The organism is Cohaesibacter marisflavi, assembly GCF_900115225.1.
Classification (GTDB): Bacteria; Pseudomonadota; Alphaproteobacteria; order Rhizobiales; family Cohaesibacteraceae; genus Cohaesibacter; species Cohaesibacter marisflavi.
The window spans coordinates 57,672-173,014 of sequence record NZ_FOVR01000006.1 but is presented as its reverse complement, the minus strand read 5'-3'; the positions used below and the strand labels follow the sequence as shown (position 1 = coordinate 173,014).

Genomic DNA, 115,343 nt, shown 5'->3' with positions numbered 1-115,343 from the left:
CTATGAGGTGGAGCAGCACCACGAGGCTGAAGATCTCGTGGTTGCCGGAGTTCCCAGCCCAGAAGCTATAAAACATATAGGCAAGCCCGGAGAGCCAGAGGAGTGGCCCGACCAACGTCATGATGGAGAAGTATGCAAAGGACTGCAGCGGGTTCTGCTTGCGGCTGAGAGTCCGTTTATAGGGATGGGGCTGGCCGCGCATCATGCCAACGAGATAATGCATGATGACTTCCCATAGCCCTGCGTTGGTTGGCACAAAGTGACGCCACTGTCCTGTGGTGAAGGTCCAGAAGGCTGTAAACAGCCACAGGAAGATCAGAACAAAGGCAGCGATGTCATGCATCATGACCGCAGAGTGGAAGGGAATGAAGCGGATCGTTCCATGCACCGTAAAGCCGGAGAAGGCCAGCACGAAAATGAGGATCGCCTGCGACCAGTGCCAGAAGCGTTCATATCGGCTGTAGTTTTTCACCTTGCGATGAAAGACCTTGGATTTTGCCTCTTTGGCTTTGCTTGCCGCAGGGCCAGAGGCAGAAGAGATGTCCGTCATGAGTCTGTCCTCCTTAATGATTGCGCTGTTTGCGCGTGGCGAAGCGGAAGATGGTGTGGATAGCAACGCCCAGAATGGTCAGGATGATCAGGCCGTAGCCCAGCCAGCTGATCAGAGGAAGGTCGTCGCGCCCCGGAATATAGACCCCTTCTATATTCTCAAGGCGTCCACCCTTGACGTGGCATTCGTCACACTGGACGGCCTTGTTCGCGGGGGCAACCATGTGAGTGATGGGCCACCACATGCGGGTTTCGATAAACTCGAATTTGCCCGAATAGTCCTTGCCCATATAGTCCTGACCGCCCTGAATGGCCTTCGCCCAATCGAAATTCTTCCAGAAGGCATTGGCGTCCTTGCCGAACAGATGCATATAGACCAGCTTCTTGTTTTCAGCGTCGATGGGTTGTTTGGTATGCATCAGCTTGAAGGGCCAGATGCGGGCATTCTCGTCTTCCGCGCTGCCGCCAAGAGCGTTCAGCACCACCGGTTGGGTCGTATCAAGCCTATCCTCGTCGGTGACATAGTTGACCTTGCCGTTGAACCAGCTGTAGGTCGGCTGGACATTCTCTTCATAGATGAAGTCACCCTTCTTGGAATCGTAGCTGGGGTGGCCCTTGTCATCCTTGATCGCGAATGGTTTGCCGTCTTTCAGCTTGCCTGCCGTTGACCAGTCCCAGAGCATCTTGGTGGCAACGCCACCGCGTGCGAATTCGGGAATGTGACAGGTCTGGCAGGCGACCGTATCGGTGTGGTTGTTCAGCTTGATGGCTTCCAGCGTCTTGCCCTGATGAGGAGCGTCTGTGTGGCAGCTCTCACAGGAAGCGGTTTCATTCATCCGGCGCATGGCGAAGGAAGGAAGCTTCTTGCCTTCTTCGTCGCGAGCCTGCGGTTTGGCATCCATGTCATAGCGAGAGCCGGGCCAGACATGGCCAGAGCCGGAATGGCAGGCTGAGCAGGCCATGTTGCCGCCATCAGCCGCCATATGTACGTCCAGATCAACGGATGGATTGTCCAGCGAACTGTCGATATCACCATGTTTGACGCCATCGCCGCCGCCGCCATAATAATGGCAGGAGCCGCAATTGTCGCGCTGGGGCAGACTGACGGACTGGGCCGCTTCAATCAGGTTGGAGACCTTGAAGGGCTTGCCACCAAACATGGTTGGTTCGGTGACCGGCAGACCGGCCTTGGTGGGGAACTTCTTGTAATATTGCGTGTCTGCATGGCAGACGAGGCAATCCACCGCTTCCGGTGCGGAAGGGGGATTTTCGCGCATGTCTTTCCAGCCATACCCTGCATGGCAAGAGGTGCAACGGGCCTCGTTGGAGGCGACATTGCCGCAAAAGGCATTGATGACATAACGCTTGCCGAGCTTCTGGCCGGTTTTCTCGTTGTCATATTCCCATTTCCAGTGAATGGAATCATGCACCTGAGTGGCCGCTTCGGTGTGGCAGGAGAGGCAGGCCTTGGTGACCTCGGGGCCACTTTTGAAATCCTGTTGCAGAATTTCAAATTTGCTGTGGTCAGCGGTTTCACCGGGCTTCTTGCCCGTGATCTGCTTTTCGGCAGATTGATTTGTGCTTTCTGTTTTGTTTGCGGCGGTGGGGGAAGCATTGGCGTTGCTCCATCCAATCACCGGTCCTGATATGGATGCTAGTGCAGTCAGCAGGATTGCCGCAGACAGATGTCTGAAGGCAATTCCCAAGCCCCTAAAGGCTGCATGGTCCGTCATTTGGTCCTCCCAACGGATGCAGTATGTCCGATCAGGGAGAGTCGGAGGGCTGTCCCATGATCAGTTCGAGCCTGTGCGCAGGGGCGCTTGGCGGGCGCATGCGCAATCTGGAATTGGGGCGCCAGACTCGCCCGGTCCGTAATCCAATATATTGCAAGATTAGAAAATTACAGATTTGTAATGTTGGACAGAATGTCGCATCTGTGGCAAAAGCGGCGGGATTGGGCGGTCTGCCTAATCTTATTAGGAGAGTGTGAGCGGACGCTGCAACGCATGATCTACGGAATTTCCTGTAGCTTGAAACAAATGTAGGCATCCCCTTGTTAGTTGGATACATTTGTGCGCAAGATTCTCGACGTCCAGAAGGCGAAAACGGCCAAATCTTGCCCGGATTGCCTTGAATTGTCTTCAGGGCTGCACTAGGGTGCGCGGGCGGACTGGCTTGGTAATTATGCCAGCCTGTAAGTCCGTTTGTCTTTTTTTTAGCTGAAAATTTGGAGGGCTCAATGAGCTTTATCGCCGAGCAGCTTTCGCGCGTGAAACCATCCGCGACCATTGCGGTCACCAACAAAGCTCGGGAACTGAAGGCCGCTGGACGTGACGTCATCGGTCTTGGTGCCGGGGAGCCGGACTTCGATACACCGGACAATATCAAGGCTGCTGCGATCAAGGCCATCAATGAAGGCAAGACCAAATACACTGCTGTTGACGGTCTGCCTGAATTGAAAGAGGCCATCTGCGCCAAATTCAAACGTGAAAACGGTCTTGATTATCAGCCAAACCAGATCACGGTCGGTACCGGCGGCAAACAGGTGCTGTATAACGCACTGGTCTGCACCCTGAACCCGGGTGATGAGGTTCTTATTCCGACCCCATATTGGGTGTCCTATCCAGACATGGTGCTGCTTGCCGGTGGCGAGCCTGTTGTCGTGGAAGCTGACAAGGCAACCTTCAAGCTGACGCCGGAAGCGCTGGACGCTGCGATCACGCCAAAAACCAAATGGCTGATCTTCAACTCCCCTTCCAACCCGTCAGGTGCAGCCTATTCGGAAGCCGAACTGAAGGCGCTCACCGATGTTCTGCTCAAGCATCCTCATGTTCTCATCATGAGCGATGACATGTATGAGCATCTGGTTTATGACGACTTCAAATTCACCACACCAGCCCAGATCGAGCCAAAGCTCTATGATCGTACGCTGACGGTGAACGGTGTTTCCAAGGCCTATGCCATGACTGGCTGGCGTATTGGCTATGCTGGTGGACCTGTTGAACTGATCAAGGCAATGGCCAAGTTGCAGTCCCAGTCGACCTCCAACCCGAGCTCGATTTCGCAGTATGCATCTGTTGAAGCTCTGAACGGTCCGCAGGATTTCATCGCCGAACGCGCAGAAGTGTTCAAGCAGCGTCGTGACCTGGTGGTAAACGCTCTTAACGACTGCGAAGGTATTTCCTGCCCGATGCCTGAAGGGGCTTTCTATGTCTATCCGTCTTGCGCGGATTGCATCGGCAAAACCGCTCCATCCGGCAAGGTGATTGAAACCGACGAAGATTTCGTAACCGAGCTTTTGGAAGCGGAAGGCGTTGCCGTTGTGCAGGGCTCTGCTTTCGGTCTTGGTCCGAACTTCCGTATTTCCTATGCGACGTCAACCGAGGCTCTGACTGAGGCTTGCGCACGCATCAAGAAATTCTGCGCTTCCCTCAAATAAGGGATGCTGCCAGGGAGACTGGCCAAAATTGATCTTTGATATCGAGAAGGGGCACCTAGGTGCCCCTTTTTGTTTATGTGAGCCACTCGGCTCAGTCGGTTCGAGGCTTTCGGTTGCGTCGGCTGTCTGTTCCTGCTGTCAGCTCTGGGCTTGAGAGCGGATTCGGGCTCGATGCTGAAGCGATATTTCCTTTTTAATTCAACTAGATAATTCGTCTTATAGACGAAAGATTAGTCTTAGACGAAGGGCTGTCATCAAACCGTCAAATTGCAGTGAGTCCATAATGCAATCTCGGATTCTTTTGCGTTTGATCAAACAGACAGGGCAAATCTCGTTTAAGCTGAAAGAGTACTGTCCGCGCTTTTTGACAGTTTGGCGCGTTTATTCAAGGCAAGAGGAGTAGGGTCAAACTTACAAGAAAACACCAGGAGGAGCTGATGGCTGATCCCATGAGAGCAGTTGATCAGGCTGGTGCCGGACATCATGCAGAAAACAGAAAGGAGGATCTGCCATGGGACAAGCTGGCAGAAGAGTCGAGGGTCCACGTTGCGTAGCCATCGTCGGGCCCTTTGGTAGCGGTAAGACAACTCTCCTTGAAGCCTTATTGGCGCGAACCGGTGCAATCAACAAGTTCGGATCAGTCGACAGTGGAGGGTCTGTTGGCGATGCATCCGAGGAAGCACGCGCGCACCATATGTCGGTGGAAGCCAATATCGCCGAAACGGAATTTCTTGGAGATCCCTATATCTTCGTTGATTGCCCTGGCTCAGTCGAATTTCAGTTTGAAAGTCTTCCAGCGCTCTCCGCCGTCGATCTCGCAATCGTCGTTTGCGAACCGGACGAGAAAAAAATTCCAGCCTTGCAGGTTATTCTCAGGCAGCTTGAAGAGCGCAACATTCCCAGAATTCTCTTTATCAATAAACTGGACAAATGCACGACACGGGTGCGTTCTGTCGTCGAGGCCTTGCAGCATGCCTCCAACACGCCGCTTCTGCTGCGTCAGATCCCGATCTGGAAGGGCGAACAGGCCATAGGCTATATCGATCTGGCTCTGGAACGATCCTTCCTTTACAAGGAGCATGCGCCCAGCGAGCTGGTGGACATGAGCGCGGATGATCAGGAGCGCGAATGGGAAGCCCGCTATTCCATGCTCGAAACGCTTTCCGATCATGACGATAAGCTCATGGAGATGCTGCTGGAGGATATGGAGCCCTCCAAGGAGCAGGTCTTTACCGATCTGGTGAAGGAAATGCGCGAGGGGCAGGTCATGCCGGTGCTGATCGGGGCTGCCGAACAGGAAAATGGTGTGACGCGCCTGTTGAAGGTTCTGCGCCACGAAGGGCTCGGTGTCGGCTATACGGCGGAGCGTCTTGGTTGCCCTGAAATGCCCAATGGCGAGCCTGTGTTGCAGGTGATGAAAAGCATTCACACCTCTCATGGTGGCAAGCTGTCCATATCGCGGGTGCTGAAAGGCTCGGTGAAGGATGGCGATGTCTTTTTCGCAAGCGCAGGCGAGGAAATCGGCCGCGTGTCAGGTCTCTTCCATGTGCAGGGACAGAAAACCATCAAGGAGAGCTCTGCCGGCGTTGGTGAGGTCATCGCCTTGGGCAAACTGGATGATGCTCACACGGGCATGACCCTGACAACGGCGAAGGAAGGTGTCGCACAGCTCGACATGTATGAAGCGCCATCTCCGGTGTTTGCCATGGCCGTTAGGCCCAAGGAACATCGCGATGAGGTCAAGCTCTATGCCACCTTGCAAAAGCTGGTTGAAGAGGATCCTTCTCTGATCGTCGAGCAAAATCAAGATAGCAGCGAGACGATCTTGCGCGGGCAGGGCGAGATGCATTTGCGTGTGGCTCTTGAGCGATTGCAGGGGAAATATTCGATCAATATCGAAAGCCATGTTCCGGCCATTCCCTACAAGGAGACAATCCGCAAAGGAACATCGGTGCGTGGGCGCCACAAGAAGCAGTCTGGTGGCCATGGCCAGTTTGGGGATGTGGTTATCGAGATCAAACCCTTGTCCAGTGGAGAGGGCTTTCAGTTTAGCGAGAGCATCACTGGGGGCGTTGTGCCCAAGCAGTATTTCGGCTCTGTCGAGAATGGCATCAAGGATGCGTTGATCAAGGGACCGCTGGGCTTTGAAGTTGTCGACCTGGCGGTCAATCTTAGTGACGGGTCCTACCATACCGTGGATAGCTCCGATCAGGCCTTCCGCTCGGCAGGCACGTTGGCCATGCGTGAGGGGCTGCCGCAATGTAGCCCGGTGCTGCTGGAGCCAATCGTGAATGTGAAGATCGCTGTGCCCAATGATGTAACGCCCAAGGTCAACACTATCGTGGCTGGCAGGCGTGGTCAGTTGATGGGCTATGATGCCCGGCCCGGTTGGGAAGGCTGGGACGTCGTGGAAAGTCTGATGCCGCAATCCGAGATCAGTGATCTGATCATCGAGTTGAGATCTATCTCCGCCGGTGTTGCCTCTTATGAAGCTTCCTTCGATCACATGCAGGAGCTGACGGGGCGACAGGCCGACCTCGTGCTCGAGGCAGCCAAGGAAGCTTGATAGAGACAATCGTCATGTCGGAAAACGGGGCTGCGGCTCCGTTTTCCTATTGATAATATTACCAGTGACAATAATCAGACTTTTGTCAGATTTTTTGTTGCCTTTTGGCTTTTGAAGTCCGATAGTGTTGGAGCTTCTTTCACGATCTTGTCTTTGCCTGGCGCAAAGACAATTGACCTGCCCGCAGTTGAGCATGGTTTATCCAAGCCGCCCAAACGAGCAAGAAGTTCTCGCAAACAATAAACATTATAAATTGGCGTCTGGGGTCTCATGACTAAAGGATTTCTTATTACCCTATTTATGCAGCGTAGCCGAGAGCATGAAGATCGCCCTCTTGCACGCTGGATTATTGATCAGGCTATGCAGTTGGGCATTCGTGGTGCAACGCTGTCTACGGCCCAAGAAGGGTTCGGCCATGATGGTCGCTACCATTCCAACGGCTATTTCGATATGCAAGATCCGCCGCAGAGATTGACCATGGCGGTGACAGCCAGCGAATGTGATGCGTTTTTTGCGCTCATGAGGTCGAATGATCTGAAGGTGTTTTTCACCAAGGAAGAAATCGAATTCGGTTTCACTTCGGAAGAATTATAAAAGAGCTGGCGAGGCGATATTGCTTTGTTAGGCTCTTAAAGTGTTAGTCTATGCGAAGGTGGTTGGGAGGACTTTGCCTTCGCTGGTGGCGTGCGCTGTCAAAAACCAGTAAATCAATGGCAATCTGAGCCATTTGCAGTGGCAATCATAAGCCACAAAAGGAAAAAATAATGATAGGTCCTCTCATCAACGGTGCCGCAATTGTGGTTGGCTCCATGGTCGGCGCTTTCATCGGTGCCAAAATCAAGGAAAATGTAAAACAGAATATGCCGATGGTATTCGGCATTGCCTCCATGGGGCTCGGGGTTGCGATGGCTGGTAAGGTGGTGGCCTTGGCTCCGGTGGTGCTTGCATTGATCGTCGGCTCGCTGGTGGGCGAGATTTTCGACCTCGAAAAGTCCATTCACAAAATGTCTTTCAAGACCAAGAGCCTCCTGTCCAAACTGACACCATCTGACGGTGCGTTGCCACAGGATGAATTCCTAAACCGGTTTGTGGCCCTGCTGGTGCTGTTCTCCATGAGTGCGACGGGCATTTATGGTGCGATGGTGGAAGGCATGACCGGGGATACGACCCTGTTGGTCGTCAAGGCCATCTTGGACCTTTTCACCGCCATGATCTTTGCAGCGACGATGGGCTATATCATCGCGCTGCTGGCGGTGCCGCAGCTTATCGTTCAGGCGCTGTTCTTTTTCGCTTCGGTGCTGATTATTCCCCTGACTACGCCGGATATGCTGGCTGACTTCTCGGCTTGTGGTGGCTGTATCATGCTGGCTGTGGGGATGCGCATTTGCGGCATCAAGCAGTTTCCTGTGGCCAACATGATCCCGGCGCTCTGGATTGTCATGCCAATCTCATGGGGCTGGGCAACCATTTTTGCCTGATATCGCTTCTACAGCATCGGCTCTGAGGGGGCTGGTCGTTTAAATGGGCTGGTACTGTGTGGTATGTCCGCGCGTGCCAGCCCTTTTGTTTGCGTATCCTACAGGATTGTCGTCGTCATTGCGCGGTGGACTAGGAGAGGGTCAAAAGGAGAGCTGATCTATTTCAATGGCCGCGAGAATAAGTATTTTTTCAAGGGCTCGCGCGTGGGATTTCATGGGAAGAATTCACAAAAGCGCATAGCGCGCGTTGAATAAATAATAGCCATGCCTATTATTTAAACAAATTTTGGTAATAATCGAAAAAGCAGGTGGAAAGAAAAAAAGCCGGACAAAAGTCCGGCTTATAAAGTTTATTCCGCACAAAAGTGCGGAGCAATCACCTTCCAGAGGGGAACAGCTGGCTACAAACATCGTCGCAGGGAGGAGGTTAGCAACGATTATTGCCTTCAGCTGAGGCATATATGCCTATTAAATAGACGGTTTTCAATGTTCGCAGATGCAGTTCTGTTATGCGTTTCGTGCATAAATATACGTTTAAATACGTAAAAGCCCATGAGCCGAAACTCATGGGCGCAATATATCTTCCAAAAAGACCTGAGTTAGAGCTTAATAATGCCAGCTGGCTGCCTTTGACAGCAGAAAATCGCGTACGGCATTAATGCGCATCGAATTTCTGAGCTCCGCCGCATAAACAAAATAGGTTTCAAAGCTTGGCATTTCCACACTTGGAAGCAACTGAATCATCTCATCGCGTGGATGAACCACGTAATCTGGCAGAATCGCGATGCCTGCACCACGCATAACCGCATGGCGAATGCCTAGCAGGTTGTTTACCTTCAGCGCCATTTGACGTTTTTTGCCCGGGGGCATCTGGGCTGTTTCGAGCCAGTTGACGTCCTTGAGATAGTTGGGGTGGTTGTCACCAAAGCAGATCAGGCGATGCTGCTCCAGTTCATCCATGGAGCGGGGCTGGCTGAATTTCTTAAGATAGCTGGCTGAGGCATACATATGGAAATGCACGGTGAAGAGCTTGCGCTGAATGAGGTCTGGCTGTGTCGGCTGGTGCAGTCGGATGGCCACGTCGGCCTGTCGCATGCCAAGGTCGAGATCCTCGTTCTCCAGCAAGAGCGTGAGCGCGATGCCGGGGTAAAGCTCCATGAACTCGGCCAGATGCGAGGTCAGCCAGGCTGACCCAAGCCCCACCGTCGTGGTAACGCGCAACTCGCCGGTCGGCTTTTCCTTGGAGTCAGTCAAATGGGTGCGGACGGTTTCCAGCTTCATGAGCACGTCATGGGCTGTGCGGTAAAGCAGTTCGCCCTGTTCGGTCAGGATTAGACCGCGTGCATGTCGATGGAACAACGTGACCCCGAGGTCCGATTCCAGAGCGCTAACCTGTCGGGAAATCGCGGATTGGCTCATATGCAATTTGTCGCCAGCGTGCGTGAAGCTGCCAGCGTCGGCGGCCGCATGAAAAATGCGTAGTTTGTCCCAATCCATAGTTTCCTCCGGCTGAATTGCTGGTCCTGCAATCCATGCTAATGTCTGATTCTTAACGAGCCTTGACTAGCCGTAGTGGACGCTGCCCATGTTATGCGTTTGGGCTACGCCAGATATGCGGATTCAAGCGTAGCCCTTAGTCTAATAAGTTTCAAACGCAAAACAAGGTAGCCGGAGGTCTTAGGACGTTATTTCTGGGCAAAACCCGTTATTATTCAGCGTCTTCTTGTTCTGCAAGGAAGCGTTCTGCTTCCAAAGCGGCCATGCAGCCCAAACCGGCAGCCGTTACGGCCTGCCGATACTTGTCATCGGTGACGTCTCCTGCGGCAAAAACGCCTGGAATTGAGGTCACTGTCGAATCAGGTGCGGTCCAGATATAGCCGTTTTCCTTCATTTTCAGCGTGTCCTTGAACAGCTCGACGGCGGGCGCATGGCCAATGGCAACGAAAATGCCGTCTGCGGTGATATCTGTCATCTCACCGGTTTTGACATTGCGCAGCTTGGCACCGGTCACGCTTGGCGGGAATCCTTCCTTGCCGATGAATTCTTCAACCACGGAATCCCAGATCACTTCGATTTTCGGGTTCTTTTCCAGGCGGTTTTGCAGGATCTTCTCGGCCCGGAATTCATCGCGGCGATGGATGACCGTCACCTTGCTTGCATGGTGCGTGAGATAGAGCGCCTCTTCCACAGCGGTGTTGCCGCCGCCGATGACCAGCACTTCCTTGCCACGATAGAAGAAGCCGTCACATGTGGCGCAGGCGGAGATGCCGAAGCCCTTGAATTTCTCTTCGGTTTCCATGCCCAGCCAACGCGCCTGTGCGCCTGTGGCGATGATGATACTGTCGGCCGTATAGTCCGCGCCGGAATCGCCTTTTGCCTTAAAAGGGCGTGCGGTGAGATCCACGTCGGTGATAATATCCGAAACAAGGTTGGTGCCAACATTCTTGGCTTGAGCCTTCATTTGCTCCATCAGCCATGGGCCCTGAATTTCTTCAGCGAAGCCGGGATAGTTTTCCAGCTCGGAGGTGATGGTCAACTGACCGCCTTCCTGCATACCGGCAACAAGCGTCGGCTCAAGCATGGCACGGGCAGCATAAATGGCGGCTGTGTACCCTGCTGGTCCAGAGCCAATGATCAAGACTTTGCTATGCATCGGATTATCTTTCTTTGATGATGGCCATGAAGGGGAGCGGTCTCCGCTTCATTGAGATCCTTCAAGAGGGGTCGGGTTGAGCAGAAGCCGGATTTCCTCTGCTATCAGTTCTGTTGAATCTATGGCGGGCCGGGCTCCCGTTTCAAGAGGGGCGGGGAGAAGTTGTACAAAAGGGTGTTGGACGAGTTGATTGATCGTCCGTTTCAGCTTCTTTGGATAGGCATCCGGCTCAAAAATGTAAACAGGAACTTCGCACGATAGGACATCGGAAAGCATGGAATGGGAATCAGCTGTAACGATGATCACATCGGCGAGGGCGAGCATCGAGAAATAGGGATTGTCACCCTGCTCATCCCAGATCCAGTGAGGGTGTCCGATGAGCGCCTTCTTAACGGCGGTTTTCAAGTGGTCCGGCGTTCGTCTGGAGGGGGTGACCATCACGGAAACATGGGGGGGCAGCTCGTGGCTTAGATAGTGCGCAAGCCGTTTCGATGCTTGCTCGCCGAACTTCTCCTTTGCCGTATCGCCGCCCAGAATAAGCGCCACGCGCGGGGCTGGCAGATGAAGCAGGGCCTGAGGTGCCTTGGTTCTTGCTGCGGTCAGCTGGCTCGGCGTGATGCGGGTCGGGCCTGTCAGTGAGACGATTGTGCGAGAATCCCGGCGTTTGTCGTGGAAGGGAACCCAGACAAGATCCGCATTGAAAGAGGTAAGGCGTGGATCTTTGAGGAAGACCGTTATGGTTTGCGGGCTGACTTTCTTGAGCTTTCTCAGATAAGCTACGGTCCGGCGGCCTGATGCTATGGCCACATCGGGAAAGGGACCATAAATGGGGGAGGCTGGATTTTTGGGGCTGTCCGATGGCGGTATCGGCCCATGCGGCATGAGCCAGACCCATGGTGCTGACGGGGCCACATGACGCAGTTCTATGGAGCCGCCCAATCGCTCAGCAACGCTGAGGCATTGATTCTCGTCGCCAGGCTTGCCATCGCTCAGAACCCAGATTTTCATGCCTGTTATGGCTACCACTTTCGACTCTCCTGGAGGGGTGATCTTTCCAAATAATTCACCGAAACGGCGTTCTGTGTCCTAAATGGGCACAGAAATATGTCTAAACTTTCCAGATTTGTCCAATTAGCGCTATGATCGTGTGTCGCTGCGCGCTATACCTTGGTATGGACAACAGCTCAGGTTCCCATGAGCTTCTCGAAAATAAGAGACCTTTCGCCTTGAAAGCAAGACTTGATCCAATTGACTGGAAAATCCTGAAAGAGCTTCAGGATGATGGTCGTATCACAAACGTAGAACTGGCGCGTCGCGTTGGTATTTCTGCGCCTCCATGCCTGCGCCGCGTTCGCGCGCTGGAAGAAGCCGGAATCATCAAAGGCTATCGTGCCATTGTTGACGAAAAGCAGATCGGCTTTGACGTAACAGCGATTGCTATGGTCGGGTTGCATAGTCAGGCTGAAGCCGATTTGGTGGCCTTTGAGGAGCGTGTCAGAGCATGGCCGCAAGTCCGGGAATGCTACATGCTTTCCGGGGATATCGACTTTGTTCTGCGCTGTGTGTCGCCTGATTTGCAAGCTTTTCAGTCTTTCGTCATTAATGAACTGACGTCTGCGCCCAACGTGGATAGCGTGCGTACATCGCTGACCATCCGCTTGAGCAAGAATGCGCCGAACGTTCCGATCAATCTGGGTGACTGACGCGATACAGACGGAAGAGCAGCGATTGTTTAAAAGCGCATGGCGGGAGCAACGCCGATGCGCTTTTTTATTGGCTATGAATGTCTTCCATTGGATCTGAGCAGCTTGTTAAGCTGACAGTTTTCGGGAAGGAACAAGTCCAAAGACCTGTTAGATATATTTGATTTCGAGGATCTCGTAGGATTTCGACCCGCCGGGGGCCATGACTTCTACGGAATCTTCAACCTGTTTGCCGATCAGTGCACGTGCGATCGGGGAGGACAGGGAAATCTTGCCTTTTTTCAGATCAGCTTCGACATCGCCAACGATCTGATAGGTTTTCTCTTCATCGGTGTCTTCATCGACCATGGTCACTGTGGCGCCAAACTTGATGGTGTTGCCACTCATCTTGGTTACGTCGATGACTTCCGCACGCGAAAGCTTGTCTTCGAGCTCGGAGATACGGCCTTCATTCAGGCTCTGCTGTTCCTTTGCAGCATGATATTCGGCGTTTTCGGACAAATCGCCATGGGCACGCGCTTCGGAGATCGCTGCGATAATCCGCGGGCGTTCTTCGCTGCTGCGCTGTTTCAATTCTTCACTAAGAGCCTGATATCCGGCAGGCGTCATTGGGATTTTTTCCATTGCCTTCGGAAAGCCTCCTGTTAAACGGGGTACGAGGCCCCACAAAAAAGTTTAGCGTCCCGAGGGTTTCGTGCCCTCGAGACGCACATGAATGTTCTATGCAAGACGGTGTTGGTCTTGCCAATCAGGAGAAATAGTCCTGCAGAGGCCGGACTTCAATATCTCCCTTCTTATAAGCTTCAATGCCCTGAGCTGCTGCCAATGCTCCGGCAACAGTCGTGTAGTAGGGTACCTTATGCAAAAGTGCAGCGCGGCGCAAATCCCGGCTGTCGGAAATTGCCTTGGCGCCCTTGGTTGTGTTGAAGACCAGGTGCACTTCGCCATTCTTGAGAGCATCAACGATATGGGGGCGGCCCTCAAGCATTTTATTGATTTTTTCGCACTCTATCCCGTTTTCAGACAGATAACGCTGTGTACCACCGGTCGCGATGATGCGGAAACCGACATTCTTGAGGCGGCGGACGGCAGGCAGAATCGCCGGCTTGTCGTCATCCTTGACCGAAATAAAGGCTGTGCCCTTGCTTGGAACCTTTGTGCCACTGCCCAGCTGTGACTTGGCAAAGGCAACCGGGAAGTCCTTGTCCAATCCCATGACCTCACCAGTCGAGCGCATTTCCGGGCCGAGAATGGTGTCGACGCCAGGGAAGCGGGCGAATGGGAATACGGCTTCCTTGACAGCGATATGGTCAAGTTTGTCATGTTTGACGTCCTGATCGGAAAGCGGTTCGCCGGTCATGACGCGCGAGGCAATGCTGGCGATCGGTTTACCAACAGTCTTGGCCACGAACGGTACGGTACGGGATGCACGCGGGTTGACCTCGATGACATAGATGTCGCCATCCTTGACTGCGAACTGCACGTTCATCAGGCCGACCACATTGAGGGCAAGCGCCATTTCCTTGGTCTGGCGCGCCAGTTCATCCTGAACGTCCTGAGACAAAGAGTAAGGTGGCAGGGAACAGGCGGAGTCACCGGAGTGAATGCCGGCTTCCTCGATATGCTCCATGATACCTGCGATCACCACTTCCTTTCCATCGCACAAGCAATCCACGTCAACCTCAATGGCTCCGGAAAGGTAGCTGTCGAACAGCAGGGCATTCTGGGCGAGAACGGCGTTGATCTGGCCGGTTTTGTCATTCGGGTATTTGAGGCGGATATCTGGTGGGACCAGTTCGGCCAACGTCAGCTGGATATATTTCTCGAACGCTTCCGGGGTGCGCACGATTTCCATGGCGCGGCCGCCCAACACGTAGGATGGGCGCACGACAACAGGGAAACCGATCAGATCAGCCACGATGCGGGCCTGTTCGATGGAATAGGCAATGCCATTGCGTGGCTGCATAAGGTCGAGCTTATGCAGAAGCTTCTGGAAGCGATCGCGGTCTTCGGCCAGGTCGATGGCGTCCGGAGAGGTGCCAAGGATCGGAATATCTGCATCCTGAAGCGCCTGAGCCAGTTTCAGTGGCGTCTGGCCACCAAACTGCACGATGACGCCGATGAGTTCGCCTGTTTCCTGTTCCTTGCGTAGAATCTCGATGACATCCTCAGCGGTCAGCGGCTCGAAATAGAGACGATCGGAGGTGTCATAGTCAGTAGAGACCGTTTCGGGGTTGCAGTTGATCATGATGGTCTCATACCCGGCTTCGCTCATGGCAAAGCAGGCGTGACAGCAGCAATAATCGAACTCGATACCCTGACCAATACGGTTTGGACCACCGCCGAGAATGGCAACCTTCTTGCGCTCCGAAGGATTGGCTTCACAGGCCGGAGCACCGTTGAATGGCATCTCGTAGCTGGAATACATGTAGGCGGTTGGTGACGCAAACTCGGCAGCGCAGGTGTCAATGCGCTTGTAGACCGGGCGCACGTCAAGATCCTTGCGAAGGGCAGCGACTTTCTTGGCCGAGGTGCCAGCCAGCTCTGCAAGGCGCACATCTGAGAAGCCCATGCTCTTGAGCTTGCGCATATTGTGCGCATCCTTCGGAAGGCCGTAAGCCCGTACCCTCTCTTCCATGTCGATGATGCCCTGAAGCTGCTCAAGGAACCATGGATCATATTTACAGGTCTCGAAAATCTGCTCGTGGCTGACGCCAAGGCGGATGGCCTGTGCGATCTTGAGCAAACGGTCCGGAGTCGCCTTGGCGAGCGCCGCGCGAATAGCGTTCTTGTCATCGCCCTGATCCAGCCCTTCGATTTCCACCTCATTGAGGCCGGTAAGGCCCGTCTCCAAGCCACGCAGGGCTTTCTGAAGGGATTCCTGGAAGGTACGACCAATGGCCATCACTTCGCCAACCGACTTCATGGCAGTGGTCAGGGAAGGCTCTGCGCCCGGGAATTTCTCAAACGCAAAGCGAGGGATCTTGGTGACCACATAGTCGATGGATGGCTCAAAGGAAGCCGGCGTTGCGCCACCGGTGATGTCGTTGGCCAGTTCGTCCAGTGTGTAGCCGACAGCCAGCTTGGCGGCGACTTTGGCAATCGGGAAGCCGGTCGCCTTGGATGCCAGAGCCGAGGAACGGGACACACGCGGGTTCATTTCGATCACGATCAGGCGGCCGTTTTCCGGATTGACGGAGAACTGCACGTTGGAGCCGCCGGTCTCCACCCCGATCTCGCGCAGAACCGCCAGAGAGGCGTCGCGCATGATCTGGTATTCCTTGTCCGTCAGCGTCAGGGCTGGTGCGATTGTGATCGAATCGCCGGTATGCACGCCCATCGGGTCAAGGTTTTCGATGGAGCAGATGATTATGCAGTTGTCGTTCTTGTCGCGAACGACCTCCATCTCATATTCTTTCCAGCCGATGATGCTTTCTTCCACCAACACTTCGGTGGTTGGAGAGGCATCAAGGCCACGCTCGATGATTTCGAGATATTCTTCGCGGTTATAGGCTACGCCACCGCCGGTGCCGCCCATGGTGAAGGATGGACGCATGATGGCGGGCAGGCCAACAACTTCGAGCGCTTCAAGCGCCTCGGGAATGTTGTGGGCCAACCGGGAAACCGGTGTGTCGAGACCGATCTTGTTCATCGCTTCGCGGAACAGTTCGCGGTCTTCAGCCTTATCGATGGCTTCAGCCGTCGCGCCGATCATCTCGACATTGTATTTTTCCAAAACGCCCATTTTGCGCAGGGAAAGAGCGCAGTTGAGTGCCGTCTGGCCACCCATGGTCGGGAGCAGGGCGTCAGGGCGTTCCTTCTCGATGATCTTGGCTACGATTTCCGGAGTGATCGGCTCGATGTAGGTTGCGTCCGCCATGTCCGGATCGGTCATGATCGTCGCCGGGTTCGAGTTGACCAGAATGATGCGGTAGCCTTCTTCTCGGAGAGCCTTGCAAGCTTGTGTTCCGGAATAGTCGAACTCGCAGGCCTGACCGATAATGATGGGTCCGGCACCGATAATAAGGATGGATTTTATGTCTGTCCGCTTTGGCATCGTTCTTCGCGCTCACGTCGAGGCACCGCTCACCCTTGTCTTGAAGAGGAGCCTGGCCGTTGCTGGTCGGGGTGTGCAGATGAGATTTGGATCGCTATAGCGAAATATTGCCCATATTGCCATAGGGAAAGGAAGTTTTTTTGTCTCTATCTAGCACTTTTTCGGATGATTGTTTGGCTGGTGTCAACAGATAGCCGTTTTCTTGTCAGGATTGAGGCATGTCCCGCAGAGTCTGGGGAAAATACGTAATGACGACTCACTAGGACGGAAGAAAGGGCCACCCGGTCCTGTCAGAGGGCTCCCTGATCGGAAGGGGGCGTCTCGTCTTCCTGCGAGAAAGGCTGTTGCTCCACACCTTGCTCTTCGCCTTGGTCGTCGGTCTTGTCTTTAAATATGGCTGGGTCGAATTTGCTGACCGTAGTGCCGTCAAAGTCGGAAATACCGATTGTCAGCGCATAACAGGCAAGGCGGACCGACTTGGGAATCGTGACTGCCTTTCCATCCCGATTGCCCTTCTCGTAATACTGAATCATGCGCTTTTTCAAGCCGAGCAAGTCTGCTGCGTCTTTCTGTTTTAGCCCCATTTCTTTTCTCCACGCGCGAAATTGCTGCGCGGACATGGGTTCATCGTCTTGTTTTTGTTCAGATTTTGCCACGGCTTACTTCTTTTTGCGCAAAAAGTGCGCCTTACTGTTGACATTGATGCACTTAGTGCGCATATTTACTGACATAAGCGCACTGAGTGCAGTCCGTTCAGCTTATTTAAAACCTACCTTCGCAATAAGGTCAATGGTTGATGCTGCATAAGAGTGTGATGAAAACCGGGATCCCGACAGGAACCCATTATATGGAGTGCCCCCAATGTTAGTCGACCTCATGGTAAGTCGCGAAACACTGGGCGTTCGTCGTCGCTGCGACGTTCACAGATTTGCCCAGCTTCGTTGCTATCTTGCACGCGTGTTCAAGGACTTTGGCGCGTAACGAATAGGAGCCAATTCTTGCTGTAATGCGGAATGGCCCGGGATTAAAAAATCAAGTCTCCCAAAGAAACGGCCCGATGGATTATCGGGCCGTTTCTTTTTGGCTCAAAGGCAGAGATCTGTCTGTTTTTGAGTGAGGGGCTGACGATAAGACGTAAGCGAACCAAAAAGCCCGCCACCATGATTTCCATGGGGCGGGCTTTGTTTTATTGATATGAAGATTTTTAAAAGCCGCTCTTACTCTGCGACTTGTTCGATGCCCTTGCGTTCCCGCATCAGATTGGTGAAGCGGGTAAAGAGATAGTGGCTGTCTTTCGGTCCCGGAGAGGCTTCCGGATGGAACTGAACCGAGAAGATTGGTTTGCCTTTTACAGCCAGACCACAGTTAGACCCGTCGAACAGGGAAATATGGGTTTCCTCGATGCCTTCTGGCAGGCTTTCGCCGTCTACAGCAAAGCCATGGTTCATGGAGGTGATTTCCACTTTGCCTGTGGTTTTGTCCTGAACCGGATGGTTGGCGCCATGGTGCCCCTGATGCATCTTGGTGGTCTTGCCTCCAAGGGCCAGTGCCAGCATCTGGTGGCCAAGGCAAATGCCGAACAGAGGAATGTCTGCCTCAATCACTGCTTTGATGGCATCTACCGAATAGCTGCCGGTAGCGGCCGGGTCGCCCGGACCGTTGGAGAGGAAAACCCCATCGGGCTTCAGTGCCAGAATGTCTTCGCCGGTTGCCGTGGCAGGCAGGACTGTGAGTTTGCAGCCCTGATCGGCGAGCAGACGCAGGATGTTGCGCTTTAGGCCATAGTCAATAGCGACCACATGGAACTGTGGATCCTTGAGCTTGCCGTAGCCTTCATCCCAGACCCAGGTGCTTTCATCCCACTCGAAGGTCTTGTTGGCGGTGACATCCTTGGCAAGATCTGCGCCGACCAAGCCGTTCCAGCCTGCCGCTTCGCGCTTGAGAGCCTCGACATCGAACTTGCCGTCAGGCGAATGGGCGATAACCGCATTGGCCAGACCTTTTTCACGGATCAGACCCGTTAGTGCGCGGGTGTCCACACCAGCGATGCCAACAATGCCGCGCGACTTCAGCCACGCGTCGAAATGGCGCGTTGCGCGGTAGTTGGAGGGCTCGGTGATGTCCGTCTTGATGACGGCGCCTCGGACGCCTGCATCATTATCGAGATCGATGGTTTCTACATCTTCCTCATTGGTGCCGACATTACCGATATGAGGGAAGGTGAAGGTGACAATCTGGCCTGCATAGGAAGGATCGGTGAGGATTTCCTCATAGCCGGTCATTGCCGTATTAAAACAGACTTCCGCGACGGCGGAGCCGGTAGTGCCGATTCCCTGTCCTTCAATGACAGTGCCGTCTGCCAAAACCAGGAGAGCGGTCGGTTTGAAGTCGTCCCAAGGGGCCGGTGTCGTCTGAGCCGGTGAAGTAGCGGGGTGAGCCATGCCGTGGGTGTCCTGAAAATGCTGTTTGTCTGATTTCTGTGCCCGTTCTCGTCCGCTGGAGCCCTTTGGGCACTGCGTGAATTGCAACGAGGATGGAGACAGGGAAATGCTTGTTCTCAGAGGTGATGATCTATGACAAAAGTGCTCGAGCGTCAATGAGTCTGGGATAAATAATTCGAAAAAATATTTTTCAAAATGATGCGATTTCAAAATTTTGTGCTGTTTTGAGGTTTTGTATTCCTCTTATGCATATTATGCGGTGATGGTGCTGGCTTTTTCCCCATGCTATGCGCCGTAGCAGCATATTGTCCGTTCTTTAGCGGAGCCCTGCATAGCTGGCCAAATGCCTGGCCTCTGTTGGTCTGTCTGAGGCTGTCTCTTTCGCAATGGGGACTTTCAAAGTGTCGGCTTTATCTTATTGGTTAGCCGTGGCTTTTATGCAATTCTACATAGATAGGGTTCTGAGGAGCGTAGGTCCTGCTCTCACCTTTCAACAGTGGAGGCGCTGTGAAGAAATAGGGGCGCGGGGCGGTGTAACGCTAGGAACGCGCTGGAATTCTCCATGTTTTTGCGCTGTTCATTCTTTGTTAACGCTTTGCCAAACAAGTGGCGGACTAAGACGTAAGTGCAATGCCGACTTGCCTAACATTGAAAGTCACTGTATCAAACATTAAGTTTTTTCGGTGGCAAAGCCATGCTAACGTGGCTGGAAACTGCCGATATAGTGGCGAAATTGCGCCGCTTTACAGGAATTTTGCTCTTGGCCTTCAAAACGGGATCCGCTTTCTTGCCGAGAGCGTTTTATGATTCCTGGCAATGAAAGGCCAACAGAGATGAGAGGCCAGCAATATGCGTGAGCAGATTACCGAAAGCCTGACAGAGGCAATCAAGGCTCAGGACAAACGCCGTATGGCAACCCTGCGTCTGGTGACCGCCGCTATCAAGGACCGCGACGTCGATGCACGCGGTCAAGGTAAGGAAGGGGTCTCGGACGACGACATTTTGCAGATCCTTGCCAAAATGATCAAACAACGTGAAGAATCCATCCGTGTTTATGAAGAAGCCGGACGGGAAGAACTCGCCCAGCAGGAACGCGAGGAAGCCGAAATCATCAAGGAATTCCTGCCCCAGCAGATGGGGGAAGAGGAAGTCTCCCAGACTTGCGCCAAGGCCGTAGAAGAACTTGATGCTGATGGCCTGAGGGATATGGGCAAGGTGATGAACCACCTCAAAGCCACCTATCCGGGGCAGATGGATTTCGGCAAGGCAAGCTGCATCGTCAAGGGCTTGTTGCTCTAGCGCTACCATCACAACAGTTTATCGCTTTCTTCTGAGGCCTCTTTAAAGGAGGCCCCGAAACCGTCTATGGTTCAATGGTTGCGTTGAAGTGACCTTTGTGCTTTTGGAAAATCTGATATTATCATCGGATCGTGTTAGCCTGTAGGGATGTCGCAAGAGATCCGTGCGGGTATCTTGTTCTGGAATATGCCTGCTGTTGGTCTGACATGGTCTAACCACATGCGGTTTTTGAGTTCGAGCCTTGCTTATGAAATTTCCGCAAAGTCTGCTGGAAGAAATAAGAGAACGCATTCCTGTGTCCGACGTGGTCGGGCGCAAGGTTAAATTGCGTCGTCAGGGGCGGGAATATGCCGGTCTTTCGCCCTTTAACAAGGAAAAGACACCCAGCTTCTTCGTCAATGACCAGAAGCAGTTTTATCATTGTTTTTCCTCTGGCAAGCATGGTGATATCTTCAAATTCTTGATGGAAACCGAAGGGCTGAGCTTTCCTGAGGCCGTCGAGATGCTGGCAGGGCAGGCTGGGGTTCCGCTACCCGATCCGGACCCGCAGGTGCAAAAGCGCGAGCGCGAGCGGGCCAGTCTCTATGACGTCATGGAGATGGCGACCAAGTTTTTCCAGCTTCAGTTTCATTCGGAACTGGGGCGCGAGGCGCGCACTTACGCCAACAACCGGCGACTGACAGAGGAAACCATGCGGACGTTCCGTATGGGATTTGCTCCCAACAGCCGGGATCACCTGAAGAGCTATTTGCTTGAGCATGGCGTCAGTGAACAGGATATGCTGGACACTGGCCTGATCATCAAGCCTGATGATGGCCGCCCCACCTACGACCGCTTCCGCAATCGTCTGATGATCCCCATTGAGGATGAACGCGGACGGGTCGTGGCTTTTGGTGGTCGTATTCTGGACAAGGATGGCAAGCCGAAATATCTCAACTCTCCGGAAACGCGCCTCTTCTTCAAGGGCAATATGGTGTTCAACGCCCATCGGGCGCGGCAGGCGGCCTATGAAGCGGGCTCGGCAATCGTCGTGGAAGGCTATATGGATGCCATTGCGCTCTATCAGGCCGGAATTCGTCATGTGGTTGCGTCTCTGGGGACGGCCTTCACCGAGCAGCAGATTGCACGCATGTGGCGCTTTTCCAATGAGCCCTATATCTGCTTTGACGGTGACCGCGCCGGTCGGCAGGCGGCTCATCGCTCGATTGAACGCATTCTGCCCAACCTGAAGGCTGGTTATTCCTTCCAGTTTGTCTTTCTGCCCAATGGTCAGGACCCCGATGATCTGGTGCGCGAAGGCGGCGCGGATGCCTTTGCCCCGGTTTTGGGGCAGGCGCGCAGCCTATTTGACGTGATCTGGGAGCGGGAACTGGAAGCCCAACCGGCAGATACACCCGAACGCAAGGCCGCTCTTGAAAAGCGCATCGAGGATCTGGTGCGTCTGATCAAGGATGAGCGCGTGCAGCGTCAGTATCAGATGAGCTTCAAGTCGGCTTTGTCGAATTTTTTCTGGCAGCAGGAGCGCGATCGCCGCGATCAGAACCGCAACCGCTTCTTTACCGGTGGCGGTGCCCGTGCGGGCAAGGGGGCCGGACCCTCCAGCGCTCTACAGGCTTCGGGTAATGTGTCCCGTGCGCCAGAGATCGGGCAGTCGACGGAATATGAATATTGCCTCATCGGGCTCTCTATTCATATGCCCTACCTGTTTGAACAGTTTGCCGAGCAGGTTCTGTCCGTGCCATTTCAGAAGGAGAGCCTCGAAGCCTTCAAGTTTGTGCTCTCGCACATTATCTTTGACCAGAAGGCGCGCACCTACAAGGATATCTATGATCAGTGCCCGGACAATCTGCGGGAGCTGCTTGATGATATGCATGGGGTTGAGGTGCGTGATGGTAATGGCAAGGTCATCCATCCATGGGGTTGGCGTCTTGCTGGACGCCGCAGGGTGCATCAACTGGTCTATAAGCCCAGCCGGTTGTTTCTGGAACGGCTTTTCCAATCCTATCTCAATGTACTCGAAGTGCGAGAGACAGAGAAGGATCTGGAAAGGGAGATGGCTACTCTTTCTGCCGGAGTGGACGAGGGGGCGTTTCATCGCATCCAGTATCTGACCAACGAATTGCATCGGCGCAGGGAAGAAAATCTGCGCGAGGAGCAGGAACTCAGCGAGCTTTACGACCAGATGAAAAGCGGCAGCGAAAGGGTTTCTCTGGAAGAGGTGCTGCTGCAATTGGCTGCGCCGGTCGATGAAAGCGCCTGAGTCTATCTGATTCGTATTTCTGGCGAATCAGATGCACGCGTCGGGTTTTGTCCTGTTTTTTGCGGATTTGAGAATAAAAACCGTAAAAATGATTCGAAAAGTCTCCCAAAACAATGTTTTTTCTGCTCTTGGGGGTTGCCGAATCGAATCGCTGCGCTAAATATCTAGTTCCGACAGCCCCATGCGCCAAATGTCAAGTTGGCGAAGAAGTGATTTATGCTGCGGATAATCGAACGTGATCTGAAGCCGGGGACTTTGCCGTCTAACCGGCCTGTTTTTGTGGATATATGTGCAGGGGATCGTTGTGACTGCACCAAGCAGGCTTGGGTTAAGAGGCGTTTAACGAACCCATCTATATGAATGTACGTGAGTCCTGAACATCATGCGGTTGTTGCGAGCACCGGCATAATTGCATGACCTACCGTTCGTACGAGTGGATGCCGAAGCAGACGCCCCACTAAACCGGGTGTCTTTGGAGACAGGAATGGCAACAAAGGCAATGCAAAACGACGACAAGACCAACAGCGAAAGCTCCAATTCGGACGCGCCGCTGTTGGATATGACGGACACTGCTGTCAAGCAGATGATCAAAACCGCCAAGAAACGCGGTTACGTCACTTATGATGAGTTGAACGAAGTTTTGCCGTCGGAAGAAGTTTCATCTGAACAAATCGAAGACACGATGTCCATGCTATCTGACATGGGGATCAATGTGATCGAGTCAGAGGAAGCTGAAGACAACGAGTCGGAAAGCAATTCAAAGGATCTGGTCGAAGCCAAGAGCTCGACCGCTGTTGCTAAGACGACAACCAGCAAGGAACCGACAGATCGGACCGACGACCCTGTGCGCATGTATTTGCGCGAGATGGGCTCGGTGGAGCTTTTGTCGCGCGAAGGCGAAATCGCTATTGCCAAGCGCATAGAAGCCGGCCGCGAGGCTATGATTGCCGGTTTGTGCGAAAGCCCTCTGACCTTTCAGGCTATCATCATCTGGCGTGATGAATTGCTTGAGGGCAACATTCTTCTGCGCGATATTATCGATTTGGAAGCGACCTACGCCGGCCCCGGCAACGAGGACGAAGAGGAGGACGATTCCGACGATGAAGCAGATGGCGAAGAGGAAAGTGCAGCAGCGACCCCTGTGGTTGAGGCAGCCGCCAAGCCTGCCGCTGTCGCCGGGCAGAAGCCTGCCAACGATGAGGAAGAAAAGGCCGAAGGGGAAGGCGAGGGTGATGATGATGAGGATGACGAGGATGATCTCGAAAACAACCTCTCTCTTGCCGCAATGGAAGCCGAGCTGAAGCCTAAGGTTCTGATCATTTTTGACCAGATTGCTGAAGATTACAAAAAGCTGCGTCGTTTGCAGGATCAGCTTGTCGAGCAGCGTATGGCCAACAAGTCTCTGTCTCCCAGCCAGGAGCGTCGCTACGACAAGCTCAAGGAAGACATCATTGTCGAGGTCAAGAGCCTGTCCTTGAATCAGAATCGTATTGATGCTCTGGTCTCCCAGCTCTATGAAATCAACAAGCAGCTGGTTGGCCGCGAAGGACGTCTTCTGCGTCTGGCTGAAGCCTATGGCGTCAATCGGTCCGAGTTCCTCAAGAACTATCAGGGCAACGAGCTGGATCCGAACTGGATCGAACGCGTTTCCCAGTTGACGAGCCGTGGCTGGAAAGAATTTGTCCATCACGAAGGCGATCGGATTCAGGATCTGCGCGAAGACATTCAGGTGCTCTCTACCGAGACCGGTCTGGAGATTGGCGAATTCCGCCGCATCGTATCCTCCGTGCAGAAAGGCGAGCGCGAAGCCCGTCAGGCCAAGAAGGAAATGGTGGAAGCCAACCTGCGTCTGGTTATCTCCATTGCCAAGAAATATACCAACCGTGGTCTGCAGTTCCTCGATCTTATTCAGGAAGGCAATATTGGCCTGATGAAGGCGGTCGACAAGTTCGAGTATCGCCGCGGTTACAAATTCTCGACTTATGCCACATGGTGGATTCGTCAGGCGATCACCCGCTCGATTGCGGACCAGGCCCGTACGATCCGTATTCCTGTGCATATGATAGAGACGATCAACAAGATCGTGCGGACGTCGCGTCAGATGCTGCATGAGATCGGTCGCGAACCAACACCGGAAGAGCTCTCTGACAAATTGCAGATGCCGCTTGAGAAGGTGCGCAAAGTCTTGAAAATTGCCAAGGAGCCAATCTCTCTGGAAACCCCGATCGGGGACGAGGAAGATTCTCATCTGGGCGATTTCATCGAGGACAAGAATGCGATCCTGCCCATCGATGCAGCCATTCAGGCGAACCTCAGAGAGACCACGACCCGCGTTCTGGCTTCCCTGACGCCGCGTGAAGAACGCGTGTTGCGTATGCGTTTCGGCATCGGCATGAACACCGACCACACTCTGGAAGAGGTTGGTCAGCAGTTCTCCGTGACGCGCGAACGTATTCGTCAGATCGAAGCCAAGGCGCTGCGAAAACTCAAGCATCCAAGCCGCAGCCGCAAGCTGCGCAGCTTCCTTGATAGCTAGAATCAACTGACTATCAATCTGAATCACGAAGCCCGGACAAGTCATTGTCCGGGCTTTGTTTTTTGGGGCTTTCTTGAAGTGATTTCAGGCCGAATGTCATGTGCGATCAGCCTTGAAAAGACAGCTCTCTTCTGGCTTTAAGTTTCACAAGAGAGTCCGCTTGTTCACAAAAGGATTCAGGTTGGTTAGTCGTCCTTGAGGAACCAGCTGGCATTCACCGTGATGGTGATTTCCATCTCGCCCTTTGCGACGGGGACGGCAGAGTCAACGGCTTCCATTTTGGCCGCGCGCATCATCATCGGCTGAGGGCTTCTGAAACCACCTGACTCCGAGAGGCTCTGAAGAGAAGAGAGATCGGTGCCAAGTTGCTTGGCATAGAGCTCGGCCTTATGACGCGCATCGGACAGGGCTTCCTTGCGGGCTTCGTCGAGCAGCTCATCCTTGTTGGAGATGTCGAAGTTGAGGCCGGAAATATCATTGGCGCCCGCATTGACCAGTGCCGTCAACACCGTACCGACCGATCCCAGATCATGGATGCGCAGGGTTGCCCGATTGCTGACGACATAGCCGACCACTTCCGGTGCGCGGGGCTGGGTGCTGCTATCAGGATAGACCAGTTGTGGATGAATGTTGAAGTTGGAGGTTTGAATATTCTTTTCTTCAATGCCTGCCTTTTTCAACTCTGCCATCAGCTTTGCCATCTTGTCATTGTTGTCTGCCAGAGCAGACTTGGCGTCCTTGGCTCTGGATTCCACACCTGCCGACAGGATGGCCATATCAGGAGCGGCGCTCAGGCTGCCTGTGCCGGATACAGAGATGGTTCCGGTATTCGTCTCTTCGGCGCCTGCGGGCAGTGCAGTCAGGAAAAGAAGAGTGGTCAATGCGATCAGGCTTTTGTTCATGATACTGGGGCTCCCCAAAATAAATAGGACCCTGCCTTGATAGTCAGAATGCCGGTAGGTCCGGCTGTCTCTGGCAGGTGGTTTGATAAAGAGGGCCATCTTTTTCCAGCTTTGTGGCCGGAGTAGGGTAGGGAGCGGGCTTGTGTATTAGAAGGTGCAAGAATGCGGTGGCTATCCACTGATCGCTTTGTCGGGGCTTGCCTGCAAAGACAATTCAGTATAGTTGAAATGCACCTGAAATTCAGGGCCTGTAGCTCAATTGGTTAGAGCCGACCGCTCATAACGGTCTGGTTGGGGGTTCGAGTCCCTCCGGGCCCACCACCTCACCTGTTTTACGATTGTTCCTCAATCACTTAGTTGAATTGTGGACCAGATTTTTTAAGCCTCTGGTCCACTTTACCACTCCATCGACTCAATTTTGCTTACTGCGCTCATGGCGAGTCGTCTGCGTTCTGCACCTTTTGTATAGACTTCTGACGTCTTGGTATCGCTGTGACCAAGGATTGCCATGATCTCGTAATTAGTGCATCCCTCACACGCGAGCAGCTCTCCAGCGGCTTTTCTGACGCCATGGCTTGAGAGGTGGTGCAATCCAGCTTGGTCGCACCATTTTCTCATTCGGTTGCCAAGCGCTTTCTCTGATTTGAAGGCTCTGCCGTGTTCCGTCAGGATGTATGTTTTGCCTTGAACGGTCTGCGTGCGGATCGCCTTTAAGAGTGGTGGCAGCATTGGGATCTCAACATAAGTCGAGTTTTTCTTACGTGGTTGCCAACCAAGCCATTTCCTGCCGTCAAGATCGAATTCTTGTCCTCTGCCGAGCCATATGGCATCCCCGATCCTGCATGCTGTGAACATGAGCAGAGTGAGATACAAATGGGCAGTTGTTCCGAGTTGGTGGGTTGATCGGTATTGCTGGAGGTCTTCAATAGACCACGGAGTAGCTCCGCTTGTTGGCTTCCTGTTTAGTTTGGTCACGCCAACAGCCGGATTATCAAAGCAAATCCCTTTTTCAATGCCCCAATTGTACATGGTGCGTATTGTCTTGACCATGTTGTCCGCCGCGCCGGGGGTCTTCATCATGTTGTCGCGGATCTCGACAACCGCCTTTTTTGGCATGGCGAGCACTTTGTCAGGATATGCGGTGCGCAGTCGGATAAGGAAGGATTTTTGCTGCGCGAGCGTGTATTTCGATTTAAGACCTGCCTCAACCTCTTTTTCAAGTTGCTCTTGATAAAGGTGGGTTAGCCAAGCCAGAGAGCCGCGTATCGCTCTTTCTTCTACTGGGGTGGTTGGGGATAGCTGGATGCCCTTGCGCGCCGCTAGATACAGCTCAGAAAATTCTTTGTGTTCTGGCCCTGCCTTTAGTGTGATCTTTTTATTCGGGTTGCCCTCAACCCTCACACGATATCGTGTTTCACCTGTCGGCAGGGTCTCTTTTGTCAAGCCGGTATAGCGCAGTTTCATCATGAGGGCTTAATCCCATCCCTTGAGTTGCGGATTGCTCGGCGTGTCTTTACTGGCAACATTCTGGATCTCGCCGTTGCCAAACACAAGCCTGACTTGTTTTGGCTCAATGTGCATCTCTGAAATGCCAAGGCCTTGGCCCTTGGCTGCTTTGATGGCACGCTCGATCTGTGGTTGCGTAATGTTGCCGGTTCTTTTGCTTGCAGCGCCCATGGCAGCCTCCTCAACTGGCGATCATTGGTGTGATGATGGTCGCGGCTTTCATGATAGCGAGATAGGTGCCGAAGCCGAGGGCGGAAAGGGTGACTGCGATTGGGATGATCAGGCGATCCATTATTGTGCTCCTGTGGTGAGGTGGACAGTGGTGCGGTCGGGAATTGCCGGGCAATTCCCTAGAATGGGATATCGTCGTCCAGATCGTCGCGGGTGCGGCTGTCTGGGCCGGTTGGTTGATCGCCATAGCTGTCCGGCTCGGCTGGTGGTGGCCCGCCTGCTCCAACCTTCTCCAGCATGGTTAGGGCGGCGTTGTAGCCCTGCAACACCACCTCGGTGGTGTAACGGTCCTGACCGCTCTGGTCTTGCCACTTGCGGGTCATGAGCTTGCCCTCAAGATAAACCTTCGAGCCTTTCTTGAGATATTGCTCGGCGATCTTGCAAAGGCCTTCGGCGAAAATGACAACCCGGTGCCATTCGGTTTTTTCTTTCCGCTCGCCGGTGTTTTTGTCCTTCCAGCTTTCGCCTGTGGCAAGGGACAGGGTACAGACGGGGCGACCGTCTTGGGTGCGGCGGATCTCAGGGTCTTGCCCTAGATTGCCCACAAGGATGACTTTATTGACTGATCCAGCCATTGGATGGCTCCTCTCTAACTTGCAGCCCGTTCGGGGTTGCGTTCCGCCATGCGGTCAGGGATATGCTGCTCCACCCGGTCAGCCCAAAGAGCGGCTGCGCTTTCGGGTGCGCGTGGCATGATGGGGTGCTTGGTGATCGCCGCGCCTTTGGTCACGCTGCTTGCATGGCCGCTGCCCATGTCGCGCAATTCCGCTTGAATGGTTGCGCTCTGTGCTGCGATCAAAAAACGAAGGGTGCCAACGTCTGGATGACGCTCAAGCCCTGCGGCAAAGCGTATCGAGGACCGTATCCGGGTAATGTATGGATCATCCTGCCCAATTGGCTTGATGTTGGCGCTAAAGCGGTGGCTGTCGTCCAGCTCCTCGATCAGCGCCATGACTGGCTCATCAAAGGCCGAATGTGCAAAGAGCAGCAGGGCCTCAAGCTGGAAATCGGTTGGCGCGATCTCGGCGAGGTTGAGCAGATGATCGGCAAAGCTATAGTGACCACCGAAAAGCAACGGCATCCAAGGCTTGAGGGCGAGGAGCCTGCCGAGCAGGCGGAAATCGATGTCGTGCGGCTCTGGCAATTGCGGCATAGAGCGGCGCTCAGGGAGAATAAAATGCAGTGTCATCGTGGTTTCTCTGTATGGGGCGAATGGTTCAAAAGAGAATGGAGGCCCATACGCCAATCATCGTCATAAAGGTGATCAAGCTGCCAAGAGCGAGAATGTCCCGAATGATCATGGTGTGAGCCTTTTCTGATGGGATAGAAAGGAGGGGCGGATCCGTTGCGATTGGGAGGAGAAATCACCAATCCACCCCTCAGGTGCTCACCCCTCGCTCGTCGCTAGATAAGGGGTGAGGTGGGGAGGCCTCCTCCTAACGTCCGCTTGCGCGCCTCAAAAGGGCGAAGGCTTGGCCGGATGCGTCAAAGGCGCTGAGGGCGTTGTCCGCGATTTCCTGTTCAAGCTTGATTGTCACCGGGCTGTTGCTAAACCAGTCTTCCAGTGTGCTGCGAATGGCATCAAGCTCATCCTCATTGCGGCGCTTGCTGAGCAGCTTCCACTGATAGTTGGAAGGCCAACGATAGGTGCGGCTATTGATGATTGCGGTGGTGCCTTGGTGAAGATAGGGGCTGGCTGTCGCCGATAGATTTGTGACTGTCATTCTGCAAAGTCCGGGTAAAGTTCTTTGCATTATTGAAATTCACAAAAAGTGAATAGTCAACAAAAAAATTCACAAAAAGTGAATAACTTATAATTGTGGTTGTGGCGATCTATTTCTATCTTGTTCTGGTTGTTTGGGGGAATGGGGTTTTTTAGGTGTGAATGCGGTTGTGTTGTGCATATAGGTTGAAAAGTAAAGAAAATCTTGATTTGTTCTTATTTTGTTCTCATTGTAAGGGAGGGGAGACTTAAGAGTGTAAAATGAGTGATGAGTTGAGATTGAAGTTGATGTTAGAGGCTTGTTATGTGTCGGGGTTTTCGCTTGATGTGTTGGAGTTGCTCACGCGTGGTCTGGACGCCCAAGCTACCCGCATTTGTTGTGGTAATGTATCGGCTCTCCCTAAAAACAAAAAGTCGAGTGACACCCCATAGACCTTGCTGATTTTTAGAGCACCTTGAAGTGATAAGCGTTGGTTGCCTTTTTCCCAGTTATTTAGCTGGGTAGGCAAAATTTCGACGCTCGATGCGAAATCCTTCTGCTTTAGGTTCAAATGGTCTCTCAGCCATTTGACTCGCTCTGCGACTTTTTCCATGGATGCTTCGTCTGGTGTTTTCATAGCGCTTATTTTGCACAATTCACAAAAAATGAATATTTCTAAAAACTAATCTTGACTAAATTCACTTTTAATGAATTTATTGAGGCATGGAACATGCTCGCAATATCATATCTTCGTTGGGCTCTCGTGAGGTCGCTGAGCGCCTAGGAGTAAAGCTACCCGCCATTAGTAATGCCGTTTCTTCCGGTCAGTTTCCTGCTGCATGGTATCGCGAGTTGCGAAATCTGGGGCAAGAAAAGGGCGTTGTGGTGCCTGACAGGCTATTCAATTGGAGGCGGGCGGCGGATGACGTCGATGATTAGCCAGTTTTTCGCCCTGTCTGGCCAGCTTTTGGCCGAGGGTTGTGGCTTCCTGCCGGAAAGTCTCGGCGCTCATCTCTCTCAGGTCTGCCGGGTCGTCTTTATTCCGGTTGTTTTTCATTGCCTTGATCTCCTGTGGTTGATGACCAGTCTGCAAGACTGGTCAGCCTCGGTCCATGTTTTTTCGCGGGGTCCTTGCTCATGACTTATGCGCTTTCCAACAAGAAAATCAGTGCTCTTTTGGCAGCTAGCCGCCTAGATCTCGATGCGGCGGGCGGTGCGGAGGCTGTCTCGGAAATTACCGGCTATCGCGCCCAATCCCTCGACCGGATGGCGCGCCCGAAAGAGCCGGATGATCCCAGTCGTCAACAAAGCATGTCTTTGCTCGTCTTGGCTGAGATCATCCTTTTCAGTGAGGGGCGATCTAACAACGGGGTCAAGCGTCTTGCCGATCTTGCTGGCATGATCGCTATCCCCAAGCCTGACGGCTGTCAGGTGGGGCGCGGCCATGCTGCATTCTGTGCTGTCACAGAGGAGTTCGCCGGTCTGGTTAAGGCCCTATCTGAGGCGCTCGCGGATGATGGCAAGGTCAGTGCTCAAGAGATTGTTGATCAGGATCTATGCGGCAAACTGCAGGCCTTGGCGCGGGTTTGTATGACCCTTGAGGCGCGTTACACGGCGCGCGTTGAGGAGGGCGAATAGATGCCCGACAAGCGAGCAAAGCTAGTGCCGTCAAAGCAAGCGCCAACACATTGCAATGCAATGTGTGAGAGCGTCCATCCGCATCCAAGACTCTTTCTCTCAAAACAACTGGCCAAAGAGCTGACCCGCATGGGTGAGGTCTGTGCTGGCGTTGTGTTTGGTGATGATGTCACCCTCGTCAACATGTCTGCCGGTGGTGTGATCTATGGGATTTTCCTGTCTAATGAGGAAGAGCTTGAGGCTTTTCTCGATGAGCAAGCCCGACTCCATGTAGAGGGGGGCGTTTGATGATTGTAGGCTCGTTGCTATTTCATCCTATATCGTTGAATAGCTTCTTCGATTTCCAGTTTCCGGTTTTTAAGCTCGGAAGCCTTATCCTCGATCAATTTCTCGAACAACCTGAGAAAGCTCTCTGCAACTTTCTCCGCTTCCTCGAAGGAGGCCCTGTTCGCGATATTTGCTTTTTCTTCGAGTTCTCTCAACTTGGTGAGAGCAAGTTCCTCGATTTCGCTCTTAAGGTCGTTCCAGATATCGCTTCTTTTTGGTGGTTTTGTTTCGAGGAATTTCGATTGGACTTCTTTGAAATGCTTTTCGGTGCGTTCAAGCAGATTGAGCTTGGCAGTATCAGCAAAAAAACCGCCGAATTCTGGTCGGAAATCGAGCTCTTTTACCGCCTTCTGGCCGGTCCTGATAGAACTCAATATTTCGTTGATCTCTTGCCGCTCATCTTTGAACTCTGGTATCCGAGCCTGCAGTTTAAGCCAACTAAGCGTTATCAGAGCCACTATTGCCGCTATCCAGCCAGAGAGAGCGGAAGCCCATTCCCTGAGGCAGGTTGCTGCAGGCAAATCAGACTTATCCGATGTTCCGGTACAGAATGTATCGAACCAACCAATGAGATAACCTACATACAAGACTACGAGGAGGCAGGAGAAACTGCCGATAGATATGCCCCACATCGTGCGGCTATCAATAGTGACGTGGACGTTGCTGAGTTTGCTCATTGGACATTGCCTCTTTGCCATTCTTGGTTCTGCTTATCAAAGGTTGCGAGGGTCGCGCAATGACCCTCCTCATCGATCAATCCAAAAAGCCAACTCGATATAGAAGCAACGAGGCATGCGTGAAACATTTTTGCATGGCCAGGGGCTGCTCCAATTGGGGCGCATTCGGCATCGGGGCCTCATTCAAAGCGGGCAAGCCGGGGCAATGGTTTTGCTCTGAGCATATTGCTCAGGCGCATAAACAGCTCTGCACTGAAACCCGTAAGCCTTCCGACATTCCTGACTATTTGTTGCCGCAACCCGTCCGCGCTCGCAAGGCACGGCGTGAGCGCAATTTTAAGAAACAACAAGGGGTTTTGCTATGACAGACAAGGAAACTACGTTGCCGCCGTCAATGCTGGAACATGCCTTGGCGCTGGCCGAGAGGGGCTTCGCTGTCTTTCCAGCCAACCCAAGCAACAAGAAGTCACTCATCAAGGCTTGGCAGGAAAATGCCACCAAAGATCCCGATCAGATCCGCCAATGGTGGGCGCGGTGGCCGCGTGCGTTGATCGGCGCTCCGACTGGCTGGGGCTGTGATTTGTGGGTCTTGGACCTTGATGCAAAGGTCGATGAGGCGACCGGTGAAGTGATCGAGATCACGGATTTGATCGCTATTGTCGAGGCGGCTATCGGTGAGCCTTTGCCTGAGACACTAGCAACCGCAACACCAAGGGGCGGGCGGCACTTCTTTTACCGCATGCCGGGCGATGGTCGGGAGGTGCGCAACCGCAACCCGCTGATGGAAAATATTGATGTCAGGGGTGAGGGGGGATATGTCATCGTGCCGCCTTCGGTGCGGGCTGACGGTGCGGTCTATCGTTGGGCCGTTAATAACGATCCTGTTGAGGCTCCTGAGAGCCTGTTGGATCTGGTGATCAAGCCAGTCGAGCAGGAGGGGCCTGAGGGCGGTGCCCCTCCGGCGGCAATGGGTGACTTTCAATCGACCTTGGCCAAGGAGGATGAGGCTGTCCGCAAATATGCGCTGGCGGCGATGGATGGCGAGTGTCATGCGGTGCGCAGTTGTGGCAAGGGCGGGCGCAATACTCAGCTCAACAAAGCGGCCTTTGCTATCGGTCAATTGGTCGGCGCTCAGGTGGTGTCGCGCGCGATGGCCTTTGGCGTGTTGCAGGATGCGGCGCAAAGCAATGGTCTGATGAAAGATGATGGCGCTAAGGCCGTCCAAGCAACAATCAATAGCGGGCTGAATGACGGGGCCAATCACCCGCGAGACCTGTCTGAGATCCGCGCCAAGGCCGCGCGGCGGGCTGCTCGCTCCGGGTCTTATCCTCCAGCGCCAAGCCCTGATGATTATGGCGGATTTGCCGAGGATGACGGCGGCGCTAAGGGTGAGGAAATTCAGCCTGATAAGCCGGACCAAGCGGCGGAAACTAGCCAGGAGGATGCGGGCGCCAATAAGGCTAAAAAGAAGCGCAAAAAGAAATCATCCTTTTCCGCTCCACCAAAACGCTCTGATGGATCGGCGCTTTATTCGGCCTTGGATCGTGAGCTGGCCGAGCTGGAGCGCAATGATCTGGGCAATGGTGAGCGGCTACAGGCCCGTTTCGGGCAGGATTTGCTCTATGTGCGCGATATTGGTTGGCACCATTGGTGCGGCTCGCATTGGACCGAGGATGGTGCACTTGAGCATGTTCACAAACGCGCGCATGAAACCGCAAGGGCAATGCAGGATGAGGCAACCGCCTTGCGTTTTGAGCCTCCTGAATGGCTAGAGAATGAGGAGGAGATCTCCGAATTTGCCAATAGTCATTTTGGCTTTGCCATTTCCTGCGGCAATGCCGGACGGATCGCCAACATGATCGCCACGGCTCAGAATTACATGACGGTTGAGCCCTCTGAAATGGATGCCGATCTCATGGTCATCAATCTGGAAAATGGGTCGATGCGGCTTGAGGGCGCGTGCGAGACCTTGAAACCGCATAGGCGTGAGGATCGATTGGCAAAAGTGATGCCAGTTAGGTATGACCCTGAGGCGCGGTGTGAAGTGTTTCAGCGATTCATGGATACGGCGATCCCATGCAAGAAAAAGCAAGCCTTCCTGCAGGTCTGGGCGGGCCTCTGTCTGACCGGCCTGACGCGAGAGCAGAAATTCGTTTTCAATTTCGGGGAGGGTGGCAACGGCAAATCCGTGTTTATGGATTTGCTGGCCAAGATGATGGGGCCCTATGCGGCGACAATCAACTTTTCGACCCTTTTAAAGGATGACCGCAAGCGCGGCTCCGAGGCGACGCCTGATCTTGCCCGGTTGCCCGGTAAGCGATTGGTCAAGGCCTCTGAGCCTGAGCGTGGATCGGTCTTGGCCGAGGCGGTCATCAAGGAAATCACCGGTGGAGAGCCTTTGCAGGTGCGCAAGTTGCGTGAGGATTTTTTTGAATTTTTCCCGCAATTCAAGCTCATGGTTTCGGGCAATCATCGGCCCTCGATCCGCTCGGCTGACCGAGGCATCTGGCGGCGCGTGGTGTTGTTCCATTGGGATCAAAATATCCCTGAGGATCAACAGGACAAGGGCTTGCCCGACAAGCTATGGCAAGAGCGTAGCGGGATCCTCAATTGGCTGCTGGATGGCGTCAGGCGCTATCTGGAGGATGGTTTGCAGGTGCCTGACGTGATTACCAAAGAAACCCAAAACTATAAGGAGGATAGTGACCCGCTTGGGCGCTTCATTGCCGACTGTATCGAGCGCGCTCCGGGCGAGGAGGTCAATGCCACCACCCTCTATGAGGCCTATTGCTCATGGGCGCGGTTGAATGAGGCACCGATCTATAAAATGACGGGCTTTGGCCGCGCCATGGTGGAGCGTGGTCTGGAGAAGCGCAAAAAGCGCACGGTGAGCTATCTCAATATCCGGTTGGATTATGTCATGCCCGATGCTGGCAACGTGCATGATGGTCCACCTGTGCCGCCTGTGCCGCAAAGTGTGGAGGATTACAACGGCTAAAAGGGGCGCAACTGTCGCCAACTCTCAAATAACTGTCGATTTGGAAAATGCAGTCTTTTCAATGCTGCGTAGAGGGCTGCGATAGTTGCGAGGGTTTTGGCGGCAACAAGGCTCATGTGGGTGTGTGGGTGTATGTGCGTAACCTTTTAACCTCATATAACTGTCTTAACTGTCTACCCATTTAGGTAGGGAATTGAAATATTTAAATAAAACGGTCCGACGGTTTTCTTTTTGACTGTCAATTGACCGTCGAAAAACTATCGTCCTTGTAAGATTTGACAATAAAGGCTCGAAACATGGTTGAAATTTACAAATCCGGTCCGGTCTTACCGTCCAATGCAAACGCTAAGGTTTATTATCACGCGCCTGCCGTCCAAGTTCGTCAGGAGAGTGCAGCGCCTAAGCCTATCGGTATTGTTGGCCTCCTGCGGTGGGTCTATGGCGATCAGAAGGCTGATCGAGTAATTGGCTATCAGGCAGATGATGCGGTCTTGGGTTTTGCCAATGCCAACGGCACTTTTGACCGGATCGAAGAAATGGGCGTTATGATCTCCGGCTCCGGCCCTGTTGGGCAAGATCTGGATCCGGCGGCGCTGGCTGTCCATGAGACGGTTTGCGATTATGCGGGCAAGGGGCAAGAGCAGGCCATGCGGGCGGGTGCCGTGGTTCTCTATGCGCGTGCCGGGTTTGAGCCGGGTGTGCTCTGCGAGTTGCCGCCTTTGCGCTGCTATGATCTGAACAAGTGTAGTTATTGGGCCGATGACCAGCGGTTGAGTTTTATCCCCAGCAACATGTTGCGCAAGCCTGCAGGCTATGACGGGCCATATATCCGCAAGGGGCAGGCCTGTGATATTGCCTTTTCCCGCGATCATGCAACCCATGCCAACGAATTGAAAAAGTGGGAGATTTGGGCCTGTGGCCTTGAGGAGATCCATGCCATGATCCCGCGTCTGCATCGTTGGATACTCAAGCCCTTCGAGCTGCCGCCATTCGTCAAACGGACGCCGGATCCGGTTGAAGGCTCACTTTATGGGTTGTGTAATCAAATCGTTTGACATAGCTTTTAATAGTCGAAAATCACCCGCGATTTGCTCACGTAGCAAGCGCGGGTTTTTTGTTGGCGTTCCTTGTGGTGAGGTGAACCCGCTCTGGCTTGATTGTCCGGGCGGGTTTTCTCATGGCCGATTTGGAGCAACGCGATGTGATTGATGTAGATCTATCCAACTTCGAGAAGACGCTCGACCTCATCCAGACGATGGGCAACAAGTCACCCCGGATGCTGCAAGCAACAGTCCGCCAAGCGGGGCGGCGAGCTATGACGCCATGGCGTCAGGCCACTGCCAAGCAGGCAGGCGTCAAGGCGCGCAAGATCCAACGCTCAACCAAGACCAAGAGTTACGCAAGCGCGGGGGAATTCATCTATGAGATTCGCGTGCGAGCAGAGTGGTCTTACCTGACCGAGTTTAGCCCGGCCCAAACCGATGAGGGGATCGAGGCCAGCCCTTGGGGCTCGCGTCAAATCTTTGCCGGGTCTTTCTTCGGTACGGTTGAGGCGGGCAAGTCAGACAAGTCTCATCTTGGCGTTTTCATTCGCCAGACTGAGGACCGCCTGCCGATCCGCCAACTCTATGGCCCAAACGTGGCAATAGAAGGCGCACGCGGCAAGGCTGCGGATACGTTCGAGAAAGAGAGCGAGGAGGCCCTCAATGCTACCCTACAACAAGAGATCGCTCAGCTCTTCACCTGATCCAGCCCCTCGGCTAACCCGGTCAACCTGCTCAAAGCGCGCGGGTCCTTCCAGCCCCCGCACCTCACGCGGGGTTGTAACCTCCCGTGGATTTTCTAGTTAAAACTATGTTTTTGTTGGGTTAACGCGGTTAACGGGGTTAACGGAAATGGTCGGTCAGGTTAACAGCGAGACGCTTTTCAAGACGGTCACCGAGCTTGCAGAGATGGAAGGGGTCTCAAAAGCAGCGATCTCCAAACGCCTCAAAAAACTTGAGGCTGCTGGGCTGGAGCTAAAGCGAAATGATCGGGGGCATATTGTCGGGGTGCCGGTTGCTGATTATGAGGCGCTTGCCAATGTGACGATTGACCCGATCAAGGTTTCGGCGGCGCGTCCCGAGGCTGGCAAAACGCAAGTGGATAGCCTGCCTAGCTCGCTGGGGCCATTGCCGGGATCGTTAGAGCATAAGCGGCTGGAAGAAAAACAGCTTGATATTGATCGTAAGAAGCGAGCCGAGGCCCTTGAGATGGGGCAACTGGTTCGGCTCGACCTGTTGCGGCCCGCTCTGGAGCGGGCGGGCAAGGTGATCCAAGCCGGGATTAACCGGCTGGAGAATAGGGCCGATGACCTTTGTCTGGCGGCTGAGAAAGGGTCGCATGCGGCGCGGCTGGAGTTGAAAGGATATTCGGCTGAGATCTGTGACCTTGTAGCCAAAGAGCTGGCAGCGATTGCTGCTGAGGCCCCTGAAGGAGATCCGCCGCTATAGTTCGTTGGTGTTGTTATGGCTTGGTTTGCGGGCGCTGAAAAACTGATCTTCGGTGAGCTTGCGTCTGGGATCAGGCCAACCTTGCCGGTAAGATTTCCTGAGTGGATTGAGCAGAATATTGTTCTGATCGATGGCGATCATGCCGGGCAATTGTGGAGCCGGTCGAATGCGCCCTATCTGATTGAGCCTGCTGAATGTCTGAGCGTTGAGCATCCGTGCAACGTGGTGACAATTCGCAAGAGCCAGCAAACCGGAGCGTCAATTCTGGCCCTGTCGTGGGCGCTCTATATCGCAGATCAAACGCCTGCCAATACGCTTTTTGCAGTGCCGTCAATTGATGCGCTCAAGGATATGAGTGATCAGAAATTCCGGCCTTTGATCGATGCTTGGGAAAATCAAATTGGTCGGCAAGTCATTAAGCCGATGACCAGCCGGTCGGATGAGGGGTCCTCCAAGTTTCTGAAAAAGTTTCCCGGCGGATATATCAAATTCGCCAATGCCAACTCGGCGATGGATCTCTCATCCAAGACGGTGAAATATGGCATCAAGGATGAGGTCTCCAAGTGGCAGGATATTTCGGGCGAGGATGATCCGGAAACACTTTTCTTTGGTCGCTTCACTGCCTTTCGTCGGGCCAAAACCTACAAAATTTTCCAGCTCTCGACGCCTGAGCTTGATGCGGGCGAGGAAGGCGGCAAGGGTGTCGGGCACTGCAGAATTGACCGGGCCTTTCTCGCTTCTGATCAGCGCTTTTGGTATATCCAATGCCCTGAATGTGGTGAATGGTTCTATCAGCATTTTGATGGCTTGGTGATCGATGAGAGATCGCCTCACAAATCAAAATATGAATGTCCGCATTGCGGGCATCATGTGAGTGAGGCCGAGCGAGTGAAGGGCGTCAAGGCCGGTCATTATCGGGCGCATCGCGGCAATGAGGGGCGTGAACCCGGCTTCCATATGGATGCCTTCGTCTCTCTGATGATGAGTTATGAGGCGATTGCTCAGGACTATCTCGACTCTGAGAAGGGCGGATCCAAAGGACCAAAGGGATTTAAAAACCTTGTCCTTGGCTTGCCCTTTGCCATGAAAGGCAACGCTCCTGAGTGGAAAAGGCTAATGGAGCGGTCGCAACATTACCCTGAAAACCAGATCCCGCGCGGTGGCCTCATTCTGGTTGCCGGTGCTGATGTGCAGCACAAGGGGATATGGGTCATCATCAAGGCTTTTGGCCGTGGTAAGCAGAGCTGGACCATTTCCGCCAGATGGCTGGACGGTGACACAACGGACGCCAATGAGGGCGCTTGGAAAAAACTGGCGCGCGTTTATGAGGAAGAATTTCCCGATGTGAACGGTTGTCTCAGACCGATTGAGATGATGTGCGTTGATGCGGGCGATGGTGGCCGGGCTGGGGCGGTTTACACTTGGTGCGGTGCGCGCCTCAAGGCGCAAGCGATCCATGGAGTGGATGGCTGGGGCAAGCCTCCGGTTGGACCTGAAAAACCTGTCACCTATGATTATCAGGGGCGACGGGTCAAGGATGGCGCAACGCTTCGAGCGGTCGGGACTTGGGACCTCAAGGCGACCTTTTACGACAATTTGCACAAAGAGGGTGTTGTCTCCGGTGCCTCTGAGGATCCGCCCGGATATTGTCATCACGGTGATTTCTTGCCGGATTGGTATTACAAACAAATCACGTCCGAATATCTCAAAGATGTGGTTGTTTCGGGGATCCCAAAACAGAAGTGGCAACCGGTCGGTGACAACCACTTGCTCGACTGCGAGATCTATGCAGTTGCATCCGCCGAGATCCTCCAGATCTCTCTCTTTGAGGATCACAATTGGCACTATCTTGAAAAACAATATGGCTTGCTTGGTGAGGTTGGCGCGCAACAGGAGCTTTTTGCTCCTGAACCTGTCAAAGCCTTGATCAAGCCTGAGCTGGATTCTGAGCCGGATCCTCAGCCTGAGGGCAACTCTCCAGACAATGGATTGTTGTCTGCCGGGGATGATTGGCTTGGGCAAAATGATGATTGGTTGGGCTGATGAGCTGGACGAAAGAAGATTTGGCCAATCTCAAAAAGGCCTTTGCCCTTGGTGCCAAGAAAACCAAGATCAACGGTGAGGAGGTTGAATATAGATCTCTGAGCGAGATGAAAGAGATCATAGACATGATCGAGCGAGATCTCGCCGGGAAACCTCGATCCGACTTTATCCATACAATTTATGAGAGTTAGCGCCATGGGCTTTTTGTGGAATGCTGCGGGAGCGCTTGCCTCAGGGCAGGCGCTCCAATATGTGCGCTATCAGGTTGGCCGGTCGATCATGGGGCAACGCTCCTATGCTGCCGAGATGCTTGCCAAGCGCTTTCGAGAGTTTGTCGCGCCTCGCACCTCTGCGAATGCCGAGGTGAGGCCATCGGCTGGCACGGTGCGTGCCAATGCCCGTCAGGCGGTGCGTGATAATCCGGTCGCTGAGCGGATCGTGCGCCTGTTTGAGATCTATCTCATCGGGCGCGGGATCAAAACCAAGTCGAGGACCGGGGTCAAGACGCTCGACAAAAAGACAAACAAGCTGTTTGACCAATGGGCCGAGGTTGCCGATTTTGGCGGTGAGGAGACCTACTATGGTCTCCAGCGGCTTGTTGTGCGGGCCATGGCTGAGAGCGGTGCTGTGCTGATCGTCTATCGATGGGATCGAGATTTCCCGATCTTGCCGTTGCGGCTGCAGGTGCTTGAGATCGATCATCTCGATCACTCAAAAGATGGGCCTTTACCTCAGGGTGGGCGCATAGATATGGGAATTGAGTTTGACCGGCATGGTCGGCGGGTTGCCTATCATATCTATGATGAGCATCCCGGTGAGGCTATTTCCTATGAAGGGTTCCAAAGCACCCGGTTTTTGGCGGAAGACGTTATTCATCTCTATCGCAAGGACCGGCCCGGTCAAATCAATGGTGTGAGCTGGCTTGCGCCTGTTCTGCCGACGCTCAAGGATCTCAATGAGTTTTTCGAGGCTGCGTTGGTCAAGGCAAAGATTGAAGCATGCTTTGCTGTATTCCGGCAACGTCCTCAGGCAGGCGGCGCGCTTCGGCCCGGCGACAAGGGTGAGAGCGTGGGGCCATCAGTGAGCAAGATCTCGCCGGGCGTTATCATCGACGGCAAGCCGGGGGAGGAGTTCAAGGCGGTCGCGCCTTCGAGCAATTCCAGCTTTGAGATGTTCGTCACCAATATCCTGATGTTGGTAGGGATCGGCGTCTCGATGACTTATGACCTTGTTTCTGGCGATATGCGCAAGGCGAATTACAGCTCAATGCGTGCCGGTCGGTTGCCCTTCTATCGATTTGTTTTGCAAACGCAAGAGTTGTTGCTCATCCCTCGCTTTTGCTCACGCGTTCAAAAATCTTTCATTTTTGCGGCGGTGCTCAAGGGGGAACTCAAGCCAAGAAAAGGCGGCTATCCCGCTGACTTTGTGCCACCGGTGCAGGAAAATCTCGACCCGATCAAGGATATGCAAGCGGACATTTTGGCCGTTAAAGCGGGTGCCATGCCGCCGCAAGAATTCACCGCCCGCTGGGGCCGTGATTTTGATGATGTGGTCGCCAAATTTGTCGAGGCTGATCAGGTGCTCAAGGGTGCTGGGATCAGCTTTGACTATTCAGGCAATGTGAATGCATCTGTCGATCCTCCGGATGATGCCGAGGGTGATGATAAGAAAGGGGATGATGATGCCCAAAAAGACTGAGCAAAAGCGTTTCCAGCCGGGAAATCAAAGCCTCTCACGAGCGGCTGATCTTACGCCTTCAAGCTATGATGAGGGATCCCGATCCGTTGAGGCGATCCTCTCAACGGGATCCCGCGTGCGGCGCTGGTATGATTTTGAGGAATTGGAAATCAGTGACGCGGCGATTGATTTGAGCCGTGCGGCTGGTGGCCAAGTCAAGCTCCTCGATCATCATAATCAGTTTGAGCGAAATGCCATTCTTGGCACCGTCAGTGATGTGCGGGTCGAGAATGGCCAGCTTGTTGGCCTGTTGACCTTCGCTGATAGTGATGCAGGCCGAGAGGCCGAGGGGCAGGTCCAGCGCGGCGAGCTTTCCAGTGTGTCTATCGGTTACAAGGTGGATAGTTGGGAGCGCACCGGCGTTGAGGATGATCGCGAGATCTGGACGGCGCGAAAGTGGGAATTGCTGGAGGTGTCTCTCGTCTCCGTTCCTGCCGATCCGTCTGCAAATATTCGTTCCTTGCCGCAAGGCGAACCTATTGAAACTCCAGAAAATGAGGATGGCGACATGCCAAAACAAACCGATAACCAGCGGGCCGGGCAGTCCGCCAATCAGGATCCTGTCAATGGTGGCGATCCTGCAACCGATGTTGCAACGCGCGGCGCACAGAATGAGCCTGCTGCGCCTGTTCAGTCTGAGCGCTCTGCCGCAACGATTGACTATATTTGCGGGCAGGCCGAAGCCTCTGGCCTTGGAATGGATTGGGTGCGCTCTATGGGTGGTCGCTCTGAGCAAGAGGTGCGTGATGCTGCACTCAATGCTTTGCAGGCTCGCACCTCGGCCCCGACCAATGGCACGCATAATGAAAGCACGCTCGACAATCCTGCCAATATGCGCGGGGCCTTGATCGATGCGTTGGCCTCGCGTGCGGCTGGTAGCCAGCCGAGTGATCAGGCGCGTCAGTTTACCTCTTATTCGATTGTCGATGTAGCTGCGACCTCTATGGGCGAGCGGGCAACGTTCGGGCGCAATGACGTTGATATCATCCAGCGCGCTCTCACCACCGGTGATTTTCCGCTGATCCTGGAGGGGGTCAATCACCAGCTCATGCGGCGTGAATATGATCGGGCGGCTCCGACCTATCGCGAGATCATGCGCCGGTCTGACTTGCAGGATTTCAAGGCCTCCAGCTCTTACAGTCTTGGCGATTTCCCGACGCTCAAGCAAGTGACGGAAAAGGGCGAGATTGATTTCGGCGGTATCTCGGAAGGCAAGGAAACCTCCCAGCTTAAAACCTTCGGGCGGCGTGTCTCGATCACTCGTCAAATGCTGATCAATGACAATCTGGGTGCATTTGCTGACATTGGTCGCCGGGCGGCTCAGGCTGTTTTGCTGTTTGAGAATGGTCTGGCTTACAAGATCTTGCTGAGCAACGGCGGCAATGGTCCAAAGCTGTCGGATGGCAAGGCACTGTTTGATGACGCTCACAAGAACTTGCTGGCTGCGGCGGCGCTCGGTGTTGATGGGGTCTCTGCTGCTCGCAAGGCTATGCGGCAGCAGGAGAGCCTAGATAAACAGCGCTTGAGCATTCCGGCGAAAAAGCTGCTGGTTGGCCCCGATCTGGAAACTAAAGCTGAAATGTTCCTTGCTCAGGTCACCCCGACCAAGCAGGCTGACTTTAACCCGTTTAGCGGCAAGCTGGAGCTGGTTGTCGAGTCTGAGATCATTGATAAATCTTGGCGCTTGTTCGCTAACCCTGAGATGTATGACGTGATGACCTACGGATATTTGCGCCAAAATCCGGGGCCGATCTTCATGCGCAATCAGTCGAGCCCGGTTGATGGCGTTGAGCTGGTCGTGGTGCTCGATTTCCATGTCTCGGCATCTGATTTCCGGGGTGCGGTCAAAAATCCCGGCCAATAACTAGACCTATCCATTCCACTATTTGAGCAAAAGCCTAGCCACCGCGCTGGGCTTTGCTCGTTTTAAGGATCCAAGATCATGAAAAACTATCTTTCCGATGGCAATGTCATTGATGTGCCTGCGCCAGAGGGTGGCGCCAAGTCTGGCGCTTTTGCTCAGATTGGTTCTCTGTTTGGTTGCTATGTCACCTCTGCCAAGGAGGGTGAACTGGTGGGGCTTAAGCGCAACGGCAAATATGATGTGCCCTTTACTGGTAATGCCGTCTCGGTTGGTGCAAAGCTTTATTGGAAGGCTGCGGATAAGGCCTTCACGGGGGCCGCAACCGACAACACGTTGGTGGGCATTGCTGTCTCGGCTTCGGCTGACAGCCGGATCGAGATCGTGCTGGTCCCGTCCGTGGTTTAATCATGTCCCTGCGGCGAGCTATGGCGACCGTTTCCGCTGGCATCAACAACCAAGTTTTTGGTGAACGCTATTCGATCAGTCGGGTGGTGCGAGACCAATATGGAAATGCTGATAAAAGTGGGACGGTCGAGCCTTTTGAATGCGTGGGTGTCCCGCTGGATAAAGAGTTTTCGCAAAAGCTCGATGGCGAGCGGATCGGCGTCAACTTTAAGGGTGATGTCGCCCTGACGGTGCCGTTTATCCGGTTTCGAAAGGCTGACTTGCCGTCGGGCTTTACCTTCAAGGAATTGGATCGGATTGAGCAGCTCGACCATGAGAGGGCTGCTTATGTCGTTGAGTATGCGCCTCAGTCCTCCAATGACCTGATCAACGTCAAGGTGTCAGTGGCATGATTATCAGATCCATTTTGCAAATGTTGCTTGTGCAGGCGATCAAGGCCGCTGATACCCTTGCGGGTCATGAGCGGGTGTTTGACGCTCTGATCGGAAATATCATCAAGGATAAGGCGCACCATTGCGCTCCTATCGTGATCGTCAATTCCGAGGATACACAACTCACGGTCAGCCCTTCGGTGTTCAAGGGGCGATCAGAGCAAACGTTTCTCATTTCGATGGCGGTGCTTTATGCCGATGAGAAAGCGGCGAATGATCCAAGCCGCCAAAAATGGAAATTACCGTATTCAGATCCGGGAGCGGTGATTTATCTCTCGCGTCTTGAGCGAGGGATCTTATTTGCCTTGCAGCCTGAGAGCAGTGAGGCGGCTGAGCTGTTTCATGATGGGGTGGATCTGGTGACTGGCAAAAGCATGGTCGGCGGTGGTCGCAAAGATGGGGTGCGGTTTGCCGCGCGTGAGATCTATCTGACCGCGCGCATGCTGGCCGAGCCAGCGCCTCACAAGCCTGCCACCGGTTGGGTGGATCGGGCGCTCTCCTATCTTGAAAATGTCCCTGAGACGGCACGCCATGCGGCTTTGTTGCGGGCTGATATTGCCGGGGATCCGGCGGCATTGCCGCAATTGGCTGAGCTGGCTGAGCGCAATATGAGCAGCGGTGAGGCTCAACTGCTGGGGCTTGGTGATCTTGTGCCGGATGAGGGCGGCTTTGTCTGGTTGCCGGTCGCTGGTCTCGACCCGTCTGACAAGGTTTTGGATTGATGGATCCCTTTCAGGAAATCTTTTCAAGGCTTAGCGCGATTGAGAAGCGGGTCGAGCGGGTTATTCGGTCGGGCAAGATCACAAAAGTTGACGGTGATTTCGCCGAGATCTCGGTCGGTCCCGGTGACCCGATCCGCGCGCGAAAGAAAAGCTTTGCAGCCGGTGCGGTGAAACTCAACATTACCGCCAGTGTGGGCGAGCCTGTCACGCTCTTTTGCCTAAATGGTGATGCGCGGCAAGCTTTTTTCCTGCCCGGTGACTGGACCGGCGAAAACAAAAACCCCTCTGATGGTCCTGATGAGCTGAGGCTGACGGTCGGCTCGACCTCCTTGCGGATCAAGGATGGCCAGATCTTGGCCGAGGTCGATGGCAAGCTTTTGGAGCTGACAGGCTCAGGGGTCCGCACGGTCGGCAATGTCGATCATGATGCGGGTTATGTCAAAAATAACGGCGTGAGAATTGATGAGACCCATACTCATGGCGGTGTCGTGAGGGGCGGATCTCGCACGTTTGATCCAAAGTGAGGAATTAAAATCATGTCCAAGACAATGAAATGTAAGGTCACCGAAAAGGCCGGTGAGCGTATCAATGGCGCACCGGTCAAACCGGGGCAGACAATCGAGCTGACCGAGAAACAATTCAACTATTTTTGGTTGCTCGGTCATGTCACCACCCCGGCGCATGAAAAGTCCGAGGCGAAAGCTAAGGCCGCGTCCAAGGGTGAAAAGGCCCCTGACGCGGCGCGCGCAAAAGACAATGCCGGGGATTGATCGCAATACTGGCAAGATGGCGAGCGAGTGGGATCACACGGTCCAGAGCATTCGGGATTACATCTTGCCAACGCCTTTTGGTGTGCGCGTGATGCGTGAGGATTTTGGTTCGTTCATTCCCCTGATGTTGCTTCGCGAAAATCTCGACAATGAAAATGCGCTCTTGATGTTCTGGGCGATCGCTCTGGCAATTGACCTTTGGGAGCCGCGTTTTGATGTCAAGCGTGTCAAGCCAGCCGAGGCGGTGACCACCCGGCGCAAGGGCCGGTTGCCGGTCGCGGTCGTTGGCGATTTCATGCCGCACGGTCACTTGGGTGATTTCACTGTCGAAAAACATAATGTCTCTGTGTTCTTGGCATAGGTCGGTTGAAGAGGCCAACTATGAAAAATCGCTTTCTCGCACCGGATTTGAGCGCATTGCCCGCGCCTCATGTGATCGAGGATTTAGATTATGAAACGCTTGTCGGTGAGCGTGTTGATGAGCTATCCACACGCTTTCCCGCGTGGGATGTCGGATCTTTGGAAACTGATCCTCTCAAAGTCAATCAGGAGGTTGAGGCCTATTTTGAGCTGATGACGCGCGGGCGGGTGAATGATGCTTCAAAGGCTGTCTTGATCACCCATGCGGTTGGCTCGGACCTTGATGCGATTGGCGCGCGTTTTGCAACTTCGCGTCTGACTGATGAGCCTGATGCTGACTATCGTGAGCGCATTCTCTTGGCGCTTGAGGCCTTCGCCTCTGCTGGGCCAGCCGGAGCCTATCGCTATCATGCAAAAGCGGCTCATTCTCAGGTCAAGGATGTTGGTCTCTCTGTGCCGCGTCCGGGGGCGGTTCTGGTGGCGGTTCTGTCTCGTGAGGGGGATGGAACGCCATCGGCTGAGGTTGTTTCTGCGGTGCGATCACGGCTCAACGATGATGCAATCCGTCCTCTGACAGTCGCAATCACAGTCAAACCGGCCATTGTGACTCCATACCGGGTTAAAGTCTTATTGCACATTCCTGCCGGACCTGATCCTCAAGAGCTTGTTTCGGCGGCAAGGGCCAATCTGGAGACGATCACAAGCAACCGACACTCGGTCGGCGCGCCAGTCAATCTATCGGCTTTGATTGCAGCGGCTCACGTATCCAACGTGCAAAGCGTTGTTATCGCTGAGCCAACTCGTGATTTGGTTCCGAATGCGGATCAAGTCTTCTGGTGTGAGGGCTTTGATATTTCCTATGAGGTGTTGGCATGACCTTCAATGGTGCATCTGTGTTGCCAAACAATGCGACGCCTCTGGAAAAAAGTATGGCCTTGGTGGCGGAGCGGCTGCTTAGGATCGAAGTGCCTATTCGAGAGCTTTGGGATCCTGACAAATGTCCGGTGCCAATGCTGCCCTATTTAGCAGCGGCTTTCTCGGTGGACTTCTGGCGCGCGGATTGGGATGAGAGCAAAAAACGTTCTGTGATCCGCATGGCGGTGCGTCATCACCAAATGAAAGGCACGCTTGCGGGGATATCTGCATATGCTGTCTTGGCTGGATCCGAGGTGCTCTCGGTCAGGCGCGCGCCTCTCAAGTTTTTTGCCGGGGCGTCTGATACGCTAGAGCAAAGGTTGGCTTGGCTTGAAGGGTTGCCGAAAGTGAAAATCTTTCGGAATGTTCACCCTCAGAATAAGAGATCGAGGATTTATGCAGGCGGGGCGATTAAGCCCTTTTTTCTTGCTCGGCGTGTGGCGATGCCGTCAACGGCAACCGTGCGCTCTCGTCAGCGGGCCGTCTTGATCGAGGATGGCATTTCGCAAGAGATCGGTGTTGGTTTCGATGCGGACGGTTATCAGACGGTTCATTTGCGGCGCTCCGTTGGCAAGCGGGCCTTTGCTGGCCGGTTTGTCGGTCAAGTGCCGGTTCGTTCGACCGCTTCAAAACAGGTTGCCCGGATTGCAGCCGATAAAATGGCTGAGCATCCAAAGCTTGCGCGTCCTCTGCGGCCTGCTGGTTCTGGGAATGGTCTCTTGCCAACCTATGGCTCAGAACCAAAGAAGATTGGCAGAGCATTCTTTGCCGGTGCGCGTCTTTTCCGGCGTTTCGCTGCGTTTCCTACGGGGCACTATCGTTATTTCATGCAGATCGCTCTTGCTGGTGATCTGGCTCCTCCAGAGCCGCGCAACTCAACCGCCTATGCCTCATTTACGCCTTTGGAAATGCCAGCGCATACGGCTGAGCTAAAGGTTTCAATGCCTGGCAAATCGCTGCGGCACGGTTTCTTTGCTGGCGTCAAGCCTGCTGGCAGTTTCGCCAACAAGGTGGATAAAGCCCGCCTTAGCGAGAGCTTCGAGGCGATGCGGTCAGCCAAAGCGCTGGCTGATTGCGTGTTGATCAATAGTCAGACCTATCGGCCTTTCTTGGCCGGTCAGCCACATTTTGCAGGTCAACCGATCCTCGCGGGTCAGATGACCAGAAGCTAACAGGAGTTAAGTTAATGGATCGTCAGGTCATAATTAAGGACTATCAAGAGGTTTCCGCTGAGGACTTCATGAACATTCAAGGCCATGTGCGGTCTGGGGTGGATATGCTCGTCAAGCATGCCATCCATGATGGTCAGGTCTATGGTGGGTTTGAGGTTGCTAAAGATGGCAGCTTTGGCATCACAATTGGGGAAGGTGTCTATTTTAACGCTGGCAAAACCTATATGCGGCGTGCGCCGATGAGCCTTGACCTTGTGCAGCATCAGCCTGTTGCGAATAAGAAAATGGTTGCCATCGTGGTTTGGGGTGGCGATGTCGAACAAGAACCGGTTTATCGCGACTTTGTTGTCAATCTGGAAACGGAGGAAACCGAGGCGCGGCAAATCAACATCCAGAGCGCGCGCGTTGCGCATTTGGCGGCGATTGGTGGCATGGAAAGTGGTGACCCTCAATCGCCGAACATTCCTCTTGATCGTATTGCAGTGGCCTTTGTTATTCTGTCGCCAACTGGCATTGAGAGCATCTCCGCAAATGCTGATGATGATCTATCCCCGACAAAGAAAAATGATATTCGTTTGACACTTGTCGAGCAGTTTCAGGCAGAGGCGTCTCCTCGTATTCAGACCCTTGGCTCTGATGTTGCCAACCTTGCCAACAAGTCACGCGGTCTTGTGACCAATGCTGATTTGTTCGGGATTGCCGGTGATGTTGCCCGCTTGAAAGAGCGGTTTGGCCTTCCTGATGATTATTCGGATTATGGGGCCGACCACTTTCTCAATGGGGATGAAAGTGACACGCAAAATGCGGAATGGATGGCACGCCTCGAAGAGGGGGTTCGCTTCTCTCCTGAGAATGAGGGCATCTCTGAGCTAGGTGTCTTTTCCTCCATCGATCCGCATATCACCCAGATCAATGGGATGATCCTGCCGAAATACAAGTCTCTTTTGCGTTTTTCGGTCAGTGGTTATGTCGATGATTTGTCCATCTCGCAATATTCGCAAACCGGTTATGAGATGGTTCAAAAAACCATGTCTCGCGAGCGTGTACGCTGGGGTGGGACTTACGAATATTGCACCAACTCGCAATGGTGGCGTGAAGGTAATTATGACTCTGTGACGGGCGTCTTTACCCGCAATGGCGAGAGCTTTCAGGTCTTGTCGGGTGATGTGAATACCAATCACCGTTGGATCCGTTTGCGTCAATTCTGGCGTGATACCTATGAGGAGCCTTATTGGTCGGTTGTTGAAACCAATTATACCCTCAACGGCGCTCAGGTGGCTCAAACCTTCCTGAATACGCAAGAAGGATGGTTGACCGGCATTGACCTGAATTTCACCAAACGCGGCACATCCGGTGATGTGCATGTCTTGGTAACAGAAGTGACGCCAAGTGGCTCACCTGATCCTAAAAAGGTGATCGCGCGGAAAACGCTGACTTTCCTTAAATTGAAGCTTTTCCCGGAAAAGACCAAGGTGAATCTCACGCCAACCTATCTTAAGGCTGGTGGCCGTTACGCGGTGGTGCTGATAACGCAAGGTAACCATTTTGTCGCGATGGCTGATGGTGGCCGCTATCTGTCGGGGACTTTCTTCTATTCGACTGATGGCGCCTATTATGAGGGCGATCTCACCAAAGATATGATGTTTGGTCTGCGCTTTGCGAAATTTGATAGCAGCCGTGTGGTTGTCAATATGAAATCGCTCCAGCTCAATGGTGGGATTGCTGGTATCGATATCATGGCTCCGATGGTTTCGCCTGATGCTTGTGAGCTGACCTATGAGGTGCAGTTGCCAACGGGGTGGGTTTCAATCTCGTCAGTCTCGCCTAGCAAACTCGCGGGGCTCCCGCCTAATCTGCCGTTTCGAATCGTGTTCCAAGGCACGCCCGATTTGCATGCCGGTCTGTTTCTAACGGGCTCGCAAGTCAAACTCCAGCGACCCCGTACTTATTTCCGGCATATTTCAACCTCGCGGATTTTGGCTGCGGCCAGTGACAGGGTGCGGATTGAGTGGCAGCTCGGCAATTGGAACGGATCGCGTCACACATTCACGGCCAAGCTCAAAACGCCTCATGGCGATGAGCAGCCGGATATCGTTGAAGACACTCCTTTGCCTGAGGATCGGATTAAGCGTGTGATGACCTTCAACCTCTCCCAACTTGCCCCAAGCTTCGTGATCGTGGCGGAAGGCACAACCACAACTGCGCTCGATGTGTTCCATGTTGAGGAACGCGTTGATATCGAGCTTTAAGGAGATGATCTCATGCCTGAGAAAACCAAATATGCCCCGGATCAGATGTACTCTGTTCGGGTGGCCAAAGTGGTTCGATTTAAGGGGACGCCTCTGCGTCCTCGCCACACTTATCAGCTTAGAGGGCGCGTGCTCAATGAGCTTGAGGATGGGATCATTAAATCGGCGGATCTAATAGAAGAACCAAAAGACGCGGTTTGATCCGCAAATATAGGAGTGACCGGTATGGCCTCGCGTATGGATTTGTATCGGACCAAGCGCAATGATGATCTTGGTGATCCCAATTATTGGGACCGGAAGTTTAAGGACATTGACGCGCGAATTTCTGTAAATGAAGAGCAGCGTGATACTCTTGAGGAGGTCATCGAGGAAGGGCGTCAGGTCTTTCGTGAAAAGGCCAATGAGGTATTGCTGCCTTTGATCAAAGAGGTTCATGAGATGGCTGATGTGGGCGCACTCTTGCGCACCACTTCTGCCACTGAGCATGATCTTTCATTGGGCGGTAAGGTCTTCTATATCGATGAGGGCCATCGTCTTTCCTTTGCCGCTCCTGCCTATGTCACGATTTATCGGATGGAAAGCCCCCAAGCTGCAATGCTTGGTGAAGTGGTGTCCTATACCAAGGATACCGGTGAACTGGTCGTTGATGTAACCAAGGCTGAGGGCACTGGTTACGGTGGCGGCTGGACGGTCACAGTGGGCAATCCATCTGATACCGTTGACGCGATTGTGGGCGTCTTTCAAGCGCGCGATGACACAAAGGAATATAAGAATGAGGCCAAGCTCGCTCAGGCGGGGGCGGTTAAAGCACAAGAGCTTACAGAGCAAGCGCGCGGTGAGACCGAGGCATTTGCCCAATCGATCCATAATGATGCGGATCGGGCAGAGGATGCGATTGATGAGCTTGAAACCATCAAGGGCTCTCAAAGCAAAATCTATCTTGGGGCTTTCGCTGTTGACCCGTTGCTCGATCTCAATGGCGATCCGCTGGTCAAAGGGGCCGAATATTACAACACGGTCGATAAGGTCAAAAAGATCTATGATGGTAATGGCTGGACGGTTTCTTATGTGCCTGTTGGTTCTGAGGTTACGTCTGTTTTCGGCCGCATGGGCAATGTCACGGCTCAGGTTGGTGACTACTCATCCGAGAAGATCTCGCGCACGGTTGGTGCTGGCGGTGTGGATGGTGCAACGGTTGAGGCGGCTCTTGCTGATCTGAGATCAACCGCTGATACTGATCGATCAGCCAAGGCTGATAAGGTGCGTAAAGTGACCGGCTCGGGCTTGGCGACGGGAGGCGGGGATCTCAGTGCGGATCGGGTGATTGATGTTCCTGAGGCGTCCGATGCTGAGGCTCGGCAGGGAACGAATGGGACTAAAGCGATGACTGCGCGGCGTACCAAAGCCGCCATTGATGCTTTGGTGCCTGAGGCTGATACAACAAAGCACGGCAAGGTTATACTTGCAACGCCAACGCAAGGCAGTCAGGGCATTGCTGGTGTTGTTGTTGATGCTGCCTTGATGAAAGCATCCATCGATGCGGCGATTGATGCACTAGTGGGTGGTGCGCCCGCGACGCTCGACCAAATCCATGAGTTGGCTGATGCCATCGGCGATGATCCGAATTTTGCCACGACCGTCGCGAACCAGATTGCGTCCAAGCTCGATGCAAGCAACGTTACCGCATGGGCTTTGCAAAATTTGCTCGGTGCGGGTGGGGCGAGCACAGTGCGCTCCAATCTTGGTGTGATGTCATCAACCGATATCAATAGCGCCTTGAGTGACAAATCTAATACCGGTCATACACATGATGACCGGTATTACACCAAGTCCATCGCTGACGGGCGTTTCCTCGGGAAGGGGGCCACTGCAGCGAACGCTACCAAACTGGGTGGGCATCTGGCGAGCTATTTTGCAGCAGCAACCAGCTTGGGCAACTATTACAACAAAACAACGTCTGACAGCCGGTATCTGGGAAAAGCTGCAAAGGCGGCAGATAGTGACAAAGTGGACGGGAAGCACGCGAGTGAATTGGGGGCGTCTATCGCCCTTCTCGAAGATCAAAAGCCATCCGGGGTGCATGGTCAAGTTGGCTCAACGTCATGGTATGTTCGCCATCTAAACACAGAGGTGAGTGACCCAGATGGAATAGTTACTCTGGCGAGTAATGCATTCACCGTGTCAAAAGACTGCTTCGCGATCATATCCTCGCCGGGGCGTGACATATCACAGTATCGCCTTTGGAATGTCACAAACAATAAACCCGCCACAGGAGTAACCTACAGCTATTCCGGTGGTGGATATACATTTCCAAACACATTCTTCGCCCGTCTTACTGCCGGGAAAAAATACCGCGTTGAACAGAAGGACAATATGGTTCTCTCGAACGTGAGCGCTAGTGGCGCTGGTGTCGAGGTTTATACAAGAGTGATGCTCATTGGCTAAAGGGAGGGCAAAGCATGAGATACGCATTAGTGATTGAAGATATCGTCGATAGCATCTCATTCGAACAGGTTGCACCTGATTGGGTGCCTGTTTCAGACGGTGTGTTTGCGGGATTTCTACAGAACCCGGATGGAACATTCTCTGCTCCTGTAAAAGAAAGTCCTGCTCCCACTCAAGACGACTATGAGGAGGCAATCCAGAATCTGCTTGAAGAAACCGCCCGCAGTCGCCGTTACAAACAAGGCGCCACTGCTTTTGCTACCTACGTAACCTCTCAGGATCCTGAGTGGGCCGCAGAGGCGCAAGCATTCGTCAAGTGGCGTGATACTGTTTGGCGTTATGCCTATCAGCAGCTTGATGCTGTCCTAGCAGGTGAGCGGGAGCAACCGACACTCGAAGAGCTTCTTGCCGAGCTGCCGGTGCCAAACTGGCCAGCCCAAAGCTAAATTGAAAACCCGGCTCGTCTGAACCTCACCAAAATCAATACCCTTTCACCACCCGCCTGACGCCTGTCAGAGCGGGATTTTTCATGTCTCTCTGAATGGAGAAAAACTATGTCAGAAATTGCAGTCGGTCTGTCGGGTCGTTGGGATCTGTCCAATCAGGCCCGACCGATCAAGCAGGCTGATTTTAGCGTGCCGAGTGTGACCGGTATCTGCCAGAATTTGCCAGAAGGCACCGAGCAAAACCGTTGCTATACGGTTGCCACCAATGACTCCGATTTGGTCGCTCGCTTTGGTGAAGGGGATCTGGTCGATCAGATCCGCGCCATCGGTCGCGGCCTGCCAAGTGGCAAGCAAGCGCTCAATGTGACGGTGGTTCCGGTCAAGGATAGCACCGAGACCGACCCGACCGCTAAACGCGATGCCAATATTGCGGCCTTGCGCGGTCTGGATGATCAAAAATCCGGTGTTTATGCCCTTAAGCATGCGGTCGCACAAGGGGCGCTCATGCCGCGTCTCAACACGATTGCGGGCGGTTACGATGCATTCATCCAAGACAATACCGCAAACCCCATTGTGACGGCGCTGACGGCGGTCAATGCCTCAACCTTTGGTCATGCCTTTATCAATGGGCCAAACAGTACCGAGGTGGAGGCTAAGGCGGTGCGCTCGCTCTATTCGGATCCGAGCCTCACGATGATTGAGACCGGTGTGCAGATTGCCGATGAGAGCAACGATCTTGAGACCGTCGGGGCGTCTGGCTTTGTGGCCGGATTGCAGGCGGCGGTCGATGCCGAGCATGATGGCGTGCCGTCTCATGTGGCTGGCAATCGAGCTTTGCGCATTGCCGCGCCGGGCCGAGAGATGACCTTTGACTGGATGGATCCATCGACGGAAGGTCAGCGGCTCCTCAATGCGCAATGTGACATTATCGTGCGAGGCCGCGTTGGGGGTGATTTCGCGGCGGGCGAGGGCGGCATGATCCTTGTGACTTGCAACACTTTGTCCAGTGATCCGCTGGAGCGATATTACAACGTGGTGAGAATGCAGAATTACATCCTGCTCACGCTGTTGCGTTCTTACAAAGTGTTTCTGCTCAAATACAACATGAACCCCAAACGGGCGATCAAGGCGGCTATCAAACAGACCAACAATTGGCTGGTGGGGATGGCTCAGCGGGAAATCATTTATTCCGCGCCCAAGGTGCTGTTTGTGCCTGATGCTGAAACGCCAAGCGATTGGCGCAAAGGCAAACTGGCCTTTACCGGTCGCGCTGAGCCGCGTGCCCCTCTCACACAGATCGATCTGACTATGGAGCGCGACGATGCCGGCATTGAGCTGGAGATCGCCGAACTCGAAACCTTTGCCAAAAATCTGAGCCTGTAAGGAGCTGACCCCATGGCGCAAAAATTCAAGGTAATGAAGCGGGTTGCTGCAACCTGCTCTGAGCTGCCCGATCAGGTCTTTGCCGAGCTGATCGAGGAATTGGGCTTTCCTGCTCTGGTGGATGGCTATGAGGATTTTGACGGTGCAGGTGCGTCCGGCCCGACCATTGAGATCAGCACCGGTCAAATGGAAAAGCTGACCATGACCCTCAAAATGCTGGGCAACCATTCGGATCTCTATGCGGTATTCCGCAAAAAGGCCGTCTGGACCTTCACCGGCGTTGTTGAGAATGAGGTGACCGGCGAAAAGGTGCCGCATGAGGTCACTGCCACCTGCCGTCTTGGCGGCATCACGCCTGAGGCCAAAAATCGAACGGGTCTTCACAAGCATGACTATGAGCTGAAAAGCATCATGGCGGCTGAGATCTCCGAGAATGGCAAAGAGCTGTTTGGGTGGGCGTGGGGCGAAAGCCCTCGCTTTGCCGGTGTCAAGATTGAGGCCGAGGACGATGCAATCCTCGGCCTTGTTTAAGGTTTGAAAATTTACATCCCCTGAGGCGGGCTTGTGGCCCGCCTTTTCTCACTCAAAGGAAAGACCAATGACCGAGAGCAAAAAGAAACTCACTTTTTCCGATCTCTTCTTTAAGGAGCCAACCGGTGGCGATATTATTGATTATTATGCTGCGCTTGATGAAAATGAGCCGGTTCTTGTGAGCTATGCCAAGGCGGCTGCTCTTATGGCTGATGTGACGCTTGATGATATCCGCTCGATGCCTGAAAAGGACTTCTGGGCGGCTGCAGCGCGCGGTAAAGCGGCTTTTTTTCCAGATCTGATCTAGTTTCTGATTTTACCAAAGCGAACCCGATCAAAGTAGATCTTTACCGGGTCTGCTTTGAGATCGCCTCAGAGACCGGCTGGTCTCTGCCTGATCTGATGGCCCTGCCTCTTGGTGAGCTGGGCTTTCTCCATTCCCTGATATCTGACAGGTCGTCAGCCGAGTGATCGGCTGGCGGCTTTTCTTTTTGGAGGCGCACCATGTCAACGCGGGAAATTGAAACCAAACTAACGGTGCGGGGTGTCGATAAGCTCACCGGGACCCTTGGCAAAATGTCCGGCGCGGCTGGCAAATTCGGTACCAAGGCAAAGCGTGAGTTGGGCCAGCTCGAAAAACTGCGCGGGCCGGTCAAGCTGATCGAGGATTTCCGCAAGGCAGAAAGCCAACTCGGTAAGTCGGCAACCAAAATGAAGGCCGCGAAAAGTCGAGCCAAAGAGCTTGGTCAGGCTTTCAAGAATGCGACTCGACCAACCGCGAAAATGCGGGTTGAGCTGGAGCGGGCGCAAAGTGCTGCGAGAAAGGCCTCCTCAGAATTCAAGGCCAACCGTGCGGCATTGCGGGGTAACCGTGAGGCGCTCAAGACTGCCGGGATCAGTGTCAAAAACCTGGCCGATAAAGAACGTGAGCTTGCCTCTGCGGTTGGCACGGTCAATTCCCGTCTGGATGCTAACTATAGCAAATTCAAGAAGGTTACCGCCCAACAGAAAAAGTGGGCCGAGGCAAAGCGCAAACTTGATGAGAGTCTAAACCGGGCAACCGGTTTGACTGCGACCGGTTATGCTGGGGTGCATACTGGAAGCCGGGTCTTGTCTGGCTTGAAAAATCCGGTCGATGAGGCCAAGAATTTTGAAGAGGAAATGGTCGCGGTTGGCGCTGTGACCCGCACGATCCGCGACAAGAAGAAATTTGGTCAGCTACGCGATCAGGCGCTCCGGCTGGGGGAAACCACGAGTTTTACCAATGTCGATGCGGCAGGCGCTCAGCGCTTTCTTGGCATGGCAGGCATGTCGGTGTCCGACATTCTCAGCTCTATGCCCTCGGTTCTCAACCTGTCCAAGGCTGGGCGCACCGATCTTGCTGGCACGGCGGATATTGCCTCCAATATCATGTCTGGCTATGGCATGACCGGCAAGGATATGGGGCGGATTTCTGATGTGCTGGTTGGCACTTTCACCCGGTCCAATGTCAACGTGAAACAGATTGGCGAAACCCTCAAATATGTCGGGCCAAAAGCCAAGGCGGCGGGGCTAGAGCTGGAGTATGTTGCAGCGGCGACCGGCAAACTTGGAGACGCTGGTATTCAGGGCTCAATGGCTGGTACGGCGCTCCGGACTGTTATCTCACGGCTTGCTGGTCCGCCTGAAATGGCGAAAAAGGCTCTTGCGCGTCTCGGCGTTGAAACCAAGGATCTCAATGGCAATCTCAGACCATTCGAGGAACTGCTCGATGAGATCGCTGATAAAATGAAAGATCTCGGTAGTGCTGAGCAGATCGAGTTGACCAAGAAAATCGCCGGTGAGGAGGGGTCAAGTGCTTTCACTGTTTTGTTGGAGCAAAGGGCGCATATCAAAAAACTGCGTGATGAGCTGAAAGCTGCAAAAGGTGAGGCCAAGGAAATGGCCACTATCATGGGGGACAATGCTGCGGGTGATGAGAAAGTTTTGGGGTCGGCATGGTCGGCGCTCAAGACGGAAATCGGCACTCAGCTTTTGCCCGACTATCGTGAGCTTTTGCACACTACCACCGAGCTGATTAATGCCGGGCGTGAATGGGCCAAGGCCAACCCGGAATTGACCAAGACCATTGCTGTGTTGGCTGGGGGTGTTGGCTCCCTGTTGGTGGTCGGCGGTGGTGCCGCCTTTGCTCTAGCTGGGGTTGTTGGCTCCATTGCCTTGCTCAAGGCAACCTTTCGGGCTGGCGGTCTGGTCCGGTCTTTTGGTTCCTTTGGCAGTGCACTCGATGATTATTCCACCAAGGCCGAAAAAGCGGCCGTCAAAACGCGCGGGCTCAAGGCTTCAGTGAAAGGGCTGGTTGGTAAAGCTGGCTTGCTCAATGTGGCAACGCTGGGGTTTGCTGCCTATGAAACGGGACAGGCTTTCAGCGAGATGAAACGCCTTGACGAGATGTCGCCAGAAGAAAAGGCGGCCGGGAAAAAGGCGCTTGATCGTAAGTTGGACGCGCAGAACAAGGCGGCGGAAAATCTGCCGGTCATTGGGAGCCTTTACAAGTGGACCAAGGGAGTGCGGTCAAGCCTCGGCTTAGGTCAATCGTCCGGCGCAGGCTTGCCGATCCGGGATGATCTGGCCTCCAAGCAGCAACGCTTGCAGGCGGTCAATGCGCAGATTTCGTCAGGTGGTGGCTCTGCCAGCCTTGAGGCTGAGCGGTCGCAACTGTCTGGCGAGATCGATGGACTGACCGCGCGGATCCGTCAGGCCGAGATTGACAAGGCCTTGCAGGCTCAGGCTATGGGGGTGCGCTCAGCGCCTCTCGCTCAGGCCTTGGCGGAAAAGGCGGCGCAAATCCGATCCGTCAATGTGTCGGGCGGGGCCGCGCCCAAGCCTGTCGATGGTCAAAGGGCCTTGGGTGGTCCGGGCTATGCCGGGGCCTCCTATCAAGTCAATGAGGATGGCACTGAGGTTGCCATATTCGCCAAGAATGGCCGTGTTTTATCCCGCAAGGATAGCATGGCGGCGGTAGCTGGCCAACGGGGCGGCGGCGATGTCTTTGCGCCTCAGATCCATATCAGCGGCGGCGGTATGGATCCGGCTGCGATTGCTCAGGCTGTTCGGGCCGAGCTTGAACGACTTTGGCGTGACCAAAAGATGAGCAGCTTTCACAATTCGGAGTTTGCGTGATGTCTGATCTATTTGTCATTGATGGGGTCGTGATCAAGGGGCAGGTCTTCGGTGGGCTGAGATCCTCCCAATCGACCACCGCGCGGGTCGCTCGCAAGGGCGTGCTGGGTGGTCGGAAAACTCATGAGAAGATCGGCAAGGGTGACAAGAAATTCACCCTTGAGGGCAAGATTGCGCCTTTTGAGCTTGGTGGCTTTCCTGAGGTCACCGGGCTTGAGGAGGCGTGTGATAATGCAAACCCGGTTTTTGTGGCGCGTGGTGATGGGTCGGTGATGGGCTGGTATACAGTCGCGTCTTGCGAGATGTCTGACAGGCATTTGAGCGGTCGCGGGATCGGGCGGGTGATTGATGTTACTCTTGAGCTGGAATTGACGCTCAAGCCAGATCGATCCGCTGCCACGAACCGTCTCAACAATCTCATGGAAAGGCTCGGCTTGTAATGTCTGATTATGAAGTGATCAAGGTCAGGGCAACCGGTCTGAAACTGTCAGACCTGCTCTGGTCTCACTATCGGCGGCGCATTGTGGGGGCGGTCGAGGAGGTGTTGCACCTCAATGCCGGTCTATCGGCTTTTGTCGAGCTTCCGCTCGGAATTGAGATCAAGGTGCCGGTCGCCTCCAGCTTCGAGGCGGCTGAGCAAGTTACTGCAGTGAGGATTTTTGACTGATGGGTGCAAGCTATTATGCGGTATCAATCGCTGGTCAATTGCGCCTATCCAGTGAGGATGATCCGGCGCGGGTGATCAGCCTGACAATCAATGATCCCGATGAGGCGGCTGCTACGGCATCCCTGAGGCTCGATGACAAGGATGGGGTGATCTATTTGCCGCAAAAGAATGACCCGGTGTCTATCACCTTGGGGCGGTCGAAAGGTGGCGCGCAAGAGACATTCCGGGGCAAGGTAAGCAATGTCACCTCAAGTGGCGGTAATGGTGGCCGGACTTTATCGGTTTTGGCTGATGCGGCTGACCTGACAGGCAAGGCAAAACAGCCCTTGCAAAAGAGTTGGCAAAACAAGTCTGTCAAAGACATTTTGACCGATGCAGCAAAAGAGGCGGGTCTCCAGCCTCCTCGCATTGATGAGGCAATCGGCAAAATCATCCGTGTCAGCGAGGTGGCCGATGGCGAGAGCTATCTGGAATTTGCCAAGCGCATAGGCCGTGAGGTTGGAGGCAAGTCAAGCCTGTTTGATGACTTGCCGGTCATGATCGAGTCCAATGGTGGCAAGTCTGCGAGCGGTCGCTCACTTGTGCCGGTCGATGTCATTTGGTCGGACCAGTCGCCCAATCTGACCGGCTGGTCGATCTCACCAAAGCAAAGCCGGTTCGCGCATTCCGCCTTTGCAGCGCGCTATTTTGATTTTGAAAAAGGAGAGGTGGTTGAGGTTGAGGCCGAGGGCAAGAAAGAGGCCAAGGCCAAGGCGCGCTCCAGCGCTTCACTCAAGGCCACAAAAGAAGAGGCCGAGGCTGCGGCCAAGTCAGACAAGGAAGGCGCTGAGCGGGCTGCTGGGAGCGGTACAATCACCTGTGATGGTAACTCTGCGATCTTTGCGGGCGGTCTGATCAACCTCAAAGGCGCGCGGGCTGGGGTGGATGGCCAATACCGGGTCAAGAGCTGCACCCATACGCTCAATGACTCAGGCTATCTTTGCAGCTTACAAATCGAATTACCAAAGGGCGGGGCCGGTAAAGACGACCGCAAAAAGCAGGCCGCAACCCGGTCGCGTTCTGACTCATCCAGTGAGCCAAGCGGATACGGGGTGACCTTTGGTGGTGTATGAATTAAACCCCGCACCGGGTGGCGCGGGGGGCTTGTCATCCTGCAAGCATGGTTCGCGCGGCGGATGCTAACCATGCAGCGCGTGTGATGTTTTTGTTGCTGGCGTCTTGATCGATGGCGGCGAGCAAGCCTGCATCAAAGGTCAGGTTGGCGCGTACGCTACGGCCTGTCATTTCGATGTACGGGATCACCACCAAGACAGCTCCATTGTGAATGTCTTCTTGCACATCGGGTATCGCAACTACTTCAGCCATAGTCCATGGCACGGGACGCTCGGTTGGATTGTCCTCAAAGTAGAGCCTCAAGGCTTCAGCAGCGTTTCTTGCTGCTTCATCCAAGCTATCGCCCGCAGAAAACACAGTTTCCAACTGGGGAAAGCTCACCCCATAGGTGCTATCAGGATCTTTTTCGATTTCTGCGATATAATAATCCATGTTGTATCCTCTGTTATGTTGGCGGTGGAAAGGGTGGCGCTAAAGCCACCCTGCCATTTTTGCTATCTTTCGGGCTGTCCCTGTTGGGAGGTCTTTCTTGGGGTGAGGAACGATCACAATCCTGTCTCCCTTTTTTAGTTTGTGGTGTGAACCAGAAATACTAATTAGTTCAAACCCTTCAGACCTTAGCCTCTTGATGATCTTACTTGAGTTTCTTTCCATTACCGCCCTTCCTGTGTTTATTATAATGCACTATTTTTTTGATTTAATCAATGGAAAAGTGCATTATTATGCGCAATATGCAAGCGAACCGCGTTTGATTTTTTGTTCTGTTTGGGCGGTCGACTATAGGGGCCGTGATCAATGCCGCTGATATGGAGCGCTGTGCTCTAGAAAAAGTGGATCCGTGCTTTGGCCGCTAATTGGCCACGATAAACACCTCACCAAAGTGACTTGAGATAGCTGCCTTTTAGGCGGCTTTTTTTATGAGGATAGAGAAATGAGAAACCTTTCAACCGAGCAACTCAGGCGCGTGCAAGTCAGGCTCAAGGCTTTGGGCTTCGATCCGGGGCCTATTGATGGCTTGCCGGGTCCAATGACCTCGGCGGCGATCATCGCCTTTAAAAAATCGGTCAACCTCAACCCTCGCGATAAGGTTGGCCCGATCACTTTGCGCATGCTGTTTGAGGCCAAGACCAATGCAAAGGGCGTGGAGCTGGACATTCCGCCTCTTGCTCGGCCTCTTATCCAGCGCCTTGGCTGGCATGAGGGCCGCAATACGCTTGATCTGATGCATTGGTTTCGAGCCTTTGGCAAGATGCTGGGCAACCCTAAACAGCTTCCTTGGTGTGGTGAGGGGGCCGAGAATGCTGCACTGGAAATGTTCCCATCGGAGCCGGTTCCTTCAAACCCGTTCTTTGCTCAAAACTGGCGTTCTTATGGCGTTGATGCTGGTGGGCCGTTGATCGGATCATTCGGGGTTATCCGCTGGAGCGCAAAGGCTGGTCATATCGGGGTTGTTGCCAATTATGATCGCAAGACCGGCATGGTCACCCTGTTGGGCTGCAATCAGAAAGACCGGATCGGCTATGACAGTTTCCATATTCGTCACTTCATAGCCTTCCGCGTGCCACCTTCTGAGGAAGGCAAGATCTATGCGTCTTTTGCAGGGACGCGTCCATCCTCTGGCTATGGGGTAACGCGATGAGAGACAATGTGCCAAACACCAAGGGCTATCTCTTGCCAGACCCCGCCTATGTCCATGCTTGGCAATTGCGGCGTCTCTGGCGTCCTCTTTTTGCCTTGGTCTTTATTCTCTTCTTTGCTGCGTTGGCGCTGACGGTCCTGCTCTTGCTGGCCGTGGGGCAGGCTCAGCTCGATGATGCCTCAAATCTCCTGATTGTGATGATAGGCACCGGTGGTGCAGTGACTGGCGCTCATACCATTGGCCGCTCGTGGGAAAAGCGTCACGGCGCTGACGGTTTCTTTCCGCCGGATCCGGGGCGAATGGAGGCGGGTGACTGATTATGTGGCTGTCGTTTTTAACGGATCGGCGGGTGTGGTTTGCCGTGGCTTTCCTCCTAGTCGTGTGCGCTGCCTATGGCAAAGGGCGTCTGGATCAATTCAGAATTGCCCAGATCGAGGCACAAAAAGTGCAGATCGATCTCAAGGATGGCCATATCAAGAGCCTGACCCGATCCATCAAAATCAATGCCGAGGCCTTGGAAAATGCCGTTATACGCGCGCAAACCCGTGAGGCTGAACAATCAAACCTTGAGCAGAAGGTAAAAGACTATGAGGCGCAACTTGGTCAGGCTGATGCTTGCATCCTTACTGATGATGACGTTAGCCGGTTGCAAGACATTCGGTGAGGCGGTCGGGGCGGACTATTTGCCGCCTATGCCTGCCGATCTGCAACGCCAGTGCGCGGATCCGGGCGTCCAGAGCGGTCGGGACGCCCGGGCGGTGATCGCTCGTCATCGTCAATCCTTGGCTGAATGTCGCAATCGTCACCGCGATGCTGTGCAATTCTATAAGAAGGTTCGTGGTGCTCGCTTAAGGGCTGGCCAATGATCTCTCAGTCGGAAACAAAAGTCGCTGCCGCATTGGGGGTCAATGGAATGGCGTATTATTGGGATCAGTACTTCAATCCCGTTTTGCAGGGTGTCCTGCTGATCTTCACTATCGTTGCCATGTTCATGTTGATCCTGAATAGATGGCAGGACTGGCGGATCAAGCGCAATCAGCTCCGAGAGGCTAATGCCGCTGCTAAATAGTATAAAAGCCCGCCGATTTCATATCGGCGGGCTTTTTTTGTGCCTTGCTGGCTTTGTGTAACGCTGTGCGCAATGATACTCACATCATTGATCAAGTCGCGAGAATTAGCTCTTCGCTGTCATTTGGGCGCAGCGCAGCACTTTCTGTGTTCAGCTAAGAATACGGGCCGGATGAGCGGACCATTGAGGCATTCGGGTCGATGAAATGACCATCTGGTTGGAAGGGCGGATTGCAGACATGCTGCGGTGCAGTAATGGCTCGATGGAGTTTTGCAGAAGCGGGCATTATGACCAGATCAAATTTGGAACAGTCTGAGTTCTAAGTTTAATCCCGTTGATGTCGGTGAAATGCGGTACCTGTCACTATTGATCAAACTCAATAGCATATCGGTAGTCCAGCCAGTCATAGAGGCAAATAATTTTGGCCAGCGGCGTAAGCAGTTTGCCATTTTTAACATGTTCATCAAAATGAAGCCTGATGATTGATTTCAGATTCTTTGCATCTGCAGGTGTTAAGTCTTGTTTCGATGAGTGCGCAAGAACTTGCGTGAAACCGTGTGCCTCGTAGAACTCTGTCAGACCATGCTCAAATTCAGGCATGCGTGTAATAACGTTTCGAACAGCGCCTGGATTATTAAAATTTCTTTGAGTGTATGCGGCTCTTCGAATAACCTTGTCACACAGCTCTTCAGTATTTATTCGTCCGTCTTCCATTATTCTTCCCGCCTCCCTCAAGTATTTAAATACAGGGAAATATGATGCGGGAGGAAAGTCTGGCATTGTCACACTTAAGACATGTCCTGGATCGAAACGACCGTTATCGAAGATCAGATCTCGACAGAGATCATATCGGTTCAAACCTTTGTAGCCGGTCTCATGGTATTTAGTAATAGCGCCAACCCCGAAAACCACCTCAAGATTTTCATGGGTGTTAGTGCTATCGATATCCGCAACAAGTAGATTCCCCTTTGGATCGTTCGTACGTACTAGATCAAACACATACTCTTTTAGTTCTCTGAGAACATTCGCTGGAAAACGCCGTTTTATGGATGCAAGGGCAGAAAAAACTGGAATAAATGAGTTTGTTCGGATGGTCTTTATAGGTACAGTTGTTTCCCCAATTTTTATGGTCCCATCGCTAAACGTAGGTTCTTCTTCAGGTTTCCAATCGATGACAATAATTCTGTCTCGAAGTTTCTCTAAGCTGTCACCTGAAAGGCACTGCCCAATGCTTCTTAAAATATCAACAATGTTGGTGTCGCTTAGAGAGTATCCAATGAAAATTACAGGGTGCTCTACAAAAAATGTGAGAAGTTTAGATGTGAGATAAGGGTATTTACTGTCGAAAGAATTATAGTCTTCTTCTGTAAGAATCTGGCTGTTAGGATCTGAGCAACAGCCATGTATCTTGAATATTTCGCCAACACCCTGAAAGTTGTTGAATATAGCACCCTCTTGCCCGATAAATACTTTGTATTCTGGGAATAAGCGTTCAAGCATCAGATCCCAATTAGTAGTTATGATACCGTCTATGCACGATTTCTGGAGTAGCTCAAGCTCGTGCTGTAGGGTTTCATCTGTGGGAGATGTTTCAGAAATTTCTTTGATATAGCGAGCGATTTCGATCTTCAATGCCGAAGAGGTCACCTTACATGCATCGCTATAACGCTCTCTGGCATTGGAATACTTATCTTCATTCCACCAAGTGTTATGATAATCCATTGCGAGCAAAGATGCCGCGGCTGGCAAGCTACCATTAGACGATGAAACGTAGTAGTTGATGTTTTGCCCAATCTCTTCTGAAAATTTTGCCAATAGATGGAACCAATCTTCCAACCCGAGATAGCGTCGGGAGAATCCTGAGCCTACGAAAAGAATTGGGCTGGAATCGAATTTTGATAGATGCTCGTAGAGATCTGTCTGCATGGGAACCATCTTTGTGGGGGGTGTGAGAGTGAATTTTACACCTGACCAATAAATTGCATTGAAACAGGCTTAACCGCAATCTTTTTATTGGTTTTGTTTTCGAGATTATGGATATCATAAGCTCAATCGAGACTTGAGCACATGTTTTCAAATAGAGACGATTACATCGAGCCTTGGAAGGTAAAATAGTCAATCACTGATTGTGTAATTCACATCAACATGAGTGCAGGAAAGCTAAAGAACTACAAGCTGGAAAGGAATACAGGAGATGGATTTCGGTAGCTATCAGCGTGCTCAATGCCGCGGAGATATTTCTCCTGCTCTCATCCACCTTACTCGAAACTGTGATCAACTGAAATCTATCCTCCAAAGCTGGCAGATCAAAGCTTCTATTAGTGACTGGGTCACAAGATATGATCCCGCCGGGGCAACTTCTTTCTATGATGTGCCGCCTTGCTTTTGGCTGCAACTTGTTGCGACTAATCCAAATGGCCGGACGGGTTTTGGAATTGCTGTTGCAAAGGATGATTTGTGGGAAAGAGGAGGGCGTCCTGCAATCTATACAGATATAGGAGATGCTCAAATATGGCCCGAGAGCGAGCGTTTCCGAATTGTCTATACCAAATTGGGCAGGTTGCATCAGAAAATCGATTGGATGCACGAGAGGGAATGGAGGGTTCGCGGCCCTCTCAATCTTGATAATTCTAAATATTGGTGGGTTCCTTGTGTGCCAACTTATGCTGATGCATTGGAGCTTTTCAAGCTATTTAATTGGGGCATGATGGGCATATCAATGGTATTACAGTGCATTTATGTGTTAGAACAAGGCCACGTTGTAAGTCGTCCACCCATTCCACAATTGCCGATGGTCATTTCTTCTACTTAAGTATAGTGCTCAATCTTCTAAGATAAACGCTCTAACTTGCTTTTTGGTTGAGAGAAATAGTTCCACGAATGCCTTCAAAGTAGGTCTACTCAGAGTGATAGACTACTGGACAATGTGGCTTTCTTTGCTTGTTTTGAAGAGATCATTGGTGGTTTTCAGTTCAACTAACTCAGACGCTGGTTGTAAGTATGTGTTTTTTTGCTGAATAATTATTTTTAATGTGAATTATTAGCGTTTTATCAATAAGATAGCTGTCTTCCCTTGCGGCAAGTTGTACAAATGCCAACTCCAAGAACACTGCGTTGCAATATCAGATGTCAGTCGAAGGTCTACAAAGGGCTGATTGTAAATCACACGTCTGGATGACTGTTTCTTATTAATGGTGCGTCACACCAGTCCGGTAGGAGCCCATCTCGGATATTAGCTATGGCTGGCCAGCATCTACGTAATGACCCACTGGAACCTGCAGAGTCTATGCTTGTTAATTTGAAAACCCCAGCGGGAGCTCGCAAAGCCAGAGCCTGATGATGGTGTTGTTATATTGTCAAATATCGATGATAAAATAAGGTTTTTATATCTCGCTTATTTGACTATACTGCCTACGCTCTAATTTAGGTGAGAATGTCATTTCAAATATAAACATCGAAATTAAATCATGGAAATAAAGAAATAATAAACCGATGAATAATGAGCAAAGAAAAATTAGAAAGACATTCGTCTGGCATTTGCAAAAAAAATCGAAGCGTAGCAAAGTAATACCAGGTATATCAAAGCGGCAACCACCTATATCATTGCAGCTTGAACTCCCACCACAACCAGATCCTCCATGGTGGGATCATAAATTGTGGGGAAGTGTTCTAAGAATTGGTGAATTCTTAACAATTCTAGCTGGGCTTATCGCTACGGCATTCGCAATTGCCAGCTTAAAAACTGCAAATGAGCAGACGCGCCTTGCAAGAATGGCACTCGATGTGCAGCGCGAAAATATAAAGGAACAAACGACAATTGCTGCATGGCAGATTCTAGCATCACCATCTCCTAGTGCACCAGGTCGACGGTATGCGCTAGTCACTCTTATGGATTTGGTGGGAGGGAAATTATCTGGACTCGATCTCAGCTGTAGTGCAATCAACCGTATAGACGAGAAAGGAGTTTGTACGACTCCTCCAAATTTTGATTATCTGCATTTACAAGCACCAAAAGACGAAAACTGGTTTATTTCTGAGTCCAATTTCTCGGACAACTCGTTCTATTATGCAAAATTTGATAATTTATCTCTTTATTTTTCAGACCTCAGTAGAACAGGCTTCTCTCAAGCCGTATTTAATGGTGGAACTTTGACTGATATCAAATGGAGCGATAGCGACCTTCAAGATGCAAAATTTCGTAGTGTAAAAATGGGTAATATTGACTTCACGTCTAGTTTTCTCCTCGGTGCTGACATCAAAGAAAACACATACATTGATAAAACTTATATAAATATTTCTGGTGCCTCTCTTTGTTTTTCTCTAGTGGGCTTGGGGAAATGTCTTCGCGCAGATCAAGATTTTTTTGATCACGCGTGGTTTTACGCAGACGATCCACCAACAATATTTGGCCCCATGGCTGATTTAAATGATTTCTTGCTGAGAGCAGGCTGTGTTCGTCCTCCAAAAAGTAGTTTTATGAAGGGGGGCGCAGCACGCCGCCTAGCCATCAGAACGCCAAGGATTCCTGACAATTGTGTCGAAAACGCTTTTGTAAGGTTGGGTGACATTGCTAGGAACGAAAACAATAACGCTCAATATTTGCCAAAATAATGAGTCCCGAATATTAGTAAAAATTGCTTAAATTCAATTGAATACAGAAAGCCAGATGATCTTGCGTTGCAACAGTCTGCTTGGAGCCCAAGGTGCACATGAAAAATTGCAATCTTTGAGACAAACTCAATAAGGCTCTTATGGTATAAGTCAGAATCGTTGCAGTCTCTCGGTAATTAAATCGTTTTGCTGAGTGCACAAACCCCAAAAGATAACCAAGTGGTGCAAAAGATGGGCTCAAAACCTAGTACGTCTCTTCCCAATTGGACGATATTGCTGTCCGCTCTAATTCCTATTATCTGGATAATAAACCTTATAGCTCTGTTTTCTTTACAGAATGAGACACGTGGTACTTTTGGAGATATGTTTGGGGCAGCTAATTCTATATTTACTGGCGCAGCTTTAGTTGCATTGATAATTTCAATTACGCTTCAAAAGCAAGAAGTTGGAGTTGCTCAGAAGGAATTACAAACAGCACAAAAAACTCTTTCGGAGCAGCAAAGCCTCACGATTGCTCAACAGAACTATCTAGCCGAGCAATCTGTGGAGAGCACATTCTTTAATATGCTTTCGCTGTTGATGGACGTTGTCAACAACATGGACCTAAGCAGTCAGGGCGAAGTGACAACGACTGGCAAAGACGTGTTTCACGTTCTTGCACTACGTGTGAAAGGACGTGGAGACAAAGCTCCCAAAATCGCAAAGGATCGACTCTTACAGAGGAAAGCAGAGGCGGGTAAGATGTCATCCTCCAAAAATATTCCAGACACTAGAATATCTTCTGAGGAAATATATGAAGAGATTTATAAGTCATTTCGGAATGATTTGGGGCATTATTTCCGATTGCTGTACAATATTATAAAATTTCTGAAGTTTTCAGAAAGCAACAAGAAAGAAATGTACATTGATTTGTTGAGGGCGCAGCTGTCTGATGATGAGCTAATACTTATATTCCTTAACGGATTGTCGATGCGCGGGTCGAAAATGAAGTTGCTAATAGAAGAATTCGGTCTTCTCAGACATTTGGACACAAATGACGACACATTCCTCGATGCAGAAGGTAAATTCGATGAAAGTGCCTATCTGTAGGCATGGCAATGAACGGCAGCTTCGTCCGCCTTGCTGAAGTTCCCTGTATCAAAATGCTGCACACTGAAGGAATGGCAGCAATGGGGAAGCCACTTCAAGGTTCGTGACAACAGCGAAACGTCAGAATTGGGCCATCTCATAACAAAGAGTCGTCAGTCCTTCTTTTTGTGGTCTTTGGCGATGATGATGCCAGCCTTACCCAAAACAAGAACAAAAAACCCACCAATCCAACCTGCAACAAACGAATTAATCGCGACGGCGGTGCCCATCAAAGCCAACCCCATGTTTCCGACTAAAAGTGTGAGAGCCATGGCACATACGATGGGGATGACCAAAAGAAGCTGGATGAAAAGTGGATAGCTACGAAACCATTTCCAAATAGCCGCAGCAATAGGTTTTGAGCGTTCTAGCATTCGTCAATTTCCTGTAATGGTCCTCGGCATAGAAACAAGCAAGTTCAAACGCAAGAGAGAGCTTGCCTGATCAAGATGTAGAAATTATGCGGCTGATGGGCGTTTGAAGCGGTTAGAGCAGTGAAGCAAAATTTACAATACACTGTTAAGTTTCAGAGGACTTCCTGTTGATGCTCCATAACAATATTTCTGATGCGTGCAAGTTCGGCATTCACCTTTTCGGACCAATTATCTGGCAACGTGCATTCTAGGCTGTGGGTGACAATTAATGGCTTCTCTTTAGTACCTTCATGCTCTGTATCTACCAGCAAAATTACCTTATCTAGGCTTTCAGAGATCTCTAATAATTTTTCTGCTTGGGCGGCTATTATGCCCCTCAATAGATTGAGAAGCGGCACGCATTCTTCATCAACATGAATGAACTTCAGTTCCTCCTCGAACAAGACTGCCTGCTTAAAAAAGTCATTTATTAATAAACATGAGTGATGAATTTCCTCAAGATCCCCAGGCTCTCCGGGTTTGCCCCAAGCTTCGTTGAGATTTTCCATAATGCCAGCAAGCGAAGAAAAGAAGCCTTGTATTCGTGAGGTTTGTTGCATGGTCCAATCTATAAAATCGTCCAATTGAACTCGTTGCAACGGTCGTGTGTACAAATCTTGACGTACATCTCGGAGCTTTCGCATGTGAGGGGCGGTAAGATATCGGAGAAGCTCAGCGGTCAATGACCATTCCCAAGCTGTAGGGCGATCCATGACTATTCGGCGTATAATTGGTGGATAGCCTGAAAACTTTTCGGATTCAGATGCACGTTCTTCAAATCGAATTTTATCGCTGATACTGCTCAGTTCTGAAGCCACGAAGTCATCATGGATTTCTCTCCACCGGAATAGTAGAGCAGCAGAATAGGCCTGCACATCTTTGTCAACCATAGTGTGGCAATTGGCGCAGAGCCAAATTCCATTGGTGATTGCGGCGCGAGAATTTTCACTCATTGACGGATCAAATCTTGCAGATCCTGAGTTTGCACCGAATATATGGGCTGCTTCACCAAGGATAGTGGCCTTGTCTTCTTCCGAGTTTGGACCCACAGTCAGTTTCCGGCAGTCAGGATTAGAGCAACGATACGCGGCGCGCTGCGCAAGTGTGAGAATAGTCTTTGTGCTAAATCTTGGCTTCATCCCAATCGATCCCCAATTATCGCGATAAGCATGCAATTACCAAATGAATTTGAACACCGAGTTCCATCCATTGCAAGCCTTGAGAGGACGGCAAAATGGAAGTCAATCTAGCTTCTTCCAATCAGAATATAGAGCTGAATACAGATAGATCGATTGAAAGGCCGCTTTCGCCGATTACACCAGAGATCTCGCAAGCGCGGCGAATGTCCGTTGCGTACTTCTTCGAATTTTCTAGGCAGTCTGGTCCACATCTTTCATAAGCCATTGAATCATTTGGGCCAGTTGTTGCGGTGTGTTGGTCCATGAACTAATTGATTATATTTATCATTCTAGAATTATTGAAAGCCCTCCGGGCCCACCACTCTCCTTTAAAATCTATGCAGATACAATATCTTACAAAGAAAATGCCCCACGAAAATTGGGCGCGTGGGACAGTTTTTACCAATTCAGTGTTTTCAGTCTGCTCATCGCAGTGAATGCGCGCTGCCATCTTCCGACGCCTTTTGTGCAAATTTCAGACACTTAGCTTCCTGTTGCGGCACTGTTGACCAGCTTGTCTTTTCCCTTCAATGCCTCGTTGTCGGGGGCATAACCGTCGCTCTTGCCCTATACCGGCGATTTAAAAGGCGGTAGGTTGGGCGGTGATTGCAAAATATAAAGACACACGCATAATCAAGGAATTGATCAATGACGAGAACCGTTTGGATTACGGGGGCCGGCTCAGGGATCGGCGCAGCAATGGCCGTTGCATTTGCAAAGGCGGGCGACCGGGTTGTCCTTACCGGACGCAGCGAAGACAAGCTGCTGGATGTGGCCCGTAGCTTGCCTGCTGGTGCTGATTATCTGGTTCTGCCGGGCGATGTTGCGGATCGTGAGGGCATGGTTCTGGCTGCAGAAAAAATTGCAGACTGGGGGGACGGCTTGCATGTGCTATGCAACAATGCCGGTCTGAATGTTCCCAAGCGCTCGTGGGCCGAGCTGGATTGGCCGAGCTGGGATAAGGTCATCGAGGTGAATATCACCGGTGCGCTGAATGTGATCGCGGCCTGTCTGCCGGTGATGCGGGCGCAAAAAGATGGTGTTCTGATCCATACATCAAGCTGGGCGGGGCGCTATCACTATTCGGTGGGTGGAGTTGCCTATGGCGCTTCCAAACATGCCTTATCGGATATCTCTGCCAGTTTGAATGATGAAGAAGGCAAGAATGGCATCCGCTCGACCGCTTTGTGCCCTGCTGAAGTGGCAACGCCATTGCTCAAACAGCGCCCGAATTTCGATGAGAGCACGATGGTTGGCATGATCCAGCCGGAAGACATGGCGAAAACTGCCCTGTTTGTTGCAGATATGCAGCCCGGTGTGGCTCTGCATGAGATCGTGCTGGCTCCGGTGCGGAAATAGCATTTGCTTTGCCGAAATATTGGTTGTGGGGCGTCTTCTTGTGAGAGACGCCCCTTTTCATTTGTGCCATTTGTGGCTCAAATTTCTGGTGTGAGATCTATCAGACCAGTGGAATACGGATCTCGGTGAGGTTGTCTTCCGGCCTGGTTGTGGACGGGTCTGTCAGATAGACCTCAATGGAATTCTCATCGGTTGCCTCGCGCCCTGAATGCGGTAGCCATTGGCCAAACAGCCAATCATAGGCTGCCTGCAGGCCGTCATAGGATCCCTTGTGAAGCGCCACAGCATAGTCACCCGCAGGGATGGTTTTTCTCTGCATGGGGGCCGTCACCGTGGTGTCTTCGGGCAGGGTGATACAGACATCGCATCGCAGTTTTTCTGCCTCCACCGAATGGGGATCGTCATAGCAGATGGACATGGATACCGTATCCTGTCGGAACAAATTGTCTTGGGCAGCTTTGCTGCAGAGCTGTTCGAATGCAGCGCCGCATTCGTTGTCGGGGCCGGTGTGACGCATGCTGGCCACATGAATTTCGGGAATGTTTTTGATTTCAACGTCGAACATGGTTCGTCTTCCTTCAGTTGCCATATAGTGGGCGAGGGCACGGGCTTGCGAATGAAGCATCCCCAATCGGGCGGCTTTGAGCGCCCTTGAGGTCATTAGCGATTTTCCCGTGATTCGGTACTGGCTTGGAGACATGCCGAAATGAATCTTGAAAGCACGAGAGAAGCTCTCGCTATTTTCAAATCCGGCATCAAAGGCAACGCATGTGACGGAGTGATCTTGTGAAACCAGCTGCTCTCCGGCCACCTCAAGGCGACGTCGCCGGATGTATCCACCGATGGTTTCTCCTGTCATGCCTTTGAAAATTCGATGAAAGTGGAACGGTGAAAAGTGGGCAATGCTCGCCAGCTCCTGCAGACTTGATGGGTCTGTCAGGTTGGCATCAATATGCTCGAGAACCCGGAGCAAACGGGTCTCATACTCTTTCACACTGCTTGTCTTCATGGTTCATCCTTCATCGCTCTTGTTCCCAAAAACAGGACGGCGTTGATCTTTTGCGCTACTTGGGCAATTGGGGTTTGACCTCTGCCCATCCTGTTTTGCCAGTGGTCGCAACCTAGCGGCTTCGTGAGCCTCATACTTGACATGGCTTGCTGACTTTTCGAGAGATGGAGAAATGAATGCTGGCCGTACGCTTGGAAGAAGGCTGTGTGACGAGCGCCTTAAGCGTCGGCCTGCTCGGCTTCATGTTTCTTGCGGTTTTCTTCGATTGCGTCGCAATTTTGCGATGCCCAGAGGCAAAGGGCATAGAGTGGATCGATCAGGGTTTTCCCCAAGTCCGTCAACTCATATTCTACCTGAGGCGGATTTTTATCGGCGTGGACAGTACGCAAAATCAGTCCGTCGCGCTCCAAAGCGCGCAAGGTCAGTGTCAGCATGCGTTGTGAAATGCTCTCTATTTCTCGTCTCAAAACGCTGTAACGCTTTGGTCCTTCTGATAAAACCAGAATGATAAGGGTCGACCACTTGTCGCCTATACGGGCCAGAATCGGAGAGATGCTGCCGCAGTCTCCGGGAACACTCATGTTACCTAGCTTCAAAGTTGTGCCTCCTTGCGCGGCTCTATGACGCTACTATTGTATGTAACATACATTTTGTTCGTTATAAAGGAGAAGCAAGACATGTGTGAATTCTGTAAGGCGGGACTTCCTCATCGCGAAACGGGCACCTCACGCAGAAACATCCTGAAGAGCGCGATGGCCGGAGCGACGGCAGCCGCGCTATTTCCCACCCTGCTCAACCGTTCGGCCGAGGCCTCTGAATTGCCCAAGGGTGTGGGCACTTCAGGTCGGCGTACACTTGTAAAAGGCGGCTATATTCTTTCTCAAGACCCCTCTGTTGGAGATTTCGTTGGGGACGTGTTGGTCGAGGGGAAGAAAATCCTTAAAGTGGCTCCCTCTGTCGAGGCCTCTGATGCTGCGGTCATCAATGCCAAGGGGCGTGTCGTCATGCCCGGTTTTGTTGATACCCATCATCACCAGTTCGAAACGGCGCTGCGTTCCTTCCTGCCCAACGGTATCATGTTTGCCGATCCGACCCGCTCGGGAGAACCGAACTATCTCGATGACATTCTGGGCAAATTCTCAAAGGTCTATCGCCCCGAGGATGTCTATATCGCCGAGTTGTTCGGCGGGCTCAGTCAACTTGATGCCGGTGTGACGACGGTGCTCGATGTGTCCCAGATCCACCATTCGCCAGAGCATTCGAATGCCGTCATCGAGGGCATGAAAGATGTGGGCCGCCGTGGTGTCTTTGGCTATTTCGAAGGTTATGGTCCGGATCTGGCCTATCCGCAGGATGCGCGCCGCATTCGCGATGAGTATTTTGCCTCCGATGATCAGCTCCTGACCATGCTGATGGGCGGGGAAGCCTATTTGCCTAACATCGACCCGCTGGACCTCTGGAATCTGGGCAAGGAACTCGACCTGATGGTCGGTCTGCATGTGGTCGGCTCATTGGGTATGCAGGAAACCATGGATCGCCTCATTCCGCATTATACCGACAAGCATCTGTTCATTCACATGACCGGTATGTCGGATAGGGCCTGGGATCGTGCCAAGGAAGTTGGTGCCCATGTTTCCCTCTCGGTGCCTATAGAAATGCAGATGCGCCATGGCATGCCGCCGATCCAGAAGGCCATCGACATGGGCATGGATCCGTCCCTGTCGGTTGATGTGGAATGTACCATGACCTCGGACTTCTTCACCCAGATGCGCAGTGCCATCACCCTGCAGCGGGCCATGGCCAACCAGCAGGCGCTGGAAGATGGGCCGGAGAATGCACCAGCATTGCTCCATGCGCGTGATGTGCTCAAGTTAGCCACCATCAACGGTGCAAAGGGTTTGAAACTGGATCACAAGACCGGCTCTCTGACGCCGGGCAAGGAAGCGGACATTATTCTGCTCGATGCCGAAGCCCTCAACGTTGCCCCGCTCAACAATGCTCCGGGGGCTGTTGTGACGTTGATGGAACGCTCCAATGTCGAGACCGTCATGGTTGCCGGTCAGATCAAGAAATGGCAAGGCCAGCTGGTCGGACAGGATATCGCTGCGCTGCGCGACAAGATCACGGCATCGCGCGATTATTTGTTCGAGGCTGCCGGGATCGAAATCCCTCTTTTTGATTGATTCTTTTTGTGGAGTTTTACCAACCATGAAAAGAAAGCCTCGCGCGGAAATCGCGCGGGGCTTTGTTGTCGGTTCCTCACAGGGGGGGCTTACTGCGCAATATAGCCGACGCGATAGATTTGCGTCCTCTCATCACGCTGAACTGGAAGGTGCTGCCCCATCTCAAAGTAGATCTGGCGCCATGTATGAGGGTCAAAGCCAGCAAAGGCCGCCGTTGCCCCTCGTTTGATAGCGGTGCTGACAGCTTCCTCCATGTCTTTGCGTAGATCGGCAAGGCTGGTTTGCGGTGCTATGGGAGCTATGTGGCGTGTGGCGAACTGGCTTTTCGCCACATCATCGGTTACGCAATGAGCAAGGGGAAGCCAGATTTCGATGTCGGGCCTGCCGAAACTGTCTTTAAGCGCTTCAAAGCCCTGACTGGCAAGAAATGCGCTTGCCCCTTCGGCGTCATCCCAAATATAGAATGGTGCATAGAGATTGTGCTGACTGCTATAGGCCTCATCCTGCCGCTTGGCAGACAGATAGGCCTTGCATTTGAGATGCGGAAATCCGTTGAGCAAATGGCCTTTGCTCTTTATTCGCTCATCAATGCGCGTCATGTCGTAGTCGGCAGGCAAGGTGAAGCTATATTGCATTGCGATCATTGAAATGCTCCGTATCTAGGGTGGGTCCAAGGCACCGAATGGACCGCGCATATATCGCGTTTTCATCTTATCCATCTTGGTGATGCTGATTGACATCTCTTGTCTATCGCATCATGATTGTGCTGAAAATCACATAGTTTTTGAGTGATAATCCTGAAAAACGGGATGGTGATGCGGAAAATCAATCTGGATATGGCCGCCCTGCGCACATTCGTGACGGGCATTGAGGCGGGCTCATTTGCACTTGCGGCGGATCGTCTGGGGCGTTCTACTTCTGCGGTCAGTGCGCAACTTAAAAAGCTGGAAAGCCAGATCGGCAGCCCCTTGACCCAAAAGTCTGGGCGGGGTCTTGCCCTGACCGATACGGGTGAACAGCTATTATCCTACGGGCGCAGGTTGATCGAGCTGAATGATGAAGCCATCAGCGCCTTGTTCGACCCCGATCTGGAAGGCTGGGTTCGGGTGGGCCTGCAGGAAGATTTCGGCGAACGGCTGCTTCCCTCCATCCTTAATCAGTTTGCGCGGACGCACCCCAAGGTTCGCATCGAGGGGCGCATTGCCCGCAACAAGGAATTGCGCGAAAAGGTTGCCAACGGACAGCTTGATCTCGCTCTGGCCTGGAGTGATGGTGGATCGGGGGACAATGCGGAAAAGCTCGCCGATATTCGGCTTCGTTGGCTGGCCAGTGACATTGGCGCGCTTCTTTTAAAGCAGAATGCCGCCTCTTTCGTGCCGTTGGTTGCGTTGGAAATGCCATGTCAGATGCGTGTCATCGCGTGCGACTGTCTCGACAGACAGGCCTCCGCTTGGCGGATTGCCTTTGAAAGCCCCAGTCTTGCAGGCCTCTGGGCGGCAACCGAAGCGGGGCTGGGGATCGCACTGCGAAGCGAGATCGGCCGGCCGGCCAATGTGCATCCGCTTTCCTGCGCAGACTATGGCTTGCCAGATTTGCCGTCTCTTGGGGTGGTTCTGCATTATTCCAGTCGTGCGCCGAGCCTTGTGACCCAGCATTTTGCTGCGATTCTGAAGAGGGAAGTTGCGGAGGCTGTTGCTGCCATATCTGCGCCAGATGGAGTGGCCGGATCGGCGGTCTGATAAGTGGTGTCGGGTTGGCTGGTGGGGAGGTTTTCCCCGCTCGGAGACGATTTGTCCCAGTCCTTCTTTCAAACCATCCTCAGCCAGTCTGGCACCTTGCTACAGAGGTCATGCTGGCTTATAGATCATGAACTTTCATATTCTCATTTGTTTGCACGGATACGAGACGTCATGATTACTCCGGTTCTTTTATGTGGTGGGTCTGGTACGCGCCTTTGGCCTCTTTCTCGCAAAAGCTATCCCAAGCAGTTTGTGCCTCTGATTGGTGAAGAGACCCTGTTTCAGGCCTCTGCCAAGCGGTTGTCCGGAGAGGGATATAATGAACCGGTTATCGTGACCAACGCCGACTTCCGTTTCATTGTGCCGGAGCAGCTTCTCGAGGTCGGCATCGATCCGGGGGCGATTCTGATCGAGCCGGATCGACGCAACACGGCCCCGGCGGTTTTGGCGGCGGCGCTCTATCTGGCAGAGAAAGACCCCGATGCCCTCATGCTGGTGGCGCCTTCGGATCATGTGGTTCCGAATGCAGATGCCTTCCGCGCCGTGGTCAAGATTGGCGAAGCTGCAGCCAAGGAAGGCAAACTTGTTACCTTTGGTATTGAGCCAACCCATCCGGAAACAGGCTATGGCTATCTGGAGCTTTCCGACTGTCTGGGGGCTGACAAGGCGCGGGCTATGAGCCTTGAACGCTTTGTCGAGAAGCCGGATCTACCGGACGCGGAGAAAATGGTTGCGTCAGGGAAGTTCCTCTGGAATGCGGGCATTTTTCTGTTCTCCGCCAAGGCGATCATCGAGGCGTTCAAAAAGCATGCTCCCAATCTGATGGAGCCAATCGAACATTCCGTGCGCAAGGCTGTGCCTGATCTGGGCTTTCTGCGTCTGGAGCCGGAAAGCTGGGCCAAAGCGGAAGATATCTCGATTGACTATGCGGTGATGGAGCGGGCGGATAATCTGGCCGTGGTGCCTTTTTCTGCTGGTTGGTCTGATCTTGGCGACTGGGGGGCCGTCTGGAAGGAAAGCGAACGGGACGACAAGGGCGTGGCGCTTTCTGGCAATGCGACCTCTATTGACTGCTCCAACTCGCTGCTCCGCTCCGAGGCTGAAGGGCTGGAGATTGTTGGCGTCGGGCTGAATAATGTGCTGGCTGTCGCGATGCCGGATGCCGTTCTCATTGCTGATGCAAGCCGAACGCAGGACATCCGCAAGGCCGTTGATGCTCTCAAAGAGAAAAAGGTGCGGCAGGCCGAGGCTTTCCCGCTGGATCATCGCCCATGGGGCTGGTTTGAAAGTCTTGTTGTCGGCGGGCGTTTTCAGGTGAAGCGCATCGTAGTCAAACCCGGCGCGGCCCTGTCCTTGCAATCGCATCATCATCGGGCCGAGCATTGGATTGTGGTCGAAGGAACCGCCAAGGTTACCATCGGAGCAGAGTCTAAGCTGCTGACGGAGAATCAGTCGGTTTATATTCCCCTTGGAGAAACCCACCGTCTGGAAAATCCGGGCAAGGTGCATATGGTGCTAATCGAAGTGCAAACGGGTTCTTATCTTGGCGAAGATGATATCGTTCGCTATGAGGATATCTATTCAAGAGATTAGGGTATCGCTCCGAGCTATGGCGGTTGGTGTGCCGATCTTGCCAGACCATAAGAGTAGGGATAATTGATCCTTCAAGCCGTATCTCTCAGGCATTTGGAATGAAATTATGGAAGTGAAATTTGGGACAAGTGGTCTGCGCGGGCTTTCGAGCGAGTTGACGGGGCTTCCAAGTGCTTTATATATGACCGCTTTTTGCCGCTTTCTGGAAGAAAAAGGGCTTGCTCAAAAGGGGGACGTCCTTCTGGTGGGGCAGGATCTGCGCCCATCCAGCCCGGAGATTGCAGCGCTGTGCTTCGGAGCCATCAAGTCTTGCGGCTTTGTGCCGATTGATTGCGGTATCCTGCCGACCCCTGCGCTGGCCCTTTCTGCCATGGGGCAGAATGCTGCCTCGGTGATGATTACCGGCTCGCATATTCCGGCAGATCGCAATGGCATCAAATTCTATGTGCCTTCTGGCGAGATTACCAAGGAAGATGAGCTTGCGATTGTTGCGTGGGCCGAAAAGCTGAGCGGTTCGGTTCTCGAGGAAAAGGGCGTTTCAGAAAGCGATGGTGGTGCAGCCATTTCTGCCTTTTTGCAGCGGGCTGCATGCCTTTTGCCAGAAGGGGCATTCAAGGGCAAAAAGATTGGTGTCTATCAGCATTCCACCACTTGCCGCTCTATGCTGGTTTCTTGCCTTGAGGATTATGGCGCAGAGGTTGTTCCTCTGGGGTGGTCTGATGCGTTCATTCCGGTCGATACGGAAGCCGTATCGAGCGAGACTGTTGCCCTGCTGCAAGGCTGGGCCCGGGAGCATGGTCTTGACGCTGTTGTCTCGGCTGATGGCGATGCAGACCGGCCCTTGGTGGCCGATGAAACCGGCCTGCCGCTGCGGGGGGATCTTGTCGGCCTCATTACCTCGGGCTCTCTTGGTGCTGAGGTGGCGGTTACGCCCATTACGTCCAACTCCGGCATCGAGAAAAACGGGGCTTTTGAAGTGGTGCGTACCAAGGTTGGCTCGCCCTTTGTCATCGCCGGCATGATGGAAGCCCTGTCTCAAGGCAAATGCAATATCGTCGGGTTTGAAGCCAATGGTGGCTATTTGACGGCGACTGCCTTTGCTCCGAACGGACATCCGCTTACCGCTTTGCCCACACGGGATTGTTTCCTGCCTATTCTTGCTACGCTCCATAGCGCGTTTAGCGCGAACAAGTCTCTGTCCGAGCTTGTTGCGGACTATGCGTTGCCTTATGCGGATGCTGACCGGATCAAGAATTATGCGCAGGAGCGCGGCTCTGCCCTGATGACATTTTTGCGCGAGAGTGATGATAATCTTGCGCAATTCTTTGAGCCTATTGGCGCTGTGGCTTCCAAAAGCGACATTGATGGACTGCGTGTTTTGCTAAAGAGTGGCGAGATGGTCCATTTCCGCCCCTCGGGCAATGCACCTGAAATGCGTTGCTATGTGGAAGCGGAAAATGAAGCGGCAGCCAAGGCACTTTTGCAAAAAGGGCTGGGGCTGTTGAAAAATTTCACTGTCTGATTTTGCCTAAGTATTGCGATTATTTGATTTAAAGCCGCAGACTTGATGATCAAGCGGAGCCTTCAGGACTAACCAAGAGAACCAGCCGGTGACCAGAAAAATCGTCCAACTGACAAGCAACAACAATCTGGAGTTTTTCTTCCGTCAAACGCCGAAGGGCGATGGGATATGGGGAGACAATCAGTTCGATCTGGTCGATGGACGGCACCATGCCGACTGGCTCGTCGCCTATGATGAGCCCAACAAGATATGTGAAACAGATTTGCCCAGGGAGCGTCGGATTCTGTTTCGTACCGAACCCAAGAGTATCAAATATTATTCGGCGGACTTTCTGAATCAGTTTGGGGCTGTTGTCTCCATTGATGACAATCCGTCGTTTGATGGGCAGACGATCTTGTCTCAGGTGGCTTTGCCCTGGATGTATGGTCTCGATTTTGAACGACCCCAAGAGGCCTATCAATGGGACGCGCTGGCCGCCGATAGAGCCGTGCCGCATAAGGGCGAGCTGTCGGTCGTCTGTTCCACCAAGAATATGAATATCAACCAGAGCCGCCGTATCCGCTTTCTCTCTATGCTGAAAGAGGCGTTGGGCGACCGGATTACGCTGTATGGCCGTGGTTTTCGTCCTATCGCGGACAAGAGGGAGGCCATCGACGGCTATCGCTATCATCTGGTGCTGGAGAATAACCTGCTCAAAGATGGATGGACCGAAAAGCTGGCTGATCCTATTCTGGGCGGGGTTTTTCCTATCAGTGCCGGGAGCCCCAATCTGGGTGATTATTTCAACCCGGAAGGCTTTGCCTCTATCGATATCACCAAGCCTAGGCAAGCGGTTGCGAAAGTCCTTGATATTCTTGATCGCGATCTTGCCATGAAGGCAGGTGCGGCGATGAAGGAAAACAAACAGCGCCTAATGCAGCAGAACAATTTCTTCTCTCTATGCAGCCGGGTCATTGAGACCATTGAAACCCGTCAGGGGGATGGTGATTTTCAGAGGCTGGAAAGGGCCTTTTCTTTCTGCCCCAATCGCGTGCCGAAATGGAAAAAGCTCTGCTCTGTGCCCAAGCCTTTGCGCCCAGTGTCTCGCAAGATGTATCTCTCCCTCTTCGAAAGGCAGTAGCTCCATGCAAGCAACGTCTAACAGTCCGGAGCTGGACAAGGTCATCGTAACGAAGCTGCAGGGCGGGCTGGGAAATATCCTGTTTCAATATCTGGCCGGTCTGGCCCTGGCGCACAAGCATGATTGCCCTTTGTACTGTGCGCAGGATGGCGGCATTATGCATCAGTCAGGGCTTGAGCTGGTGGGCATAAAGCCTGACTATATCGAGCTGCCCGATGCCCTGATGCGTCGTTCCCGCCGCAAGAAGGATCGCCGGTTGGGCGATCACTTCAGAACGATGCTGGGTCTGTGGCCTTTAAAGCCGGTAACCGAGCCGCATTTTCACTATTGGTCGGGCTTTGAAAATCTGTCGAAGGGCATTCTGTTGTCAGGCTATTGGCAGAGCCCGCGCTATTTTGCATCCCTTGTCGATCAGCTGGCCGAGATTATAAAGTTGCAGCCCATTCTTGAGACGTGTGATCCGGCTTTGGTTTCTCAATTGACGGGCAATAACACGGTCAGTGTTCATATTCGCCGTGGGGATTTCTTGAAAAACCCCGAGGCTTTGGCCGTTCATGGTATTGTTGAAGCGGACTATTATGATCGGGCACGAGAGCAGTTGGAGCGGGATCACCAACCGGATCTTTATTGCATTTTTTCCGATGCTCCGGAGGCGGCAAAGGACATGCTGTCCCACTGGGATCGAACGCTCTTCATTGAGGGTAACAACCAACAGCAAGATCTGGCACTGATGAGCTGTTGCCGTCACAATATTATTGCCAATAGCAGCTTCAGCTGGTGGGGGGCTATGCTCAACCAGAGTGGTGACAAGCAGGTTTTGGCTCCGAAAAACTGGTTCTCGCCCGAGGCCTTGAAACGCCGATCTGTGGCAGATCTGTTCCCTGAGGGGTGGCTGACGATCTGACGTGCCCTTTGCAACGGGCTTCTATATGCTCGCCACATAGCGAAAAAAGACTATCTCATGAGAGCGTTTCGATGAAAGTTTTGAATTATTTGCCACGCAACATGCATTTTGGACCGGCCAGAGCCACGTCCATTGATCTGTGCGTTCATCAGCAGAGCGTGAGAAGCGAGCATGAAATTCTGGTGGTCTGCGACGAAATCGATAAGCCCTTTGACGATGTGGCGCTGAGGATGCTGTTTAGTGGCAGCCGCAAGCAAAAGCTGCGGCAGCTGCAAGCCATCGTTGCCGAGTTTCAGCCAGACCTGATCGTGGTCCAGCAGCACGGACCGACGGCGCAAAATGTTGCAAAGCTCTTTCGCCCCGTTCCGGTTATGCTTCATCGGCATAATTTTGAAGATGGTGGCAAGCTGTCCTGGTTTAAGAAGTGGCGTCATCAGAAGCGCTATGAAGCCTTGCAGGGGCTTATCTTCGTATCAGACACGTGCCGGACGAGCTTTCTGGAGCGATATCCAGCCATCAAGACGCCGCTCTATACGGTCTTTAACGGGATCGATTGTTCGCTCTGGCACGCGGATAAGGGTAAGAAAAACGAGATCCTTTTTATCGGTCGCATCGAGCCACAGAAGAATGCGCTTCCAGCGGCTGAGGCGATGGCGCAATTTGTCGCGCAGCGGCCTGATTGGTCGGGCTGTCTGGTCGGTGGGTTTAGCGGGTCTGATGAATATGTGGCAAAAGTGAAGCGGGCCGTTGCAGGCAGTGAGCGTCTCACCTTGCTGGATGGATTGCCCCATGAAACCATAAAGCAACGTTTGCAGGAGGCAAAAATATCGCTTATCTGCTCGGAGCGTGAGAGCTTTTGCCTCGTCGCCATTGAATCTTTCGCCGCCGGGGCCGGGGTGGTTTCCACGGCGAATGGGGCCTTGCCAGAAACCATCGGTAAGGCAGGTATCTTCCTTGAAAGTCTCGATGTTGAGGAGATTGCCGCTTGTTTGATGAAAATGGCCGACGAGCACGCGCATTTTGCGGCTCTTGGGGCTCAACAGGTCCAGAAATTCGACTTGCAGCAGACCGTCCATTGTCTGGACGACGTCTATAGAAAAACTGTCGGATAAAGGCGAAGACCGGATAGTGGACATAATGGAAAAAATACCCGAAATCTCAGTTGTCTTGCCGGTATATAATGGCGAAAAATATATCGAAGCAGCCCTGATCAGCATATTGGAGCAGGATTTTACCGACTTCGAACTGCTGGTCATCAATGACGGTTCGGTTGATGGCACTGAGGCGATCTTGGAGCGGCTTGCCGCGCAGGATGAGCGCATCCGGATCCTCGCGCGGGACAATGACGGGCTTGTTTCTGCCCTCAATTGGGGGCTTGAGGAAGCGCGTGCGCCGCTTATCGCCAGAATGGATGCCGACGACATTTCCTACCCCAATCGCTTTTCCAAGCAGTGGCAGTTTCTCAAAGACAATCCCGATGTCGGGCTGGTTTTCGCCCAGATGAACAAGGTCGATGCGCAAGGTAAACCGATTGGCAAAGTGACCAATACGCGTACATCACCGCAAGATGTGGCCGTAGCGTTGAGTAAGGGCAATTGTCTGCCGCATCATCCCACTGTGATGGCCAGACGCTCCGAGATGTTGGGTGCTGGCGGCTATCGGGACGTCTTCAAGGGCGCAGAGGATCTGGATCTCTGGTATCGCATGAGCAAGAGAACCAAGCTGGCTGGCTTGGCAGATGTGCTTCTGGACTACCGGCTGCATGAGGGGCAGGTCACCCAGACATCCATCGTGCGGCAACGCTTCTCTCAGGATCTGATTATTCTCATTGCCAAAGAATTGGAAGCCGGTCGGGATGATCCTTCAAAAGGCTGGGATTGTGTGCCTTCGTTTGACTGGACTGCAACGTCGCCCCAGCTTCTGGCTGCGCCAGCGAATATGGTGGCGCTTTTTCGCTACTACCATCTGATTGACCGCATTTTGACGCTCAACGGCATTAAGGACCTCGCGTCAGAGGATCTTGATGCGCTGCTTGATGGCTTAAAGAGCAAGTCTTTCTTTGGAAGCGCCAAGGTGCGGCAGGTGCTCGCCCATCACATTGTGCAGGAAGCCAGACGGCGCGGCCTGCGCGGGCTGGCACTGAAAGCGATGCTTTTTGCGCTCAAGACCAACCCATCCCGCGCTCTTCGCCATGGCTTCAAACCATTCTGATTGGGTGTCGGCGCGACAAAGACGTATCCTTGGGGTTTGCTCATTGCACACGGCGCAATAGTTTCAAGATATGGATACAGTTTGAAACAAAGTCTTTTCGCAAAAGAAGCGAAAGGGGAACAAGGCCTATAGTAATGGTATTTTGGCGATCGAATAACAATGCTCGCAAGCGCTTTCATGAAACGACCAAGGTGAGCGCGAGTGCTCGCATTAGCGATGACACCCAACTGGGAAAATATTGCTATGTTGGCAACTACAGCGACATAACCAAGGCGACGATTGGCAATTATGTCTCCATCGCGAATAATGTTTCGATTGGCTCCGGCGAACATCATTTGACTAATATTTCCACCAGCAGCCTATTTTACGATGATCCATATGAAGAGCTTACCCAAGGAGATTGCTCTCTGGGAAGCGATGCCTGGGTCGGTGTGGACGCCATCATCCGCCGAGGGGTTTCCATTGGAATCGGAGGCGTTGTCGGGGCCAACTCCTTTGTGAATGCCGATGTTCCGGATTTTGGCATTGTGGTTGGTTCGCCTGCACGCCTGATCGGCTTTCGGTTTTCCGAGGCGCAGAGAGAGGCAATTCTTAAGAGCCAATGGTGGGAAGAGGATCTGGAACGGGCGCGCACGATTATGAAGCAGCTGAAGGTTAATATGTTTGCTGTTTGATCCTGTCTTGCACGCTTATTTCTTCTTTGCATCCGACAAGAGCTGATGCTCGTAGATCTTGGCGATGCGCAAGAAGCGTGAAAAGGCATAATTGTGAGCCAACACCAGCCCCCAGAAACCATAACGGTAGCTGCGGCGCAGGATATAGCTTTTCAGGAAGCTAAGCGGAAATTCATAGACCAGACGCCAGCGAGAGATATGGCGTCCCTTTGCGACGATGTCGTCTCTCTGCATGTCCGAATAGCGGTTCATCTTCTCCACGGCCCACTGGACCGAACGAATGGAGTAATGTGCAATCTTTTCGTCGAGCTTCTTGATCGTTGCGTCTTTCTCAGGCCTTACCGTGTCATGCACGGTGGATTCGGAAAAACGGCCCTTGTTACGGTTATAGAGACGGTATTGCCAATAGCCGTAAGCCCATTTCTTTGGCTTGTCTTCATGCGCGAAGACGTCAAGGATCTCGATCTTGTATATGTCGACATCCGGGCCGATCTTGAAAATGGAGCAAATTTTATCACGCAGTTCCGGGGTGACTTCTTCATCTGCGTCAATATTCAGGAGCCAGTCATTGCGACACAAATCTTCGCCGAAGCGCTTTTGGCGCCCATAGCCCGGCCAGGCATTGAAATGGACCTTTGCGCCCAAGGCCTCGGCAAGCGCGGTCGTGTTGTCGGTGGAGCCGGAATCGACGACGATTACCTCGTCCACCCAATCGATAACGCTGAGAATGGCCTTTTCTATCCGGTCCTCTTCATTGAGCGTAATGATGAAGGCTGAAACGGGAAGGGAAATTTTGTCATTTGAATTCTGCATGCACACGCTCATTGTTACCGCCTGTATAAATTGATCACAGCGGCTGGAAGGGGCCTTTGGAATTGCCGGATACACCCGTGGGCCAGAGCGTCCGAGAATAGACCATTTGTTTCCGGCCTGTCATCCATTGAATGGCCATATTTGGTGTGCCTAGAGTGGAACTCCCCAGCTGGGTTGAACCTGTAAATCCAAATGCAAACAGGCTTTGCGCAAAGCTTGGGTTAACAGGTGACAGGTTGAGCAGAGTTGGTCTATGATCGCGCCAACTTGGCCATGGTCTGACCAAACCGGTTTGACCTTGCTTCCGATGTGCATGCTCCATCTCTGCGGCTTCCTTTATAGGCTGCGAGGGTCCTGTGCCTGACGACGAATTTTGGCTGGAAATTGGAGCTGGTTTTTGCGGCGATCCTTTTCACGGGCCAACAAAATTGAACTTGAAGAGAGCAAAGATGACAAAACGGGCGCTTATCACCGGTGTCACTGGGCAGGATGGCTCATATCTGGCCGAATTCCTGCTTGAAAAAGGCTATGAGGTGCATGGTATCAAACGCCGCGCATCCTCTTTCAACACCCAGCGTATTGATCATATTTTTGAAGATCCACATACCGATAATGTGCGTTTCAAGCTGCATTATGGTGACCTGACCGATAGCTCGAACCTGACCCGTATTTTGCAGGAAGTGAAGCCGGACGAGGTTTATAACCTTGCGGCGCAAAGCCATGTGGCCGTGAGTTTCGAGAGCCCTGAATATACTGCTGATGTGGATGCAACCGGCGCCTTGCGCCTGCTGGAAGCCATCCGCTTTTTGGGGCTAGAGGAAAAGGCGCGCTTTTATCAGGCATCCACCTCCGAGCTTTATGGTCTTGTTCAGGAAACCCCCCAGACCGAGACCACGCCGTTCCACCCGCGCTCTCCTTATGCGGTTGCCAAGCTTTATGCCTATTGGATCACGGTCAACTATCGTGAGGCCTATGGAATGTATGCCTGCAATGGCATCCTGTTCAACCATGAATCCTCGCGTCGTGGAGAAACCTTCGTCACCCGCAAGATTACCCGTGGCCTTGCCAATATCGCGCAAGGGCTGGAGCCTTGCCTTTATATGGGCAATATCGATGCTCTGAGGGACTGGGGTCATGCCAAGGACTATGTCCGGATGCAATGGATGATGCTGCAGCAAGATGAGCCGGATGATTTTGTCATCGCGACCGGCGTGCAATATTCCGTGCGCCAGTTCATCGAATGGTCTGCCGCCGAGTTGGGCATTACTATTCGCTTCGAAGGTGAGGGGCTCAAAGAGGTTGGTATCGTGGAGGCCATCTCTGGCGAGGACGCGCCTGCGCTCAAGGTCGGGGATGTGATCGTGCGGATTGATCCGCGCTATTTCCGGCCCGCCGAAGTGGAGACCCTTTTGGGCAATCCGGCCAAGGCCAAGGAAAAGCTGGGCTGGGAGCCGGTCATTACCGTGCAGGAAATGTGTTCTGAAATGGTCGCCAATGATCTCAAGAATGCCCGCCGTGCGCGGCTCTTGCGCGAGCATGGGCTGGAGCTGCCTGTGTGCACGGAAAGCTGACATCAATGACTAAGAAAACACTGCTCCTTACCGGAGGCTCCGGTATGGTCGGGCGCAATATTCTCGAGCATCCGACTGTCAGCGCTTGGCATATTCTCGCTCCGGGGTCCAAAGAGCTTGATCTCACGGACGCAGGGTCTGTTGATGCCTATGTTGCTGAGCATAAGCCGGACCTAGTGATCCATGCTGCAGGGCAGGTGGGTGGCATTCAGGCCAATATGGCCCACCCAGTGGCGTTTCTGGAACGGAACATGGCCATCGGCCGCAATATTATCATGGCGGCGCACAAGGCTGGCGTGAAGAATTTCCTGAATTTGGCCTCGACCTGCATGTATCCTCGGGCGGCGGAAAATCCGTTGCGCGAAGACATGATCCTCATGGGCGAGTTGGAGCCGACCAACGAAGGCTACGCCCTTGCCAAGATCATGGCGACCCGCCTTTGCCAATATATTCGCCGCGAAGACGCAAGCGCGAATTACAAGACCATCATTCCGTGTAATCTCTTCGGGCGTCATGATAAATTCGACCCAAAGCATTCCCATCTTCTACCCGCCATCATTCACAAGGTGCATATGGCCAAGGAAAAGGGTGAGGAGACGGTTGAAATCTGGGGCGATGGCACGGCACGACGTGAATTCATGTATGCCGGTGACCTTGCCGATGCCGTCATGAAGGCGGCAGGTGATATCGACGCCTTGCCCGAGCTGATGAATTGCGGGCTTGGTCATGATCACGAAATCAATACCTATTATCAGAGCGTTGCCGATGTTATCGGTTGGGATGGAGACTTTACTCACGATCTGTCCCGCCCCGTGGGCATGAAAAAGAAGCTCTGCGCAACGGATCGTCAAACCGAATGGGGCTGGTCGGCCTCAACCTCGCTGGTTGATGGCATCCGTGCGACCTATGATTTTTATCTCAATGAGGCTACGAAATGAGTGTCCGTTTTCCGCTTGCCACCTCTTCCTGGGATCAGAAAGAGCTGGATGCCATTCAGCGCGTTGTTGCGTCAGATCGTTATTCCATGGGCAATGAAGTTGCTGACTTTGAGCAACGCTTTGCGGACTATTTCGGCTCGAAATATGCCGTCATGGTCAATTCGGGCTCTTCGGCCAATCTGTTGATGACCGCCGCTCTGGCCTTTACCAAAAATCCTCACTATAAGCTCTCCCGTGGTGATGAAATCATCGTGCCTGCCGTGAGCTGGTCAACGACCTATTATCCGCTCAATCAATATGGGCTGCATCTCAAATTTGTCGATATCGATCTGGAAACCCTCAATTATGATCTTGAGGCGCTGGAAGCGGCGATCAGCGACAAGACCCGTGCGATCATGGTGGTCAACCTGCTTGGCAACCCCAATGATTTTGACGAGATCAAGCGGATCATTGGCGAACGGGAAATCGTCGTCATCGAGGACAATTGTGAATCGATGGGCGCAACGTTCGGAGGCAAACAGGCAGGCACCTTCGGCGTGATGGGCTCCTTCTCCTGTTTCTTCTCGCACCATATCTCCACCATGGAAGGTGGCGTGGTGGTGACCGATGATGAAGAGCTCTACCATGTCATGCTTGTGTTGCGAGCCCATGGCTGGACTCGCAATCTGCCCAAGTTCAATCAGGTGACGGGCGAGAAATCAGATGATCCATTCGAGGAAAGCTTCCGGTTTGTCCTGCCTGGCTACAATTTGCGCCCGCTTGAAATGTCCGGCGCTCTGGGGATCGAGCAGTTGGAAAAACTGCCTGCTCTCATTGAAGGGCGACGGGCGAATGCGGCACTGGTGCAAGCGCAGCTATCTGACCATCCGGTCTTCATGATTCAGAAGGAAATCGGAGCTGCCAGCTGGTTTGGCTTCTCACTGGTGATACGCCCCGAGGTCGATGTTGCACGTGCGGATCTGGTCAAGGCCCTCGTTGCGGCCGGATTTGAATGCCGTCCTATCGTCGCGGGCAATTTCGCCAGAAACGAAGTGATGCAGTATTTTGATTATTCGATCCATCAGGATTTGAAGAATGCCGATTATATCGACCAGCATGGGCTGTTTGTCGGCAACCATCATTATCCGATCCCTGAGGCTGTTGAGGCCTTGTCGCAAATGATGCGTTAAACCGGATATGGCCTTCCCCGGTATGCGGCTAAGGCCGTCCGGGGGAGGCTGAAAACTATTCCCGATTGCCGCCTAGCTGTTGCCATATTCGGCAATGAAGGGCAGGGGTATTTCCTCGTTGGGGTATGAAAGCCCCTCAGCTTCCAGCCAGTTTGACAGAGTGCGGTTGAAGTCCTCTATGCCATATTGCACAGGACGGAAGCGCGGCGCCCAAGGCGCTGGATGATAAGTGCCATCCTTATCGAAATCTCCGCCGTTCCAGTCTGTCCATGGGGCGCAAGGATTGATGTGTGCGCCAATCCGGCTATGCAGCACTGCGACCTTGCCGACCGCTTCCAGCGTCTTGAGCGCTATGGTGCCAGTGGGGGCTTCATAATGGGATAGCTCGCCCAGCGTGCAGCGATAGCCCTTAACGGGGGAGATGCCGTAAGGGGTTGCGCGCACGCGCTCGAACCATTGCCGGCCAAGATAGAAGCCTCCATGCCTCGCGGCTTCGCTGTCATCATGGGTGAAGCTGCAATCCCAGAAGACAATGCCATAGGGAATATGGATGTTGGTGCTGGGAGCTGCGACATAGCTGTCAGCGGTGCGTGCACCTTTCGAGCGGATTTCGCAATGGTCGAAAAAGGCGGTGCTGTTGCCAAAGATGAAATCGACATCGCCCTCGATAGTGCAGTTTTTATAATAGGATTTGACGGTGACGCGCGGTTCGTTGGTCTTGAAATAGAGCGTATCCTGATCGCCCAGCAGGCGGACATTTTCAAGCATCACACGATCAGCTGCATCCACGAGCACGGCAACCGCCTGATGCTGCCCGTGAGACAGCTGGCCTTTTGCGTTGCGGGTCACATCTGTCCTGTCGACGATATCCGGTGTGACACGGTCTTCGTTATAGCTGTTCTCGATTGTGAGATTGAGTGCTTCGAAACCGTCGTTGCGCACGCGCATGACGCAGGAATTGGTGGTGCCGATGTCAAAGTCACCCCGAGCGGAAACCTCATCGAACATCGCCCTGATGCTCTCCTCGGTATTAAGGAAAGCCGAGCCGAAGCGCATGGTGTAAGCGTCGGCGGTAAGGCCCTGATCGATATCCACCGAGATGATGGTTTGGCGTGCATCTTCGGCGCGGCCATAGAGTGTGATCGGCACCTTCTGCCCGTTGATTTCGAGCGCTGGGATATAGACCAGCTCGTTATAGGTGCCCGGCGCGATTTCGATAAAGATGCGCTTTGTCAGCCCTTTGCTTTTGGCCTCGGAAATGGCGTGGCTGATGGCCTGCTGAATGGAGGCAAAGCAATCCGGCTTGCTCATGTCGCCCGGATCAACGCGATAATCGGGTTTCAGAGCGCGGGCGTAGCCGTGAAGGGCAGGGCCAATCGGGTCCCAGTCTGCGGGCGATGTCTGGGCGTCCTGAGGGGTGCCATCATGGCTCAAGACCTGCTCAGGGCGGTAGAGGTCTGCCATGTCTTTTGCCATCTGTGGACGGGTCGGGGCGTTGGCGATGGACTTGTCTGTCATTTGTCGGGCCTTTGGTGACGGGATTGCTGCCGTTTTGCTCGGAGGCGTTGAGGCCCTCTTTACTGCACCATTCTGCGCACCACCTTCACGCCATCTGCAAGGCCTGCGGAAGGATAGAGGACGATCTGGTCTCCTGCGCTTAGACCATCAAGAATTTGCGCTGAAATGCCATTGTCTTTTCCGACCTTTACACGGGTTTGATATGCAGTTTTGTCCACGACCCTGAAGACCGCCCATGTCTCGCCATCCCTGAAGAGAGCATTGGATGGTATGAGTAGGGTATTATCATCGGACCAGATGACGATTTTTAATTCCACCCGATAGCCATGCCCGAGCTTCTCGCGTTCGTTTTTGGGGCTGGTGAAGCGGATGATCGCCTTGACGCGTTGTTCTTCCACCCCAAGGGAGGAATATTTGGTGTAACCCCATGGCTCGACCCGCTCCACGGTGCCTTCCAGTTCGCTGTTGCCCCCCCAATCTGCGATCATGACGCGGTCTCCCGGGCTGACCTGTACGGCATCGGTGGAGAGCAATTCCACGACGACTTCCAGATCATGATCGATATTGCCGATTTCCATGATGTCGGTGCCCGCAGAGAGCGTGGTCTCGCTTTTCTGGATGACGCGCAATACGGTTCCGGTGGTCGGCGCTGTCAGGGGGACAGGGGCGGAGCTGTCACTGGTTGCGCCTGCGGCGTCCTCTTCAAAGCCGATCAGGCGGGCGCGGGCATTGTCGAGTTCTGCTTCTCTTACGGCGATCACCGCTTCGGCATTGTCCTTGGTTGCGCTGGCTGCGCGATATTCCGCTTCAGCGCGATCCAGTGCGGCCTTGCTGGCGGTGTCTGTTTCGGCAAGCCTGCGTGTGCGGTCCAGTTCCTGGCTGGCAAGGTCCAGATCGGATTTGGCCTTGTTGAGGTCGGCTCTTGCTACCCGCAGGGTGGCTTCTGCAGCGGTTACAGATGCGCGGGCCTGTTCGCGGGTTCTGATATCCAGCATGGCTGGGCTGGAGGGGCGCATCTGGGCGATGACAGTCTCTCCCTTGACCACAGGGTCTCCGGGCTCCACTTCCACACGCAGCAGCCGCCCGGCAACAGGGCTGGATACCACATAGGCATCATGAACGCGGGTGAAGCCTTCCTCATTGACGGTGACTTGCATGGCTCCCATCTTCGCTTCGCCCATATCGACAGACGTGGGCTGCGGCCAGAAGGCATAGGCCAGAGCAGCCACGACGAGAACCGTTGCCGTGATGGCGAAATAGGACCGGGATCTTTTTCTGGCCATGACTGTTAGCCCTTTCGGTTTGCAATTGCCGCTGTGTTGATATTCATTTCTGCCTCTTGCTTACTCCCGTATTTTCATTCCCGTATTTTCAGGGCCGAGACGAGATCTGCGCGATCAATATCGCGCCGCACGATCCAGCCTGAAAAAACAGAGGCAGCAAGGACCGCAAGCGCCGCTCTGCCGTAGCTTTCGGGGATGAAAAGGATCGGGATCTGGTAAAGATCCGTGCTGAACCCCTTGGCAATCACCATGGTGAAATAATAGCCCAGAATGGAGCCGATTGGCAGGGCGGCCAGCGTGATGACCGCCAGTTCCCCTAACAGAACGAAAGAGACTTCCGATCGGGTGAAACCCATCACCCTGAGACTGGCAAGGTCGCGCTGACGTTCGGCAAAAGCGATGCGGGCGGCGTTATAGACGATGCCGAAGGTGATGACTGCCGCGATGACCAACATGATGTAGCGCATGGAGCCTGCGCCGGTATCCATCATTTTCTGGAAGGCGGCGCGGGCGTCTGATTTCATGCTGACACCGGCCACATAGGGGCGGCTCTTGAGCGCCCTGAAGATGGCGCTGGCTCTGTTTTTGTCAATGCGTAGATAGACAGCAGAAATGCGTCCCGGTTCGCCCAATAGTCTGGTCAGTGTATCCATCTGCATATAGGCGGGGGAGCCCAGCAGGCTCTCGGCCACGCCGCTCACCGGAACGCGCAAGCTGGGGCGGGCGCCTTCCAGCACATCGATATTGAGGATCTCTCCGGGTTGGATATCCAGTTCTGTCGCCAGAGACCGCGACAGGATGATGCCGCGCTCGGGCAGGGTAATGGGTGCGCTCTTTTCATCGAGCGCCCGTTTCAGGCGCGGGTGGGGTACAAGTCCGGTGATGGCGCCGCGATAGCTTTCCACGCCATTGTGAAAGACGACGGCGATGCTGCGCTCTGGCTCTGTTTCGATGATTCCGGGGATGCTTTCCAGTTCGTGGATGGTTTTTGCCCCCAAGGGATGGGTGAAGGTTACGGTCACATCGGATCGGTCCATCACCGTGTAGGTGAGGTCAATGGTGTGGTCAAAGCCTGCCAGCATGGAGATCATTGAAACTGAAAGCGCCATGCCGCAGGCGATGCCCATAAGAGAGCCGATCATCCGTCCCGGTTGACGGGTGATGCGCCTCAGTACCATGCGGCTGGGTTGATCGAGCAGGTGGTTGAGGCGTTTGCCGAAGCGATTGGTTCTGGAATAATCCGGCGGTGCTGGCGGGCGCATGGCAACCGCTGGCGTGAGGGCAAAGACCTTGCGCAACACCAGAAGACCACCGGCAGAGGCCGCCGCGATGGACGTGAGGATTGCCGTGGCAAAAGAGGCCGGGTCAAGCCGGAAGACCAGCATGGGGAATTTGTAATAGGTGAGGTAAAGCGGCATCATGGCTCGCCCAAGGGCTATGCCGCCGATACAGCCCAGAAGGGCGCCGCCGATGGCGATGACCAGCACAAACTTGAAATAGTGCAGGCCCACTTCCCTGTTGGTGTAGCCGAAGGCCTTGATGAGGCCGATCTGTTCGCGCTCTGCTTCCACCATGCGGGAAATGACGATGTTGAGCAGGAAGGCCGCAACGGCCAGAAATAATGGTGGCACAACACGAGACGAAGAGCGCATGCCTTCGATTTCTTCGGTGACGAAGCGGTTGGACGTAAGGTCCTTGAGGCCATAGGAACCGAGCCCACCATAGGGCGAGAGAATGCTGTCGACCCGATCTAGCGTTGCCTGCAGATTGTTGCTGCGCCCGATGGAGAGAATGGCTTCGTTGAAAGCCCCTTGCATGTCGAAGGCGGCGGCAAGGGCGGTGCGGCTCATCCAGATGACACCGAAGCGGCTGTCATCAGAGATCATTTCCCCCGGTGCGACGCTGTAGAGATATTCCGGCGACTGGGCGAGGCCGACGATGGTCAAGGTGCGTTTGGCGCCGTTCATCGTGGCCGACAGAGTATCGCCTGGTTTGAGATTATGCGCATGGGCAAAACTGTTGAGCAGGACGATCTCGTCGGCATCCTTGGCATCCATCCGACGTCCGTCGGTAAGGTGAATGGCGTTAAGGCGTGGTTCTCCACTGTCGGGCAGGGAGATGGCGATGGCACGTAATGGCAGATCAAGGCTCGGCAGGCTGATCAATGCGGAACCGGTGATACGCCCCTCGGCTGCGGAAATGCCAGGCAGGGCTGCCAGTTTGCGGATAATATGGGAAGGGGCGCGCTTGACTGGAGCGAAGACATCCCCGAGACGGTGGCGCTCATAATAGACCCGTCGGGTTTCTTCCAGCGAGTTGATGACACCGGCCATCATCACCAGCAACGTGACGCCGGTGGCGATCACCATGGCAATTGCAATGGCTTGCCCCTTGATGCGCCAGAGATCGCGTGTCAGCTTTTGGTCAAGTGGTGACATGGGATGCCTCTCCTACCACTCGATGTCTTCAGGGTCGCGCTTTGCGTCATTCTCCACCACTTCCCTGATGTGACCATCGGCGAAATGAATGACGCGGTCAGCCATGGCAGCGGTGTTGGCTGCATGGGTGACGATGAGTACGGTCGCGCCCAGCTTCTCGTTGATATCCTTGAGCACCTTGAGCACCACCTTACCGGTCTTGCTATCGAGCGCGCCGGTAGGCTCATCACAGAAGAGAACGGTGGGTTGCTTGGCAATGGCGCGTGCGATGGCAACACGTTGCTGTTCGCCGCCCGAGAGTTGGGCAGGGAAATGATCGGCGCGCTCGGCAAGGCCAACCAGCGCCAAGGCTTCTTCTGGCTCCAATGGATCATCGGCAATCTCTGTGACGAGCTCGACATTCTCATGGGCCGTCAGGCTTGGCATCAGATTGTAGAACTGGAAAACAAAGCCCACATGATCGCGGCGATAGAGGGTCAGCTTGTCGTCCGGCAGATCGGATAGGCAGAGGTCTTGAAAATAGACGTCGCCATCGGTGGCGCTATCCAGTCCGCCGATGATGTTGAGCAAGGTGGATTTGCCGCTGCCCGAGGGGCCGAGCAAAACCACGATCTCGCCAGCAGGAATTTCCAGATCCACGCCGCGCAGGGCGTGAACCGCTGCATTGCCTTCGCCATAGACCTTGGTGAGGCCCTGTGTTCTGAAGGCGAAAGGCTTGCCTGAATTGTCCTGCATCTGAGTTGCCTCACTGAGGGGTCGGGTAGGGGAGCCTTATTGAGCGTGTCGCATCAAGATTGGTTTGTATCTCGACCTTTTCGCGCTCCGTTTATCATACATCATTTCTTTGCTTCTTGCTGGCTCTTTTCCCAGACAAATCCAAGATTCAATCCTGAGATCATTTCCCGTATCAATCCAGAGTCTTGCGGAAACGGGCAAGGGAGAGAATGACAAGAATGATGGTGAAGCCCATGAGAGCAAGCATGGGGGATCGCATCGCCTCCAGATCTGCCCCCTTGAGCATCACCCCGCGCACAAGGCGCAAGAAATGGGTGAGCGGGAAAATTTCACCAATCATCTGGGCCCAATAAGGCATGCCCTTGAAGGGGAACATGAAGCCCGACAACATCAGGGAAGGCAGGAAGAAGAAGAAACTCATCTGCATGGCCTGCATCTGGCTGCCAGCGACAGTGGAGATGAAATAGCCGATCAGCACAAGCGACGAGATGAAAACCAGAATGCCGCTGATCAGCAGCGCCAGAGAGCCCACAAAGGGTACATGGAAGACCATCTTGGCCGCAACCAGAATAACAATGACCTGCACGGCACCAACGCCGAGATAAGGCAATATCTTGCCTAACATGATCTCGAAGGGAGTGGCAGGCATGGCAAGCAGATTTTCCATCGTGCCGCGTTCCACTTCGCGGGTGAGGGCCATGGCGGTCATCATCACCATGACCAACTGTAGGATAACGCCGAGTAGACCGGGGACGATGTTATATTGTGAAATGCCTTCGGGGTTATAGCGACGATGGACGACGATATCCAACTGGCTGTCTTGCTGGCTCTGGGTGCCCAACGCGCGGGTGAGGGCCTGCTTGGCAACGGTCGAAAGCGTGGACACGGCGCCAGATGACGCAGAAGGGTCCGACGCATCGGCCTCTATGAGAATTTGCGGTTCATCGCCACGCAGTACACGCTTTGAGAGGTCTGCCGGAATGGTGACAATGAAGGAGACCTTGCCCTCCAGCATCAGCTCGTCGGCGTCTTTAGCCGAAATGCCGACATAGTCGAAGCGGTAGTAATTTGTGACCTCAAGCGCAGAAACGATGGCGCGGGTAAACTGGTCCTGCGATGTCGTCACCAGCGCCGCTGGCAATTGTTTGGGGTCGGTGTTGATGGCAAAGCCGAACAGGGCCAATTGCACAAGGGGAATGCCTATCATCATGCCGAAGGTGATGCGGTCGCGCATCATCTGGGTCATTTCCTTGGCAAGCAAGGCAAAGAGGCGGGAGAAGGAGAAGAGATGGTTCATATCATTTTCCCTCCAGTTCCGGCTCGGCCATGTTGTCTGTGGAGCCACTCATATATTGGATGAAAACATCCTCAAGGGTGGTCTGGCCGGGTTCGCAACGGACGTCAAACTGATGGCTCGCCTTGTTGACCGCGGTTTCCAGCAGGGCCTTGTTCTTGCCCACCACATGCAGGCTGTTACCGAAGGGGGCGATCTGGTCGACCCCGTTCTCAGCCTGCAACATGCGCGAGGCCGATTGAGCGCCTTTGCCTGAGAGAATGAAGGTGTGAAGGCCCGCCTGGGCGACAACCTCATCAACGGTGCCCGAGGTGAGCAATTTGCCATAGGCGATATAGTTGATACGGTGGCAGCGTTCGGCTTCGTCCATATAGTGGGTAGAGACCATGACTGTCATGCCTCCGGCTGCGAGATCGTGGATTTCATCCCAGAATTCCCGTCGCGCCTTGGGGTCAACTCCCGCGGTTGGTTCATCGAGCAGCAGCAGCTTTGGCTTGTGCATGATGCAGGCGGCAAGCGCCAGTCGCTGCTTCCAACCGCCTGAAAGCAAGCCCGCTAATTGATGGCGCCGAGAGGTGAGGCCGAGTTTGTCCAGTGTGTCACGCACATAGGTGCGGGCGGGCGACAGGCCGTAAAGACGGGCAACAAAGTAGAGATTCTCCTCAATCGTCAGATCGGTATAGAAGGAGAATTTCTGTGTCATATAGCCCACCTGCCGCTTGATCTTGAGTTGATCGGCATGCAGATCATACCCCAGCACAGAGCCTTCGCCTGCATCGGGGGTGAGCAGACCACACATGACGCGGATGGTGGTCGTTTTACCGGACCCGTTAGGGCCGAGGAAGCCGGAAATCTCGCCTTCCTCAACTGACAGGGTTACATTGTCGACCACCGTCTTGTCGCCAAAGCGTTTGACCAGATTGCGGACGTCGATCGCCTTCATCTGCTGCCTCCGCTCCCTGCATCTGTCAGCCATGCCGAGACGATTTGACCGGGATTGAGTTTTGATCCCTCGCTGGCTTTGGCTTCGATGAGATAGACGAGTTTCTGCCGGTTTTCGAGGGAATAGATCACCGGTGGGGTGAATTCCGGCCCGTCTGAAATGTAGCTTACGGTAGCGCTGAGATCATCGCCGCAGGAATCGCAGGTGATGGTCAGTTTGCTGCCCATCTGGATGCTGGCGAGGCTTTCCTCGGGAATGTAGAGTTTCAGCTTAATGCCATCATCGGGCAGAATTTCTAGAATGGGCACCTGAGGGCCGGCCATCTCGCCTGCTTCGTGGATGATGTCCGTCACCACACCGGTGACGGATGCCATAAGAGTGCGTTGTTCCTCTTTCCATTGCGCAGATTTGAGCGCGGCCTCGGCCTGTTCTACCGCAGCCTTGGCTGCTGCGATTTCATTCTCTCGGGCTGGCAGGCTGGTATAGGCCAGATTGGAGCGGATTTCCTCGGCCTGTGCCTTGGCCACGTCATAGGCTGTGCGGGCGGTGTCATAAACGCTTTGGGCAACAGACCCCTTTTCAAGCAGGGTGCGCTGGCGCGTCATGTCACGCTCTGCTTGCCGTGCGCTTAATTCGGCGGCTTTCAGAGAGGCCTGAAGGGCCGCGATCTTCTCCGGTCGGGCGCCCTGCTCCAGATTGGCCAGCGTGCTTTTGGCCTGCGACAGGGCGGCCTTGGCATTGTCTACGGCGATGGCTGCATCCTGTTTTTCAAGGCGTGCGACGATCTGGTCAGGAACGACATGATCGCCCCGTTGCACAGGTACGTCGATGATCCTAGCCGTCTCTATGGGAGCGACTTTGATATAGGTGCCTTCCACATAGCCTGTCGCCAATGGGGAGGGGGGCAGGCATGCGGCGATCAAAACGCCGATGACGGGAAGGGAGCAGAGAAAACTCATGTTTTTCTCCTGTAGGTTTCAACGATATTGCGAATGTTGGTTTGTAAAACCTGAAGGATGATATCGATTTGGCCAGACTGATAGGAGGACCAGTTTTGGTGGCGCAGAATGACTGGCTCGCCGATGCGGAAATAGGCGAGCATGCTGATCTGGGAGAAAATCGCGACCTTCAACTCCTCTCGCTCCGCCTCGCTATCGTCTCTGCCGGTTGCTTGCAGGAAAAGCTGGTAGAGCATGGTGAAGGTGGGATTGAAGAAATGTGCATAGACATGCTCAAAGACTTCGCCTTCTTCATGGGCTTCGCGCAACATGAACCGCATGATCGGCTGCGCTTCTTCAAGGCTCAAGATTACGACAGCTTGTCGCAGCAAGGCATTCTCAAACAGGGACTGTGGCTCTTTGAGACAAGTGGGCAGTTGGATCGCTTCGGGGTCCTGCCGCAGGCGGTTGAAGCGGGCGACGATGGTTTCTGCGCATGCCAGCCGCAAGCCGGCCTTGCCGCCGAAATGATAGTTGATCGAGGCGATGTTGGTTTGGGCCGCTGCGGCAATTTCGCGCGTGGAAGCACCCTCATAGCCTTTTTCAGCAAAGAGCTTGAAGGCTGCCATTATGAGCAATGTTTTAGTTGTGTCCGATCGGGTTTGTGCCATGGGATGTCGCTGACTGGTTGCGCATTTTGCTATTGTCTGAAGCGCAATGTAGCACCGACGTAAAATTTAATCAATCGATTGATTTAATTTTGAGATGGAGGGGGTTGTTGGAGATGCCGCACCCATGGGGCGGGGCAAGGTGTGTTTGATTGTTGGGGCAAAGCTCTGTATGGTCCAAGCCAAAATCAGACATTCTGCAAGGCTCTTCTCATGACCTCTTCATCTGACACCACGTGCGATACCAATGGTGCGTCTGTTTCCTTCCGTCTTGCAAAGCGGGAGGATGCAGCGCTTATCCATCAGATGGTTGCCGATCTTGCCAACTATCTGGATGAGGCTGGCAAGCACACGGCCAGCGTGGCCGATTATGAGATCCATGGCTTTGGTGATCGACCCAGATTTGAGGCGATCATTGCCGAGGTCGCGGGGGACGCGGTGGGCATGTGCCTGTTCTTTGACAGCTTCTCGACATGGGCGGGTAAGCCGGGGCTTTATGTTCAGGATCTTTATGTCTCGCCCAAGGCGCGCGGCCTCAAGCTGGGACGCTTGCTGCTTGAGCAGGTGGCGCAGCATGGCCTTGCGAAGGGCTATGCCTATGTGCGCTTGTCTGTTGATGCCAACAATGTCAACGCGCAGGGCTTCTATGAAGCGTGCGGGCTTGAATGGTCCGATACGGAACGTCTTTATGTGGCGCGGGGTGATGCCTTTGCTGTGCTGGCTGGGAATTGACCTGATGGAAAGCTTGCTTGACGAATTGGCCGCCTGCGCAGGGTGGCGCGAGGCTTTGGCTGCAGAAAAGCCACGCCTTGCAGAGATTGAACGTTGGCTGAAAGAGGAAGAACGGCTTTATCAGATTTTGCCCGAGCGTGGGCTGCGTCTGAACGCCTTGCGCAAGACACCGCAGGAAAAGGTGAAGGTGGTCATCACCGGTCAAGACCCCTATCCGGGTCTTGAGGGCATGGTGCCTCACGCCATGGGGCTCTCCTTTTCCGTGCCGCATGGGGTGAAGCCTCCGCGCTCGCTCAATAATATCTACAAGGAACTGGCCGCAGATTATGGCCTTGTGCCGCCCGGCCATGGAGATTTGTCTGCATGGGCTGAACAAGGCGTCTTGATGCTCAACAGCACCATGACACTGCGACAAGGCGCTTCCGCCTCCCATGCCAAACGAGGGTGGGAAGCTTTCACCGCAGCGGTGCTTTCCTGTGTCAACAGGGCTGCTGATCCGGTGGTCTTTCTGGCCTGGGGCAAGCATAGTCACAAGCTGGCTGCGGGCATCGACGAGGGCCGGCATCAGGTGATCCGCACCTCGCATCCGAGCCCCTTGGGCGCACGCAAGGCGGGCGTTGATTTCGAGGCCTTTCTGGGGTCTCACTGTTTCCTTCGGGCCAATCGGTTTCTTGAGGGAAACGGCCGTGCGCCCATCGACTGGTGCGCACTCTGAGCTTTCTCTTGCGCAGTGCTATGGGCACAAGCTACTCCGCTTCTTTGGAACAAAGGTGCGGTCTCTGGCGTTGAATGTGGGTACAAGCAGTCATGTTCAGAGAGCTATTTTATGTCCAATTCGCTTCCCACTGCCCAATCCGGATCTGTACGCGCAGAAGTTACGGGGATCACAACCGAAGAGCGGTTGCGGCGCGTCGCTTATAGCGCGCTGATCATAATCGGTTTTGTAACGCTCGTGGCGGCGCTGGACTTCGCCCAGTCCATTCTCTCACCGCTGGTTCTGGCTGTGATTATCGGCTTGGTTTTCGGGCCGTTGGTTGATCGCATCGAGGCCTATGGAGTCCCGGCTTGGTTTTCAGCCATGACTGCGGTCTTGCTGCTTCTTGCGCTTATCGGTGTTGCCATTACGGGCTTTGCAGTGCCGTTGGCCGACTGGATGGATCGGCTGCCGGTGATTTGGTCGCGCTTGCAGGCCGAGCTGGCCAACTGGAAGGGGCTGTTTGCCTCGCTCGCCAGCCTTCAGGATCAGTTCAGTGAAATTGCCGGTGGTGATCCTGCCTCAATGACTGTCAATGTCGCTGGTGGCGATACCGTCAAGCAGGTTGCCTTTTTTGCTCCCTCGCTTGCGGCCCAGATCATCCTGTTTCTGGCGGGACTGTTTTTCTTCATCGCCACGCGGCATCAGGTGCGCTATTCGATCCTGACGCGCGCGGACCATGGCACACGTCGCAAGAAGCTTGCGACCATGTTCGATGATGTCGAGAGCCGCCTTTCCAGCTATATGCTGAGCGTTTCCATGATCAACCTGCTGCTGGCTGTGGTTGTTTCCGGCGCTATGTGGATGCTTGGGGTGCCATCACCCATGCTATGGGGGCTTCTGGCTGGTATGCTCAACTTCATCATCTATATCGGGCCTGCGATTATGGTCTGCATCATGCTTGCGGTGGGGCTTTCGCTCTATGGGCAGTTTTCGATGATCGTGGCACCAGCTGCTGTTTATCTCTTTATCAATTTCCTCGAAGCGCAGTTTGCGACGCCTCTGGCGCTTGGGCGCATCATGACGGTCAATCCGTTTCTGATCTTCCTTTCTCTGGTCGGCTGGATCTGGCTGTGGGGGCCAATTGGCGGCTTCATTGCTGTCCCGGTCCTGTTGATCGGGCAGATTGTTGTCAATCACAGCGATTTTATCGACTCAGAGAAAAATGCTTAAATCCTGACAGTTAGCATGCTGAAAATTTTCTCGCTGTCCGTGCAAAAAGTCGGTTGTGCATTACCAAATTTAAACAATTCAAAACGATACTGAATAAAATATTCTGATGTTCGAAACCTTAAATATTTCCAGAAGGGGGCTCATTCTGGGGATTGATCGGGATAAATTCGTGCCACATATATTGGAAAATCTGGACAAGTCCTTTTATATGACTGTCCTTGATGCGCTGAATGACGGGGTTTATTTCGTCAACCGCAAGCGTCGGGTTCTATATTGGAACAAGGGGGCCGAACGGCTTAGCGGCTTTACTGCAGAAGACGTTTTGGGCAAGAGTTGCGCAGACCATACGCTTAATCATGTTGACGATGAAGGCAATTGCCTGTGTCTACAGGGCTGTCCATTGGCAGCTTGCATGCGCGACGGACAATCACGTGAAGTCGATGTCTATATGCATCATAAGGCGGGACATCGGATACCGGTTAGCATCCGGTCCTTTCCCATTCGCAATGAAGTTGGGAAAATCACCGGTTCTGTCGAGGTGTTCAAGGATAACAGCCAACATCTGACGATGGTTTCCGAATTTGAATCCTTGCAGCAGGAGGTGGTTACCGATCCTCTGACTGGCGTCGGAAACCGGCGCTTTGCCGACATTTCGCTGGACCGTTTGCAGGTGATGCAAAGCAGAGAATATAAGCCATATGGCGTGATTGTGGCGGATATCGATAATTTCAAGTCCATCAATGACACATGGGGTCATGGCGTTGGCGATCGCGTGATCGTGGCCATTGCCAAAACGATGGCGGCCATCCTGAGGCCTTCCGACATCGTTTGCCGACTTGGCGGTGATGAATTTCTTATCCTGCTGCCGAATGCAAGCCCACGAGGGCTCGAAATCGTGGGGAACCGGCTGGATCTTCTCATTAAGGAATCCTGGATGGATCTCGAAGGAGAAATGCTCTCCTTCTCGGTATCCATAGGGGCGGCCCTTTCTGATATGGGCAAGTCAGCCGAAGCCGTCGTCGAGCAGGCTGACAAACAGCTCTATCTGAGCAAAGCTGAAGGTCGCGGATGTTTTCACCTTGATGGCAAGAAGCTCAACGCGTCTCGCTAGATGCATGGTGTTTGTTCGCTCGCGGCGGCGAAAAGTCTCCAGAATGGGGATTGAAACGCCGCGCAGAGGTCTTTACAACGAGGCAACTCATGATTTCCCTCGTGCAATTTCCATGATTCCAGAATTGCGGGTGAGGCGGAAATCCTTTGGAACCACGCGTTTGGTCCCCACGGTGACCAATTTGCGCGCAAACACTCTATTCGGACGGTAGCGATATATGGCGCGACAATTCATTTATCACATGCATGGTCTTTCCAAGACCTACGGTGGCGGCAAGAAGGTTTTGGAGAATGTCCATCTTTCTTTCTACCCTGATGCGAAAATCGGTATTCTCGGCCCGAACGGTGCAGGTAAATCCACCGTGCTTCGGATCATGGCCGGGCTGGACAACGAATTCACTGGTGAAGCCTGGGCCGCAGATGGGGCCAAGATTGGCTATCTGCCTCAGGAGCCGGTTCTTGACGAGAGCAAGGATGTTCTTGGCAACGTGATGGAAGGGGTTGCCGAAAAGCAGGCCATTCTGGATCGCTACAATGAACTGATGATGAATTATTCCGATGAGACCGCGGAAGAAGGTGCCAAACTTCAGGATGTCATCGACAGCCAGAATCTGTGGGATCTGCAGTCTCAGGTAGAGATGGCCATGGACGCATTGCGTTGCCCGCCGTCTGATGCCGATGTATCTGTTCTTTCCGGTGGTGAAAAGCGCCGCGTGGCTCTTTGCAAACTGTTGCTCGCAGAGCCGGATTTGCTGCTTCTCGACGAACCGACCAACCATCTGGATGCTGAAACGGTCAACTGGCTTGAAAAGCATCTGCGCGAATTCAAGGGCGCCGTGCTGATCATCACCCATGACCGCTACTTCCTTGACAATGTGACGGGCTGGATTCTCGAGCTGGACCGTGGCCGCGGTATTCCTTATGAAGGTAACTATACGGCCTATCTCGAAGCCAAGGCAAAACGCCTGGCTCAGGAAGGGCGTGAAGAGGCTGCCCGTCAGCGTGCCCTGTCGCGCGAACAGGAGTGGATTGCTGCCAGCCCGAAAGCCCGTCAGGCCAAATCGAAGGCTCGTATCAAGGCCTATGATGAGCTGCTCAAGCGCAATGAAGAGCGCGCACCGGGGACCGCCCAGATCATCATTCCGCCAGGAGAGCGTCTTGGAGATGTGGTGATTGACGTCGAGGGGCTCAAAAAGGGCTTCGGCGAGCGTTTGCTGATCGATGGTCTGGATTTCAAACTGCCACCGGGTGGCATTGTTGGTGTGATCGGTCCGAACGGCGTTGGCAAAACCACCCTGTTCAAGATGTTGACCGGCCATGACCAGCCAGATGAAGGCTCCATCACTCTGGGTGAGACTGTGCATCTTGGTTATGTTGACCAGTCTCGAGATGCTCTGGACTCGGACAAGACCGTTTGGGAAGAAATCTCCGAAGGGGACGACATCATCAAGCTGGGCAAACGCGAGATGAACAGCCGCGCCTACTGCTCCGCCTTCAATTTCAAGGGCGGCGACCAGCAGCAGAAAGTGGGCTCTCTTTCTGGTGGACAGCGCAACCGTGTGCATCTGGCCAAGGTTCTGAAATCGGGCGCCAACGTGTTGCTGCTCGATGAGCCGACCAACGATCTGGATACGGAAACCCTTGCCGCTCTGGAAGATGCTCTCGAGGATTTTGCCGGTTGCGCCGTGGTCATCAGCCATGATCGTATGTTCCTTGACCGTCTTGCCACGCATATTCTTGCCTTTGAAGGCGATAGCCATGTGGAATGGTTTGAAGGCAACTTCGAGGATTACGAGAAGGACAAAGTGCGCCGTCTCGGCCCGGATGCTGTCAATCCCAAGCGTGTCAAATACAAGCCATTCACGCGCTGATCTTGCATACGCATTGACAGTCTGAATTTCAAAGAAAGCCCTGCTCCTCCGAGCAGGGCTTTTTGTTTGGGAATTGTTAAGATTTGACCTCTCTGGATGTGCTCTGGGCGGCGTCTTTTGGGCACTGACAGCTTTCTTCCACATGTGATTGCAGGGGCTGTTTTTCCGTAAAAATTGGCCTTCAAGCAATATTGCAACTTTTGATAAACATGCGGTGGATTTGAGTTTAGTTGTTGAAATATTTGATAAATCACATGTTTTGAATGTATTGAAATGAAGTATTTCAAATTTTAATTGAATTTATCTATATTTTTCAGGAGTTTATCTTCAAATTCTGGTTTGCTGTTTAGGCGTTTATAGATCGCTTGTCTGTAGTTTGGCCTGAAATCGAATTTCCAAACGGGGATTTCATATCAGAACGGGAATTGTCAAAATGCAGGCTGCCAACGTAAAAACCGAACTTGTGGACTGGAAAGTTCTTAGCGGTCAGAGCGATAGTGGTAAGAGCGACGAATTGATGCGCCATGTCGCGTCCTTGTTTTCGCTGACAGCGTCTCATTGCGATGATGAGCAGTTAGCCACCTATGACACGGTTATGCAGCGGCTTGCAGATCTTGTGTGTGAGGATACGCGTTCTTTTGCTGCACAAAAGATCTGCCATCTCGAAAATGCCCCGCATAATATCATTCGCCGCTTTGCCTTTGATGCCATCAAGGTTGCTGACCCCGTGCTGCGCCATTCGCCGGTTTTGACGGATGATGATTTGATTGAACTCACCGAGGCGAATAGCGAAGATCATATGGTCTCTATCTGCACGCGCAAGAGCATCAGCAGCGTGGTAACTGATGTGCTTGTCAAATCCGGGCGCGAAACCGTGATGATCAAATTGGCAGCCAATTGTGGCGCCGATCTCTCCGAAGATGGTCAACGGCTTCTGGAGCAGGCTGCGGACAATGACCGTTTTCTTGCTCGGGAACTGGCCAACAGGATCGCGGACAATCAGCGCTCTGCTCCAGTTCTGAGCAAACAGGCTTCAGCTAGAAAGCATGTTGATCTCAGCGGTGTGTGGGCCTGCATAGAACCGATGGTTGACGAGCATTTCTACAATCTGTCGCGCCATTCCTATCTGGCGCGATACCGGTTTGATTCCTCTTTGACCAAAATTGACAAGCTTCATATGCAGGGATTTCTGGGCAATGGCGTGTTGCGGCAGTTTGCCTGCAATGATCAATTTGCCGATCTGGTTTGTGGCATTGCCAAGATGACCGGCTTCCCTCATCAGATCATCGCGCGCATGATGGCGTGTCTGGAGTGGGATCAGGTGCTCAGCCTGTTTCGTTTGCAGTCTTTCTCAGACGAGCTGGTGCGCGACGTGTTGGAATGCGGGCCCTGGATGTTGTGCCTTTCTGCCAATCAATGCAGCGCTGTTCTCAAGCGTTATAGACAATTGAGTACGGATGAAGCCCTTAAAATCGCCAATAGCTGGCCAAAAACGGGCCTGATACTAGACTGACAGGCGCTTAAACCGGTTTGAGTTCATTGGTGATTGCTTGATGCTCTTGATCCGCAAGTAAACAAAAGGTGACCGCTTCATTCGGTCACCTTTTTCTGTTTGTCACTTTTATTTTCAGTTTCACCATTTGTAGTGTCCCGGTTCTTGAAAATTCGTTGTATTCTCGGTTTGATACCACTTTCACTCAAGACAACTTGTAAAAACAAAGCTTTGATGTGCTTCGATGTTCGGGTAAAATTGGTAGGCACTGAGTTGATTACAACTGTTTTGCCTGCTATGGATTTCGAGTGTCGGTGTTTAAAAGGTCCGACAGGCAGTATGGGGGCCAGCCAATGCATGTAACCGCATTCCGGATTTTCGTTAGAGATCTTGCAGTCGCACGCGATTTTTATGCCAATTCGCTCAAGTGGCCCATGGTCTGGGACCGCTTCGAACAGGGAGCCGTCGGTTTTGAGCCGGGCATGCTGGTCATTATCGAAGAAGAAGATGCGCGAGGCCCTCAGGCGTCCCTGATCGGTCGTTTTACCGGTCTTTCACTGGCCGTTGATGATCTGCCGACCTTGTATCAGACTCTCAAAGCGCGTGGGGTTCCCTTTGTTGCGCCACCTGAAAGACAATTCTGGGGTGGATCGCTTGTGCATTTGATCGATCCCTCAGGCAATATCATCACGCTTGTTGAATAAAGGGCTTTGGCCTGTCTTCAATGCCGTTGCTGCGACCGGAACAGATCGAACAGCTTGTGTCTTTGTGATTGCCCTATCATCCTGATATGAAAAAAGCGGACCATATGGCCCGCTTTTGTTGTTTTGACAGAATGTCAGCCACTTTATTTGTGCCCATTCTCCGCATCATATTTCTCAATAATGGAGCGGATGGTGCACGCCACATTCGGTGCAATGTCATCGCGGTCCATGCCGTAGGATACGTTGGCCATCAGGAAGCCTGATTTGGACCCGCAGTCATAGGTTTCACCATCATAGATCATGCCGGTAAAGGACTGATCATTGTTGAGGCTGATCATGGCGTCGGTCAACTGAATTTCGTTGCCGCTGCCCGGTTGCTGGTCCTTGAGATAATCAAAGATTTCAGGCTGCAGGATATAGCGGCCTGACAGGATCAGGTTGGACGGTGCGGTGCCCGGCTCCGGCTTCTCGACCATGCCGTTGATCTCTACGCTGTCTTCGAATTTTTCGCCCGGCTGAATGACACCATATTTGAAGGTCATTTCCATCGGTACTTCTTCAAGTGCAACGACGTTGCCTGCGCGCTTGTTGTAGACGTCCATCATCTGGGCGAGGCAGCCCTTGGGCGATTTCATGATCATATCTGGAAGAAGCAGCGCGAATGGTTCATGGCCGACAAGCTCTTTGGCGCACAAAACGGCATGCCCGAGACCCAGCGGCTGCTGCTGACGGGTAAACATGGTGTGGCCTGCCTTGGGTAGGTCTTTGCGCAAGCTTTTGAGCACATCATATTTGCCGCGCTGTTTGAGCGTGTCCTCCAGCTCAACCTGTACGTCGAAATGGTCCTCGATGACGGCCTTGTTTCTACCGGTAACGAAAATGAATTGTTCGACCCCCGCAGCCCTGGCTTCGTCAACGACATATTGAATAACTGGTCGGTCGACAATCGTAAGCATTTCCTTGGGCAGGGCTTTGGTCGCTGGAAGGAAGCGTGTTCCAAGACCTGCTACAGGGAATACGGCTTTGCGGATTGGCTGTACCATTTGATTTTGCTCCAATAAGTGATTTTGTTCTTCAAAAATTGCTACGTTTCAAGAAAAGTGCGCGTCCATTCAAACCAGAAAAACGCAAATTATGCAAATGTGGAGAATTAATTTGAGTGGTGAACTGTTACTATCTTGGCCATAATTTGGCAGCATAGTGATTCACACTGCTGCTTTGTTTGCGATAACAGGGATTGTTTATGCCTATACGAATTTGGACAAGTCTTTTTGGGTTCACCTCCGTTCGGGGATTAATTTCCACAGGCTTTCTGCTGCTTGCACTTCTCTCTACAGAGTCCAACGCGCAAACGGCGCAAGGGTTCCAAAATTGGATACGGAATTTTTGGCCAACGGCTCAATCGGCCGGTATTACGGCAAAAACTTACAATGCGGCTTTTGCTGGTGCGCAGTTCGATAGCTCCGTGATCAAGCGGGCGACCAACCAGCCGGAATTTGTCAAACCCATCTGGTCCTATATGGATGGCGCGGTCAGCGACCTGCGCATCAAGAATGGCCAGAAGATGCGAAGCAAATATGCGTCCCTGCTGGGTAGACTGGAAGATTCCTTTGGTGTCGACCGGTATGTCCTTTTGGCGATCTGGGGCATGGAAACCGCTTACGGCTCCATTTTCAGCAACAAGGCTTTGATCAAGCCGACCATTCAGTCGCTCGCGATGTTGGCCTATGCAGATCCCAAGCGTTCACAGTTTGGGCGCACGCAATTGATTGCTGCGTTAAAGATCCTGCAGAATGGTGATGTTGCTCCTTCCGAAATGGTTGGCTCGTGGGCTGGAGCCATGGGGCACACCCAGTTCATTCCCACCACCTTCCTGAGTAAAGCGGTGGATTATGATGGTGATGGACACCGGGATATCTGGAACTCCATTCCGGATGCTCTGGCTTCCAGTGCGAATCTCTTGAAAGAAGCTGGGTGGGAAACCGGCAAGACATGGGGTTACGAAGTGTCGCTGCCTAACAACTTCCCCTTTGAATTGGCCGATGGAAAAATCACGAAGACGCTTGCCGAATGGGAGAAGATGGGGGCCAAGCGTGTGCACGGGCGCGCCTTCCCGCGGCCAAGCGATCAGGCCCAGTTGATCATGCCTGCTGGCTACCGCGGACCAGCCTTCCTCATTTTGAAGAATTTCTCGGTCATCAAGCGCTATAACAATGCCACATCCTATGCTTTGGCTGTTGGCCATCTGGCAGATCGTATTCGCGGTGGGCAGGGCTTTGCGCATGAATGGCCACGTTCTGACCGGATGCTCAAAACAACCGAGCGAAAGGAGCTTCAGACTATTCTGAACCGCCTTGGATATGATACAGGTGGCATCGACGGGCGGCTGGGCTCCAAGTCTCGAGCCGCTATCCGTCATTGGCAAAAACGCAACGGTCATGTGCCGGACGGATTTGCCAGTGGTGATCTGTTGGAAGCTCTGCGCAAGAGCTGACAATCCCGCTTTTGCGGTGGCGATATAGTTGGAGACGGGCCAATGGGCTTGAAGAAGGGACAATCCGGTTTTGCCTTTGTGCATGTGGCGCTATGCCTCGTGACGGTAATCTCATTGTTGCTTCCGCTTCTGCTGGCCGGGCCCGTTCAGGCAGCCCCATCTCTTTCTGGCTCTAGCATGAATGGGAAGCCCGCAGCCCAGCAGCGGGCCACCCCGGATGATGGGCGCTATGATGTGGCGTTGGGATTCTTTGAATTTCTCTTCAAACGCCGCACGCCCAAAAAGGAAAAGAAGCCCGACACCTCTGACAATAAACCGGTGAAGCGTGGGCCGGTCGTGCCGGTGATCAAGACCGTTGAAAAGGATTCAGATGCATCTGTGATCGCGGTATTCGGTGATGAATTTTCGCAGGATATTGCATGGGGGCTTCAAGATGCTTTTGCAAAAGCGCCTGACGTCAGGGTAGAGATTCATTCCAAGCCCAATAGCGGACTGATCTATCGGGCCAAGAATAACCCCTTGAGTGATGCCGAGGATTATTTTGCAGCCCATCCCTTCAACTTCGCTGTTGTGATGGTAGGGCTGAATGATCGCCGGGAGATGCCTGCGCGCAAAGATGCCGAGGGCAATGAGATTACGCCGGCTTATGAATTCCGCACCGATGAATGGGCCCGTGCCTATCAGCGCGAGATCGATCGGGTGCGTCTTGCTTTTGCCAAGCAAGACAAGCCTGTCTTCTGGGTTGGATTGCCGCCCGTGGGCAATGAGCAACTTGCTGCTGACATGCGTTATCTCAACGACCTTGTTTCCAGCCGTCTGACCGAGCGGGACGAAGAGTTTATTGATATCTGGGACGCCTTTTCCGATGAGGAGGGGAACTTCTCGTTCCGTGGTCCGGATTTGTCGGGGCAGGATGTCCGGTTGCGCTTAAAGAACGCCATTCGCTTCAATAAGGAAGGTCGACGCAAGCTCGCATTCTATGTTGAGAAGCTGGTTATCCGTGTGCTGTCCCAGTCAGTTGATGAGGATGTGTTGCCCAAGACGCTCGCCAAGGCCGATGAGACCGCCTTGCGGGAAGGGTTGGGAGCGCGGCGCGATATTTATGCTTTGCGAAAGCCACCGCTTGAGTCGGAAGACTTAATCAATCCCAGTGTCTTTACCCTGTCTTTCTCGTCCGGAATAGACGGCGAAGATCAGCTGGCGGCCGCAGAGAATGCTCCCAAATATCGAAGCGATAATTTTGCCTGGGGTGGCAAGCACTAAGCCTGTTCTGTGCATTGAGAGCTGTGCTTTTGTCCCCCTTTGCCTGATCTGTGATTGCCCCTCTGCGTCTCATTGGGTATGAGTCTTTCCCATACAGAAACAAGGCCTCTCTATGTGGCCTTGCATGTTTTCATTTCGATCCTCTGAAGAAGAGGGCGGAGCGCATTCGTCTTGCGCTTTTCGCCTTGAGCCTTCGGACCGTTAGCAAATTGGGACTTTCATCATGAGCATTGAGCGCGCACCGGATTTTGATTTTCTGCACCAACTCGCTGATCTGGCCGGAGAAACGGTCATGCCGCTTTTCCGCAGGGCAATCGAGATTGAAAACAAGCTTGAGGGCGGCTTTGATCCGGTGACCGATGCGGACAAGCAGGCCGAGCTGAAACTGCGCGGGCTTATCCAGGAGCAGTTTCCAAGCCATGGCATTCTGGGGGAAGAATTTGAGGGCAAGGATCTTGATGCCGATGGCCTGTGGGTTCTTGATCCGATTGACGGTACGCGCGCGTTTATCTCCGGCCTGCCAACTTGGGGGACGTTGATCGGCTATCGACATTCTGGTGGTCAGAGCCTTGGCATGATGAGCCAGCCTTTCACCAAAGAGCGCTTTTTCGGCGATGGCAAAAGTGCCTTTTATCAGGGGGCGGATGGAAAGCGGCCGGTGAAGACACGGTCTTGCAAGGCGATCGGAGACGCGACTTTGTTCACCACCGCTCCGGATATTTTTGCCCCCGATGAGCTCAAGGCCTTTCAGCGGGTTGAGGATGCAGTGCGCCTGTCGCGCTATGGCGTTGATTGCTATGCCTATTGCATGTTGGCCATAGGCATGGTGGATCTGGTGATCGAAGCGGCTTTGAAGCCGGTTGATATTGCGCCGCTTATTCCGCTGATCGAAGGAGCTGGCGGTGTGGTCACCAACTGGCAGGGTGGCTCAGCCTTTGATGGCGGACAGGTGGTTGCAACGGGCGACCCCGATCTGCATCAGTCGGTGCTAGATCTTCTCGCCAGCAAAGGCTGAGAAAGCCGACTGGCTATTTTAGAGATGCTTTTCCGAGCGCATTATATCGCTCAGGCGCTTTCCTGCCTGAGCGTATTTTCGCCGGGAATAAAGCTGTCAAAGGCAGCCCAGAACTGCTCACGAATGATCTCTCGCTCCATCATGATTTCATGCTTGCTGCCGGTAATGGAGATGGCGCCTGCTGCCCGTGTGGTTTTGGCAAATAGTTCGGCAGCGGCCGAGTTCACCACAGTATCGTTGCCTGCTGTGACGATGAGCACCGGGATGTGGATTGAGGATTGGAAATCGCTCGATTGCAGGCGGTCCATCGCCTTGCAGACTTCATGGGTCCACAGAACGGTAGGCCCACCGATCCCCAGGGCCGGGCAATCGATGAGAAATTGGCGGTTCCTGTCATAGCGGGGGCCGTCTGAGGTGAGCTGATTGGTGTAAAAGCCACCTCGGTCAAAAGGAGTGTGGCTGGCGCCGGGCACATAGCTTTCGCCAAACCCCGAATAGCGCAGAAATCCTGCCGATCTTCGGATGGTGGATTGGCGAGGCTTGATCCCCAAAAAGCTATGCCCCCCTGTTGAGAGTTCAATCAGAGGAGCGCAGAGCACCGCGCGATCAATTTTGATCCTGAGGTCGGGCAAATTGGATAGCAAAATGAGCCCGCCCATAGAGTGGCTGAGAGCAAAGCAGGGCGGAGGACAATCCGGTAGGATGACTTCTTCGATGAACTGTTCGAGATCCTTGCCATAGTCGGAAAAGCGCCGAACATGTCCTTTCATGCCATTGCGGGTCAAACGATCTGACAAGCCTTGCCCGCGCCAATCCATGGTGGCGACAGCAAAGCCACGCTGGCGTAGCTCGGTGATGACTTCATAATATTTTTCGATGAATTCGGACCGGCCATGTAACAGACAGATCGTGCCTTTGGGATCTGGAGCCAAGGAAGGCCAGCGGGCAACGCGCACTTTGTGTTGATCCCAGCAGACCATTTCATGGCAGACGCCATCTGCCAGCTCGGGAAATTTGTCGAGATTATTCAGCTGCATATCTGCCCCAGACGCCTTTAATAGCCCTTTTGACATGCAGTTTAGCGAAAAGTGATCTCGATGGGAGGGGAAAATGCCCGTTCTTGGGGTTTTTCACGAATAACCGTAGTGCGAGACATATCAAGGTGGGGGAATGGTGCCGTACACGTCAATCGGCCCCACCGGAGTGGAGCCGAATATCGACGGTGGCATGTTTTAGAAGGCCCAATAGGCTTGCCCCTGATCCAGAAAGGAATTGAGGCGCAGAATGAAGGAGTAATTCACATCATTGCTTGGGCGCGCATGGGTGCTGCCATAGCTGTGTGAATAGCGGCCGGAATAGTGGCGGTCGTTGCTCCAGTTGTGGTGTGGCCGTTCGGCTGCCAGGCGTGCCTGCTTGATGAAATTGCCGGTGCGGGCGCTGATTTCCAGCAGATACGGGCGACCAAGTCTGTCACGGGCCTTCATCGAAGCGACATTGCCGCGCAGGGAGTAGTCACTGATATCGCGATAGCCATTACGTTGCGCGATCTGCGTCAGGTCATAGCGCGAATAGGTCTTGTGGATCTTCGGTGCATGAACGACTTTCTTCTTGATGACCTTCCGGTTGACGGTGGTTTTCTTGACGATGGTCTTTTTGCCATTGGCGTTGCGGATGACTTTCCGCTCGACGGTTTTGTTGCGGATGACCTTTTTCGTGACTTTGGGCTTGTGGGCCTTACGGACCTGGGGGCGATCATTATGGTGCGTTACGACCTGGCCTGACCCATAAATCCGGTAGAAGCGGCTTGAGTCATGGGAATAGTCGCGCGCCTGTGCTGGTTGGTAAACGGTGAATGCGATCATGATGGGAAGTGCGATTGCTGTCAGTTTCATTGTCTTGCCTTTCCTTTTTCTATTCGGTTCGGTCTGTGCCGTCGTTGTTATGAAAACAAGGTAGCAAAGGCTTCCTGAACCCATTCGGAAAGGGCTGTTCATGTCGAATTCAGCAACATGGCAGCTTTGTGGCAGGGGATTTAATCCGCACAATCCTGCCGTTTTCAAAAAATTTATTGGGGGACTTGAAATGCATTTGAGGCATTTCCATATCGAATAGTGTCGGAGGCCAAAACGGCTCCGGCTTCATTTCCTTCCCGCCTTGAGAAGGGGGAAGGAGTAGCGAAATAACGCAATTTTTGTCGCTCAAAGGAGGACTTTATTATGCGTCACTACGATCTTACTCCGCTTTATCGCTCTACTGTTGGCTTTGACAAGCTCTTCTCCATGCTGGACACCGTAACCGGCCCGGACAGTAGCACTCCATCCTATCCACCTTACAACATCGAACGTCTGGCTGAGAATTCCTATCGTATTTCGATGGCTGTTGCCGGTTTCTCCGAGAAGGATCTTTCCATTGAAGTGAAAGAGAACGCGCTCAAGGTAACCGGTGAGAAAGTCATCGAGGAAGACGAGAAGGAAAAGGACTATTTGCACCGCGGCATTGCCTCGCGTGCCTTTGAACGACAGTTCCAGCTCGCCGACTATATGCAGGTTGAAGGGGCAAGTATGGAGCATGGTCTGCTTCACATTGATCTAAAACGTGAAATCCCTGAAGCCATGAAACCGCGCCAGATCGAGATCCGCTCGTCTGATCGTGACAATGACCCAACCGTCATTGAAGGTTCCAAACACTAATTTCCGACAGAATGTCACCCGGCTTCTAAAGGTCGGGCGCGACCGGTGGCCCTTAATTGGGCCGCCCACGCTTCTTCGTCTCAAGGCAGATTGTCGGAAGGAGCTCATTTTCATGCCGCTTCCGGCAATCACTCTCACAGAAAAAGCGCTCTTCCGTCCGGTCGAGCGCTTTTTTGATTTTGGCATTTATACTGGCTAGTCTGGGCCGTGCCTATTTCAGGCAGTCAAGGAACTGGTCGACCTCAGCTTGTGTGGTCGAGAAAGAGCAGACCAGACGCAACAGGCTCTCGCCCTCGCCCGGGCATTCTTCAGGCGCAAGACCAAAGCTTGGCCAGTCATAGAAAACAGCACCCGCAGCAGTGGCTTTCTGGGCTGCCTGTTTGGGAACGATGGCAAAGACTTCGTTGGAGCCGGTTGGCCAGGCAATGCGGGTGTGATCCATAGCCTCAAGTCCTTTGACCAGCCTTGCTGCCATGGCGTTGGAATGGCGGGCATTGTCCAGCCAATGGTCATTTTCGAAATACCCTTCGAACTGGGCGGCTGCAAAGCGCATTTTCGAGAAGAGCTGTCCGGCGCGTTTGCGGCGATAGATGAAATCCTTGGCATAGTCCTTATTGAAGAAGACCACGGCTTCTGCGCACCAGGCACCATTCTTGGTGGCGCCAAAGGAGAGCACGTCGACACCGGCTTTCCATGTCATCTCTGCAGGGGTTACACCCAGAGTAACGAGGGCATTGGCAAAGCGGGCACCATCCATATGCACGGCAAGGCCGTTATCCTTGGCCTGTGCCGAAAGCTGGGTGATTTCCTCGACGCTGTAGAGCGTACCAACCTCGGTGGCCTGAGTGAGGGACACTGCGCTTGGCTGACCATGATGCACCACGCCATGGGGCACTTCCTGAAAACCGGTTTGCAGGGCTTCGCGGCTCAGTTTGCCATGTCTGCCCTCCAGCCCCCACATGCGGGCACCTGAGGTGAGGAATTCCGGTGCGCCGCATTCGTCGACGCGGATGTGGGCTTCCTTGTGGCAGAATACTGTGCCGGCCGGTCCAGTGAGCGCGGAGAGCGCCAATGCGTTGGCTGCGGTGCCCGTGCCCACGACAAAGACAGAACAATCCGTTTCGAAAATCTCCTGGAATCGCTGCTCGATGGACTCGCAGATGGGGCCATCGCCATAGGCGGGCTCGTAGCCATCTTTGTGGCGCATCAATGCGTTCATAATAGGCTCGGAGGCTCCGGCCCAGTTGTCGCTGGCAAAATACATGATTTGATCCTTGAGGTGGGTCGTCTTTTGCCGCCTATACGACAGTTTTGTCGTCTCAAGGTCAAGGGGAAAAGGCCGCCGGGATCCTAGCCAGCTTTCGCACGCCGCCAGCGGGCCAGAAAATGGTCCACAGATACAGTGCCCGGGCCCTTTATGATGAGCAGCAGCAGCGGCATCAACCAGAGCAGGCGCTGGTCGAGAATGGCCGAATTGTGGACGCTGTCAAACAGGTGCCCGATGGTCTCCGCTTCCAC

109 protein-coding genes and 1 tRNA gene (2 of these 110 cut by a window edge) are annotated in these 115,343 nt (G+C 53.2%); 70 read left to right on the top strand and 40 right to left on the bottom strand.

Annotation, left to right across the window (positions count from 1 at the left end; translation table 11 throughout):
• Together BM258_RS13240 and BM258_RS13235 are read right to left on the bottom strand one after the other, a co-directional pair.
• A protein-coding gene (locus tag BM258_RS13240; RefSeq protein ID WP_090073019.1) for a cytochrome b/b6 domain-containing protein crosses the window boundary here: on the bottom strand, positions 1–550 show its 5' portion. The gene continues 167 nt to the left of window position 1, outside the view; only the first 550 of its 717 coding nucleotides appear in the window; its start codon is at positions 548–550; the stop codon falls past the left edge of the window.
• Between the two features lie 13 nt (positions 551–563).
• Complete coding sequence (locus BM258_RS13235) at positions 564–2,282, bottom strand: tetrathionate reductase family octaheme c-type cytochrome (protein WP_090073017.1); 1,719 nt, start codon at positions 2,280–2,282, stop codon at positions 564–566.
• A 506-nt stretch (positions 2,283–2,788) separates the two neighbouring features.
• On the opposite strand from BM258_RS13235, the gene BM258_RS13230 reads away from it, so the two are divergent.
• From BM258_RS13230 to BM258_RS13210, 4 genes are all read left to right on the top strand, one after another.
• The gene (locus BM258_RS13230; RefSeq protein WP_090073015.1) at positions 2,789–3,988 is read left to right on the top strand and encodes a pyridoxal phosphate-dependent aminotransferase; all 1,200 of its coding nucleotides are present in this window, start codon (positions 2,789–2,791) and stop codon (positions 3,986–3,988) included.
• Positions 3,989–4,499: 511 nt separating this feature from the next.
• Complete coding sequence (locus BM258_RS13225) at positions 4,500–6,554, top strand: elongation factor G (protein WP_090073013.1); 2,055 nt, start codon at positions 4,500–4,502, stop codon at positions 6,552–6,554.
• Between the two features lie 270 nt (positions 6,555–6,824).
• Positions 6,825–7,148 carry a DUF190 domain-containing protein gene (locus tag BM258_RS13215; RefSeq protein WP_090073011.1) on the top strand — a complete coding sequence of 108 codons (324 nt, stop codon included), beginning with the start codon at positions 6,825–6,827 and terminating at the stop codon, positions 7,146–7,148.
• A 170-nt stretch (positions 7,149–7,318) separates the two neighbouring features.
• The gene (locus tag BM258_RS13210; RefSeq protein ID WP_210186740.1) at positions 7,319–8,032 is read left to right on the top strand and encodes a DUF554 domain-containing protein; all 714 of its coding nucleotides are present in this window, start codon (positions 7,319–7,321) and stop codon (positions 8,030–8,032) included.
• A gap of 606 nt (positions 8,033–8,638) precedes the next feature.
• On the opposite strand, the gene BM258_RS13205 is transcribed toward BM258_RS13210, so the two are convergent.
• From BM258_RS13205 to BM258_RS13195, 3 genes are all read right to left on the bottom strand, one after another.
• Positions 8,639–9,529 carry a LysR family transcriptional regulator gene (locus BM258_RS13205; protein ID WP_090073007.1) on the bottom strand — a complete coding sequence of 297 codons (891 nt, stop codon included), beginning with the start codon at positions 9,527–9,529 and terminating at the stop codon, positions 8,639–8,641.
• 211 nt (positions 9,530–9,740) lie between these two features.
• Complete coding sequence (gene trxB / locus BM258_RS13200; protein ID WP_090073004.1) at positions 9,741–10,685, bottom strand: thioredoxin-disulfide reductase; 945 nt, start codon at positions 10,683–10,685, stop codon at positions 9,741–9,743.
• A gap of 48 nt (positions 10,686–10,733) precedes the next feature.
• On the bottom strand, positions 10,734–11,711 hold the full coding sequence (locus BM258_RS13195; RefSeq protein ID WP_139229274.1) for a mitochondrial fission ELM1 family protein: 978 nt from the start codon (positions 11,709–11,711) through the stop codon (positions 10,734–10,736).
• Positions 11,712–11,911: 200 nt separating this feature from the next.
• Here BM258_RS13195 and BM258_RS13190 point away from each other — a divergent pair, with 200 nt between their 5' ends.
• The gene (locus BM258_RS13190; protein WP_090073142.1) at positions 11,912–12,388 is read left to right on the top strand and encodes an Lrp/AsnC family transcriptional regulator; all 477 of its coding nucleotides are present in this window, start codon (positions 11,912–11,914) and stop codon (positions 12,386–12,388) included.
• Between the two features lie 150 nt (positions 12,389–12,538).
• Here BM258_RS13190 and greA read toward each other — a convergent pair whose 3' ends face one another.
• The 4 genes from greA to carA all read right to left on the bottom strand — a co-directional run bounded on the left by greA (position 12,539) and on the right by carA (position 18,886).
• Entirely contained in the window at positions 12,539–13,012 is a 474-nt protein-coding gene (gene greA / locus BM258_RS13185; protein WP_090073000.1) for a transcription elongation factor GreA, read from the bottom strand.
• Between the two features lie 124 nt (positions 13,013–13,136).
• Positions 13,137–16,445 (bottom strand): carbamoyl-phosphate synthase large subunit, encoded by a 3,309-nt coding sequence (gene carB, locus BM258_RS13180; RefSeq protein WP_090072998.1) that lies wholly within the window; start codon positions 16,443–16,445, stop codon positions 13,137–13,139.
• 290 nt (positions 16,446–16,735) lie between these two features.
• Positions 16,736–17,065 (bottom strand): helix-turn-helix domain-containing protein, encoded by a 330-nt coding sequence (locus tag BM258_RS13175; protein WP_090072996.1) that lies wholly within the window; start codon positions 17,063–17,065, stop codon positions 16,736–16,738.
• Between the two features lie 597 nt (positions 17,066–17,662).
• Complete coding sequence (gene carA, locus BM258_RS13170) at positions 17,663–18,886, bottom strand: glutamine-hydrolyzing carbamoyl-phosphate synthase small subunit (protein WP_090072994.1); 1,224 nt, start codon at positions 18,884–18,886, stop codon at positions 17,663–17,665.
• An 849-nt stretch (positions 18,887–19,735) separates the two neighbouring features.
• On the opposite strand from carA, the gene BM258_RS13165 reads away from it, so the two are divergent.
• The 3 genes from BM258_RS13165 to rpoD all read left to right on the top strand — a co-directional run bounded on the left by BM258_RS13165 (position 19,736) and on the right by rpoD (position 24,981).
• Positions 19,736–20,185: a GatB/YqeY domain-containing protein gene (locus tag BM258_RS13165; RefSeq protein ID WP_090072991.1), complete on the top strand. Its 450-nt coding sequence runs from the start codon at positions 19,736–19,738 to the stop codon at positions 20,183–20,185.
• Between the two features lie 247 nt (positions 20,186–20,432).
• The gene (gene dnaG / locus BM258_RS13160; RefSeq protein WP_090072989.1) at positions 20,433–22,445 is read left to right on the top strand and encodes a DNA primase; all 2,013 of its coding nucleotides are present in this window, start codon (positions 20,433–20,435) and stop codon (positions 22,443–22,445) included.
• Positions 22,446–22,929: 484 nt separating this feature from the next.
• Complete coding sequence (gene rpoD, locus BM258_RS13155; RefSeq protein WP_090072987.1) at positions 22,930–24,981, top strand: RNA polymerase sigma factor RpoD; 2,052 nt, start codon at positions 22,930–22,932, stop codon at positions 24,979–24,981.
• Positions 24,982–25,166: 185 nt separating this feature from the next.
• On the opposite strand, the gene BM258_RS13150 is transcribed toward rpoD, so the two are convergent.
• Positions 25,167–25,883, bottom strand: a complete 717-nt coding sequence (locus tag BM258_RS13150; RefSeq protein ID WP_175528062.1) for an SIMPL domain-containing protein — start codon at positions 25,881–25,883, stop codon at positions 25,167–25,169.
• Between the two features lie 244 nt (positions 25,884–26,127).
• On the opposite strand from BM258_RS13150, the gene BM258_RS13145 reads away from it, so the two are divergent.
• Positions 26,128–26,204: transfer RNA gene (locus BM258_RS13145), tRNA-Ile, on the top strand.
• 75 nt (positions 26,205–26,279) lie between these two features.
• Here BM258_RS13145 and BM258_RS13140 read toward each other — a convergent pair.
• The 7 genes from BM258_RS13140 to BM258_RS24485 all read right to left on the bottom strand — a co-directional run bounded on the left by BM258_RS13140 (position 26,280) and on the right by BM258_RS24485 (position 30,380).
• Positions 26,280–27,350, bottom strand: a complete 1,071-nt coding sequence (locus BM258_RS13140; protein ID WP_210186739.1) for a site-specific integrase — start codon at positions 27,348–27,350, stop codon at positions 26,280–26,282.
• A gap of 6 nt (positions 27,351–27,356) precedes the next feature.
• Positions 27,357–27,560, bottom strand: coding sequence for a hypothetical protein (locus BM258_RS13135; RefSeq protein ID WP_090072983.1), 204 nt, complete (start codon positions 27,558–27,560; stop codon positions 27,357–27,359).
• A gap of 179 nt (positions 27,561–27,739) precedes the next feature.
• On the bottom strand, positions 27,740–28,195 hold the full coding sequence (gene ssb / locus BM258_RS13130) for a single-stranded DNA-binding protein (protein ID WP_090072981.1): 456 nt from the start codon (positions 28,193–28,195) through the stop codon (positions 27,740–27,742).
• Positions 28,196–28,209: 14 nt separating this feature from the next.
• Positions 28,210–28,809 (bottom strand): hypothetical protein, encoded by a 600-nt coding sequence (locus BM258_RS13125; protein WP_090072979.1) that lies wholly within the window; start codon positions 28,807–28,809, stop codon positions 28,210–28,212.
• Positions 28,810–29,056: 247 nt separating this feature from the next.
• Positions 29,057–29,344, bottom strand: a complete 288-nt coding sequence (locus BM258_RS13120; protein ID WP_090072977.1) for a hypothetical protein — start codon at positions 29,342–29,344, stop codon at positions 29,057–29,059.
• A gap of 301 nt (positions 29,345–29,645) precedes the next feature.
• Complete coding sequence (locus tag BM258_RS13115) at positions 29,646–29,960, bottom strand: helix-turn-helix transcriptional regulator (protein WP_090072975.1); 315 nt, start codon at positions 29,958–29,960, stop codon at positions 29,646–29,648.
• 264 nt (positions 29,961–30,224) lie between these two features.
• Positions 30,225–30,380, bottom strand: a complete 156-nt coding sequence (locus BM258_RS24485; protein ID WP_175528061.1) for a hypothetical protein — start codon at positions 30,378–30,380, stop codon at positions 30,225–30,227.
• Positions 30,381–30,460: 80 nt separating this feature from the next.
• Between BM258_RS24485 and BM258_RS13105 the strand changes: the two genes are divergently transcribed.
• Positions 30,461–30,961 (top strand): phage regulatory CII family protein, encoded by a 501-nt coding sequence (locus tag BM258_RS13105; protein ID WP_090072971.1) that lies wholly within the window; start codon positions 30,461–30,463, stop codon positions 30,959–30,961.
• Positions 30,962–31,249, top strand: coding sequence for a hypothetical protein (locus tag BM258_RS13100; RefSeq protein WP_090072969.1), 288 nt, complete (start codon positions 30,962–30,964; stop codon positions 31,247–31,249).
• Between the two features lie 17 nt (positions 31,250–31,266).
• Here the strand turns inward: BM258_RS13100 and BM258_RS13095 are convergent, their stop codons facing one another.
• The gene (locus BM258_RS13095; protein ID WP_090072967.1) at positions 31,267–31,965 is read right to left on the bottom strand and encodes a hypothetical protein; all 699 of its coding nucleotides are present in this window, start codon (positions 31,963–31,965) and stop codon (positions 31,267–31,269) included.
• A gap of 59 nt (positions 31,966–32,024) precedes the next feature.
• Between BM258_RS13095 and BM258_RS13090 the strand changes: the two genes are divergently transcribed.
• From BM258_RS13090 to BM258_RS12955, 28 genes are all read left to right on the top strand, one after another.
• Complete coding sequence (locus BM258_RS13090) at positions 32,025–32,330, top strand: hypothetical protein (RefSeq protein WP_139229273.1); 306 nt, start codon at positions 32,025–32,027, stop codon at positions 32,328–32,330.
• Complete coding sequence (locus BM258_RS13085) at positions 32,327–34,963, top strand: phage/plasmid primase, P4 family (protein ID WP_090072964.1); 2,637 nt, start codon at positions 32,327–32,329, stop codon at positions 34,961–34,963. The genes BM258_RS13090 and BM258_RS13085 overlap by 4 nt, the downstream gene beginning before the upstream one ends.
• Positions 34,964–35,259: 296 nt before the next feature.
• Positions 35,260–36,018, top strand: a complete 759-nt coding sequence (locus tag BM258_RS13080; protein ID WP_090072961.1) for a hypothetical protein — start codon at positions 35,260–35,262, stop codon at positions 36,016–36,018.
• A gap of 122 nt (positions 36,019–36,140) precedes the next feature.
• The gene (locus tag BM258_RS13075) at positions 36,141–36,710 is read left to right on the top strand and encodes a hypothetical protein (RefSeq protein WP_090072959.1); all 570 of its coding nucleotides are present in this window, start codon (positions 36,141–36,143) and stop codon (positions 36,708–36,710) included.
• Positions 36,711–36,858: 148 nt separating this feature from the next.
• Positions 36,859–37,455 (top strand): winged helix-turn-helix domain-containing protein, encoded by a 597-nt coding sequence (locus BM258_RS13070; RefSeq protein WP_090072957.1) that lies wholly within the window; start codon positions 36,859–36,861, stop codon positions 37,453–37,455.
• A 15-nt stretch (positions 37,456–37,470) separates the two neighbouring features.
• Entirely contained in the window at positions 37,471–39,498 is a 2,028-nt protein-coding gene (locus tag BM258_RS13065) for a terminase gpA endonuclease subunit (protein ID WP_090072955.1), read from the top strand.
• On the top strand, positions 39,498–39,689 hold the full coding sequence (locus BM258_RS13060; protein ID WP_090072953.1) for a phage head-tail joining protein: 192 nt from the start codon (positions 39,498–39,500) through the stop codon (positions 39,687–39,689). Before BM258_RS13065 ends, BM258_RS13060 begins: the two co-directional genes overlap by 1 nt.
• Before the next feature lie 4 nt (positions 39,690–39,693).
• Complete coding sequence (locus tag BM258_RS13055) at positions 39,694–41,196, top strand: phage portal protein (protein ID WP_175528060.1); 1,503 nt, start codon at positions 39,694–39,696, stop codon at positions 41,194–41,196.
• On the top strand, positions 41,180–43,099 hold the full coding sequence (locus tag BM258_RS13050) for a prohead protease/major capsid protein fusion protein (protein ID WP_175528059.1): 1,920 nt from the start codon (positions 41,180–41,182) through the stop codon (positions 43,097–43,099). The genes BM258_RS13055 and BM258_RS13050 overlap by 17 nt, the downstream gene beginning before the upstream one ends.
• Positions 43,100–43,177: 78 nt before the next feature.
• A complete protein-coding gene (locus tag BM258_RS13045; RefSeq protein ID WP_090072948.1) occupies positions 43,178–43,504 on the top strand; it encodes a DUF2190 family protein in 327 nt (108 codons plus the stop codon).
• A 20-nt stretch (positions 43,505–43,524) separates the two neighbouring features.
• Positions 43,525–43,896, top strand: a complete 372-nt coding sequence (locus BM258_RS13040) for a hypothetical protein (protein ID WP_139229272.1) — start codon at positions 43,525–43,527, stop codon at positions 43,894–43,896.
• Positions 43,893–44,657 carry a hypothetical protein gene (locus BM258_RS13035; protein ID WP_090072944.1) on the top strand — a complete coding sequence of 255 codons (765 nt, stop codon included), beginning with the start codon at positions 43,893–43,895 and terminating at the stop codon, positions 44,655–44,657. Before BM258_RS13040 ends, BM258_RS13035 begins: the two co-directional genes overlap by 4 nt.
• The gene (locus BM258_RS13030) at positions 44,657–45,181 is read left to right on the top strand and encodes a phage baseplate assembly protein V (protein WP_090072942.1); all 525 of its coding nucleotides are present in this window, start codon (positions 44,657–44,659) and stop codon (positions 45,179–45,181) included. Before BM258_RS13035 ends, BM258_RS13030 begins: the two co-directional genes overlap by 1 nt.
• A 12-nt stretch (positions 45,182–45,193) precedes the next feature.
• Entirely contained in the window at positions 45,194–45,427 is a 234-nt protein-coding gene (locus BM258_RS13025) for a hypothetical protein (protein ID WP_090072940.1), read from the top strand.
• Positions 45,414–45,788: a GPW/gp25 family protein gene (locus BM258_RS13020; protein WP_090072938.1), complete on the top strand. Its 375-nt coding sequence runs from the start codon at positions 45,414–45,416 to the stop codon at positions 45,786–45,788. Before BM258_RS13025 ends, BM258_RS13020 begins: the two co-directional genes overlap by 14 nt.
• A 20-nt stretch (positions 45,789–45,808) precedes the next feature.
• A complete protein-coding gene (locus BM258_RS13015; RefSeq protein WP_090072935.1) occupies positions 45,809–46,663 on the top strand; it encodes a baseplate assembly protein in 855 nt (284 codons plus the stop codon).
• The gene (locus BM258_RS13010; RefSeq protein WP_090072933.1) at positions 46,660–47,874 is read left to right on the top strand and encodes a phage tail protein I; all 1,215 of its coding nucleotides are present in this window, start codon (positions 46,660–46,662) and stop codon (positions 47,872–47,874) included. The genes BM258_RS13015 and BM258_RS13010 overlap by 4 nt, the downstream gene beginning before the upstream one ends.
• Before the next feature lie 14 nt (positions 47,875–47,888).
• Complete coding sequence (locus tag BM258_RS13005; protein WP_090072931.1) at positions 47,889–50,123, top strand: hypothetical protein; 2,235 nt, start codon at positions 47,889–47,891, stop codon at positions 50,121–50,123.
• Between the two features lie 12 nt (positions 50,124–50,135).
• Positions 50,136–50,324, top strand: a complete 189-nt coding sequence (locus BM258_RS13000) for a hypothetical protein (protein WP_090072929.1) — start codon at positions 50,136–50,138, stop codon at positions 50,322–50,324.
• 24 nt (positions 50,325–50,348) lie between these two features.
• On the top strand, positions 50,349–52,568 hold the full coding sequence (locus BM258_RS12995; protein WP_090072928.1) for a hypothetical protein: 2,220 nt from the start codon (positions 50,349–50,351) through the stop codon (positions 52,566–52,568).
• Positions 52,569–52,582: 14 nt separating this feature from the next.
• Entirely contained in the window at positions 52,583–53,014 is a 432-nt protein-coding gene (locus BM258_RS12990) for a hypothetical protein (RefSeq protein WP_139229271.1), read from the top strand.
• A gap of 108 nt (positions 53,015–53,122) precedes the next feature.
• A complete protein-coding gene (locus BM258_RS12985) occupies positions 53,123–54,397 on the top strand; it encodes a phage tail sheath protein (RefSeq protein WP_090072924.1) in 1,275 nt (424 codons plus the stop codon).
• Positions 54,398–54,409: 12 nt separating this feature from the next.
• A complete protein-coding gene (locus tag BM258_RS12980) occupies positions 54,410–54,928 on the top strand; it encodes a phage major tail tube protein (protein ID WP_090072923.1) in 519 nt (172 codons plus the stop codon).
• Positions 54,929–54,995: 67 nt separating this feature from the next.
• Positions 54,996–55,235: a hypothetical protein gene (locus tag BM258_RS12975; protein ID WP_090072920.1), complete on the top strand. Its 240-nt coding sequence runs from the start codon at positions 54,996–54,998 to the stop codon at positions 55,233–55,235.
• A gap of 197 nt (positions 55,236–55,432) precedes the next feature.
• Complete coding sequence (locus BM258_RS12970; protein ID WP_090072918.1) at positions 55,433–58,087, top strand: phage tail tape measure protein; 2,655 nt, start codon at positions 55,433–55,435, stop codon at positions 58,085–58,087.
• A complete protein-coding gene (locus BM258_RS12965; RefSeq protein WP_090072916.1) occupies positions 58,087–58,527 on the top strand; it encodes a phage tail protein in 441 nt (146 codons plus the stop codon). Before BM258_RS12970 ends, BM258_RS12965 begins: the two co-directional genes overlap by 1 nt.
• A complete protein-coding gene (locus BM258_RS12960) occupies positions 58,527–58,754 on the top strand; it encodes a tail protein X (RefSeq protein WP_090072914.1) in 228 nt (75 codons plus the stop codon). Before BM258_RS12965 ends, BM258_RS12960 begins: the two co-directional genes overlap by 1 nt.
• Positions 58,754–59,866, top strand: a complete 1,113-nt coding sequence (locus BM258_RS12955) for a phage late control D family protein (RefSeq protein ID WP_090072912.1) — start codon at positions 58,754–58,756, stop codon at positions 59,864–59,866. The genes BM258_RS12960 and BM258_RS12955 overlap by 1 nt, the downstream gene beginning before the upstream one ends.
• A gap of 34 nt (positions 59,867–59,900) precedes the next feature.
• Here the strand turns inward: BM258_RS12955 and BM258_RS12950 are convergent, their stop codons facing one another.
• Together BM258_RS12950 and BM258_RS12945 are read right to left on the bottom strand one after the other, a co-directional pair.
• Entirely contained in the window at positions 59,901–60,299 is a 399-nt protein-coding gene (locus BM258_RS12950) for a type II toxin-antitoxin system HicB family antitoxin (RefSeq protein WP_090072911.1), read from the bottom strand.
• Positions 60,300–60,338: 39 nt separating this feature from the next.
• Positions 60,339–60,521 (bottom strand): type II toxin-antitoxin system HicA family toxin, encoded by a 183-nt coding sequence (locus BM258_RS12945; protein ID WP_090072910.1) that lies wholly within the window; start codon positions 60,519–60,521, stop codon positions 60,339–60,341.
• 277 nt (positions 60,522–60,798) lie between these two features.
• Between BM258_RS12945 and BM258_RS12940 the strand changes: the two genes are divergently transcribed.
• From BM258_RS12940 to BM258_RS12925, 4 genes are all read left to right on the top strand, one after another.
• Positions 60,799–61,506, top strand: coding sequence for an NlpC/P60 family protein (locus BM258_RS12940; RefSeq protein WP_090072908.1), 708 nt, complete (start codon positions 60,799–60,801; stop codon positions 61,504–61,506).
• A complete protein-coding gene (locus BM258_RS12935; RefSeq protein ID WP_090072906.1) occupies positions 61,503–61,823 on the top strand; it encodes a hypothetical protein in 321 nt (106 codons plus the stop codon). Before BM258_RS12940 ends, BM258_RS12935 begins: the two co-directional genes overlap by 4 nt.
• Positions 61,824–61,867: 44 nt before the next feature.
• Positions 61,868–62,170, top strand: a complete 303-nt coding sequence (locus BM258_RS12930) for a hypothetical protein (protein ID WP_139229270.1) — start codon at positions 61,868–61,870, stop codon at positions 62,168–62,170.
• A 198-nt stretch (positions 62,171–62,368) separates the two neighbouring features.
• The gene (locus BM258_RS12925) at positions 62,369–62,575 is read left to right on the top strand and encodes a hypothetical protein (protein WP_090072902.1); all 207 of its coding nucleotides are present in this window, start codon (positions 62,369–62,371) and stop codon (positions 62,573–62,575) included.
• A gap of 363 nt (positions 62,576–62,938) precedes the next feature.
• Here BM258_RS12925 and BM258_RS12920 read toward each other — a convergent pair whose 3' ends face one another.
• Positions 62,939–64,501, bottom strand: a complete 1,563-nt coding sequence (locus tag BM258_RS12920; RefSeq protein WP_175528058.1) for an SIR2 family protein — start codon at positions 64,499–64,501, stop codon at positions 62,939–62,941.
• 268 nt (positions 64,502–64,769) lie between these two features.
• Between BM258_RS12920 and BM258_RS12915 the strand changes: the two genes are divergently transcribed.
• The 3 genes from BM258_RS12915 to BM258_RS12905 all read left to right on the top strand — a co-directional run bounded on the left by BM258_RS12915 (position 64,770) and on the right by BM258_RS12905 (position 68,275).
• Positions 64,770–65,387, top strand: a complete 618-nt coding sequence (locus tag BM258_RS12915; RefSeq protein ID WP_090072899.1) for a hypothetical protein — start codon at positions 64,770–64,772, stop codon at positions 65,385–65,387.
• Positions 65,388–66,067: 680 nt separating this feature from the next.
• Complete coding sequence (locus BM258_RS12910) at positions 66,068–67,186, top strand: pentapeptide repeat-containing protein (RefSeq protein WP_090072897.1); 1,119 nt, start codon at positions 66,068–66,070, stop codon at positions 67,184–67,186.
• A gap of 231 nt (positions 67,187–67,417) precedes the next feature.
• Complete coding sequence (locus BM258_RS12905; protein ID WP_090072895.1) at positions 67,418–68,275, top strand: putative phage abortive infection protein; 858 nt, start codon at positions 67,418–67,420, stop codon at positions 68,273–68,275.
• A gap of 152 nt (positions 68,276–68,427) precedes the next feature.
• Here BM258_RS12905 and BM258_RS12900 read toward each other — a convergent pair whose 3' ends face one another.
• Positions 68,428–68,688, bottom strand: coding sequence for a hypothetical protein (locus tag BM258_RS12900; RefSeq protein ID WP_090072894.1), 261 nt, complete (start codon positions 68,686–68,688; stop codon positions 68,428–68,430).
• Between the two features lie 152 nt (positions 68,689–68,840).
• Positions 68,841–69,866 carry a hypothetical protein gene (locus BM258_RS12895; protein WP_139229268.1) on the bottom strand — a complete coding sequence of 342 codons (1,026 nt, stop codon included), beginning with the start codon at positions 69,864–69,866 and terminating at the stop codon, positions 68,841–68,843.
• Between the two features lie 687 nt (positions 69,867–70,553).
• On the opposite strand from BM258_RS12895, the gene BM258_RS12890 reads away from it, so the two are divergent.
• The gene (locus BM258_RS12890; RefSeq protein ID WP_090072890.1) at positions 70,554–71,264 is read left to right on the top strand and encodes an SDR family oxidoreductase; all 711 of its coding nucleotides are present in this window, start codon (positions 70,554–70,556) and stop codon (positions 71,262–71,264) included.
• A gap of 100 nt (positions 71,265–71,364) precedes the next feature.
• On the opposite strand, the gene BM258_RS12885 is transcribed toward BM258_RS12890, so the two are convergent.
• Both BM258_RS12885 and BM258_RS12880 read right to left on the bottom strand, forming a co-directional pair.
• Positions 71,365–72,273: an AraC family transcriptional regulator gene (locus BM258_RS12885; protein ID WP_090072887.1), complete on the bottom strand. Its 909-nt coding sequence runs from the start codon at positions 72,271–72,273 to the stop codon at positions 71,365–71,367.
• Between the two features lie 218 nt (positions 72,274–72,491).
• Complete coding sequence (locus tag BM258_RS12880; RefSeq protein ID WP_090072886.1) at positions 72,492–72,869, bottom strand: winged helix-turn-helix transcriptional regulator; 378 nt, start codon at positions 72,867–72,869, stop codon at positions 72,492–72,494.
• An 81-nt stretch (positions 72,870–72,950) separates the two neighbouring features.
• Between BM258_RS12880 and BM258_RS12875 the strand changes: the two genes are divergently transcribed.
• Entirely contained in the window at positions 72,951–74,456 is a 1,506-nt protein-coding gene (locus tag BM258_RS12875) for an amidohydrolase family protein (protein WP_090072883.1), read from the top strand.
• An 89-nt stretch (positions 74,457–74,545) separates the two neighbouring features.
• Here BM258_RS12875 and BM258_RS12870 read toward each other — a convergent pair whose 3' ends face one another.
• Positions 74,546–75,100 (bottom strand): DUF4865 family protein, encoded by a 555-nt coding sequence (locus tag BM258_RS12870; protein WP_090072881.1) that lies wholly within the window; start codon positions 75,098–75,100, stop codon positions 74,546–74,548.
• Positions 75,101–75,265: 165 nt separating this feature from the next.
• Here BM258_RS12870 and BM258_RS12865 point away from each other — a divergent pair, with 165 nt between their 5' ends.
• From BM258_RS12865 to BM258_RS12830, 8 genes are all read left to right on the top strand, one after another.
• Positions 75,266–76,195: a LysR substrate-binding domain-containing protein gene (locus tag BM258_RS12865; RefSeq protein WP_342029354.1), complete on the top strand. Its 930-nt coding sequence runs from the start codon at positions 75,266–75,268 to the stop codon at positions 76,193–76,195.
• 171 nt (positions 76,196–76,366) lie between these two features.
• Entirely contained in the window at positions 76,367–77,788 is a 1,422-nt protein-coding gene (locus BM258_RS12860) for a mannose-1-phosphate guanylyltransferase/mannose-6-phosphate isomerase (RefSeq protein WP_090072880.1), read from the top strand.
• 106 nt (positions 77,789–77,894) lie between these two features.
• Positions 77,895–79,310 (top strand): phosphomannomutase, encoded by a 1,416-nt coding sequence (locus tag BM258_RS12855; protein WP_090072878.1) that lies wholly within the window; start codon positions 77,895–77,897, stop codon positions 79,308–79,310.
• 88 nt (positions 79,311–79,398) lie between these two features.
• Positions 79,399–80,430 (top strand): glycosyltransferase family 10 domain-containing protein, encoded by a 1,032-nt coding sequence (locus BM258_RS12850; RefSeq protein ID WP_090072876.1) that lies wholly within the window; start codon positions 79,399–79,401, stop codon positions 80,428–80,430.
• A 4-nt stretch (positions 80,431–80,434) separates the two neighbouring features.
• Positions 80,435–81,334 (top strand): alpha-1,2-fucosyltransferase, encoded by a 900-nt coding sequence (locus BM258_RS12845; RefSeq protein ID WP_175528057.1) that lies wholly within the window; start codon positions 80,435–80,437, stop codon positions 81,332–81,334.
• Positions 81,335–81,405: 71 nt separating this feature from the next.
• Positions 81,406–82,446 carry a glycosyltransferase family 4 protein gene (locus BM258_RS12840; protein ID WP_090072871.1) on the top strand — a complete coding sequence of 347 codons (1,041 nt, stop codon included), beginning with the start codon at positions 81,406–81,408 and terminating at the stop codon, positions 82,444–82,446.
• Positions 82,447–82,471: 25 nt separating this feature from the next.
• Positions 82,472–83,545, top strand: coding sequence for a glycosyltransferase family 2 protein (locus tag BM258_RS12835; RefSeq protein ID WP_090072870.1), 1,074 nt, complete (start codon positions 82,472–82,474; stop codon positions 83,543–83,545).
• Positions 83,546–83,679: 134 nt separating this feature from the next.
• Positions 83,680–84,219 carry a CatB-related O-acetyltransferase gene (locus BM258_RS12830; protein WP_090072868.1) on the top strand — a complete coding sequence of 180 codons (540 nt, stop codon included), beginning with the start codon at positions 83,680–83,682 and terminating at the stop codon, positions 84,217–84,219.
• 15 nt (positions 84,220–84,234) lie between these two features.
• On the opposite strand, the gene BM258_RS12825 is transcribed toward BM258_RS12830, so the two are convergent.
• Positions 84,235–85,032, bottom strand: coding sequence for a glycosyltransferase family 2 protein (locus BM258_RS12825; protein ID WP_090073136.1), 798 nt, complete (start codon positions 85,030–85,032; stop codon positions 84,235–84,237).
• Between the two features lie 449 nt (positions 85,033–85,481).
• Between BM258_RS12825 and gmd the strand changes: the two genes are divergently transcribed.
• The 3 genes from gmd to BM258_RS12810 are packed head-to-tail and all read left to right on the top strand — an operon-like array spanning position 85,482 to position 88,710.
• A complete protein-coding gene (gene gmd, locus BM258_RS12820; RefSeq protein ID WP_090072867.1) occupies positions 85,482–86,603 on the top strand; it encodes a GDP-mannose 4,6-dehydratase in 1,122 nt (373 codons plus the stop codon).
• Positions 86,604–86,608: 5 nt separating this feature from the next.
• Complete coding sequence (locus BM258_RS12815) at positions 86,609–87,541, top strand: GDP-L-fucose synthase family protein (protein ID WP_090072866.1); 933 nt, start codon at positions 86,609–86,611, stop codon at positions 87,539–87,541.
• Complete coding sequence (locus tag BM258_RS12810) at positions 87,538–88,710, top strand: DegT/DnrJ/EryC1/StrS family aminotransferase (RefSeq protein ID WP_090072864.1); 1,173 nt, start codon at positions 87,538–87,540, stop codon at positions 88,708–88,710. The genes BM258_RS12815 and BM258_RS12810 overlap by 4 nt, the downstream gene beginning before the upstream one ends.
• A gap of 72 nt (positions 88,711–88,782) precedes the next feature.
• Here BM258_RS12810 and BM258_RS12805 read toward each other — a convergent pair whose 3' ends face one another.
• The 8 genes from BM258_RS12805 to BM258_RS25030 form a co-directional block, all read right to left on the bottom strand.
• On the bottom strand, positions 88,783–90,228 hold the full coding sequence (locus tag BM258_RS12805; RefSeq protein ID WP_090072862.1) for a pectinesterase family protein: 1,446 nt from the start codon (positions 90,226–90,228) through the stop codon (positions 88,783–88,785).
• A gap of 59 nt (positions 90,229–90,287) precedes the next feature.
• Complete coding sequence (locus tag BM258_RS12800; protein WP_090072860.1) at positions 90,288–91,511, bottom strand: efflux RND transporter periplasmic adaptor subunit; 1,224 nt, start codon at positions 91,509–91,511, stop codon at positions 90,288–90,290.
• A gap of 74 nt (positions 91,512–91,585) precedes the next feature.
• Complete coding sequence (locus tag BM258_RS12795) at positions 91,586–93,949, bottom strand: ABC transporter permease (RefSeq protein WP_090072858.1); 2,364 nt, start codon at positions 93,947–93,949, stop codon at positions 91,586–91,588.
• A 12-nt stretch (positions 93,950–93,961) separates the two neighbouring features.
• A complete protein-coding gene (locus tag BM258_RS12790) occupies positions 93,962–94,684 on the bottom strand; it encodes an ABC transporter ATP-binding protein (protein WP_090072856.1) in 723 nt (240 codons plus the stop codon).
• A gap of 172 nt (positions 94,685–94,856) precedes the next feature.
• The gene (locus BM258_RS12785) at positions 94,857–95,981 is read right to left on the bottom strand and encodes an ABC transporter permease (protein WP_090072854.1); all 1,125 of its coding nucleotides are present in this window, start codon (positions 95,979–95,981) and stop codon (positions 94,857–94,859) included.
• Between the two features lies 1 nt (position 95,982).
• Complete coding sequence (locus BM258_RS12780; RefSeq protein ID WP_090072852.1) at positions 95,983–96,921, bottom strand: ABC transporter ATP-binding protein; 939 nt, start codon at positions 96,919–96,921, stop codon at positions 95,983–95,985.
• Positions 96,918–97,880, bottom strand: a complete 963-nt coding sequence (locus tag BM258_RS12775; protein ID WP_090072850.1) for an HlyD family secretion protein — start codon at positions 97,878–97,880, stop codon at positions 96,918–96,920. The genes BM258_RS12780 and BM258_RS12775 overlap by 4 nt, the downstream gene beginning before the upstream one ends.
• Positions 97,877–98,530 (bottom strand): CerR family C-terminal domain-containing protein, encoded by a 654-nt coding sequence (locus BM258_RS25030; protein WP_175528056.1) that lies wholly within the window; start codon positions 98,528–98,530, stop codon positions 97,877–97,879. Before BM258_RS25030 ends, BM258_RS12775 begins: the two co-directional genes overlap by 4 nt.
• A 210-nt stretch (positions 98,531–98,740) precedes the next feature.
• Between BM258_RS25030 and BM258_RS12765 the strand changes: the two genes are divergently transcribed.
• The 7 genes from BM258_RS12765 to BM258_RS12730 all read left to right on the top strand — a co-directional run bounded on the left by BM258_RS12765 (position 98,741) and on the right by BM258_RS12730 (position 106,363).
• Positions 98,741–99,259, top strand: coding sequence for a GNAT family N-acetyltransferase (locus BM258_RS12765; RefSeq protein WP_139229266.1), 519 nt, complete (start codon positions 98,741–98,743; stop codon positions 99,257–99,259).
• 4 nt (positions 99,260–99,263) lie between these two features.
• A complete protein-coding gene (gene ung, locus BM258_RS12760; RefSeq protein ID WP_090072847.1) occupies positions 99,264–99,974 on the top strand; it encodes a uracil-DNA glycosylase in 711 nt (236 codons plus the stop codon).
• Between the two features lie 111 nt (positions 99,975–100,085).
• Positions 100,086–101,186: an AI-2E family transporter gene (locus BM258_RS12755; protein WP_090072846.1), complete on the top strand. Its 1,101-nt coding sequence runs from the start codon at positions 100,086–100,088 to the stop codon at positions 101,184–101,186.
• A gap of 106 nt (positions 101,187–101,292) precedes the next feature.
• Complete coding sequence (locus BM258_RS12750; protein ID WP_090072844.1) at positions 101,293–102,297, top strand: sensor domain-containing diguanylate cyclase; 1,005 nt, start codon at positions 101,293–101,295, stop codon at positions 102,295–102,297.
• Between the two features lie 217 nt (positions 102,298–102,514).
• A complete protein-coding gene (gene ettA, locus BM258_RS12745; RefSeq protein ID WP_090072842.1) occupies positions 102,515–104,167 on the top strand; it encodes an energy-dependent translational throttle protein EttA in 1,653 nt (550 codons plus the stop codon).
• A gap of 433 nt (positions 104,168–104,600) precedes the next feature.
• The gene (locus BM258_RS12740) at positions 104,601–105,680 is read left to right on the top strand and encodes a DUF2336 domain-containing protein (RefSeq protein WP_090072840.1); all 1,080 of its coding nucleotides are present in this window, start codon (positions 104,601–104,603) and stop codon (positions 105,678–105,680) included.
• A gap of 332 nt (positions 105,681–106,012) precedes the next feature.
• The gene (locus BM258_RS12730; RefSeq protein WP_090072836.1) at positions 106,013–106,363 is read left to right on the top strand and encodes a VOC family protein; all 351 of its coding nucleotides are present in this window, start codon (positions 106,013–106,015) and stop codon (positions 106,361–106,363) included.
• 143 nt (positions 106,364–106,506) lie between these two features.
• On the opposite strand, the gene galU is transcribed toward BM258_RS12730, so the two are convergent.
• Positions 106,507–107,406 carry a UTP--glucose-1-phosphate uridylyltransferase GalU gene (galU, locus tag BM258_RS12725; RefSeq protein ID WP_090072835.1) on the bottom strand — a complete coding sequence of 300 codons (900 nt, stop codon included), beginning with the start codon at positions 107,404–107,406 and terminating at the stop codon, positions 106,507–106,509.
• A gap of 200 nt (positions 107,407–107,606) precedes the next feature.
• On the opposite strand from galU, the gene BM258_RS12720 reads away from it, so the two are divergent.
• The 3 genes from BM258_RS12720 to hisN all read left to right on the top strand — a co-directional run bounded on the left by BM258_RS12720 (position 107,607) and on the right by hisN (position 111,135).
• The gene (locus BM258_RS12720; protein ID WP_090072833.1) at positions 107,607–108,857 is read left to right on the top strand and encodes a lytic murein transglycosylase; all 1,251 of its coding nucleotides are present in this window, start codon (positions 107,607–107,609) and stop codon (positions 108,855–108,857) included.
• Between the two features lie 42 nt (positions 108,858–108,899).
• Complete coding sequence (locus tag BM258_RS12715; RefSeq protein ID WP_090072832.1) at positions 108,900–110,120, top strand: SGNH/GDSL hydrolase family protein; 1,221 nt, start codon at positions 108,900–108,902, stop codon at positions 110,118–110,120.
• A 223-nt stretch (positions 110,121–110,343) separates the two neighbouring features.
• Positions 110,344–111,135 (top strand): histidinol-phosphatase, encoded by a 792-nt coding sequence (gene hisN, locus BM258_RS12710; RefSeq protein ID WP_090072830.1) that lies wholly within the window; start codon positions 110,344–110,346, stop codon positions 111,133–111,135.
• Positions 111,136–111,185: 50 nt separating this feature from the next.
• On the opposite strand, the gene BM258_RS12705 is transcribed toward hisN, so the two are convergent.
• Both BM258_RS12705 and BM258_RS12700 read right to left on the bottom strand, forming a co-directional pair.
• On the bottom strand, positions 111,186–112,172 hold the full coding sequence (locus BM258_RS12705; RefSeq protein ID WP_175528055.1) for an alpha/beta fold hydrolase: 987 nt from the start codon (positions 112,170–112,172) through the stop codon (positions 111,186–111,188).
• 195 nt (positions 112,173–112,367) lie between these two features.
• Complete coding sequence (locus tag BM258_RS12700) at positions 112,368–113,027, bottom strand: hypothetical protein (protein WP_090072825.1); 660 nt, start codon at positions 113,025–113,027, stop codon at positions 112,368–112,370.
• 324 nt (positions 113,028–113,351) lie between these two features.
• On the opposite strand from BM258_RS12700, the gene BM258_RS12695 reads away from it, so the two are divergent.
• Positions 113,352–113,825, top strand: coding sequence for an Hsp20 family protein (locus BM258_RS12695; RefSeq protein ID WP_090072823.1), 474 nt, complete (start codon positions 113,352–113,354; stop codon positions 113,823–113,825).
• A gap of 211 nt (positions 113,826–114,036) precedes the next feature.
• On the opposite strand, the gene BM258_RS12690 is transcribed toward BM258_RS12695, so the two are convergent.
• Together BM258_RS12690 and BM258_RS12685 are read right to left on the bottom strand one after the other, a co-directional pair.
• Positions 114,037–115,089, bottom strand: a complete 1,053-nt coding sequence (locus BM258_RS12690; protein ID WP_090072821.1) for a threonine aldolase family protein — start codon at positions 115,087–115,089, stop codon at positions 114,037–114,039.
• Positions 115,090–115,175: 86 nt separating this feature from the next.
• Positions 115,176–115,343, bottom strand: partial view of a DoxX family membrane protein gene (locus BM258_RS12685; protein WP_090072819.1) — the final stretch only. The gene runs 408 nt beyond the window's last position; only the last 168 of its 576 coding nucleotides appear in the window; its start codon lies beyond the right edge, outside the window; its stop codon occupies positions 115,176–115,178.

Coding starts and splice junctions, on each gene's coding strand:
- BM258_RS13235 (WP_090073017.1), bottom strand. CDS start 2,282: ATGACGGACCATGCAGCCTTTAGGGGCTTGGGAATTGCCTTCAGACAT.
- BM258_RS13230 (WP_090073015.1), top strand. CDS start 2,789: ATGAGCTTTATCGCCGAGCAGCTTTCGCGCGTGAAACCATCCGCGACC.
- BM258_RS13225 (WP_090073013.1), top strand. CDS start 4,500: ATGGGACAAGCTGGCAGAAGAGTCGAGGGTCCACGTTGCGTAGCCATC.
- BM258_RS13215 (WP_090073011.1), top strand. CDS start 6,825: ATGACTAAAGGATTTCTTATTACCCTATTTATGCAGCGTAGCCGAGAG.
- BM258_RS13210 (WP_210186740.1), top strand. CDS start 7,319: ATGATAGGTCCTCTCATCAACGGTGCCGCAATTGTGGTTGGCTCCATG.
- BM258_RS13205 (WP_090073007.1), bottom strand. CDS start 9,529: ATGGATTGGGACAAACTACGCATTTTTCATGCGGCCGCCGACGCTGGC.
- trxB (WP_090073004.1), bottom strand. CDS start 10,685: ATGCATAGCAAAGTCTTGATCATTGGCTCTGGACCAGCAGGGTACACA.
- greA (WP_090073000.1), bottom strand. CDS start 13,012: ATGGAAAAAATCCCAATGACGCCTGCCGGATATCAGGCTCTTAGTGAA.
- carB (WP_090072998.1), bottom strand. CDS start 16,445: ATGCCAAAGCGGACAGACATAAAATCCATCCTTATTATCGGTGCCGGA.
- BM258_RS13175 (WP_090072996.1), bottom strand. CDS start 17,065: ATGTCCGCGCAGCAATTTCGCGCGTGGAGAAAAGAAATGGGGCTAAAA.
- carA (WP_090072994.1), bottom strand. CDS start 18,886: ATGGCTCACCCCGCTACTTCACCGGCTCAGACGACACCGGCCCCTTGG.
- BM258_RS13165 (WP_090072991.1), top strand. CDS start 19,736: ATGCGTGAGCAGATTACCGAAAGCCTGACAGAGGCAATCAAGGCTCAG.
- dnaG (WP_090072989.1), top strand. CDS start 20,433: ATGAAATTTCCGCAAAGTCTGCTGGAAGAAATAAGAGAACGCATTCCT.
- rpoD (WP_090072987.1), top strand. CDS start 22,930: ATGGCAACAAAGGCAATGCAAAACGACGACAAGACCAACAGCGAAAGC.
- BM258_RS13150 (WP_175528062.1), bottom strand. CDS start 25,883: ATGAACAAAAGCCTGATCGCATTGACCACTCTTCTTTTCCTGACTGCA.
- BM258_RS13140 (WP_210186739.1), bottom strand. CDS start 27,350: ATGATGAAACTGCGCTATACCGGCTTGACAAAAGAGACCCTGCCGACA.
- BM258_RS13135 (WP_090072983.1), bottom strand. CDS start 27,560: ATGGGCGCTGCAAGCAAAAGAACCGGCAACATTACGCAACCACAGATC.
- ssb (WP_090072981.1), bottom strand. CDS start 28,195: ATGGCTGGATCAGTCAATAAAGTCATCCTTGTGGGCAATCTAGGGCAA.
- BM258_RS13125 (WP_090072979.1), bottom strand. CDS start 28,809: ATGACACTGCATTTTATTCTCCCTGAGCGCCGCTCTATGCCGCAATTG.
- BM258_RS13120 (WP_090072977.1), bottom strand. CDS start 29,344: ATGACAGTCACAAATCTATCGGCGACAGCCAGCCCCTATCTTCACCAA.
- BM258_RS13115 (WP_090072975.1), bottom strand. CDS start 29,960: ATGAAAACACCAGACGAAGCATCCATGGAAAAAGTCGCAGAGCGAGTC.
- BM258_RS24485 (WP_175528061.1), bottom strand. CDS start 30,380: ATGAAAAACAACCGGAATAAAGACGACCCGGCAGACCTGAGAGAGATG.
- BM258_RS13105 (WP_090072971.1), top strand. CDS start 30,461: ATGACTTATGCGCTTTCCAACAAGAAAATCAGTGCTCTTTTGGCAGCT.
- BM258_RS13100 (WP_090072969.1), top strand. CDS start 30,962: ATGCCCGACAAGCGAGCAAAGCTAGTGCCGTCAAAGCAAGCGCCAACA.
- BM258_RS13095 (WP_090072967.1), bottom strand. CDS start 31,965: ATGAGCAAACTCAGCAACGTCCACGTCACTATTGATAGCCGCACGATG.
- BM258_RS13090 (WP_139229273.1), top strand. CDS start 32,025: ATGACCCTCCTCATCGATCAATCCAAAAAGCCAACTCGATATAGAAGC.
- BM258_RS13085 (WP_090072964.1), top strand. CDS start 32,327: ATGACAGACAAGGAAACTACGTTGCCGCCGTCAATGCTGGAACATGCC.
- BM258_RS13080 (WP_090072961.1), top strand. CDS start 35,260: ATGGTTGAAATTTACAAATCCGGTCCGGTCTTACCGTCCAATGCAAAC.
- BM258_RS13075 (WP_090072959.1), top strand. CDS start 36,141: ATGGCCGATTTGGAGCAACGCGATGTGATTGATGTAGATCTATCCAAC.
- BM258_RS13070 (WP_090072957.1), top strand. CDS start 36,859: ATGGTCGGTCAGGTTAACAGCGAGACGCTTTTCAAGACGGTCACCGAG.
- BM258_RS13065 (WP_090072955.1), top strand. CDS start 37,471: ATGGCTTGGTTTGCGGGCGCTGAAAAACTGATCTTCGGTGAGCTTGCG.
- BM258_RS13060 (WP_090072953.1), top strand. CDS start 39,498: ATGAGCTGGACGAAAGAAGATTTGGCCAATCTCAAAAAGGCCTTTGCC.
- BM258_RS13055 (WP_175528060.1), top strand. CDS start 39,694: ATGGGCTTTTTGTGGAATGCTGCGGGAGCGCTTGCCTCAGGGCAGGCG.
- BM258_RS13050 (WP_175528059.1), top strand. CDS start 41,180: ATGCCCAAAAAGACTGAGCAAAAGCGTTTCCAGCCGGGAAATCAAAGC.
- BM258_RS13045 (WP_090072948.1), top strand. CDS start 43,178: ATGAAAAACTATCTTTCCGATGGCAATGTCATTGATGTGCCTGCGCCA.
- BM258_RS13040 (WP_139229272.1), top strand. CDS start 43,525: ATGGCGACCGTTTCCGCTGGCATCAACAACCAAGTTTTTGGTGAACGC.
- BM258_RS13035 (WP_090072944.1), top strand. CDS start 43,893: ATGATTATCAGATCCATTTTGCAAATGTTGCTTGTGCAGGCGATCAAG.
- BM258_RS13030 (WP_090072942.1), top strand. CDS start 44,657: ATGGATCCCTTTCAGGAAATCTTTTCAAGGCTTAGCGCGATTGAGAAG.
- BM258_RS13025 (WP_090072940.1), top strand. CDS start 45,194: ATGTCCAAGACAATGAAATGTAAGGTCACCGAAAAGGCCGGTGAGCGT.
- BM258_RS13020 (WP_090072938.1), top strand. CDS start 45,414: ATGCCGGGGATTGATCGCAATACTGGCAAGATGGCGAGCGAGTGGGAT.
- BM258_RS13015 (WP_090072935.1), top strand. CDS start 45,809: ATGAAAAATCGCTTTCTCGCACCGGATTTGAGCGCATTGCCCGCGCCT.
- BM258_RS13010 (WP_090072933.1), top strand. CDS start 46,660: ATGACCTTCAATGGTGCATCTGTGTTGCCAAACAATGCGACGCCTCTG.
- BM258_RS13005 (WP_090072931.1), top strand. CDS start 47,889: ATGGATCGTCAGGTCATAATTAAGGACTATCAAGAGGTTTCCGCTGAG.
- BM258_RS13000 (WP_090072929.1), top strand. CDS start 50,136: ATGCCTGAGAAAACCAAATATGCCCCGGATCAGATGTACTCTGTTCGG.
- BM258_RS12995 (WP_090072928.1), top strand. CDS start 50,349: ATGGCCTCGCGTATGGATTTGTATCGGACCAAGCGCAATGATGATCTT.
- BM258_RS12990 (WP_139229271.1), top strand. CDS start 52,583: ATGAGATACGCATTAGTGATTGAAGATATCGTCGATAGCATCTCATTC.
- BM258_RS12985 (WP_090072924.1), top strand. CDS start 53,123: ATGTCAGAAATTGCAGTCGGTCTGTCGGGTCGTTGGGATCTGTCCAAT.
- BM258_RS12980 (WP_090072923.1), top strand. CDS start 54,410: ATGGCGCAAAAATTCAAGGTAATGAAGCGGGTTGCTGCAACCTGCTCT.
- BM258_RS12975 (WP_090072920.1), top strand. CDS start 54,996: ATGACCGAGAGCAAAAAGAAACTCACTTTTTCCGATCTCTTCTTTAAG.
- BM258_RS12970 (WP_090072918.1), top strand. CDS start 55,433: ATGTCAACGCGGGAAATTGAAACCAAACTAACGGTGCGGGGTGTCGAT.
- BM258_RS12965 (WP_090072916.1), top strand. CDS start 58,087: ATGTCTGATCTATTTGTCATTGATGGGGTCGTGATCAAGGGGCAGGTC.
- BM258_RS12960 (WP_090072914.1), top strand. CDS start 58,527: ATGTCTGATTATGAAGTGATCAAGGTCAGGGCAACCGGTCTGAAACTG.
- BM258_RS12955 (WP_090072912.1), top strand. CDS start 58,754: ATGGGTGCAAGCTATTATGCGGTATCAATCGCTGGTCAATTGCGCCTA.
- BM258_RS12950 (WP_090072911.1), bottom strand. CDS start 60,299: ATGGATTATTATATCGCAGAAATCGAAAAAGATCCTGATAGCACCTAT.
- BM258_RS12945 (WP_090072910.1), bottom strand. CDS start 60,521: ATGGAAAGAAACTCAAGTAAGATCATCAAGAGGCTAAGGTCTGAAGGG.
- BM258_RS12940 (WP_090072908.1), top strand. CDS start 60,799: ATGAGAAACCTTTCAACCGAGCAACTCAGGCGCGTGCAAGTCAGGCTC.
- BM258_RS12935 (WP_090072906.1), top strand. CDS start 61,503: ATGAGAGACAATGTGCCAAACACCAAGGGCTATCTCTTGCCAGACCCC.
- BM258_RS12925 (WP_090072902.1), top strand. CDS start 62,369: ATGATCTCTCAGTCGGAAACAAAAGTCGCTGCCGCATTGGGGGTCAAT.
- BM258_RS12920 (WP_175528058.1), bottom strand. CDS start 64,501: ATGCAGACAGATCTCTACGAGCATCTATCAAAATTCGATTCCAGCCCA.
- BM258_RS12915 (WP_090072899.1), top strand. CDS start 64,770: ATGGATTTCGGTAGCTATCAGCGTGCTCAATGCCGCGGAGATATTTCT.
- BM258_RS12910 (WP_090072897.1), top strand. CDS start 66,068: ATGAATAATGAGCAAAGAAAAATTAGAAAGACATTCGTCTGGCATTTG.
- BM258_RS12905 (WP_090072895.1), top strand. CDS start 67,418: ATGGGCTCAAAACCTAGTACGTCTCTTCCCAATTGGACGATATTGCTG.
- BM258_RS12900 (WP_090072894.1), bottom strand. CDS start 68,688: ATGCTAGAACGCTCAAAACCTATTGCTGCGGCTATTTGGAAATGGTTT.
- BM258_RS12895 (WP_139229268.1), bottom strand. CDS start 69,866: ATGAAGCCAAGATTTAGCACAAAGACTATTCTCACACTTGCGCAGCGC.
- BM258_RS12890 (WP_090072890.1), top strand. CDS start 70,554: ATGACGAGAACCGTTTGGATTACGGGGGCCGGCTCAGGGATCGGCGCA.
- BM258_RS12885 (WP_090072887.1), bottom strand. CDS start 72,273: ATGAAGACAAGCAGTGTGAAAGAGTATGAGACCCGTTTGCTCCGGGTT.
- BM258_RS12875 (WP_090072883.1), top strand. CDS start 72,951: ATGTGTGAATTCTGTAAGGCGGGACTTCCTCATCGCGAAACGGGCACC.
- BM258_RS12870 (WP_090072881.1), bottom strand. CDS start 75,100: ATGATCGCAATGCAATATAGCTTCACCTTGCCTGCCGACTACGACATG.
- BM258_RS12865 (WP_342029354.1), top strand. CDS start 75,266: ATGGTGATGCGGAAAATCAATCTGGATATGGCCGCCCTGCGCACATTC.
- BM258_RS12860 (WP_090072880.1), top strand. CDS start 76,367: ATGATTACTCCGGTTCTTTTATGTGGTGGGTCTGGTACGCGCCTTTGG.
- BM258_RS12855 (WP_090072878.1), top strand. CDS start 77,895: ATGGAAGTGAAATTTGGGACAAGTGGTCTGCGCGGGCTTTCGAGCGAG.
- BM258_RS12845 (WP_175528057.1), top strand. CDS start 80,435: ATGCAAGCAACGTCTAACAGTCCGGAGCTGGACAAGGTCATCGTAACG.
- BM258_RS12840 (WP_090072871.1), top strand. CDS start 81,406: ATGAAAGTTTTGAATTATTTGCCACGCAACATGCATTTTGGACCGGCC.
- BM258_RS12835 (WP_090072870.1), top strand. CDS start 82,472: ATGGAAAAAATACCCGAAATCTCAGTTGTCTTGCCGGTATATAATGGC.
- BM258_RS12830 (WP_090072868.1), top strand. CDS start 83,680: ATGGTATTTTGGCGATCGAATAACAATGCTCGCAAGCGCTTTCATGAA.
- BM258_RS12825 (WP_090073136.1), bottom strand. CDS start 85,032: ATGCAGAATTCAAATGACAAAATTTCCCTTCCCGTTTCAGCCTTCATC.
- gmd (WP_090072867.1), top strand. CDS start 85,482: ATGACAAAACGGGCGCTTATCACCGGTGTCACTGGGCAGGATGGCTCA.
- BM258_RS12815 (WP_090072866.1), top strand. CDS start 86,609: ATGACTAAGAAAACACTGCTCCTTACCGGAGGCTCCGGTATGGTCGGG.
- BM258_RS12810 (WP_090072864.1), top strand. CDS start 87,538: ATGAGTGTCCGTTTTCCGCTTGCCACCTCTTCCTGGGATCAGAAAGAG.
- BM258_RS12805 (WP_090072862.1), bottom strand. CDS start 90,228: ATGACAGACAAGTCCATCGCCAACGCCCCGACCCGTCCACAGATGGCA.
- BM258_RS12800 (WP_090072860.1), bottom strand. CDS start 91,511: ATGGCCAGAAAAAGATCCCGGTCCTATTTCGCCATCACGGCAACGGTT.
- BM258_RS12795 (WP_090072858.1), bottom strand. CDS start 93,949: ATGTCACCACTTGACCAAAAGCTGACACGCGATCTCTGGCGCATCAAG.
- BM258_RS12790 (WP_090072856.1), bottom strand. CDS start 94,684: ATGCAGGACAATTCAGGCAAGCCTTTCGCCTTCAGAACACAGGGCCTC.
- BM258_RS12785 (WP_090072854.1), bottom strand. CDS start 95,981: ATGAACCATCTCTTCTCCTTCTCCCGCCTCTTTGCCTTGCTTGCCAAG.
- BM258_RS12780 (WP_090072852.1), bottom strand. CDS start 96,921: ATGAAGGCGATCGACGTCCGCAATCTGGTCAAACGCTTTGGCGACAAG.
- BM258_RS12775 (WP_090072850.1), bottom strand. CDS start 97,880: ATGAGTTTTCTCTGCTCCCTTCCCGTCATCGGCGTTTTGATCGCCGCA.
- BM258_RS25030 (WP_175528056.1), bottom strand. CDS start 98,530: ATGGCACAAACCCGATCGGACACAACTAAAACATTGCTCATAATGGCA.
- BM258_RS12765 (WP_139229266.1), top strand. CDS start 98,741: ATGACCTCTTCATCTGACACCACGTGCGATACCAATGGTGCGTCTGTT.
- ung (WP_090072847.1), top strand. CDS start 99,264: ATGGAAAGCTTGCTTGACGAATTGGCCGCCTGCGCAGGGTGGCGCGAG.
- BM258_RS12755 (WP_090072846.1), top strand. CDS start 100,086: ATGTCCAATTCGCTTCCCACTGCCCAATCCGGATCTGTACGCGCAGAA.
- BM258_RS12750 (WP_090072844.1), top strand. CDS start 101,293: ATGTTCGAAACCTTAAATATTTCCAGAAGGGGGCTCATTCTGGGGATT.
- ettA (WP_090072842.1), top strand. CDS start 102,515: ATGGCGCGACAATTCATTTATCACATGCATGGTCTTTCCAAGACCTAC.
- BM258_RS12740 (WP_090072840.1), top strand. CDS start 104,601: ATGCAGGCTGCCAACGTAAAAACCGAACTTGTGGACTGGAAAGTTCTT.
- BM258_RS12730 (WP_090072836.1), top strand. CDS start 106,013: ATGCATGTAACCGCATTCCGGATTTTCGTTAGAGATCTTGCAGTCGCA.
- galU (WP_090072835.1), bottom strand. CDS start 107,406: ATGGTACAGCCAATCCGCAAAGCCGTATTCCCTGTAGCAGGTCTTGGA.
- BM258_RS12720 (WP_090072833.1), top strand. CDS start 107,607: ATGCCTATACGAATTTGGACAAGTCTTTTTGGGTTCACCTCCGTTCGG.
- BM258_RS12715 (WP_090072832.1), top strand. CDS start 108,900: ATGGGCTTGAAGAAGGGACAATCCGGTTTTGCCTTTGTGCATGTGGCG.
- hisN (WP_090072830.1), top strand. CDS start 110,344: ATGAGCATTGAGCGCGCACCGGATTTTGATTTTCTGCACCAACTCGCT.
- BM258_RS12705 (WP_175528055.1), bottom strand. CDS start 112,172: ATGCAGCTGAATAATCTCGACAAATTTCCCGAGCTGGCAGATGGCGTC.
- BM258_RS12700 (WP_090072825.1), bottom strand. CDS start 113,027: ATGAAACTGACAGCAATCGCACTTCCCATCATGATCGCATTCACCGTT.
- BM258_RS12695 (WP_090072823.1), top strand. CDS start 113,352: ATGCGTCACTACGATCTTACTCCGCTTTATCGCTCTACTGTTGGCTTT.
- BM258_RS12690 (WP_090072821.1), bottom strand. CDS start 115,089: ATGTATTTTGCCAGCGACAACTGGGCCGGAGCCTCCGAGCCTATTATG.